Below are 109,648 nucleotides of genomic sequence, written 5' to 3' on the forward strand. Positions count from 1 at the left end.
GAGTGTCGACACGGCGCTGCGCCAGGTCAGGGTCGCTGTCGCCCGAGCCGGCGGTCCCTCCCAACATGGCGTCGGCAAGGGAGGCGCTCGTCCCAGCACCTTCGGGCGGGGAAGGGCGGCGCTGATCCGCAGTGTGCGTGTGGGCGGGTCTCGCCGGTCTGTCGTCGTCAAGGCGCGGGTGGTGCGCCGAAGCGCTGAAGGCCTGGCCGCGCACATCGGCTATCTCCAACGCGACGGCGTGACCCGCGACGGCGAAGCGGGGCGGCTCTTCGACGCCCGGAGCGACATGGTCGACGCCTCAGCCTTCGCGGAGCGCGCCCAGGATGATCGCCATCATTTCCGCTTCATCGTCTCGCTGGAAGACGCGGGCGAACTCGCGGACTTTCGCGCCTATGCCCGCGATCTCATGGCCGACGTCCAGAGGGATCTGGCCGCGCCGCTCGACTGGGTCGCGGTCGACCACTGGAACACCGCCCATCCGCACCTCCACATCGTCCTCCGCGGACGGCTTGAAGACGGCGCCGACCTGGTCATCAGTCGGGACTATATCAGCCAGGGTATCCGAGCGCGCGCCGAGGCCCTGGCGGAGTTGGAACTGGGCCCGCCGAGCCCGCGTGAACGCGCGGCCGTTCTTATGCGGGACGCAGAGGCCCAGGGCTGGACCCGCCTCGATCGCACGCTGGAGCGGTTGGCGAACGGCGAAGGCCGTGTCGATCTGCGCCCGGCGAAGGACTTCGGCGATCCGGTCGGCGCCCTGGCCCTGGTCCGCCGGCTCCGGACGCTCGAACGTCTCGGCCTGGCGGAACCGGCAGGGCCCGGCCGATGGCGGCTCGAGAATGGGCTCGGGGAGCGGCTACGTGGGATCGCCCGCGAGACCGAAGTGGCAGGCCGTCTGGAGGCGGCGGTGAAGGCCCATAAGCTCGCCCGGGCTCCGGAACAGAGGGCGACCTCGGCCTTGTCCGAGGTCGTCGTCGGACGGGTCCTCGCCCGGGGGCAGGACGATGAACTGCGCGGCACGGGGTTCGCCGTCATCGACGGGCTGGATGGTCGGGTCCATCACATCACCCTTGCGGACGCCGGCGCGCCCGAGCCCAGGGTCGACGCCATCGTGCGCGCCAGTCCGCCGTCGCGCGGCGCCCATCCGATGACGGTGACGGTGTCCGATCTCGTCTTGACCGGCCAGATCACGGCCAGGGGCGCGACCTGGCTGGACCGCCGCCTGCTGGATCCAAACACCTTGCCCGGGTGCGGCGGCTTCGCTGACGAGGTCGCTGTCGCCTGCCAAGCGCGCATTGATCATCTGGCCGCTGAGGGCCTGGCCGAACGGCGCGGCGCCGGCGTGCGACTCGCGCCCGGCCTGCTGGAAACGCTGAAGACCCGGGAGATCGCCGCCGTCGCGGAGCGGCTCCGGAATGAGACCGGCCTCGTCTTCCGCCCGACAGCCGGGGGGGACGAGGTCTCGGGCGTCTATCGCCGCCGCCTGGACCTCGCCTCGGGACGGTTCGCCATGATCGACGACGGGGCGGGCTTCAGCCTCGTGCCCTGGCGGCCTCCACTTGGACGAAATCTCGGCCGGTCGGTCAGCGGACGCGCGGGCGCCCGGGGCGAGATCGAATGGCGTCCGCCGCGCGCCCTCGGCCGCTGAGCCCGTCATCAACACCTCTCCCTGAACTGGAGGCAGCATGTCCGCTGGAAAGATCCTCTGGGGCCAGATCAGCCTGGTCTTCGGTCTCATCCTCGCCGGCGTCTGGGGCGCGACCCAGTGGACCGCCTGGCGTCTCGCCTATCAGCCGGCGCTCGGCGCGCCCTGGTTCGAGGTCCTTGGCCATTCGGTCTACGCCCCGCCGAGCCTCTTCTTCTGGTGGTTCGTCTATGACGCCTATGCGCCGAGCCTCTTCCTGGAGGGCGGCGCGATCGCGGCGGGTTCTGCGCTTGTCGCCATCGGAGTCTCCATCGCTATGGCGGTCTGGCGTTCGCGGGAGGCGGCGTCGGCGACGACCTACGGCACAGCGCGATGGGGCGACGCCCGCGACGCCCGCGCCGCCGGGTTGATGGGCGAGGACGGCGTGCTTCTGGGCGAGATGGACGGCCGGTATCTGCGCCACGACGGACCCGAGCATGTGCTGTGCTTTGCGCCGACCCGCTCGGGCAAGGGGGTCGGTCTGGTGGTGCCGACCCTCCTCACCTGGGGCGGCTCGGCGCTCGTCCACGACATCAAGGGCGAGAACTGGTCCCTGACCGCCGGATGGCGCGCCCGCTTCGGACCCGTCCTGATGTTCGATCCGACCGATGCGCAGAGCGCCGCCTACAACCCCTTGATGGAGGTGCGGCCAGGACCGCTCGAGGTGCGCGACGTCCAGAACATCGCCGACATTCTCGTCGACCCTGAAGGGGCGCTCGAACGCCGGAACCACTGGGAGAAGACCAGCCACGCTCTGCTGGTCGGGGCCATCCTCCATGTCCTGCACGCCGAGCCCGACAAGACCCTGGCCGGGGTGGCTACCTTCCTGTCGGATCCGGAACGCCCGATCGAAGCCACCCTTCGGCGCATGATGACGACGCCCCATCGCGACGGACGGCCTCATCCGGTGATCGCCGCCGCCGCCCGCGAACTGCTGAACAAGAGCGAGAATGAGCGGTCGGGCGTGCTCTCCACCGCGATGAGCTTTCTCGGCCTCTATCGCGACCCGATCATCGCGGCGGTGACCGGTCGTTGCGACTGGCGCATCGCCGACCTGGTCGACGGCGAACGGCCCGTCTCCCTCTATCTCGTGGTGCCGCCCTCGGACATCAGCCGCACCAAGCCGCTGATCCGTCTGATCCTGAACCAGATCGGCAGACGCCTGACCGAGGATCTCCAGGCGCGGGCAGGGCGGCGCCGCCTCCTCATGCTTCTCGACGAGTTCCCGGCGCTCGGTCGTCTCGACTTCTTCGAAACCGCCCTGGCCTTCATGGCGGGCTATGGGCTCAAGGCCTTCCTCATCGCCCAGAGCCTCAACCAGATCGAGAAGGCCTACGGGCCCAATAACGCCATCCTCGACAACTGCCATGTCCGGGTCGCCTTCGCGACCAATGACGAGCGCACCGCCAAGCGGATTTCCGAGACCCTGGGAACGGCGACCGAGCTGAGGGCGATGCGGAACTACGCTGGCCATCGGCTATCCCCCTGGCTCGGTCATCTCATGGTGTCGCGCCAGGAGACGGCTCGCCCCCTCCTGACACCCGGAGAGGTGATGCAACTGCCGTCGACCGACGCCCTGGTGCTGGCGTCGGGATGCGCGCCGCTGCGGGTGAAGAAGGCGCGCTACTATGCGGACGGTCGGCTCAAAGCGCGCGTGCTTCCTCCCCCGGCGTCGCGTGGCGCGATCCCGGGCGGCGCCGGTTTGATCTGGCCGACCGCTTCGGCCCCAGCCGCGGCAGAGCGATCAAAGCCGGGGGAGGTCGATGACGGCGGCCTGAGACAGGAACAGGATCCTGAAGCGCCCGACGTCATGGCGCCCACGACAGGCGTCGAAGATCCGTCGTGCGACCCTCTGGGTCCCGATATCGACGACGACGAGGGCTTCGCGGTTCTTCCGGACAACCTTGAAGCCCGAATGCGGCGCGTCGCCCGCCAGGCGGCGCTCGATCCTGACGACGGCATCGCCCTCTAGGCCGGCGCGATGAAGAAGCCCTTCCTCACCGTCTACCTCACACCGGAACTGCTCGACCTCCTGGTCGCCCACGCCAAGCGGCGCGGCGTGCCCAAGTCGACCGTAGCCGAGGCGGCCATCGCCACCTTTCTCACGCCGGACGCCGCCCAGCAGCAGGAGGCCGCGCTTGGGCGGCGGCTGGACAGGCTCAATCGCCATGCCGATCGGTTGGAACGAGATCTCGAAATCGCCGTCGAGATGCTGGCGCTTTTCGTGCGGACCTGGATGGCCGCGACGCCCTCCCTGCCGGACGCCGCGCAGGCGGCGGCGCGCGTGCGAGGACGGGATCGGTACGAGCGTTTCGTCGAAAACCTGGGGCGCCGGCTGGCGTCCGGCCGGTCGTTCACGCGCGAGCTGGCGTTCGAGCTCGAAGCCGCGACGCGGGACGATGTCGTCGACCGGGCGTCTGACGTCAGCCGCAGCGACATAGGCGGCGCGCAAGGCGAGAAACCGACGTCCTGACCTTCGACCTGATCGTCCTGGGGCGAGGCGATGAGATCGGTCATTCCGCCGATCGCCTGTCTTTCTACGCCTCAGCCCTACTACGCCCTCGGCCTTGTTGAACCCCCGCGCTTTGCGGTTCTCTTGTCGCTCCCGTCCGGATCGCCCGCCGATCCGTCCTCGCAGACGGGACCGCCATGAGCACGCAATCGCGCAGCCTGAAAATGCTCCGCACGGCCTTTGGCCCGGAGCTTCTGGCTGCCTTGTCGGACCCGGATGTGGTGGAGGTCATGCTCAATCCGGATGGCCGGGTCTGGCTGGATCGGTTGACGAGCGGGCTTGAACTGACGCCGCATCGCCTGGAGCCCGCCGAGGGCGAGCGGGTCGTCAGACTCGTGGCCCACCACGTCGGACAGGAGGTCGACGAGACCCGTCCCCGTATCTCGGCCGAACTGCCGGAAACCGGGGAGCGGTTCGAAGGCCTGCTGCCGCCCATTGTTCGCGCGCCGGCCTTCGCCATCCGCAAGCCGGCCGTCGCCGTCTTCACCCTCGACGACTATGTCGCCGCCGGGATCATGCTCGCCGGGCAGGCGCAAAGCCTGCGCGACGCCGTCGGTCAGCGCCGCAACATCCTCGTGGTCGGGGGAACCTCCAGCGGCAAGACGACCCTGGTCAACGCCCTGCTCGCCGAAATGGCGGGGAGCGACGACCGGATCATTCTCATCGAGGACATCCGCGAGCTGCAGTGTGCGGCGCCCAATACCATGGCCCTGCGCACCCGGGACGGGGCGGTGACCCTGACGGATCTGGTGCGCTCCGCCCTTCGCCTGCGCCCGGACCGCATCCCCATCGGGGAGGTTCGCGGCGCCGAGGCGCTGGATCTGGTGAAGGCCTGGGGCACCGGACATCCGGGCGGCGTCGGCACCCTCCACGCCGGCTCCGCGCACGGCGCGCTCCATCGGCTCGAGCAACTCATCCAGGAAGCGGTCCTCGTGCCGCCCCGCGCCCTCATCGCCGAGACCATCCATCTCGTCGCTGTCCTGGCCGGTCGAGGCGCCGAGAGGCGTCTGGTCGAACTCTCCGCCGTCGACGGCCTCGACGCCGACGGCCGGTATCGCCTTTCGCCCGTCCCCTCCTGACCCCTCCGACTTCATCTCCCTGGAGCACCGTCATGATCGCCAATCAACGCCGCCTCCATCCGGCCGTCCTGTTCGCGCTGGCCGCCGCCTGCGCTTCGCCCGCCCTGGCCGGCGGCTCCTCCATGCCCTGGGAGGCGCCGCTCCAGTCCATCCTCGAGTCGATCGAAGGGCCGGTGGCCAAGATCATCGCGGTGATGATCATCATCGTCACCGGCCTGACCCTAGCCTTCGGGGACACCTCAGGCGGCGCGCGTCGGCTGATCCAGATCGTCTTCGGTCTCTCCATCGCCTTTGCGGCCAGCTCCTTCTTCCTCAGCTTCTTTTCCTTCGGCGGCGGCGCGCTGATCTGATGGCTGACCCGATCCCCGAGGATTTCGTTGCGCCCCTTCACCGTGCCCTGGTGGAGCCGATCCTCCTGGCCGGCGCGCCGCGCGCGCTCGCCATCGTCAACGGCACCCTGGCCGCCGCCCTGGGTTTGGGCCTGCGGTTGTGGCTCGCAGGCGTGGCGGTCTGGATCGTCGGGCACGCCCTGGGCGTCCTCGCCGCGCGTCACGACCCGGACTTCGTCGAGGTCGCGCGTCGTCACCTGCGCCTTCCGACGCTTCTGGACGTCTGATCATGTTCTCGCTTCAGGAATATCGCGCTCGGCCGCGACAACTCGCCGACTTCCTGCCCTGGGCGGCCCTGATCGCCCCCGGCGTGGTGCTGAACAAGGACGGCGGTCTCCAACGCACCGCGCGTTTCCGCGGCCCCGATCTGGACTCGGCGACCAATGCTGAACTGTCAGGCGTCGCCGGGCGATTGAACAACGCCCTGCGCCGGCTCGGATCCGGCTGGGCGATCTTCGTCGAGGCCCAGCGCCACGCCTCGGCCGCCTATCCCGAAAGCACCTTCCCCGACCCGGTCTCAGCCCTGGTGGACGAGGAGCGCCGCGCCGCCTTCCAGGCCGACCGGAGCCACTTCGAAAGCGCCTATTATCTGACCCTGGTCTGGCTGCCGCCGGCCGAAGATCGCGGCCGCGCCGCACGCTGGCTCTATGAGGGGCAGGCGGAGAAGGGCGTGGACTGGCCGTCCCAGGTCCGCGGCTTCATCGATCGGACTGATCGGCTCCTCGCTCTCATCGAGGGGCTGATGCCGCAGGCGGCCTGGCTCGACGACGAAGCCACCCTGACCTTCCTTCACGCCACGGTCTCGACCGCGCGGCAGTGCGTCCGCCTGCCGGAAACGCCGATGCACCTCGATGTGCTGCTGGCCGACAAGGCTCTGGTCGGCGGCCTGGCCCCGCGCCTCGGGGGCGCGCACCTGCGGGTCCTGACCGTCATCGGCTTTCCGACGGCGACCTGGCCGGGGCTCCTCGACGAACTCAATCGCCTGGCCTTCGACTATCGCTGGACCACGCGCGCGCTCTGCCTGGACAAGACCGACGCCGGACGGCTGCTCGGCCGCATTCGTCGCCAGTGGTTCGCCAAGCGGAAATCGATCGCAGCCCTCCTCAAGGAGGTGATGACCAATGAGGCCGCCGTCCTGATGGACTCCGACGCCGACAACAAGGCGGCGGACGCCGATCAGGCCCTGCAGGATCTCGGCGCCGATGGCGTGGGCTACGCCCTGGTCACCGCCACCCTGACCGTATGGGACGAGGATCCGGCGATCGCCGACACCAAGCTCCGGCAGGCGGAAAAGGTCATTCAGGGACGCGATTTCACCTGTATCGCCGAGAGCCTGAACGCCGTCGAGGCCTGGCTGGGCGGCTTGCCGGGCCACGTCTACGCCAATGCGCGGACGCCGCCGATCTCCACCCTCAACCTCGCCCACATCATGCCGATGTCGGCCGTCTGGGCCGGGCCGGACTGGAACGCCCACCTCGACGGACCGCCGCTGTTCCATGCGCGGACCGACGGCGCCACGCCCTTCCGCTTTTGCCACCACGTCGGCGATGTCGGCCACACCCTCATGGTCGGGCCGACCGGGGCGGGCAAGAGCGTGCTGCTGGCGCTGATGGCCCTCCAGTTCCGCCGCTATCCGGCCTCCCAGGTCTTCGCCTTCGACTTCGGCGGCTCGATCCGCGCGGCGGCCTTGGCCATGGGCGGCGACTTCCACGACCTCGGCGAGGCGATGCTGGGCGGCGAGCGCGGGCTGACCCTGCAGCCTCTCGAAGGGATCGACGATCCGGGCGAACGCGCCTGGGCCCAGGCCTGGCTGATCGACCTCCTCGCTCGGGAAGGCGTGCCGATCGAACCGGAGATCAAGGACCAGGTCTGGTCCGCCCTCGTCAGCCTCGCGGGAACCCCTGCCAGCGAACGTACGCTCTCGGGCTTCGCCGCTCTTGTCCAAAGCGCCGCCGTGAAACGGGCGATGGCGCCCTTTACTCTGGAGGGGCCATGGGGACGGCTGCTCGACGGCGAACGCGAACACCTCGGCGTCGGCGCGGTTCAGGCCTTCGAGACAGAAGGCCTGATCGGATCGGCGGCGGCGCCCGCAGTGCTCGCCCATCTGTTTCACCGGCTCGAAGCGCGGCTGGACGGACGACCGACCCTGATCATCGTCGATGAGGGCTGGATCGCCCTCGACAATACCGGTTTCGGCGCCCAGCTGCGCGAGTGGTTGAAGACCCTGCGCAAGAAGAACGCCTCGGTGGTCTTCGCCACCCAGTCGCTTGCCGACATCGACAACAGCGCGATCGCCGCGGCGATCATCGAGAGTTGCCATACCCGTCTCTTCCTGCCGAACGCCCGCGCCCGCGAGCCGCAGATCGCCGCCGTCTACCGTCGCTTCGGATTGAACGATCGCCAGATCGACATCCTCGCCCAGGCGACGCCGAAGCGTGACTACTACTGCCAGTCGCGCGCCGGCGACCGCCTGTTCGAACTCGGTCTCGGTCCGGTCGCCCTGGCCTTCTGCGCCGCCTCCGCGGCGACGGATCAGGCGTCCATCCGGGCGGTTCTCGACGAGGCCGGGGCCACGGGTTTCGGCGCGGCCTGGCTGCGCCATCGCGGCCTGCCTTGGGCCGCAGACCTCCTTGCGACCGTCCCAAGCCCACAACCTCCCGGAGACCCGTCATGAAACGCCTGCGTTCGCCTATGGCCTTGTCGGCCGTCCTACCTGCCGCTGTGGCCGCCGTCGTCCTCCTGTGCGGCGACCTCCCGGCCCAGGCCCAGGTGGTCGTTCATGATCCGACCAACCACGTCCAGAACGTCATCCAGGCCGCCCGCGCCCTGGAGCAGATCAACAACCAGATCCAGTCGCTCCAGAATGAAGCGACTGGGCTGATGAACCAGGCGCGCAACCTGACGAGCCTCCCGTACTCGTCGCTCCAGACCCTGCAGGCGCAAGTCGATAGGACCCGCGGCCTTCTCGCGGAGGCCCAGGCGCTGGCCTATGACGTGCGCGAGATCGAGGCCGCCTTCGACAGCCGCTACGGCGCCGTCCCCATGACGGCGTCAGAAGGGGATCTGGTCGCGCGCGCTCGCGAACGCTGGCGGTCGTCGGTCGCAGGCTTTGAAGACGCGATGCGCGTCCAGGCGGGCGTGGTCCAGGGGCTGGGCGCGACGCGGCAGGAAATGGACCGCCTGGTCGGCGCCAGCCAGAGCGCCGCCGGCGCCCTGCAGGCGACGCAGGCCGGCAACCAGTTGCTGGCCTTGCAGTCGAGCCAACTGGTGGAGCTGGCCGCGCTTCTCGCCGCCCAGGGGAGGGCGGACGCGCTAGACGCCGCTGATCGGACCGCCGCCCGCGCGGATGCGCAGGCGCGCTTCCGACGCTTCATGGGCGAGCCGGATCAATGAGGGCCCTGTTTCGTCGCGACCCTCTGGGCGTCGCCGCCGTCATCATCGCGATCTGCGCCATTGGCGCGGCCGTCATGGCGAGCCCCGGCGCGCCGGCGCCGATCCCGGCGGTGAAACCCGTGACGAGCGCGGCCCCGGCGGAGCTCGTCCGATGCCGCAGTCTCGGCGAGGCCGGCGGCGCCGATCCGGATTGTCATGCCGCCTGGGCGGAAAGCCGTCGACGCTTCTTCGGCGGGGGCGACCCGTCATGAACGATACCGGCGTCATCGACCGCTTCTTCGAAGTCTTCAGCCGTTACATCGACAGCGGCTTCGGCCTGCTGGGCGGAGAAGTCGCCTTCGTCGCGACGACCCTGATCGTCATCGACGTCACCCTGGCGGCCCTGTTCTGGGCCTGGGGACCGTCGGACGACATCCTCGCCCGACTGGTCAAGAAGACCCTGTTCGTGGGCTTCTTCGCCTTCCTGATCGGCAACTTTCAGAGGCTCTCGGAGATCGTCTTCGCCAGCTTCGCCGGCCTGGGCCTGAAGGCGGCGGGCTCCAATCTGTCGAGCGAGGAATTCCTGCGGCCGGGCAAGCTGGCCCAGGCCGGCATCGACGCCGGACGGCCGATGCTAAAGGCCGCCGCGGAAATGTCAGGCTTCCCGGGCTTCTTCGAAAACTTCGTCCAGATCGCCATCCTGATGGTCGCCTTCCTGATTGTCATCATCGCCTTCTTCATCATGGCGGTGCAGCTCTTCGTGACTCTGATCGAGTTCAAGCTGACCAGCCTCGCGGGCTTCGTCCTCATTCCCTTCGGCCTGTTCGGCAAGACCGCCTTCCTGGCCGAACGCGTCCTCGGCAATGTCGTGGCCTCGGGCGTCAAGGTCCTCGTCCTGGCGGTGATCGTCGGTATCGGCTCGACCATGTTCGATACCTTCGTCACCGATTTCGCCGGCCGGCCTCCCGCCCTGGGGGATGCTCTGGCGACCACCCTGGCCGCGCTCAGTCTGGCCGGGCTTGCGATCTTCGGTCCGGGCATCGCATCGGGACTGATCTCAGGCGCGCCCCAACTCAGCGCAGGCGCGGCGGTCGGAACCGGTCTCGCCGTGGGCGGGGTCGCCATGGCCGGCGCGGCAGGCGCTCGAATGGCTGCCAGCGCGGGCGCCGGACTTGCGGGGAGAGCGGGTACAGCTGTGGCGGCCGCCCGCTCGGGCTCCGCAGCCTCAGGCGCCGCAGGTGCAGGAAGCGGATCGCCCGGCGGACGCGGTCCGGGCGGAGGCTCCGACAACGGCAACGGTAGTGGCGGCAGCGGCGGCAACGGTGTCGGCAGCGGTGGTCGTGGCGCATCCCCGCCGGCGGGGGGATCGTCGCCCCCGGATCAGTCGGCTGCGTCCTCCGGGACGGAAGCTGCGCCGGGAGTGGAAAGCGCCTCTGCTCCGGCAGGTTCAGAGTCTCAAGCCGCGCCGACTTCATCGTCTCGCGGAGGGCCTGAAGAGCCCGGAGGGGGCGGCGGGTCCAGGGAGGCCAGGCCCCGATGGGCCAGGGAGATGGAGCGCCGACAGGCCGTCGCCCACGGCGTGGCCACCGCCGTTCATGCAGTCCGGTCGGGCGACCACAGCGGGGGCTCCGCATCCGTTTCTGTCAGCGAGGACCGTTCATGAACCCCTTCAAACGTCCGGGCGGCCACTATGGGCGTTCGCCGACGCCGGAAACGCCCTATCAGCGCGCCGCCCAGGTCTGGGACGACCGGATCGGTTCCGCCCGCGTCCAGGCGCGCAATTGGCGGCTCGCCGCCCTGATGGCGCTCGGCCTTTCCGGGGGCCTGGCCGCCGGTCTCGTGGTCCAATCCGCGCGCGGCGTGGTCACGCCCTGGATCGTCGAGGTGGACCAGCACGGCGAGCCGCTGGCGGTTGCGCCTGCTCAGGCGAACTACACGCCCAGCGACGCGCAGATCGCCTGGCATCTCGGCCGGTTCGTCGAACAGGTGCGCGGCATCTCCGCCGACCCCGTCGTGGTGCGGAACAATTGGCTGCGCGCCTACGACTACACGACCGATCAGGGCGCCGCCGCCCTGTCGGACTTCGCCCGCACGAATGATCCGTTCGCTGACGTCGGGCGCATACAGGTGGGGATCGAGGTCTCCAGCATCATTCGCGCCTCGCCATCCTCCTTCCGTGTCGCCTGGACCGAGCGGCGCTTTGTCGATGGCCGCCTGGCCAAGACTGAGCGGTGGACCGCGATCCTGACGGTGACGGTCCAACCGCCGAGGACGGCCGATGATCTGAGGAAGAATCCTCTCGGCGTCCTGGTCCACGCCTTCAACTGGTCAAAGGAGATCGACTGATGCGCCGCCTCATGCTCTCTAGCGCCGTCCTGGCGCTCTGCCTTGCCGCAGCGCCCGGCGTCGGCCTGGCCTCAATCCCTCAGCGCGCGACGCGGGATGCGCCGCCACCGGCTTCGCGCATCGCGGCCGCCAACGCCGCTGCGCGCGTGCAGCCCTCAGGCGAAAACTATCTGAACGCCACCCAGGTCTATGCCTATGAAGCCGGCGCTCTTTTCCAGGTCTACGGCGCGCCGGGGCATGTCACCGACATCGCCCTCCAGCCCGGAGAGGTTCTTTCCAGCCAGGGACCGGTGGCGGCTGGCGACACGGTGCGCTGGATCATCGGCCAGACAGAAAGCGGCGCGGGCGAAACGCGACGGATCCACATTCTCGTAAAGCCCACACGGAGCGACCTGAAGACCAATCTGATCATCAACACCGACCGCCGGACCTACCATCTGGAGCTCAACGCTCAGGCCTCGGCCTATATGGCGGGGGTGTCCTGGCGGTATCCGCAGGACGAACTGATGGCGCTCGAAGCCCAGGCGGCGCGGCAGGCGGAGCGCGACGCCGAGCCAAGGATGAGGCTGGAAGATCTCAACTTCAGCTATCGGATCTCCGGAGCCCGAACGGCCTGGCGGCCGGTGCGCGTGTTCGACGACGGCCGCCAGGTCATTCTGGAATTCGACGTCGCGATCGATCAGGCGACGCTGCCGCCCCTGTTCCTTCCCGATCCGGACGGAAGCGCCGCTCTGGTGAACTACCGCGTCCTTGGTCGCCGGCTGATCGTCGATCGTCTGTTCGACGTGGCAGAGCTTCGGCTCGTCTCGGGTCGGCGTACGCAGACCGTGCGGATCGAAAAGAGGAGCGCCGGTCGATGAGCGATACGACTGGGGGCGAGGATCCTGCGATCAAGGCGATGCGCCTCCGGGCCGCCCCGCCCAGACCCGTTCGCCTGTCGCGCAAGGTGGCGATGGGCGGCGCCGCTGGACTGGCCCTTGCGGTCGCCGCCGCAGTCGGCGTCGGCCTGCTGAAGCCGGCCCCGAACGCACCGACCGTTGAATTGGCGCGGTCGTCCGCGCCGCCGCCCGACGCCGTGCGCGCGCTCCCCGGCGACTATGCGGCGCCCCGGCTGGGCCCGCCGCTTCCGGGCGATCTCGGCAGGCCCATTCTCAATGCGCGCAACGCCGCAGAGGCCGAGGCCGCCCCGGTCGGTTCGCCTGCTGGACCGGACTCGCAATCGCGCGAGGCCGACGCCCGCCAGACTGAACGTGAGCGTCGTCGCGCCGAGGCGGATGCGGCCCGGACCTCCACGCTGCTGTTGATCCAGAGCGGCGCGCCCGTCTCTGAGGGCCTGCCGGTTTTGACCGGGCCGCTTGCGGGATGCCATGCCGCTGCAGCATCCGCCGCGACCTCGGGCGGGACGCTGCTCGCCGGCGCCGTCATCGAAGCCAGCCTGGTGACGGGCATCCGGTCCGACCTTGCCGGTCCGGTGCTCGGACAGATCACGGCTGACGTCCATGATACGCGGACAGGTCGCACGCTGCTTCTACCTAGGGGCTCGCGGCTGGTCGGCGCCCATACGGCTCAGGTCGCCCAGGGCCAGTCCCGCCTGCAGGTGATTTGGACCCGCATCATCCTTCCAAACGGTCGATCCATCCTTCTAGAGGACCAGGCGTCGTCCGATCCCCAAGGCTATGTGGGGCTGGAGGATGGGACGGACCAACGTTGGGGAGAGCGGTTGAGAACGGCGGTGCTGACGACGCTGTTGGCTGTCAGCAGCGCCGCGGTGGAGGTGGATGAGGCCGATCGTTTGGCGCGCGCGATCCGCGATGGAACGAGCGACGGCGTCGATGCTCTGGGGCGAGGCCTGGTCGAGCGCGGACTGTCCATTCCGCCAAGGCTGACCATCCGGCCGGGTTTCGCCTTTCGGATCATCCTGACTCACGACCTCGATCTTCAACCCTATGGAGACTGATCCATGTCTGCGCTCAAGCTCGCCGGCCTGCAGGACGACACGCCGATCAAGATGACGATCGAACTGCCCGCCGACATCCACCGCGACCTGGTTCTCTATGCCGAGGTCCTGTCTGGCGACGGAGAGCGAACCTATGCTCCAGCGCAACTGATTGGGCCCATGCTGAACCGGTTCATGGCGACCGACCGATCATTTGTCGCAGCAAAAACACGCCAGCAGGTCGCCCGCTAGATCGGCTCCGAGCGCCGTGCCGCTTGTGTTCAACGCAAGGCTCGCGCTGAGCTCATAAAGCGGCGAAGCGCCGGATTATCGTTCTGGTGAAACCAGGCTGCGGCGAAGCCGACACTCAGTCCTTCACCTGCGTGCAGCGGTCGGTGTACCAGGCCGTCCGGCAAGCTGGCATGGTCAAGCGCGCCCGAGGTGACGAGCGCCAAACCCAAGCCCAACTCTACCTGAGCCAGCACGATCGCGAGGCCTGCGCGCACGGTCTTGAGCGTGATCGAAGAGGGAAGGCGGATCTGGGCGAGCACGTCAGCGCCGAGATCCCCTTCGCTGATCAGAAGCGCATCGCCGTCGAGCGACTGCAGGTCGACTGTCGTTTCCAGAGCAAGCGGATGCCCGGAGGGAAGGACGACATGGAGCGTCTCGCGCCAGAGTTCAGAGACGTCGAGGCCGGTGACGGTCATGCCTCCGGGGAGGACGGCGATGTCCAGTCTGCGATCCGCGACGGCCGAGAGATGATCGCCCGCGTCACCGGACACCATCTCGATCTGAACATGGGGGTGGGCGCCCCGAAACCTCTGGAGAAGTCCGAACAAGGCCTCGGAAAGGAAGGACGGCGTCAGGCCGATCTTCAGACGCCCCAGGCGGCCCTGGCCCGCCTCGCGCGCCTCTGTGACCGTGTCGCTCAACAGGTCGAGCGCGTGCTCCACGCCCCGGATGAAGGAGTCGCCTGCAAAGGTGGGTGTCGCGCCGCCCGGGTTGCGATGGAACAGGGAGACGCCGATTTCGTCCTCCAGCCCCCTCACGCGTCGGCTGAGGGCGGACTGTTCGACGCCGAGGGCGTCAGCCGCCTTGCGAAAACCGCCTGCGCTGGCCACGACGAGGGACCACCTCAGGGAGGTGAGGTCCAGCCTCGGAGCCGATCCCGGTTTCACCCGGCGCCCGCCTGAACCTGTTCCCCCTCGGTCAACAGCGGCGCGGCGCTGATGCGCCGCTCGTGAAAATCACGAAGCCCCTCCGCCGCTTGCGGCTCCTGTCCGCTGGCCAGCTGGTCTGCGACGGCCTCCAGGGCTGCCGGCATGTCGCCGAGCAGGCGCGCCTCCGCCGGTGCAAACCGTTCGATCGTCGCCTGGACGCGATCATAGACGGCCACCAGGGCGGGGTCCGCCGCGGCGGCGACGATATGGCGAAAGAGCTGCGTAGGGTCCGCATGGGGCGTGGCGTTGATGCCGGGCACGGCGCCCTCCAGCCCCCTTTCCAGACAGTGGAGCCGCAACCTGTATCGGCCCGCCAGGCCAGCAGGGTCGAGCCTCAGCCCGGCATATCCGCCGGCCGGCGCGCGCTCGATCAGGCCCTCTCCGCCGAGCCAGGCCAGAGCTTCGCGAACGGGCGTCGTGGACAGTCCGAGGGATTGGGCTTCATCGAGAATGATGATGGGCTTGCCGGGCGAGAAGACGCCGGCGATCGCGCGCTCTCTGAGCGTACGAAGGGCGCTGGCGAAAGGATCGCGATTGCGCGCCATCCGACGACTCCGTTGTTTAGAATCATCAGACTCAAGAGTTCTTGCACCAGTTGGAAGTGCTGGGCGGCTGGACGTGGCGTTTCTTCGCGCCTGGATGAAAAGTCCGCGTCGAGGCGCGGTTTTTCCGCGCAAGCATCACTTTGTGACTAGAGAAACGCCGACTTCTGTTGATTGAGCAGCGCTGGCCCCCCAACCTGTCGCGGGGAGGTTGTGAAATGACGCCACCGGACCAATCGGAGCTTGAAAGCGACAGCGCGGTGCTCTCGGCTACGATACGCGGTATCAGACGCCTGCGCGGTTTCTCTTCATCGGAGACGGCCGCCGGCATGAATCTTGTCCTGCGCACCTATCAAGACTTTGAGGCTGGACGAGGCCGTCTGAACGTCGACTACATCTACCGCTTCTGCCATTTCGTGAATGCGGATCCCGACGCCATCTTTGCGTCCCTTTCGATCGGGTCTCCTGACTTTGCACTCCGCTGCAGCTCCAACAAACTCATGAGCATTGTCATGATGGGGATGCATCAGTTGAATCAGCAGTCGGGCGACAGGCTCGCCACTCTGGATGCTCGTACGATCGTCAATGCGGTGAACGCCCTTGTGCGCGAGCTCGTAGATAAGACCGCCGACGGCGAAGAGGATGACTGGCTCAAAACCGCCGAAGAACAGCTTCGCCGGGCGCGGCCCAAGCCGGGGCGCTGAATATACCGAGATATAGTTTGCCACGGCGTCGCGAGCGGCCATCCATGGAGAGGCCGCAATCCTGCGGCCGACCAAGGAGACTGTGATGCAAACCTCAATCTGCGTTCGCCTGGTTCGTCTGGGCGAGGCCCGTACTCTCACGCGTGGGGGGTGGCATGAAGGGGTGATGGAACTGGATGGCACCTACATCCGGATCGCGTGATGAGCCTGCAGGCGCTGGCGTCAAGCCGGCGCCTGCTTCCGTTGGGCACGGGAAATATACAGCAATATAGCTTGCTGCTGTCCGCCCGGAGTCGCCTCCTGATGAAGCCGCATTTTTGCGGCGAACCAGAGAGGAGAGACTGAGATGACCCCCACCAAAACGATCCGCCTCATCCGCCTCGGCGAAGCTCGCGAACTGACCCGCGGCGGCGCCGATGACGGCGAGCTGGAAATCGACTTCACCCGCGTCAAGCCGCAGGGCTGAGGTCGGGGGCCGTCGGCTTTGGCCGACGGCCTTCGCCTTCGCGCGACCGTGATTTCGCCCGCACCCTCCATCCATGTGGCCTCGATCGAAGATGACCTGGTCGTCCTCGATATCGAGAGCGACGCCTACTTCTGCCTCCCGGGACTTGGGCGGTATCTGGTTGACGCCGGCGACGGCCAATGGACGGCCTCGAACGCGGTGATCGCGGACGGCCTGCTCGAGACGGGGCTTTTTCGAACGGCTGTGCAACACTGGTCGGCGCCTATTCCGTCGTCGGCGGTCCGAACTTCCAGACGCTACGAGGGCCCTGGTCCCGGCCGCATGGCGGTCATGACCTTGGCGACGATCACGGCGCGGAAGGCTTGGCGTATCCAGGGGAGCCCCTTGAAGACGCTCATCGCGCGATCCCCAAATCTGCCTCTGCGTCATGACCAAGCCGCAGAAGCCATGGCAGACGCTCGCCTGTTCGATCGCTGGCTGCCCTGGGTTCCAGCGCAGGGGCAGTGCCTCTATCGGGCCTATCTGCTGCGCGCGTTTCTGGCGTCACGGGGGCGCGGCTCCACCTGGGTTTTCGGCGTCAGGACCTGGCCCTTCTCCGCCCATTGCTGGCTGCAGGTCGGCGACGTGCTCCTGGATGATGATCTGGATCGGGTCGCCCTCTACACGCCCATCATGGCGGTCGGCGTGTGAGCCGGTTCGTCGCCATGCTCGGGCCGGAGGCCGACACCGGGGCCTGCCGGTCGATGAAGGAAGCCGCTCGCCAGCGGGGCTGGACCATTACCGAGGTGGGACCATCCTTCTGGATCGCCGCGGAAAGGGCCTCGGTCACAGGCCGGACTCTAAACATCGGCGAAGTCGTCCTGATCGGTGAAACCGTTGCTGGATCGGCGCCATTGGACGGCCACATAGACAATATCGACGACGCCTGTCTGGACCTGACGCGGAAGCTCTGGGGGCGATACGTGGCCGTGTTCCTGACCGCCGAAGGTCGCCTGTCCGGCGTCTTCCGCGACCCATCCGGGGCGATGGACTGCGCCGTCTCGCGACGCGGATCGGCCTGGTTGATCGCGAGTGATACGCCTGACTGGCTGGTGGACGACCATGAACACGCTAGCCTTTCATGGGGTGCGGTCGCGACTGTCCTGCGAGACCCAATCACCCTGTCCGCCGCCGATCTCCTCACGGGCTGGAAGACAGTCTATCCCGGCGCACTTCATCTGCCGGATGGTCGAAACCGGACAGTATGGTCGCCAGTGCAGGCGGCTCGGCGATCGACGTCGTTGACGACAGTCGACCTTCGCGAAACGGTCGATGAGGCGGTCGCGGGCCTCACCCATCGACGGTCCTCCTTGCTGGTCGAGGTCTCCGGAGGGCTGGATTCCGCCATCATGGCGGCTAGCCTTCGAGCCAGCGCCTTTAAAGGAAAAGCCCTCTGGCTCAACATCCATGGTCCCTACCCGGAATCCGATGAGCGCGCCTACGCCACGGCGGTGGCCGACGCCCTGGGCGTGCCACTGACAATCCTGTCCCGATCCGCCCACGACCTGGCCAAAGGGCTGACGCTTGAACACCCCCGGTCGTTCCGGCCCAGTCTCAATCGCCTGGACGCGGCCTATGACGCCCTGCAGGCGGACCTATGCGAGGCCCATGGCGTGGAGGGCGTGCTCACGGGGAAGGGTGGCGATGTCGCCTTTTTGCAGACCGCCACCTCCAGCATTCTCGCCGACGAGTTGCGCGATCGAGGTTGGGCCGCACTGCTCGGCCGGACCGCGCCTGTGCTCGCCCGTCGGATGAGGCGGTCGGCATGGCGTAACATGCGGGCGGCGATCGTCTCTGCGCGGCGGCCACGTGAGTATTCGCCGTCCGCAAACGCCCTCCTGCACCCGGACATCCGCGGCGCCGAAACCCCGCCTCATCCCTGGCTTTTCGACATGGACGGCGTCGGTCCGGGCAAACGCCAGCAGATTGTTGGCTTTGCGAGCAACCTCGGGCTGCACAGCCTCTCACGGCGAAGCAAGAGAGCGGAGCTGCTGCATCCAGCGCTCAGCCAGCCGGTCATGGAAGCGGTTCTGGCCACCCCGTCATACGTGCTGACGAACGGCGGACATGATCGCCTTCTGGCACGTGAAGCCTTTGCTGACCGACTGCCGCAGGCCCTGGTCCATCGCCGGTCCAAGGCCGAACTCGGCGGCTATTACGGTCGTGTGGTCGCCGCGAACATCGACCGCCTGCGTCCCCAGCTCCTCGAGGGACATCTCGCCCGGCAGGGTCTGATCGACCGCGATCAGGTCGAGGCCGCACTCCAGGTCGAGCACCTGATCTGGCAGGGCGGCTACCTGGAGCTGATGATGCTGGCTCTGGTCGAGAGCTGGGCCAAGGCTTGGCTGCGCTGAAACCACTGGCTTCCGGCCTCATGTATTGGCCCTTGGGCCTGTCAGGCAGCGGCGTTACAGGATATCCAGAGCATGACCTTTTATGTGGAGCCCTAACTTGGACGACGCCATAACGCCCGATCGGGATCTTCTCGACATGACCGCAGACATTGTCGCGGCCTATGTGACCCACAACAAGATCGACGCCGCTGCGCTTCCCGGCTTGATCTCCTCGATCCACGCCGCCCTGGGTTCGACGGGTTCGGAGACGGTAGAAGAGGTCGAGCCGGTGCAACGGCTTACAGCTGCGCAGGCGCGCAAATTGGTTACGCCCGCCGGCATCATCAGCCTGATCACGCACAAGCCCTTCAAGTCGATGAAACGCCATCTCTCGGTTCACGGCCACACGCCGCAATCCTATCGCGAGGCGTTCGGTCTTCCCGCAGATTTCCCTATGGTGCACCCCGAATACGCCAAGACGCGATCCGACCTGGCCAAAGCGATGGGGCTCGGCGCGGGCGGACGTCAGGCGTCCGAGGCGGCTCCCAAAGGCAAGCCGGGCCGTAAGCCGATGGCCGGCTGATTCAGACTGGACCCTTTAGCCTTCTTGCGGCGTGGTCGAGCCGTCTTGCTTGCGCTGATCGTCCTGAGGGGCAGGCGTTTCAGTGATCGCGGTAGATCCCGTTTTGGTCGGGTTGGAAGCCGATACGCTCGACGTGGCATCTGCTTCGGTGGAAGCCGCCTCGGGCGCAGCACGCTCGGCCTCGCGGCTGCCGCATGCGGTAAGCGTGAGGAGAGCGGCGCCGCCGGCAGCCAGGACAAGGTACTTGATCATGGGATTCTCCGTAGGCGAGATGCGGCTGTCTGTTGCGGAGAGGCCTTTAAAGACCTGTTGAGCCGGCAAGCGTCCAGCCGGAGACCACCTTCCGAGCTCGGACTTGCCCGATCGCCTGGTTAGTCAGGCTGGTTCGGTGGCGTGGGCGAAGCAACAGCCGCCGGGTCCACTTGGCTGTTGCCGTTATCCGGCCCTCTCGTCGGCGCATTTCTCGTCGCGTCACTTGGATTGGGCGGGCTCTGCGTCGTTTGGGGTTGCTCAGTCGGAACATCGGTCAACGTGCCGACTTCGCCCGCAGGCTCGCCACCTGTGTCTTCAGCTGAACGCGGATTTCCGTCGTTTCTGCTGCAGGAGACCAGCAAGCCGAGCGCAGCCACCGCGCAGGCGCCCTTGATGATCGTTTTCATGGCCAACTCCCTGTCCGACAACAAAACGGTCGAACGGGCGGGCCGTTGCGTGGGTCGCATTTCGGACCCATCAGGAAGTCCCGGACCCAGGGTCCGTCACCTCCCCGGCAGGCATGGGCGATAGTTTTCCGCTGACAGATTCCGCTCGTCAGGGCGGGAGTTTAGCTGTCAGCCGTCATCATCTTCGTCCTCATCGTCATCAGCGCTCAGGTCAGCAAAAACGAGCTGCATTTCGACCCGCACCTCGTCCATGGTCTGCTGAACCCACGCATGAAGTGCGCGAACCGTCTTGTCGGGCGACATTGCATCGGGCGAGAACAGCCGCTCCATGACGTCGGTCAGCGCCTGGTTGCGGCCCATGAGCACCCCTGCACGATAGATCGGGTCGTCCGAGGGGTCGATGTCGTCGTCGTCCATGGCGGCGCTTCTGTCGCTTGCGGGTGGATTGCGCCCATCATAGCCCAAAGGCGTCCTTTCGGGGATCGGCGGTTTGGCGAGGGCGTCGCCAAGGCGGTGCAGCGAGCGCTGCCGATGATGCACTTGTGGTCCTATGAGCTGAGGCAACTAGACAGGAAGCATTAGTCCAACCGATCACGACGCAGCCCTAGCCGCCATGCAGAGGGCCGCGACGGCCGCCCCGCATTTGACGCTTGGCAAGATGGTCGAGAGCACCATTGGGATCGGGTGTTGTCCGCCATCCGCCCGACTGCCCACGGTCCTTGTCCCAGGCAGAAGAAAAAATGAACCTCCAGTTCAGATTGCGATGGAAGGGCTGCGTCTAATTGCTGCGCCGCGTTCGGCTTTCAGGATGCGCTCGCGTCAGTGTAGCTAAGCCGCATCAACCTGGAGAAGACGCGGTGGAAAGCGACACATCTGTATTTTTGGAACCGCTGAACACCCTTCGCTTGAAGGCCAGAAACACGCCGACCCTTCGTCAGGACGAAGCTTGGATCATTGAGATCACGGCCGCTATCGCAGCCGCGCGCGCTTGCGGCGTCCCGTCGGCGACGCTGGCCGAGTATGAACAGCTGCTCAGAGAATGAGCTACGCCAAACGTATTCGTTCGGAACCACAGCGCGGCTTTAGGGGTTTTTCTGCCGCATTCTCCTGGGGAGGAGAGTTGCGAGCGGCCCGGTAGCGCAACAGGCCCCTTTGCGGCGCTCCGGGCCGTATCCTGCTTCGGATTTCGCCTTGGCGATCTCAACCTCAGTCACGGTCGGGAAGCTGCCGCCGCATCAATTGCAGTTCAGTATATGTGTTGGCCGGCCGTGACCCTTGGCGAAGTAGAAGCCGAAGATCGCCTCCACCCGTGCTTAAAAATATCCGTTCCGAACTTAGCGTCGCTCGGGCTAGGGCATTCTTAGACGTTTGCCTTAGGGGGACGCTCGATGACAACTGTCTCGGGGGAGGGCTTAGGGGCCGGTCGATGCTCCAACACCGGGCGACGGATCCACATTTCCCCGCTGGCCGCTCTCGAATACGCTGTAGCTAAGAACGCCGATCGCCGCGCCCATGAGGATTGCGGCGACGGTTTGATAGGATTTGCAACGTTTCAGAACCGGCTCTCGCCGGAAGAGGGCTTCTACAAGAGCATTGTTGCCCGCGCCCGCTACATAGGCTGCGGCGGCGAAACAGATCACTGAGCCCCAGATCGAAGGCGACGCGTCGCGCAGAAGGCTGCCTATGAGAGTCACAGACAGGCCTGCGCCCGCCAAAGCACTTGCAGCGGTCTGTTCGAATATCTTTGACTGTAACTCGAATGGCAGATCGGCAGAGACCTCTCTAACGCGATCGGCGTCGACTTGAGGTGGGGCGTGCTTTGATAGGCGAGGCATTTGACCACCATGCGGGACGGCCAAGGCCGCGCTAGACTGGGGGCTATACTTCTAGCTGCGCCGTTTATGGTCAAGCCGCCATCCGACCTTGGATCCGCCGGACGAGCCGATACGCTGCCGCGCCCTAAGGGGGCAGGCGCGCTGCTCGCGATGAAGAGGATGAAGGTGCGGAACAGCGGGCGATTCAGTCAGACTTCGAGCCTGTTCGGACGATCCGCCCGGCTATAGCGATGACCATGACGGCCTCGCTTCGTCTCTGACCTGCAAGGGCAAGGTCTCCTATGGTGTCGTAGTGGAGGATTCTGGCTCGAGCGTCCAATACGGCACATTCCTTGGCGCGCCTGGAACATCGCTGAGCCGATGGTTCCGCGAGGGTCTGAACGAAGAGATTGTGCCGCCAAACGGCATGCTTGGAGCATTCGGTCGCGGGGCTTGCCCGGCTGGGCGGGTTCTAAAACTGCCCGTCGGCGATCCGCCACGCCGCTGCAAATTCCAAGGTCTTCCCCTGGACCGCATGCTGACGCCCCGCCGGGCGTCGATCGCGATCACCTGCTCGAAACCATAGGCGGTTACGTCCTGGCGAAGGGTGTGCTTGAGGCCTCTATCCGCAAGCTGGCGCGCTGCAATCGTCTTCAAGTAGCCGGTGCGACCTTAGGTCCGTTTTTCGCCGGAACCTGATGGGAGCCGGTCGGTTCGATTCAGACATCCAATCGATAGAGGAAGCGACATGACCGTTCGCCAGAAGCCGCTCGACCAGCAAATCATCGTTGTCACCGGCGCCACCTCCGGCATTGGCCTGGCGACGGCAAAAGGGGCGGCTGAACAGGGAGCAGCCGTGGTCTTGGTCGCCCGTACAAAAGAGGCCCTCGACCAGGTTGAGCAGGAGATCATCGGCGCGGGCGGCCGCGCGACGAGCGTGGTCGCCGATGTCGGGGACGAAGTCCAGATCCAGGCTGTGGTCGATCGTGCGGTCGAAGCCTTCGGCGGTTTCGACACATGGGTGAACGACGCCGGCGTCGGCGTCTACGGCGACATCATGGACCTGCCGTCGGACGAGCATGAACGCCTGTTCCAGACCAACTACTGGGGCGTGGTTCATGGGTCCAAGGCGGCGGTCCGTCATCTGGAAACCCGCGAGGGCGGCGGCACCCTGATCAACGTCGGCTCGATCAACTCGGACTTCGCCATTCCGCTTCTGGGCGCCTACGCGGCCAGCAAGCACGCGGTGAAAGGCTTCACCGACGCGCTGCGGATGGAGTTGCGACATGCCGACAAGCCGGTCCAGGTCACCCTAGTGAAGCCTTCGGGCATCGGCACCCCCTTCTCCGAACATGCGCGAAACCACACGGAGAACGAGCCTCAGGTGGCGCCCCCTGTCTATGCACCGGAGGTGGTGGCGCAGGCCATCCTGCACGCCGCGACCCACAAGGTCCGCAGCGTGACGGTGGGCGGCGCCGGCCGGATGATGGTCGGCAGCGCCCAGCTTTGGCCAAGGCTCATGGACCGGGTCTTTGGTTGGTCCATGCCCAGGGTGCAGCAAACCGATGATCCAAAGACCCCCAGCGACAACCTGTTCGAAGGTCGATCAGAAGGTCGACTGTATCGCAAGAAGGGCGCCGGACGCCCGTTCAGCGCCTACTCGACAGCGAAACGCCGGCCGGTGCTGGCGGCGGGTCTCGTCGGCCTCGCAGCGGTGGGAGCGACGGCTCTGATCATCCGGGGCGGACGCCTCCAGGCGCCGCTGCGCTAGGGACGCGACTCTGAAATGCGCCAGAACCTTTTAAGGCAAGGGCTACCACTAGAGCCTCCAGCGGCAGGGACACAAGTTGAGGATCATTCCGGACGCTGCAGAACCTCATCCAGCCATGCCCATGCGGTGTCGTAGAAGTCGCGAATGTTGGCAGGACTGGAAAGGACGTGGCCTTCGCCCCGGTAGGTGACGAGGACGACATCCTTCTGCTGTCGGTAGAGGGCCGAGAACAGTTCCTCGGCCTGACCCGGCGGCACATAGTCCCGATCGGCCGTGAACAGCAGGACAGGCGCCGAGATGCGACCGGCGGCCAGGGCGGGGCTGTTGCGCACGTAGCGGTCGGCGTCCGCGAAGGGCGGAGACCCCAGCCCGCCTTGGCCCGTCTCGACCCAGCCAGCCCGAGACCGAACCGGCAGTCCGTCTGCCGGCGATAGAGAGGGCGCTAAGGAAAACTGACCCCAGGCGCTAAGGAGATTGTAGGGACCGTTCGCGGCGATGACGGCGGAGAAGCGATCCGACTGGGTGGCGGCGGCGACTGCTGCAAAGGCGCCGAAGCTGTGCCCCCACAAAACGATACGTTTGGGGTCGAAAACCTCCAGAGACGCGGCGGCGTCAACAGCGGCGAGGATGTCGTCCGCCATGCCGATGGCGGGTTCGCCTCGTCTGTCTGGTCTGGGGAGACTTGGGATCAGAACAGCATAGCCGGCCGCCGTCATCAGTTGGACGTTGGAGGTCACGCCGTCCTCCGGCGAGACCGGTGCGTATGCGGGCTCGCCAGGATAGGGAATGACGATCAAGGCGGGCTTTCTTTCGCTCGGTTTGAGCGGGCGATAGAGCCAGCTCACGAGGGAGCTGCCGTCCGAAGCCTGGTGGGTCACCGCCTCCGCGGGGGCGAAGGCGATCTCTGAGAGCCGGTCGTTCAATCGGATCATCGGCGGTTCGCCATCCAGGGCTAGCGCCAAGCCGTTGCGGTCATCCCGGGTCGCGCTGACGACGCGCCGTTCTGCCGCGGCCAGTATCCGGGATGGCCTCGTCACCTTGACGCCAAGCATGGCGCCCGTGGCAGTATCGACCCGCCAGATCTCGTCACCATCGCCGGTCAACGTCCAGTCCCGTCGTGGCGGGCTGTTGAAGGAGAAGCGCTGCCCCTGACTGACCAAGGCCGATGTGACGCTCGGCCGGGTGCGGACCGCCCTTCCCAGACGTTCTGCGCTGCCCTTTCGATCGACGGACCAGGCCTCGGCGCCGGATTGCACCACCAGGCGGTGTGGGGAAACCGCGACAAGGGACACGGAAGGCGAGGTCAGATCTGCGGTCAGCACCTGCGGACCAGCCTCGGCGAGGGCGACCCAGTCTCGCCGTTCGCCGTTCTGAACATAGAGGACGGGGGTCTCGCCAAGCCAGTCCGCACTGACAAACTGGGTACGCAGTCCCGTCTCGACCCTCGCGGGTTTGAAGCCGCCAAGCAGGGTGGGCGTGGCGGTCTTCCGTTTCGGATCGATCTGCATCAGCCGACCGTCCGACCAGGCTTCGCCGTCCTGTCTCGCCCAGACGAGCAGGCGATCCCCTGTGGGCGACCAAGCCATGAGCAGCGGGGATATGTCCTGTCTTGGCAGGGGCTCCCACGTCTCGCCGCTTCCCAGGTCGACGAGGGTGAGCTCGCGCCTTTCCGAGAAATCTCCCTGTAGGAAAGGAATGTCGGGATCGAACGGACGGTCACCTGAGAACCTGACAGCGGCGACGAAGGCTCCGCCCGGCGCGATCTCCAGGTCATGGAAACGGCCCGTCGCCAGGGGCCGTTGCTGTCCCGAGGCGGCAGAGACGAGCACCAGGTGCGAGTCCGCAGGTCTCGGGTTCAGGCCCAGAAAAGCGCCGCCGCCCATCAAGGTGCGCCCGGGCTGCAGTCCCTCGCGGGTCGACCGCCAAAGCTGGCTCATCCGTTCCTGGACGTGGAAACCCTGCCGCACCAGCGGGGGGAGATCGCCGTCAGCGCGCTGGATCATGACCAGGTCGTCGCCATTGCGCCATTGGGCGGACCGGCCCCACATGGCGCTCTCCGGCGTACCGGAGAGCCATTCGACCTCGCCAGTGACCGTGTCTGCGATCCCGGCCGTGAAGGTCCGGTCCCGCAGACGGTAAACGAGCAGTCTGCGGTCGTCGGGCGACCAGGCGCCGATGACATGGCCCTTGCCCTCGACCTCAGGCAGGAGCGGCCGTGGCGCGGTGTGACCGTCGGGTGGCGCGACCATAATCTGGGAGCGCAGCACCAGGTCCAGAGCATCATATTCATAGGGGCCGGCGCCCTGGATTGGACCGATCCGCTCGAATGCGACGGTCGTCTCTTGGGGCGACAGCGAGACCTGCCCGAACTGTTCGATACGAAGCATGTCTTCAAGGGTGAAGGGCGTGGCGAGAGCCGGTCCCGATCCGCAGATCAGGACCGCGCTCGCGGCGGCGAGCACTGTGCGAAGCATGACGAACCTACCAGCGCTTGGTCAGTTGCAGCGCGAAGGTCCGGCCCAGCGGATCGGCCTGCCCGGCGTCGAAGCCTATGCCGGTTGTGGCGTCATAGAAGGGCGGGTCCGCATCGAAAACATTCCGCACCGAGGCGGTCAGGCTGAGCCCTTCGCCCCATGAACCGGAAGGCGTCCATCCGACCTGCATGTCCGTCGTCGTCCAGGAGCCGATCCGGGACTCCAGGAGGTCGCGGTAGCCGCCGACATGGTTCACCGCCACCCGGAGTGAAACATCGTCTCGCACCCAGCGCCCGGAGACTGTGCCGCGCAGATCGACCGGGTGGCCGTAGGTGTCGACAAGGTCGACGGTCGGCGCGGCCGTGGTGATGCGACGCTTGTAGTCGATCATGTAGGAGGCCGTGGCATCCAGGGTGAGTTCGCCTCCGGCCACGTTCAGGTCGTAGGCTGCGTAGCCGTCGAGGCCGCGCACCTCTACCGCCGCCGTGTTCAACCAGCGTCCATCGACGATGACGCCGAAGGCGTCTGCGGGAAGGACTCCGGGCAGAAGAAAGTCAGGGCTGTTGATCAGGGCGTCCACGGCCGCCCGGTCGGCGGCGGAGTTCCGATCGACCCGATGGACAAAGGGCGCAAGATTGGGATCCAGCAGGACCTGGGTGAGGTTGTCGAGCGCGGGGCGTCCGATCCGATCGGAGAAGGCGATGTCGAACCAGGTGGCGCCGAACCGCCATGGCCTGTCCCTGGGGCGGTAGTCGAACCCGAGGGTGAAGGTGTCCGCCGTTTCGGGCTTGAGGTCCGGATTGCCGCCGCCTTCAAACAGGGCGACCTGCTGGCCGACGGTATCGGCGACGAAGGTCGCCGAAATGTAGCGGCGTTGCGCCAGTTCGGTCATGGCCGGCGCGCGAAAGGACGTCCCCCAGTTGGCGCGGACCTTGAGGTCATCGACCGGGGTCCACATCAGACCGATCTTGGGATTGGCGGTGGAGCCTATGTCGTCATAGTCCTCCAGGCGGCCTGCGAGGGAGAGCTCGAGCTTTTGCACGCCGGGGATGGCGTTGTCTGGACCTATGAGCGGCGCGCGAACCTCGATGAAGGCGGCGGCGACCTTACGGTCCTTGTCCGGGGATCGGGTCGAGAGCGGGGTGAGGCCGGAGGTGAAGGTGACGCCGCTGTTCTTCAACGCCTCCGTTCGAAACTGGGCGCCGACCGCGACCTTCAAATCTCCGGCGGGCAGTCTGAACGCCGCGCCCTGGGCGATCAGATTGGCGGAGGCCACCTCGCTTTCATCGGTATATCGAGTCCAGCCGCTGGAGATGAAGTCCAGGACGGCGCTCGAGTTGGCCGCGCCTGAACCGAAGAGGTTGAGGTAGCCGTCACGCGGCGCCGAGAAGGCGGTCGCCGGATTGTCTATGGTGTTTCCCAGCGCCTCCTGCAGGTAGGTGGACTGAATCATGCCGCGACGCCCGTCGTCGGCCCGCTCGGTTCCATAGGTCAGGAAGGCTTCAGCCTCCCAGTCGGCGGGCAGGAAGACCCGTGCGCCGAGGGTCGCGCCGAGACTGCGCGCTCGACCGGAGCGTTGCGAAATCCCCAGGTCTGCACCAAAGGAATAGGCGATGCTGTGCGACGTCGCGCCGGTCGGAGACACGAAGTGCGGATTGGCCGTCGTGACGGTCGCGATGGCGGTCGGGGTAATGCTCTCGGTCTCGAACTCGCGCTGGCTGAAACGGAGATCACCCGTGAACTCTAGATGCGCTCCGACCTGCTGCCGGGCGTAGAGATAGGCCGCGTGGCGATCGAACTCCGGAACGAGCGCAGCGCCCACGCGGGTGTTGCCGTAATTTTGTTGGCCTGCCGCGAAATCTGCCGCTGAAACCGCGACGCCGCCGGCGCCTGGGCGGATAGCGTGGGTGACGACATAGCTGCTGCTGGCGTTGTCGAAGCGGACGATATTGCCCGGGACCGCGTAGTAGGTCCGGTGGTCCGTGCCGCCGAAAGGCCTGAGGTCGCCTGTCGCTGTGTAGGGGCGATCCATGGTGCTCAGGGCGTTCTGGCGCTCGTACTCATATGAGAGAAGCGCCTGTCCGGTGGACCATGTCCGGCCGACGGTGTGGGCAGCTATGACGGACTCGCCGCCGCCTTTCGAGGCGCCGACGCGCAGGCGGCTTTCCTGGCCGTCGAAGTCCCGCCGCAGGATGATGTTGACGACGCCGCCGACGGCGTCGGCGCCATAGAGGGCGGAGGCGCCGTCGAGCAGCACATCTACGCGTTCGACGGCGGCGGTCGGAACGGCCGAAACATCGGCGAAATCGCCGCGGCCGCCGGCGCCGGCCATCCGGCGGCCGTTGACCAGCACCAGGGTGGAGTCAGGCCCGAGACCGCGCAGGTTCACCCCGGTCGCAAGGCCCGAATTGCTCTGCATCGGATCCGATCCGACCAGAGCCGCCGTCGGCGTGCCGCTGCCAGCGTAGTTCTGGGGCAGGGCGGCGAGGGCGTCCGCAATGGTGGCGCGGCCGGTTCGGTCGAGATCATCGCGCCGGATCACCGTGACAGGGGAGGGGGTGTCGCCGGGGCCGCGCAGCAGGGTGCCGGTGACGACGACGTCATCGACGACCACGGCCTCCGCGAGTTCATCCCGAGACCCGCGCTGAAGAACCCAGGCGCCGCTGGACGATTGCACCGCCACGAGGCCGGAACCTGCCAGAAGCTGTTCGAGCGCGGCGTCGGCGGTCATCCGCCCGGTGAGGCCAGACGTCCGGCGGCCCGCGACCTGGTCGGAGGTGAACATGAGTTGGCGGCCGGCCTGACTGGCGTAGGCGTTGAGCGCCGCTCCCAGGGAACCGGCCGGAATGGAGAAGTTGATTTGAGCTGGCGTCGGAGACTGGGCCTGGGCGGCGCCGGATATGGCCAGTATGGCGACGCCGGTGCACAGGCTTGAACGGTAGGCGGTCATGATATCTTCCCCCACGACGCAACAGCGCGTCGGGGAAGAGACGGTTTAGGTGGGGGCTGACCCTCACCCCGGCGCATTATTCCTTGAGCTGACCAAACGAACCTTGCCGTCAGCCTCTCGGATAGCCTTCAGATTGAACAGGTGCGCCGCCGCCGAAACAAAGGCTGTGCGGTCTCCGCTGCGGAAGACGCCGTTGATCGGCGTGTTCGCGGCGGCCGGCGCGTCAAGGACGATCGGGGTGGCGAGATAGCGGTTTACCTCGGCGACGGCCTCGACCAGAGGCGTGTCTGTGAAGGTCAGTTCCCCGTCAGTCCAGCTGGTCGCAGTGTCGGCATCTATGGCGGAGACCTTGGCCCTGCCTGATTTGATCGCCGTCTGCTGGTTCGGCAACAACCTTTGGGGCGCACTAGGTGCGCCAGCCTGCGCCACGTCTACGGCGCCCGACACGAGAACGACCCGCGTCTCTGACCCCACGCGGCGCACTTCGAAGACAGTCCCGACCGCCGTCACGGACGCGTCTGCGGTCATGACCACGAAGGGGCGGGCGGGATTGTGCGCCACCTCGAAGAAGGCTTGGCCCTCGGCGAGTTCGATGCGGCGTTCGCCCTCTGTAAAGCGGACCCTTATCTTGGAGGCGGTGTCCAGGCGCACGCGGGATCCGTCCGCCAGTTGCAAGGATCTCTGCTCGCCGACCTCGGTCGCGTAGGTGTCGCGGATCTGCCAGAAGAAGGCTCCCACCGCGAGCGAGGCCGCCAGGGCTGTTGTGAGGCCGGCCGCGGCGATCTGTTTGGCGCCGAAGCGTCTGGGACGTCGACGCTGCGCCTGCGCCAGCGCGGCCTGGATATCGGGATCGTTCGCAAGTTCACCTGTGCGCGACCACAACTGCTCCGCGCGGCGATAGGCTTCGGCGTTCGCAGGGTCCTCGCGCCATTTGGCGAACGCCTGGATGGTGTCCAGCGAAATGGTGCGCGTGCCCAGCCGCGCAATCCAATTGGTCGCCTGGTCGTCGGCGGCCGTTCGTGTCTTTGCCTCAGCCGGCATTGAAGCCCCTGATCTAGCGTCGGAGTTGAGCATCGACCTGTTTTAGAGCCCGCGAAATGCGACGCTCCACGGTCTTCACCGACACCTCTAATCGCCCAGCGATCTGCTCGTTTGTCAAACCTCCGAAGCGGCTGAGCATGAAAATATCTCGCTCGGGTTGCGGAAGTTTCAGGATGAGCTGCTTCAGAAGGACGGTTTCGGTCTGGGACGCGGCGTCGGTGGAGGGGGGCGTGGTGGCGGCTTGGCGGCGTTGTCTTTGAGCGCGGCGGCCTTCTTCGGCCACGAGGTTGGTGGCGATCCGGAGGAGGAGGGACTTGGGGTGACGGACTTCGCCGCGCGCCTGGTAGGGGGCGATTCGGAGGTAGGTTTCTTGGACGACGTCGTCGACACCCGTAACGCCTAAATGGCGGAGACGGGTTGAGAGCCAGTCAGAGTACTGACCGTACAGCTGCGAAAGACCACGCCGTTCGTGGTCGTCTAGTCGGTCCGATCCAAACGTCATGAGAACGCGTCCAGCCAGCGACGCCGGAGCCAAAGGCATCACCGAGAGTCTAACAGCCTTGTCGAATGGTTACTATAGTGACTGGAGAGGCGAGGTTGTTTCGCTGCCGTTGGATCGATGGATCTGCGGGAGGCATTTGGGCGAAACGTCCGGCGTATTCGGCAAACGCGCGACCTTACAATTGAGGCGCTCGCTGATGCCGCGAGCCTTTCTTATAGCTATGTCGGCGAACTTGAACGCGGTCGGCGAAATCCGTCGCTAGCGGTTATTGAGGCGGTTGCCGATGCGTTGAACGTAAGTCCGCACATATTGCTGCTGAAGTAGCGACGAAAGGGGTGAGGGTATTCGCCATCTTGCCCCGGGAAACATGCCAAACGTTCGCTTTGGTCACTATCGTAACTGGTTCTGTCGGCTCCTTATCGGCCCGTTGGGTCGATGGGGCTGGCTTCCACATTTGGCAGAAATGTTAGAAACGCGAGGCGCGCAAAGAGCCTTACGTTGGAAGCGCTCGCTCACGATGTCGGGCTTGCCTACAGCTATATTGGTGAACTGGAGCGGGGGCGCCGAAATCCCACCCTTAAGGTCGTCGAGCGAATAGCCAAGGCCTTGGATCGAGATCCCATCGATCTCCTATCAAGCACCCCTGCGGATCAGGATTACTGAGACCGGCGAATAGCTACATGAAATGACACGTCTGGTGGGCAGCCAATCTCGACCCGTGCGGTCTTCTGCGGCAACGGACGTTGTCGGGCTATTAGGCCGCAACGTGCGCGTCCTCAGGACAACTGCAGACCTTTCGCAAGAGGAGCTGGCGTTTCGAGCCAGCATGAAGCGAAGCTATCTAAGCGATCTCGAGCGTGGCACGAGAAATCCCAGCGTTAGGGCGTTGGGACGTCTTGCTGCTGCGCTGGGCGTGCCGCCGAGCCGGCTTCTAGAATAATCTCGGTCCTTGCCTAATCCAATTGTCGGACGCGTTAGACCTCACGCTGGAAGCGCTCGCTCACGATGTCGGGCTTGGCGCATTGGGTGGCTTCGCCGTACGGCGTAGCCAAACTGCTCGGCGAGTTGAAAGAGGCGCTCCTGAATACCCCGCGCTCGGCCATATCCGATGGTCCATGGCGCACCCGACCCCTTGCCGGTTCTGGCGCGTGGCGACAGCGCGTCGGGATAGGCCTTCAGCCTCAGCCCCTCGTCCTTCTTCAGCGCCGCGATCAGTTCCGGGTCTGGTTTGCCCGGGCCGCCGGCTGCGCGCGGCAAGCCCATGGCGTCGGCCAGGGCGTCGATGATCGGCACCCATTCAGGTTTCAACTTCGCGCCGGGCCCACAGGGGCGCACAGCGTCGAACAGGGCCTTGCGGTCCATGTCGGTCTCCAGTTCTGATTGTAGAGATGAGTCGTGAATGCGCCTCGGCACGTCGTGTGCAGGGCTTAGGGGGCGTTGTGCCGATGCGGTGTAAGCTCGGCCGTCACAGGGGAGATCGAGATGGATCGCGACGAACCCAAGCGCTCAGAGCGTGGCCTCATCGTGGGCCTGACCGTGGCTGTCGGCCTCTTCGTCATCGTCAGCTCCATCGTCATGGCGAGGGGCGTGGCGGCGCTGCTTTAGGCTAAGGCGTCGGTTCGCCGGCTGGGGTGCTGCTTCAGGAGGAGGAGCGAACATTGAAGGACGAGGACGAGCGTATGGCTGAGGTGTGGCTCGCCCACTTCGGCTCGCCCCTGCCGCTTCGCGGCGCGCCGGCCGTAACCAGGCGGATCCTGCTCGATAGCGGGGCGCGGGAAGCGCTTCGCTTGTCTGACGTCGCTTCAGCTGAGGCGCCCGGCTGCAAAAACACGCCCGCCGTCCGCCCTTTGGGGCGTCGTCCGTAGGCCAAACCGAAACGCGGTTCGCTGCGATCAGGCTTAACCCTTAGAAACCAGTCGGGCGAAACCCTTAGGGTAAACCCTTAGGACGCGTTCAGGGTTTAACCTAGTGAGGAACCCGGAGCACCGCATCAGGGTTTACCCTGAGCATTCTCGTGGGGAAGATTGCTGACGGTCCGGCGCTGCTTCAGCCCTCACACCTAGCGTCGGGCCGTCCCAAATCTGGCTTTTCCGGGCTTACGCTGTCGAAGTTGTAACTTGAGCCTGGACGTCCCCAGCCTAGGGTTACGTTATGGCTACGCTTTTCGGATTCCTGCTTCTGCGCCTCGACCAGTTGTTCAAGTTCGTCATGAACATCGAACGGCTGCTCTAATTCGCTTCAGACTTCGCCTTGGCGAACTCGACCTCGGTGCCCTGCTTTCCGGTCTTGATCTGCTCCCACGACTGAAGCCGTAGATTCCGCCGACAAGGACTGCGACCGGGCGTCTTGCGACCGGCGGCCGCATCCCGGAAACCCAGCCGCCACATTCGCGTTACATTTCGCCGAACAGGGGAGTTGTAGCGATGCTCACAAGGAAACCGATCATCGAGCGCGCTTTCGAACTGGCTGCTTCAGGCCGGTTCAGAATACCGAGCCAGGTGCGCACCGCCCTTCTCAAGGAGGGCTATACTCAGTCCGACGTCTACACCCTTGAGGGCAAGGCGACTGCGGCCCAGCTCAAGGCCCGATGCATGGGCACGTTCGTGGAGTAGATCTAGCCGCCCGCCGTCGCGCTCAGCACCACGGCCACCACGATCAGAATGGCGAGGGCCGCCCCAGCCATCATCCCGACCCGCACGAACCGAAAAGACTGATGTTCGCTGGCCGATCGCCGTGGGGTTCGGGCGGCAGAGCGAAGGCCAGCTCGGCGACCGCTTGAAAATGTCGTCGTACTGAAGGCAGTCGAAATACCAATCTTCGCGCATATCCTGCCCGAGATGTTTCAGATCGAACTGCACTGGAAACCCGAGCGCTTGCGCATTTAGCCAGAAGGCAGACTCAAGCACATAATCGGTCCGATCATTCGCCTCAGGCACATCGACCGTGATTATCTGGGGTGCCTTAGCATTGCGCAAAAACCGGTCGAGATCATCGCCGGCATCCGCCAACTGGTGGTCCTCAACCGCCCGAAGGTAGGCACCAGAAATGTCAATCGGTGCAGCGCCCTCGGTGAGAACGACAAGCGCCGCTTTGCCGAGGCTCGCCGCGCTACGACGATGAAGGTCAAGTGTCGGAGTGAAGGCCAATGTCTCCTTCTGGCGCATCTGCGACATCAGAAAATGACCATGCCTGACTCAAAGCGGCGATTGGGAATGTCCGCTCTGGGCGGTACCACCTTCGCATTCGTAATGCGGGGGTCAGGTGTTCGAGTCACCTAAGCGGCACCACCTTTTCAGAGCACCACTAGGTTTGACGCCCGGCCGGGATGAGCCGGAAGGTGCTTCCGCTTGGGACTTGCGTGGGTATGTCACCGCGCATCACCTGCGCGACATGTTGAACGCCGTTCCGTTGGACCAACTTCTGGCGTGGAGCGAGACGCCCGGGCTGCTGCCTCGGGTCCCGAGCGGCGCCTCGCGCGGTCAGGCCTGGTCGAAACTGCCTCGGGAGGTTCTGGAGGCGCTCGCGCAGGATCGGGACGAAGACATTCGCTTCAGCGCCAGCACCGAACTCAAGCGAGGGGGGCGCCGTGCGAGACAGGCGCGCCCGGGCTGCTGGCCCAGGGCGACCTCTTCTGACCTTCTCTGCGGGGCTAATCGATTTCGACCCATACGGGGGCGTGATCGCTGGCGCGATGCTCACCGCGGACGTGGCGATCAACGCCGGCGTCTCTAAGGCGAGGCGCCAGCGCGGGGCTGAGGAGCAGGTGGTCGATGCGCAGCCCGGCGTCCCGCTCCCAAGCCTGTCTGAAATACTGCCAGAAGGTCCACGGAGGCTGCTCCGGAAACCGCTCCAGCAGCGCGTCGGTCCAGCCCTGATCCACTAGCTCCGCATAGGCCGCCCGGCTCTCGGGCTGCAGCAGGGCGTCTGTCTTCCACGACCGGCTGTTGTAGATGTCCCGCTCGGTGGGTACGACGTTGTAGTCTCCCGCCAGCACCACCGGCGCGCCGCTGTGCAGCAGGGTTCGCGCATGAGCCTGCAGCCGCTTGAACCACGTCAGCTTGTAGTCGAACTTCGGACCCGGCCACGGGTTGCCGTTCGGCAGATACAGGCATCCGATCAGGACCCCCGCCACCGCTGCCTCGATGTAGCGGCTCTGCGCATCCTTCGCCCCGCCCGGAAGCCCGCGCCGCGTCAGCACCGGCTCTCCCAGCCGCGACAGGATCGCCACGCCGTTCCAGCGATGCTCTCCCTGCCAGACCGCGTCATAGCCCGCGTCTTTCAGCGCCTTCTCCGGAAACCTTTCCTGCGTCGTCTTAAGCTCCTGCAGGCAGGCAACATCGGGCGCGGTCTCCTCAAGCCATGCCAGCAGGTTGGCCAACCGCGTGTTGACGCCATTGATGTTGAAGGTTGCGATGCGCATCAGGCCTCGAGCTTCGCGAGCCAGTCGGCATAGGAGGTGTTGCGCGCCATGCGCCGGTTGAGGTCTGGCTCGCCATCCTTCCACCAGACCGGTCCTCGCTCACCGAGCGCGATCTTGGCGTGGTTGACGCGTCGGCGAGCGGTCGCAAGATCGCTCCCGCCATCGACCAATGCCGCCCGCACGGCGCGTCGTGCGCTCATCAGCTCCGCGACGAGCGCCTGACGGGTGTCGTCGGATAGGCGTGGATTCGAGGTGCGCCACAAACGCCCGCGGACAACGACATAGCGCCCGTCAGGCGTGGTCAATCTAGAGGCGGCCGGATCCGTCACGATCGTGAGTGGCGGCTTTCGGCGAACGCCTCGATCATCTTTGCGCAAAAGGCCGGCAGATCGTCCGGTTTGCGTGAGGTGACCAGGCCTTTGTCGACCACGACCGTCTCATCGACCCAGTCGGCCCCGGCGTTGGTCAGGTCCGCCTTGAGGGAAGGCCATGAGGTCATTCGCCGACCGCTGACCGCTTTGGCGTCGATCAGGGGCCAAGGACCATGGCAGATGGCTGCGATAGGCTTGCCGGCCTCGACGAAGGCGCCGATGAAGGCAATGGCCTCGGGTTCAAGACGCAAGGCGTCCGGGTTGATGACGCCACCAGGCAGGACAAGGCCGGCATAGTCGTTGGCGTTGGCGGTCTCCAGGGTGCGATCCACGACGGTCTTGTCGCCCTTGTCATGGTGTCTAAAGCCCTGAATCTCGCCGGCCTTGGGAGCCACGATCTCGACGGTCGCGCCTGCAGCCCTCAGCGCCTCTACGGGCTGAGTCAGTTCGACCTGTTCGAAACCGTCCGTTGCGAGCACCGCTATGGTCTTTCCGTTGAGGGCGGTCGTGGTCATGGGCGGCTCCTGTTCATTGGGGTCGGGGCGAAAACCGCATGATCCGGAGATCGTTCCACTTTTCCGGCCGGCCCAGCCGACAACAGGTCAGAGAGTATGGCCGACGTCATCGATCCGGCCAGACAGGAGACTGGAGACGATCAGTGGGCGCGACTGGGTGCGGATCCAGTCGAGCATTCTCCCCGGGGACTTCGAGGTCTCGCCCCCGGAGCCAGCCCAAGTCAGCGGCGGGCGCGTGAGATTCAGGCGGTCCGGCGCCGGGAAGGCAACGCGTGGTATCCTGTGGGTCGGATTAGCGCAGCGGGGTGTAATGGCAGGTAAAGGCCGGGTCGCCAGACATCAGGCGGGGCGTGAGATGAATGTGGAGGCGTTGGGCCTGGGCGGCGGCGTCGAGCGCGAAGGCCTGTTCCGCCTCGTACATTTCGTCGCGGTGGGCGTCGGTCCAGCCGGACGCCCGCTTGATGGCGCGTGCCTTAGCGGCTGAGAGGGTGTCGGCGACGACGAACACGTTGCGGTGTTGCTCGGCGAAGGCCACGCCGTCATAACCGCCGAGGTTGACATAGTAGAGCTTCTCTTTCCCCTCGTAGGGCTCGGGGCGAAGGCTGACCTCATAGCCGTCCGCTTGCGAGATCTCGGACCAACAGTCCACATGCAGGCTGCCTTCGCGGCCCCACCATTGGGCGAGCAGGGTCGGATAGGTCGCCTCGATCGTGGGGGCGGCGACGAAGCGCATGTCGTGCACCTCGATATTCGCGCCCGGATGCTCGCCGCCGATGTAGATCGCAAACAGTTTCATTAATCGTTGCTTCAGGCCGCCGCCACGCCGGGATGGGGCACAGGCTTTTCGGTATCAAGAACAAACGCCAGCCGGCGTCCCACGATCCCGCCCATTTCGTGCGAACTGGTGATGCCTTGGGCGAACGGGTGGCGGCCCATCAGGAATGGCAGGCTTAGACAGAAGAGCCGGTCCAGCGGCAAGGTCGCATCGACCGGACGGAACAGATCATCGACGGCGATGCCGCGCACAACGTCGGGGGCATCGTTAGCCACCTCGTCTCGAACGATGCCCTGCTCGAGCAGCGACAGAAAAGGAAATTGAATTGCGCTCAGGGCCGGTTGGCCGGTGGCCTCGATGAAGACCGGGAAGTCTCGGGTCTTACCGTCGAGGGTGACGCGAGCGCCGCCATGGGGCCGGCGGGTGTCGATCGAATGATCATCTCCCAGCGCGAGGACCTCCAGCCTGCGGGCGGTGTGCAGGGCCAGTATCCGTTCGATCGATTCATGCGGCACCCCGGCGTAGACGTCGACGAAAACCGGTTTGAAGACGCGATTGAACCGCTCGAACTGTACGGCGTCGAGATGGGGGACTATGGCGGCGACGATCTCGTGCATACGAAGAATGGCGTCGCGCCAGGCCACGGTGACCTCGGCAGCGTGGTTCGCCCGTGCTTCTTCTAAATTGGCGGCGGCCCAAACGAAGGGATCGGTCCCGGTGCGTCGGGCAAAGTAGGATTCGCCGAAGCTTTCGAGCGTCGCTTCAGCCAGATCTGTCTCTGCCGCATAGCCGGGATCGAGATGGATCAGCTCGCGCCGGAAAAGGTCGAACACCGCGTCCAGCAGGCAGTTCGGGGGCTGATCGATAAGGGCAGAGACCGCCTCTCGGGTGCAGATGTCCAGCGAAGCATGCGGCAGGGGGAAGTAGAAGTCGGCCTCCGGCAGGATGCCCTTGCGGGACATCATGGTGATGCGAAGGTCATTCGTGTTCGGTCCGGGCTCATAGACCAGTCGGCCGCGTTGGCGGATGAAGGCGCCATGCGACCCGGCCAGAGCGACGGTCGTGTCTATGGCCGTGAGCGAGGAACCGCGGATACCAATGCTGGTCGCGGGCAATGCCGCGATGGTAGACGCCGGCCAGGGGCTGAGAAAATAGCCAGGCCGGGCCTGTTGGCGGGAAGGCCACTGGTGGCCGGTGGCCAGCACCACATGATCGAAGACCGCCTTGGTCGTCCGGCTGGATGGCGGGGATGCGACTGTCAGCTCGACGCCCTCGCGTCGGTTCGCCGCGTCAACAATCTGACATCCGGTCCTGATCTCAATCGCCACGCCGGCGGCCTTGGCCTGTCCGATCATAGTCGCGAACTGGTTCTGAAAATACCGGCCGAGCGTGATCCGGGGCACGAAAGTGCGCTCATCCAGTAAGGCGCGGTTGATGTCCAGGGCATCAAGTTCGGCGTCCGATCGGGCAGCCAGCCAATCTGCCAAGGTGTCAATCACCGGGGGAATTTCGACGCTGGCGATATTCGACAGCATGGCCCGGTCGTTCCAATCGGGACTGTAGGGGCTGCCGGATCCCGCCGTCGCACGCGCCTCGAACACAGTGATCCGTGCGGCGCATGCTCCCTCGGAAAGGAGGGCGTGAAGGGCGTATAGGGTTGTCGGGCCAGCCCCGACGAAAGCGATTGACGGCGTCATGGCACCACAATGCGCGACAGGGGCAAAGGCGCCGCTGGCAAGCGATTTCTAACTATTGGAGACTTTTGTAGTTTCGAGCGTAGGGAAGCTGGCGCATGGAACGCCAGCGATGGGTTGAGGTGGGCGTGTGGTCTTTCGGCCGAAAACCCGACTTTCGCCCTGCCCAGCCCACTAAGGCCGAATAGTTCTCCGGATCATCCGCGGCGGCGCACCGCAGCAGTTGCCGCGGCGTCGTGCGCTGGCGTCTGATTGCGGCGCTGACATCACGCTTTGAAGCAGACCTTCGGAGAGTCTGGAAGGGGTGGAAAGCGGAAATAGACACCCTGGCCGAACCGGACATCCCCACGCCGACACTTTGATCGTTTGCCCGACGGGCTTTTCTCCCCAAATGCACCGTATGCTAAAGTGGTCGGGTCGCCATTTGGAGCATTGCGTGGAACCTGAAGACAGCGAAGTGGTGAGCAAAGCCCACCCTTCTATCCCTCATTGGAGATGGCCCGGGACAGTCTGGACTGCGGCGGAACCGTCACCTAGGGGGTGATTGTGAGTGGAAATAAGATTGGAACCCGATGATCGCCTTCCTAGCTGCCATCGCTATTCAGGCGAGCTCCTCGCCCCCTCCAGCCGCCCCGACGGCCGCTGCTGCTGCAGATCAAGCTATCGAGTTCTTCTCGGCTGCTTCGAAGCGCGCCCGGGTGTTGGGCTCCTGTGCCGCATTCAGTGAGCCAGACGCTCTCGTTACATTGTCGGATAGCATTCTCGGCCTTGAACAACTCGCCGATATTCGGACCGAATTCTCCGAGCCGCTACGCGCGATTTTGGCGGAGTCCTATGCTGAGGGCGCGCGCACTCCGGTCGAGAGCGAGCTGAACAAAGAACGCTGCGACGCACTCAGGAAAGCAACGTCGGATGAGATGATGAGAGCTCTGCCAGGCCTGCAATCAACGATCGACTTCGCCGAGGGCCGCTCGGCAAGGTAAGACTGATCGCGCGCCAAGGGTCAGCCATGGCTATGTGGCAGATGCGGATTCGACAAAGGTCTCGTATGGGTCGATTTCGGTCCCAAGAGCCTCACCCGAAAGCGGAAGTTCGCACGAGGATAGAAAGTCTTCTTTCGGCCAGGGGTGCAATGACCACTACTGGCGCTTCTCGGCGGTCATCACGATGTTCTACGCCGCCCCGAAAACGGCTTCGCTCGAGGACGGGTAGAGGGAAAAGCGGATCCTGACGCTGGGCAGTTACATCTGGCTCACGGAAGCAGGGTCGCGGTGCAGATAGCCAATGTCGAATTCAGCGACCCCTCCGGCAGGCAGCCGCGAGAAGGCATTAAGATTTCCCGTCAAGAATGGACGCCACGCGCCTGGCCAGAGCCTTCAGTTCGAACGGCTTGGTCATGATGTACATGCCGTCGTCGAGGTCGCCTCCGGTGAGCACCGCGCTCTCGGCGTAGCCTGTGATGAACAGCACCTTCAGGTCTGGTCGTCTGGCTCTGGCGGCATCGGCGAGCTGCCTGCCGTTCATTCCACCAGGCAGACCAACGTCAGTGATCAGAAGTTCCGCCGAAGGTGTGGCGTTCAATAGAGCGAGGCCGGACCTTCCGTCCTCCGCAGCCACAAAATCGAAGCCGGCTTCCGAGAGGGCTTCCGCCGCCAGCATGCGGATCGGAGCCTCGTCGTCGACGATGACGACCATCGCCCGCCGTGCCTGCTGCAAAGGTTGCTCATCAGCTTCCGTTGCGACCTCCGGGGCGACGCCGCGAAAACGGGGAAGGTGGATGCAGACCGTCGTGCCCTCGCCGACACATGACGAGATGTCGATTTGTCCGCTGGATTGCCTCACAAACCCATAGATCATCGATAGGCCAAGACCCGTCCCTTGTCCGAGAGGCTTGGTGGTGAAGAATGGATCGAAAGCGCGGGCGATTGTCTCTTCGGACATTCCCACGCCCTTGTCGGCGACGCAGAGCCGGACATAGTCGCCAAGCGCGCATTCGGGTCCCAGAACTGTCTCGTCCGTGACCGTCACATTTGCGATCGAGAGTGTGAGGTCTCCGCCGTCGGGCATGGCGTCCCTGGCGTTGATACATAGGTTCAGCAGGGCGTTCTCGAGCTGGCTGGTGTCGACGAGAACAGGCCAGATTTGATTGCTCGCGACCGTCTCCAGCTTAATGGCAGGGCCGACAGTCCGCTGGATCAGCTCCTCCATGCCCTGCGCGAGGGCGAGCACGTCTGTCGCCTTCGGCTCCAGCGTCTGCCGGCGGGAAAAGGCCAGAAGGCGGTGGGTCAGCGACGTCGCCCGCTCGGTCGCGGTCTGAGCCACGCTGACAAACCGTTCGGTGTCCTCGAAGCGTCCCTCGGCGATCCGCTTCGCCATCATCTCCAGACTACCGGAGATGGCGGTCAGCAGATTGTTGAAATCGTGCGCGATGCCTCCGGTCAGCTGCCCGACGGCCTCCATCTTCTGGGCCTGCCGCAGCGCTGCCTCGCTGGCCATAAGTTCGGCCGTCCTCTGTTCGACCGTGCGCTCGAGCGATGTCGCGAGCTTTGCGAGGTGGCGTTCCGCCCTACGTCTTTCGCGAGCGGCAAGGGTACGCTCGCCAACATCCCGCATGAACTGGAGCTCATCGTCCAGCCAAATGCGCGGCGTAGCGTTGTTCGCATAGAAGAGGGCGACGGTTTCTCCTTGGTCGCGCAGGGGCATGTTGACCACTGCGAGCGCTGAAATCGCCTCCAGCGCTCCGGCGGTGTCCCTCGTCCGCAGGTCTATACGAGCGTCATCGAACACGACAGTTTCGCCGCGCTTCAGATCTTCAATGTAACTGCCGTAATCCCGGAAATTAAGAGTGCCTGCCAGACTCTGGATCCCCGGGGCGTTCCAGTCTCGCTGGATTGTGATGGTCTCCGTAGGCCGGTCGACGACGCCGAAACCGACACGGTCGACCTCAAGGGTCCGCCCGGAGATCTCACAGGCCGTATGGGTCAGTTCGTCCGGATCGGCGGTGTCGCGGAGCGCGTCCGCCAGCTCCATTAGTGCCGAACGCAGACGCTCGGCGCGCACGCGCTCGGTTATGTCCGTTGTCACCCCCGCAATCCGGAGCGGATTTCCGGCGGCGTCATGGATGAGGATCCCGCGGGCTTCCATCCAGCGGGTCGATCCGGTCGGCGTGATGACGCGGTGATTGATATGGTAGTCGGCGCCCCGGCCTATCGTCGCGTCACTCTGCGCGCGGACCGCGTCGCGGTCATCGGGATGAATGAGGCCCTGCCGGTCTTCATAGGTAAAGACCTTGTTGGCGGGCCAACTCATCAGGGTCTTGTAGGCGTCGGACGCAACGAGCGTTCGGGAGCGGACATCCACACTCCATGCGCCTAGTCCACCCGCCCTCATCGCCAGGTCCAGCTCCCGCTCGCGCTCGCGATCCACATGGAGACGGGCCGTGAGCTCCGCAGTCAGCGCCGCGTTGTCTGACTGCAGGTCTTCAAGCTGTTCTCGCTCAAGCGTAACGTCGACCTGGCTCGCGAAGAAGTAGGCCAGCTTGCCGTCCGCGTCGAATACGGGCGCAAGAAGCAAGCGGTTCCAGAACGGCTGACCATCCTTGCGGTGATTGCGGATGTCGACTTCGATCGGCTCTACCGACGCAACCGCGTCGTGGATTCTCCTGATCGTTTCGGGGTCTGTCTCAGGCCCTTGGAGGAAACGGCAATTGCGGCCCAGGATCTCAGATCGCGCGTAGCCGGTGAGTCGACAGAAGGAGTCATTGGCGAAGACGACCGGGTTATCGTTCTGCCTCGGATCAGTGATGATCATCGGCATCCGGGTCGCCCGTACCGCGGCCACGAATGGGTCGTTTGAGCTCTCCAGTCCGAGGACTTCACTCGCGATGCGTTCCGCATCCCGTTCGGCCTTCGGCGACCCGTCTACGGAAGGTGGGCTCATTCGGACTTCACTGGCATGAGGTGGGACTGTGACTTTTTAAAACTCCTATGAAGCTCTGCGGTTCATACTAGCGAGGCTAGCGCGTCAGCTTATTGTCGCATCACCATCGTGTAGTCAGCTTACGGGAGCTTGACGATCTCGGCGTCGCTGGACCGAGGATGCGCCAACGTCCGCGACAGGCGGAAGCAGCCGCCGGCTGCCACAGTTCAATGTCCTATTATCGCCCGTTCGCCAACGTCCGCCTCTGGCGCATCCACGACATACCCAACCTCCCAGCGGCAGAACTGCGTCAGCTGCTATCTAGGCGGCAAGACCCGAAGCAACTAGGTGGAGGGCTTCCGGGCGCAGGTGGGTATAGCGGCGGAGCATCTTCCAATCCTTGTGCCCGGTGACGAGCGCCACGTGCTGAATCTGAAAGCCTGCCTCGAATAATCGGCTGGTCCCTTCATGACGAAGATCGTGAAAATGCAAATCCGCAATTCCGAGGCTTTTGCAGGCTCTCGCGAACGCTGTGCTGGCTGAACGATGATTGAAAGGGAAAATGCGCAGATCCGCATTGGTGCGGGAAGGGCGCTGACTTTCGATCAGCGCGATCGGATCGAAACCGGAGACCGACAGCAGGGGGATACGCTGGTCGTTTCCGGCCTTCTCGCGAGGGTCCTTTCGATCGCGAATGGTCAGCATCTTGGTCCGGTCCGCGTAGTCGTTCCAAACGACCTTGAATATTTCTTCCCGGCGCATTGCCGTGGCGATTGCGAAGCGAACAACGACCCCCATGGGGATAGTCTGACGTGGGGCTTTGTCGAAGTGACTGATGAGACGCTCAAGTTCGTCCTCAGTAGGTCGGCGATCCCTTTCGACGCCCTTACCAATCAGGCCAAGACGCTTAAGGGCGAGGCGCGCCAGATCAATGGCCTCAACCGAGACAGTCAGGCCGTGAACCGCCGCAGCATGCGAGAGGATGAGCTTGATCGCGCCGATGTCGATGCTCAACGTCATGGGCCCAGCGCCTTCGGTGGCGCGTTCTCGACCGAAGTCGATGAACAGCTGTCGATCCAATTGGGCGATCTTCTTCCCGCCCAGGCGCGCCTTCAACATCCTAAGCGTCGCGGCTTTCGACCGCTTGGGCGCCTTCCCGACGGACTTCATGTCCTCGATGTGTAGGTCAACAAGTTCGCCGAACGTGCGACGCCGAGCCGCCCGCGACGGCGTAGGGGTCTCGCCGCGATCGATCCGGCCTTCGGCCTCGGTCGCCCATCGGCGCGCGTCGTCGCGTTTGAGGAAGGTCTCGCTTATATAGCGACCCTTCCGTCTCACTTGGACCCGCCACGTTCCTGAGGGGAGTTTCGAGTACGTCGCCATTTCGTGTGCGCTCTGTGTGCACTGAGGTGTCGAAAACTCGGAAAAAACGTCGCAACACGTCGTAAATTTGAGGGCCTGCGCCGCCTTCCAACTTTTTGAACTTACTGAAAAAATGTCTATAAATCAAGCTCATAGACTATCCATTGCACCCATGATGGACTGGACCGACCGCAACTGCCGGGCGTTTCACCGCGCGCTGAGCAGCCGGGCGCTGCTCTATACCGAGATGGTCACGGCGCCGGCGGTGATCCACGGCGACCGCGAGCGGCTGCTGGGTTTCGACGCGGTCGAGCATCCGGTGGCGCTGCAACTGGGCGGGTCGGACCCGGCGCAGCTGGCCGAGGCGGCGCGGATAGGCGAGGCCTATGGTTATGACGAGATCAACCTGAACGTCGGCTGCCCCTCGGATCGGGTGCAGTCGGGCAAGTTCGGCGCCTGCCTGATGCGCGAGCCGGAGCTGGTGGCCGACTGCATGGCGGCGATCAAGGGGGCGGTCCGTGTTCCCGCCACGGTCAAATGCCGCATCGGCGTCGACGATCAGGACCCCGAAGTCAGCCTGTTCGCCACGGTCGACGCCTCGGCGGCCGTCGGGATCACCCACTTCATCGTCCATGCGCGCAAGGCCTGGCTGAAGGGTCTGTCGCCCAAGGAAAACCGCGACGTGCCGCCGCTGGACTACGATCTGGTGCGGCGTCTGAAGCGCGAGCGGCCGCATCTGACCATCTGCATCAACGGCGGCATCGGCGATCTGGACCAGGCCGAGGCCCATCTGGATGCGTCTGACGGCGTGCAGCTGGACGGCGTCATGCTGGGCCGCGCCGCCTATCACGAGCCGGCCCTGCTGGGGCAGGTGGATCGCCGCATCTTCGGCATGGAGGTCGAGGACATCGACCCCTTCGCCGCCATCGAACGCTACAAACCCTATATGGCCGGGCGGCTGGCCGAGGGCGCGCATCTGGCGGGCATGGCGCGGCATATGCTGGGCCTGATGCACGGCCGGGCCGGGGCGCGGGCCTTCCGTCGCATCCTGACCGTCGAGGGCGTCAAGGCCGGAGCGGGTCTGGAGGTCGTGGACCGCGCGGTCGAGGCCGTGCGCGAGGCCGAGGCGCGTCAGGCGCGGCTGGGCGAGAACGAAGAAGCGGCCTGAGCCTTAGGTCTCACCGCCTTTCGTCATTCTCCGGCCAGCCGCGCAGCGGCGCAGACCGGGGAACCCAGCGGCGCGCGAGAGCGCGACCCTGTCACAGGCGCTGCGTGAAAAAGGTCGCCTTCGGCGCCGCTGGGTCCCCCGGTCTCGCTACGCTCGCCGGAGGATGACGAAAGGGGGAGGCGGGCTGCGCCCTTTCCGGGATGACGCTGGCGGATTGCCCCGCTATGCCCAAGCCATGAGCGCTCTGCCCCTGACCGACCTGGCCATGATGTTCGCCGCCCTGATCGCGGCGGGTGCTGTGGCGGGGGTGATCGGCGGGTTGTTCGGCGTCGGGGGCGGGACGGTGCTGGTGCCCGCGCTCTTCTATGCCTTCGCCGTTTTGGGCGTGGGCGGCGAGAGCAACCTGCATGTGGCCATCGGCACCTCTCTGCTGACCATTGTTGCGACGTCCTGGCGTTCGTTGGCGACGCACCGCGCGCATGGGGCGGTGGACGAGGTCGTGCTGAAGACCTGGACGCCCTGGGTGGCGTTTGGCGGTCTGATCGGGGCGGCGATTGCAGGCTTTACCTCCATGGAGGGCCTGGCCGTCGTCTACGGGGTCTGCCTGCTGCTGGTGGCCATGCAACTGGGGCTGATGCCCGAACGGTACACCCTGCGAAAGGAGATGCCGACGGGCTGGGGGCGGCGTGGGGTCGGAACGGGCATAGGTCTTCTGTCGGCCATGATGGGGGTCGGCGGCGGCAGCCTGGGGGGCATGACCATGACCCTTTGCGGACGACCGATCCATCAGGCGGTGGCGACGGCCAGCGGCTTCGGGCTGGCGATCGGGGCGGCCGCGGCCCTGGGCTTCGCCGTCTTTGGCTGGGATGCGCCGGGGCGGCCGCCGCTGTCCGTGGGCTACGTCAACGTGCCGGCGGCGGTCATCATGGGCGTGCTGACCGCGCTGACCGCCCCTTATGGCGCGCGACTGGCGCACCGGCTGAACCGGAGGGTGCTGAGGAAGGCGTTCGCCGCCTACCTGTTGCTGACGGCCCTGTCCGTGGTGCTGAAGGCGCTGTGATCGCACTACGTAGATATCCGCTGTCAGATGATAAGGCTTTGTCGAACAGCGGGACGCTAGGGATCAGGTTCAGTCCCCTCCCGAGCGTAGAAAATGCTGCAGAACCTGTCCGTCCCCAAGAAGCTGATCTTGTCATTCGCCGCCGTGATCGCGGCCTGCGGCATGGCCACCCTGGTCGTGCTCTGGTGCGTCGCGGGGCTGCAGCGCGCCGACGCCGCCGACGCCGCCTCGAACGAGATATTCAAGGCCTCCGATCTGGTTCTGGCGGCGGCGGTCGAGCAGCAGAATGCGATGCGCGCCTTTGTGGCCACGCGCGACGAGGACTTCATCCCCAAGTATGAGGAACCGGGGCGCCAGTTCACCGCGCGCCTGGCCGATCTGGCCGCCAGCGACGGCGCCGGGGCCTATCAGGCGGAACAGGCGGCGCTGAACGCCGCCGGCGTTGAGTTTCACAAGAGCGCTGACGCCCTGATCGCTCTGGCTCGAAATCCAGCCACGCAACCCCAGGCCGTCGCCAGCCTGGAAAACGCTGCGCGGCTCTCCGATATCCGGGCGGCGATCACCGGGATCCAGGACAGGGAAGGCGTCGTCGCCACCGCGCGGGCCGAGGCGAAAGAAGCGGCCTTCTTCCAGGCCTATGTCAGCTTCGCCGTCGGGGGCGTAGTAGCTCTGATCATCGCCCTTGGGGCGATCGCCTGGCTGATCGGCGCATTGAGCCGTCCGGTCGAGGCCATGACGCGGGCGATGACCAAGCTTGCGGGCGGCGACCTGAATGTCGCCATTCCCGCCATTGGCCGTCGCGACGAGATCGGCCACATGGCCGACGCCGTCCTGACCTTCAAGCAGAACGCCGAGGAGAAGGTGCGTCTGGAGGCCGAGGCCGAGGTCCAGCGCGCCGCCGCTGAACAGGCCCGTATCGCCCAGGCTGAGCGCGACGCGGAAATGGCGCGGCAGCAGGCCCAGGTGGTGGACGGCATCGCCGCCGGCCTGGACCGCCTCTCGAGCGGCGAGCTCGCTTTCCGCCTGAACGCCAGCTTCGCGCCCGAATACGAAAAGCTGCGCGCCGATTTCAACGGGGCGATGGCGAGGCTGCAAGACACGATGCGCGTCATCGTCGATCGTTCCAGCGCCATTGGCTCCAGCGCCCATGAGATTTCGCAGGCCTCCAACGACCTGTCGCGTCGCACCGAACAGCAGGCGGCCGCTCTGGAAGAGACCGCCGCCGCCCTGGAGCAGATCACCGCCACCGTGTCACGCTCGGCCGAGAACGCCGTCGAGGCCGGAGGGGTCGTCAACGCCGCTCGCAGTGAGGCGATCGAGGGTCAGGTCGTCGTGGGACGGGCGGTGACCGCCATGGGCGAGATCGAGCGCTCGTCGAACGAGATCGGCAACATCATCGGCGTGATCGACGAGATCGCTTTCCAGACCAATCTTCTGGCCCTGAACGCTGGCGTCGAGGCGGCTCGTGCGGGGGACGCCGGTCGCGGCTTTGCGGTCGTGGCCTCGGAAGTGCGGGCCCTGGCCCAGCGCTCGGCGGAGGCGGCCAAGGAGATCAAGACCCTGATCTCGGCCTCCAGCCGTCAGGTCGGCGAGGGCGTGCAACTGGTCGGCGACACCGGGGAGGCGCTGAAGCGGATCGGCGGCCAGATCGAGCGCGTCACCTCCATCACCGGCGAGATCGTCGCCTCTTCGCAGGAGCAGTCCAGCGGCCTGAAGCAGGTCAATGTCGCCGTGGCCCAGATGGATCAGGTCACGCAGCAGAATGCGGCCATGGTCGAGGAAGCGACCGCCGCCAGTCACTCACTGGCTCAGGACGCACGCGAACTGGATCGGATGATGGGGCAGTTCTCGCTGGAAGACGCGGCGATGGACGCGCGTGGTCAGCAGCAGATGCTGGCGCGGGCCGTGGCTTAAGAGAGCGTCCTCCCTGATCCTCCCTTGTTGCGAAGCAACGGGGGAGGGGGACCGCGAAGCGGTGGAGGGGGCGAGACCGTCCTCAGACGAATGTCATTCAAAAGGGGCGCTTGTATCCGCCCCCTCCACCACGCTGCGCGTGGTCCCCCTCCCCCGCGACGGGGGGGAGGATTTTGTTTTACGCCGCCTGTTGCAGCACCAGGGCGTCCAGCGCCTGAACCAGGTCGGCCAGGATGTCGTCCTGATGCTCCAGGCCGACCGACAGCCGGATCAGGCCGTCGGTGATGCCGGCGGTGACGCGGGCGTCGGGCGTCATGGCGGCGTGGGTCATGGTGGCGGGGTGGGCGATCAGGCTTTCGACGCCGCCCAGGGACTCGGCCAGAGTGAAGATATCCAGACCCTCGATCAGGTCGCGCACGGCGTCCGTGCCGCCGTTCAGTTCGAAGCTGAGCATGGCGCCCGGCCCCGACTGCTGGCGCGCCGCCAAGGCGTGGCCGGGGTGGGACTTCAGGCCGGGATAGTGGACGGCCTTGACCGCCGGGTGCTGTTCCAGGGCGGCGGCGACCAGAGCGGCGGTGGCCTGCTGGCGCTCGATGCGGGTGAAGAGGGTGCGCAGGCCGCGCAGGGTCTGATAGGCGTCGAACGGCGAGCCGGTGACGCCCAGGCAGTTGGCCCACCAGGCCAGTTCGGCATGATCGGCCGGATCGGCCGCGATCACGGCGCCGCCGACCACGTCGGAATGGCCGTTGATGTATTTGGTGGTCGAGTGGACGACGATGTCGGCGCCCAGCTCCAGCGGACGTTGCAGGGCGGGCGACAGGAAGGTGTTGTCAGCCACCACCTTGGCGCCCACCGCATGGGCGCGACGACAGACGTCGGCGACGTCCACGACGCGCAGCAGGGGGTTGGACGGGGTCTCGATCAGCACCAGCTTGGCGCCGTCGGCCAGGGCCTCGTCCAGAGCCTCGCCGTCATTCTGATCGACGAAGGCGACGCGGAAGTGGCCCTTCCTGGCGCGGGCGCACAGCAGGCGATGGGTGCCGCCGTAGCAGTCGTGCGGCGCGATCAGCAGTTCGCCGGGGTTCAGCAGGCTCAGCGGCAGGTCGACAGCGGCCATGCCCGTGGCGGTGACGACGCAGCCGGCGCCGCCTTCCAGCTCGGCCAGGGTGTCGGCCAGGACGTCGCGGGTCGGATTGCCCGAGCGCGAGTAGTCGTATTTCCGCTTCTGGTCGAAGCCGGCGAAGGAATAGTTGGACGACAGATACAGCGGCGGCATGACCGCGCCGTGGGCCGTGTCCGTATCCACGCCCGAACGGGCGGCGATGGTGCGGGGATCGGCGGGGCGGGCGCGGCTCATTGGTCGATGTCCTTCAGAACGGAAGTCAGGATGTCAGCGACCAGCACGTCTTCCTTGAGGAAGGCGTCGTGGCCGTAGAGAGAGGGGGCTTCCACGAAGCGCCAGAGGTTGGGCAGGCGCGCGGCCAGCTCCCTCATGTCGTCGATGGGGCAGAGGCGGTCGGTGGTGAAGCCGACCAGGGTGACGGGGGCGGTGATCGCCTCGGGCTCCACTCGGTGGCGATCGATGGAGTCCGAAAGGGTCAGCCAGCGCGACGGCGTGGTGCGGTCGCGATAGGCCCGGCCGCGTGAAGTCAGGTAGTCGCAGACGGGATAGGCCTGACCCGCGTGGCTGGGGGCCTCGGAGTCGAAGCGCTCGCCGAACTCGTCGGGGGTGCGATAGGTGGTCATGGCCAGTTCGCGGGCCAGGCCGACGGCCTGATCGACGCGGCCGGTCTCCAGGCCCAGTTGCAGGATGCGACGCTGGATGCCGCGCCAGGCGGTGGCCAGGGGGTGAGGGCGGTGAGCGGCGGACACCACCACCAGCTGCTCGGCCCAGTCGGGGAAGAGCTCGCCAAACGCCAGCGCGATCATGCCGCCGTAGGAGCAGCCGATGAAGGCTGAAACCTTATCCACGCCGAGATGGTCCAGCAGCAGGGCCAGCAGGCGCGCCTGATCCTGGGTGGTGATGGTCAGCGGCGGCCTGGCGTCCTTGGCGTCGGGACCGAAATCGGGCGCGAAATCAAAGGCCAACACGCGGAAACGGGTCAGGTCGATGGGCGCGCGAACGCCGACGGCGCCCGACCACCAACCCAGGCCCTTGGTCTCGGTGCGGTGGACGTAGCGGTCGGCGGAGATTCCGCCGGCGACGACGATCAGGGGGGCGTTGGCCTTGCCGTGCAGACGGCCGACGATCTGCTTCTGGTTCAGCGTCCCGCCGAAATCCAGCGGGAAGCCGTCGGGGATGGGGACGAAGACGTCATGGGCCCCGTCGCGTTGCAGCAGCTCCGACGGACGGCGCGCGGATTGGGACCGACAAGCGGGCTCTTCGGCGGGGGTGATGGGATCGATCAGGGCCAGGGTCATGGGTCTCGGTCACTCAGCAAAACGGCTCGCCAAGGAACCCATGCAGTGACAGACCGTGGAGCGTCGCCTCGTCGATGCTCCACCCATCTCTCGCGGTCGCCAGGACAAGCCTGACAACCCCGCAGGAGTTGGCACCGTTTCGGGCGGAACCCGATGGTTGCCCCGGCGTCAAAGGGCCTAATCCCTCAGCCGGTCTTGATGAGTAGCCCTTACGTTGCGGTTGCGAAGGGCGCCGGTCAAGCGGAAAAATTCACCCCGTTTCGACGAGAGTGCGCGCATCATTGGTGAAATCACGCCCTTGGAGCCGTTTCGAGCAAAAATTGTTCTTTTGAGGCTTGACGTGATGCGGGATGCTGGAACATCCTGAGGAACGATTTTCAACCGGACGCCGCCTGTGCTCGACCATCTCGCCAGCATGATGATGACCCTGATCGCCGCTGCGGCGACGGGCCTCTTCGCGTCCATGATTACGACCACCGGTACCACCACCATGCCCTCGCGGGCGGGGACCGGATGATGCGCGCCGCCTAGGCGAGAAACGCAGAAAACCGATCACCCCGCCCGGACCCCCGGGCGGGTTTTTTTATGGCCCGAGCCCACCCCGACATCCTCCCCAGACCCCGTCTTCAGGATCACCCCGATGCCCGCTTCCGCCCTCGCTCTCGTCGCCGATAAACAGAAACCGCAGGCCGTCGCCGCCCCCTTGGCCGCCGAAGTCGTGGTGCTGAAGTTCGGCTCGTCCGTCCTGCGCAACGCCGCCGAAGCGCCCGCCGTGGCTTCGGAAATCTACGGCCATGTGCGCGCGGGTCGCAAAGTGGTGGCGGTGGTTTCGGCCTTGTCGGGCCACACGGACCGGCTGCTGGCCGACGCCCGCTCTCTGGGTCTGGACCACGAGAACGAACTGCTGCCCGCCTATGTGGTGCTGGGCGAGGAAAAGGCGGCGGCCCTGGTCGCCATCGCCTGCGACCGGGTGGGGCTGGACGCGGTGGGTCTGTCGGTGCGGGAGCTTGGGATCGTGGTCGAGGGACCGGCGCAGCACGCCCGTCCCGTCAGCCTGAAGGGCGAGCGGCTGGCGCAGGCCTTGGCCGAGCATGAGGTGGTGGTGGTGCCGGGCTTCGGCGGCGTGCGCTCGAACGGTCGCGTAGCCCTCTTGGGGCGCGGCGGATCGGACCTGACGGCGGTGGTTCTGGCGGCTGAACTGGGGCTGGACCGGGTGCGTCTGGTGAAGGACGTCGATGGCCTCTACGACCGTGATCCCGCCTGTGAAACGGGCACGCCGCTGCGCTATCGCCGCGCCAGCTGGGAGACGGCGCGCCAGCTGGGCGGGGCCCTGGTCCAGCATGACGCCATCGACCTGGGCGAATCCTGCGGGGTCGAGATCGAGGTCGCAGCCCTGGGCCGCGCCGAGGGCACGGTGGTCGGCGAGCGCGGGGCCCCTCCCGGCCCGGTTCAGTCGAACGCGCCGCTGCGCGTGGCCCTGGCCGGCTGCGGCGTGGTCGGCGGCGGCCTGCTGAACCGGCTGCTGCCGGACAAGCGCTATGAGGTGGTCGGGGTTCTGGTCCGCAATCCGGGCAAGGCGCGCGATGTCTCGGCCCCGGCCGAGCTGTTCACTAATGACGTCGAGGCCCTGCTGGCCAAGAAGCCTGACCTCCTGCTGGAGGCCCTGTCCGAAGGCGAGGCCGGTCATGCCCTGATCCGCCGCGCCCTGGAAGCCGGCTGCGACGTGGTCAGCGCCAACAAGCAGGCCGTGGCCCGCGATCCGGCAGGCTTGCAGGCCCTGGCCGCGGCCAATGGCTGCCGCGTCGCCTGGTCGGCCTCGGTCGGCGGCGGCGCGCCGATGATCGAGACCCTGCGCGCCGCCCGCGCCGCCGGGCCGGTCGCCGGGTTCGAGGCGGTGCTGAACGGCACGGTCAACTTTATGCTGCAACGTCTGGGCGAGGGCGCGGCCTTCGCCGACGCCCTGTCCGACGCCCGGGTGGCGGGGTTTGCCGAGGAAGACCCGTCCTCGGATCTGGAAGGCCATGACGCCGGCGCCAAGGTCAAGCTGCTGTCATTCGAAGCCTTTGGTCGCGCCCCCGCCGACCTGCCGCGCGACGAGTTGTCGGCCGAGACGCCGCTGGGCGGCCAGCCGGTGCGCCAGATCGGCGCCTGCCATGACCGCGACGGCCATCTGGACGCCTCGGTCCGGCTTGACGGCGATTTGAAAGACGCGCTGTTTCAGTCGCTGAACGGAGAGCGCAACGCCTTGAAAGTCTATGGTCAGGACGGTCGCGTCTGGACGTGCAAGGGGCGCGGCGCCGGACGCTGGGCCACGACCGAGAGCGTGCTGGCCGATGTGGCCGACGTGGTGCGCGCCCGTCGCGCGGCGGCGGAGCTGGTCTGAACATGGCTGTCTTCACGCCCGTCACGCCGGATCAGGCTGCCGACTATCTCATGCGCTACCCCCTGGGCGATCTGGTCGCGTTGACGCCGATCGTCGAGGGGGTCGAGAACACCAACTACAAGCTGGAGACCACGTCGGGCGCCTATGTCCTGACCCTGTTCGAGGGGCGGACGGACGCGGCCTCGCTGCCGTTCTGCCTGGGCCTGACCCGGCATCTGGCGGCGCACGGTTTCCCTACGCCGTCTCCGGTGGCGGACCAGAAGGCCGAGATCATCGGTCGGTTGAACGGCCGGGCCGCCGCCATCCTGAAATGGGCGCCAGGCGGCTGGAAGCGCCAGCCCTCGGACAAGGAACAGTACCGCGCCGGGCAGGTGTTGGCTCTCTTGCACCTCGACGCTGCGGATTTTGCGCTGGAGCGAACCAATCCGGTCGGGCCGGAAGCGTGGGCGGCCCTGGCTGTGCGTTGTGATCCCGCCGCTAAGGGCGTCGACCGCAAGATGCTGGATCAGATCAAGGCCCTGCTGCCGCGTCTGGCCGAGCCGTGGAGCGATCCCGCCCTGCCGCGCGGGCCGATCCACGCGGACTACTTCCCCGACAATGTTTTGTTCGCCACGAACGAGCATGGCCAATGCGACGTCGGCGGGGTGATCGACTTCTATTTCGGCTGCACCGACGTGCTGGCCTACGACCTGGCCATTGCGCTCAGCGCCTGGGGCTTTGACGGCGAGGGCCGGCCGATGCCCTCGGCCCTGCGCGCCTTCGAGAAGGGCTATGAATCCGTGCGCCCCCTGACGTCCGCCGAGGCCCAGGCGCTTCCCGGCTTGGGGGCGGCCGCAGCGGTGCGCTTCACCCTGACCCGCCTGCACGACCGCATCTTCCACGACCCCGCCAACCTGGTCACCCCGAAGGACCCGGCGCCCTTCTTCCGGCGGCTGGACTACTGGAAGGCGGCGGAAACGGTCTAGAGTTGGCTGAATAACTGTCTGCTCGAGGCAAGCTCATGAGATTTCGCGCACCAGCGGAGCGACCGCCTGTCGTCCTGTATCTGACATGGGTTGTGCTGATCGGCGCGGCTGTGGGCGGGTTCTTGACCGGCGAATTCAGCATCACCTTCGTCGCGATCGGAACGCTGTTGCTGTCGCTGGTTCCGATCTGGCTGGGAGAGCGGGTCGGGGTGACCTTGCCGACGGCCTTCGTCAGCGCCATCGCGGCCTTCCTCTGTGCGACCTTGTTGCTGGGCGAGGTCGGCGATTTCTACGAGCGTTACTGGTGGTGGGACGTGGTCTTGCACGGGGGCTCGGCCATCGGGTTCGGCCTGGTGGGGTCGCTGCTGATGCTGATGCTGGTGAAGGGGAACCGCCTGACGGCGGCTCCCCTGATGGTGGCTTTTTTCGCCTTCTGCTTCGCGGTCATGATCGGTGCGATCTGGGAAATCTGGGAGTTTACCCTGGATCAGGTGTTCGGCCTGAACACCCAGAAGTCCGGGCTGATCGACACCATGTGGGATCTGATCGTCGATACAGGCGGCGCCCTGATCGGCGCGGGCGCCGGCTGGGCCTATCTGAAAGGGCGTCAGAACGGGCCGCTTACGCGGGCCATTCATGCCTTTGTCGACAAGAACCGCCGCCTGTTCGGGGACGACTGAGCCTACTTCGCCAGCCGCCCCTCCGCCTTGTCGGCGCTGAAGACGATGTCCGAATCGGGCTTCTTGGCCTCCAGGCCGGGGCAGTTCAGTCGGTGCAAGACGTGGCGGATGATGTTGAGCCGCGCCTTCTTCTTGTTGTCCGTGGCGATGACGGTCCAGGGCGCATACTCGACATGCGTGCGTTCCAGCATCTGGTCGCGGGCGGCGGAATAGGCGTCCCAGCGCGCCTGGGCCTGGGCGTCCAGGGGCGAGACCTTGAAGCGTTTCAGCGGGTGGGTGGTGCGTTCCTCCAGGCGGCGCGACTGTTCTTCCTGGCTGATGTCCAGCCACAGCTTGATCAGCGTCGTGCCTGACTGGGTCAGCATTCGTTCGAAATGGGGCGCGTCATGAAGGAAGCGTTCGTGCTGCTCTTCCGTGCAGAAGCCCATCACCGGCTCCACCCCGGCGCGGTTGTACCAGGAGCGGTTGAAGAAGACGATCTCCCCCGCCGCTGGCAGATGCTGCGAATAGCGCTGGAAATACCACTGGGTCAGTTCGCGGTCGTTGGGTTTGGGCAGGGCGACGACGCGGGTCTGGCGGGGGGCCATGAATTCGGTCATGCGCTTGATCGCGCCGTCCTTGCCGGCGGCGTCCCGGCCTTCGAGAACGATCACCACCTTCAGCCCCTGTTCGATGGCCCAGGCCTGGGTCTCCACCAACTGGATTTGCAGGGCTTCCAGGATGTCGTCGTAGTCGTTCTTGGCCATGGCGCGGGCTCCTTCGTTCAACCCTTAAAGCCTGGGCTGAAATCAGGTTCACCGCCAGTCTTGCTGAAGGACGTCAAGGATCGTCCCGGTGGCTGAGGCATTGGCAGGAGGATGAGTTCGCGAGACCAGCCCCCGAAGTCGCCGGCGCCGACGTCTGCACCGCCGTCTCTGGCCGACGTCTGGAGCGGAGTGCTGACCCTGGCGCTCGCCGCGTGCGGGCTGGCCTTGCTGCTCGACGCCTGGGCGCCGCCTCAGGACCTTCCCTGGAAGCCGCTGGACCTGCGCCAGCCCCTCGGCCACGCCACCGCCGCCAAGGTCAGGAGGCTGGATGTGGATGACGGGGCCTCTGCCGCCCAGGTCGAGGCGGCGACCGAAAGCTGCATGGATCTGCTGCGACAGGCGGGGGTGGAGGTCCAGCGCGTAGATGATCGCAACGACGGCGGCTTCTGCATCGTGCGCGGGGCGGTGCGGCTGACGGGCGGGGCCATGACCCCGATCAGTCCGGCAGGTCTGACCATGCGCTGTCCCGTGGCCGTGCGCCACATCCTGTGGGACCGTCATGTCGTGCAGCCGGCCGCGCGCGAGATCATGGGTTCGGAGGCGCGCCGCTTCGACAGCCTGGGGACCTATGCCTGTCGACGCATCTATGGATCGCAGGATGTGACCGCGCGACCCAGCCAGCATGCCAGGGGCAATGCGATTGATGTTGCGGGCGTGCGATTGACCGACGGACGCACGGTGTCGGTGTTGCGCGACTGGGGCGGGCAAGGGGCGGCGGGGATTGAGGGCGGGGCCTTTCTGCGGCGGTTGCGCGACGGCGGATGTCGCCTGTTCGGCAACGTCCTGACGCCGGATTACAACGCCGCGCATCGCGATCACTTCCACCTGGACGGCTCGGCGCGAGGGGTCTGCACGCGCGCTCGACGTTAACCAAAACGCCGTGAGACGAGATTCGCTTTCCAGTTGACGTCCTGTGGATAGTCGGGTGACAAAGTCGGGCAGCCCGGATTTTGCGTGGGGTCCAAACTCGCGTCTCGCTCCTTCGCCTGAACGAGCTTGTCCAGATGGGCTGACGGATTCTCCAGCATGGAAATCCGCCTGGCAAAGCGCGTTTACGGAGACGCTAAGATGGCGACCGGCACGGTCAAGTGGTTCAACCCCACCAAGGGCTATGGCTTCATTCAGCCCGACGACGGCGGCTCGGACGTTTTCGTCCACGTCACCGCCGTTCAAAAGGCGGGCCTGCAAGGCCTCGATGAAAACTCCAAGGTCGAATACGAGCTGGAAAACCAGCGCGGCAAGACCTCGGCCGTGGACCTCAAGGTTCTCTAAGGCCCAGGAACCCCAAGGGTTCTGAGATTGAAAGGCGCGGGACCAGCCGGTTCCGCGCCTTTCTTTTTGCCTGGAAGAGGGACCCGATCCCCGGGTCAAGCCCGAGGACGACGGCGGGGGAGGGAAGGGTGGCGACGTCGGGCGCGCCCTAGAATCCCAGTTCCGCGCGCAGGGCTTCGGGCGCCAGGCCGCCGGCGCGAAGCTCGGCCAGGGTCACCGACTGGTCGCGCTTGGCGTAGCGACGGCCATCGGGGCCGGTCAGCAGGCGGTGGTGGCGGTAGGTGGGTGCGGGCCAGCCCATCAGGGTCTGGATCAGGCGCTGGATATGGGCAGCCTCGAACAGGTCCAGACCGCGAATGATGTGGGTCATGCCCTGCAGGGCGTCGTCGTGAGTGACGGCCAGATGGTAGGCGGTTCCGGCGTCCTTGCGGGCCAGAACCACGTCGCCGGCGGTTTCGGGGCGGGCGCGGACCAGTCCGGTTTCGCCGTTGGGGCCGACGCCTTTCTCGATAAACGACAGCGCGTTCCAGGCGTCTTCGCCCAAGACTTCACGGGCGCGGTCCAGCGACAGGCGCCAGGCGTAGGGACGGCCCTCGGCCAGCAGGCGGGCTTCGTCCTCGGGCGGATGCGGGCCGGGGCGCACGGCCTCGGCGGGGCCGTGCGGGGCGTCGCCGATGGCGTCGAGGATGTCCTTGCGGGTGCGAAAGCAGCGATAGACCAGGCCGCGCGCCTTCAGCGCCTCGATGACGGCGGCGTAGCCGGCCAGATGCTCGGACTGGCGCCGCACCGGGGTTTCCCAGTCGAGGCCCAGCCAGGCCAGGTCCTCATAGATGGCCGCCTCATACTCCGGCTTGCAGCGGGTCGGGTCGATGTCCTCGATGCGCAGGACGAAGCGCCCGCCGGCTTCGCGCGCCGCGGTCCAGGCGGTCAGGGCCGAAAAGGCGTGCCCCTTGTGCAGGCGGCCGGTCGGCGAAGGGGCGAAGCGGGTGGCGAACATGCTGAGCAGCCTAGCGGTTTCCGGCCTTGTCCAGAATGGGCGGGCGGCGACCTCTTTCAAAAGCAGGAGGCTGCGGCCTAGCATGGGGCATGGCCATTGCTCCCTCAGCCTCCTCCATCGCCGCCGCCCGCGAGGCCTTGGCCGCCGCCGATCCGGCGCTGGCGCGGGCGCACGCCACGACGCCGGTGTTCGAGTGGCGGCTGCGACCCGGCGGCTATGAGGGTCTGTTCCGCATGATCGTGGAGCAGCAGGTCTCGGTCGCCGCCGCCGCCTCGATCTGGAAACGGACGGTCGAGGGGCTCGGCGGGGCGGTGACGCCGGACGCCGTGCTGGCGTTGGACGTCGAGACGCTGCGGACCTTCGGCCTGTCAGGACAGAAGGCGAAATACGGTCATGAGATCGCGCTGGCTCATACCGAGGGCCGCATCGATTTCAACCATCTTGAGCGGCTGGACGACGCCGAGGCCATCGCGGCGCTGGTCGCCATCAAGGGTGTAGGCAAATGGACGGCCGAGACCTTCCTGATGTTCTGCGAGGGGAGGCTGGACGTGTTTCCGGGCGGAGACGTGGCCTTGCAGGAAGCCATGCGCTGGGCCGACGCAGGCGAGGCGCGGCCGAACGAGAAGCAGGCTTACGCCCGGGCTGAAATCTGGCGGCCGCATCGCGGGGTGGCGGCGCATCTGCTCTGGGGATGGTATGGAGGGGTCAAGCGTGGCGATATCGCGCTGGAGGACCCGCCGACGTGACCCCGCTGATTGACGCTGACCTGACCCGGCCCGAGACCGTCCTGCCGCTGCTGGATTTCGCCGGCGTGGCCGTCTTCGCTGCGACCGGGGCCTTGGCGGCGGCGCGCGAGAAGCATGACCTGGTGACCTTCGCCTTCTTCGGCGCCATCACCGGGGTCGGCGGCGGAACGCTGCGCGATCTGCTGATCGGAGCGCCGGTCTTCTGGGTGCAGGACTGGCGCTATATCGCCGCCTGCGTGCTGGCGGCGACAGCCATATGGATGTTGGGCGCGCGGACCTGGCGGTTCCGGGCCTTGCTGTGGCTGGATGCTTTCGGCCTGGCGGCTTACGGCGTCATGGGGGCGGCCAAGGCGGCCTCCTATGGCGTGTCGCCGTTGATCTGCATCGTCATGGGCACGGTGACCGCCTGCTTTGGCGGTATCGTCCGTGACGTTCTGGCGGGGCAGCCCTCGATCCTGCTGCGGCGAGAGCTGAATATTACGGCCGCCCTCCTGTCCGCGACCCTGTTCGTGGTCCTGAAGGCTCTGACCGTGCCGACATGGCCGGCGGTGGGAGTGGCGGTGGCGGCGGGTTTCGCCCTGCGCGCCGGCGCCCTGACCTGGGGCTGGAGCTTGCCGGGCTTCCCCAGCGCCCCAACCCGAAGTTGAGGACTGACCTATGATCGACGTTCCAGCCGCCTATCGCGATGCGCCGCGCTGGCCCTTCGGCGACAGCCCTGAGTTGGCCGACGAACTGCTGGCCCTGGTGCTGGCGGGGGGCAAGCGCGCCACCTGCTCGTCACTGGCGGCGTGCGAGGCCGACATCATGCCGACGGTGGGCGAGATCAGCGTCATCCTTGACGGCGCCGGGGTTCCGCGCTGCGCCATCCGCACCACCGAGGTCGAGATCATGCCCTTCGAACAGGTCAGCGAGGACTTCGCCCGCGCCGAGGGCGAGGGTGACCTGACCTATGAATGGTGGCGCGATGCGCACGAGGCCTATTACCGCCGCGAAGGGACATGGGCGCCGGGCATGAAGGTGGTCTGCGAACGCTTCGAGCTGGTCGAGATCTTCTGAGGCGGCGTCACGAAAACGCTGCATCTCGGTCATGGCGACGCGGGAGAATCGGGCGTAGGCTCTGCCTGCAAGACTAGGGAAGGAGACGTGTCCTCACTCCTGTCGCCTCACGATCCCCCCGTACGCGCGGGAGGGCCTGATGCAGGTCCTGACCCGTCCCCCCTCCGGCTTTCCCGCCCTGGTGCTGAACGCCGACTTCCGCCCGCTATCCTACTACCCTCTGTCGATCTGGCCTTGGGAAGAAGTGGTCAAGGCCGTCTGGCAGGAACGCGTCGACGTGGTCGCCACCTATGACAAGGTGGTGCGCAGCCCGTCGATGGAGATGCAGCTGCCCAGCGTCATCTCGCTGAAAAACTACGTCGATCAGGACCGCAAGCCTGCCTTCACCCGTTTCAACGTCTTCCTGCGCGACGGTTTCGCCTGCCAGTACTGCGGCGATAGCGGCCTGGCCCAGGACCTGACCTTCGACCACGTCATCCCGCGTTCGCGCGGCGGGCGCACCACCTGGCAGAACATCGTCGCCGCCTGCGGCCCCTGCAACCTGCGCAAGGGCGGACGCACGCCGCAGCAGGCGGGCATGCCCCTGCTGAAGCGCACAGCCCATCAGCCGAACTCGTGGGAGTTGCAGGAAGCCGGTCGCCGCTTCCCGCCCCATTACCTGCACCAGAGCTGGCTCGACTATCTCTACTGGGACATCGAGCTGGAGCCCTAGGTTTACCGGCGTCGCCCTTCGTTACCCAGGCGCCTGAACTTCAGGCGTCTGCGTCGTCTCAATCGCCTGGAGACGCCCGGACTTCTGGTGGCTATGAAGCGGCGCTGCAGCGGGGTGCTGCGCAAGCATCGGGGGCTCAGACATGCGGTTGTGGATCATCGGTCTTGCATTGAGCCTGTCCTTCCCGGCCGTAGCCGCAGGTCAGGGTGCGACGACGACCTCGCCGGTCGAACTGGCCCAGCGTGCCGAGACCTTGCGCCCGGGCCAGTGGGTCTGGGCTCCGGCGATCGCGCCGTCCGGGCCTGTGCTCGTCTATGTCGATCTGAGCCGGCAGGTGGCCACCATCTATCGCAACGGGGTGAGGATCGGGGTCACGACCATTTCGTCCGGCAAAGAAGGCCACGAAACGCCGACGGGCGTTTTCACCATCCTGCAGAAGGATCGGAACCACCATTCCAGCACCTATGACAATGCGCCCATGCCCTATCAGGAAAGGCTGACGTGGGACGGTGTCGCTCTGCATGCGGGTGGGCTGCCTGGATATCCTGAAAGCCACGGCTGTGTTCACCTGCCGATGGAGTTTGCGCGGCTGTTATTCGCGACGACCCATATGGGCGGAACTGTTGTCATGGCCGGTGAGGCGGGCAAGCCGGTCCTTGCGCATGGCGGGGAGGTGTTCGCGGGCGCCGCCGACCAGACGGCGTTGCGGCAAGGCGAAGATTTTCGCTGGACGCCCGAGGCCTCTCCGACGGGCCCGATCAGCATCATCATATCGCGTCCGTCGCAGAGGATCCTGGTGCTCAGGAACGGCGTGGAGATCGGCCGGGCGCGAGCGGTCATCGACAGCGCCGGGGATTTCGCCACCCATGTCCTGACCTTGGCCGCAGATGCCCATGGCCCCCGACGCTGGGTGTTTGTCGACGTTCCTGGCCATGCCGATGAACAGGGCCTTCCTCTGGACGCCAGCGTCGCCTCGCGCATAGCTATGCCGGAGGTTTTCCGACGTCAGGTTGAAGCCGCTCTGGAACCTGGCGCATCCATACTGGTGACGTCGGCCCCGCTGGATTCGGGCGGTTCGGGACATCGGATGACCTTGATCGACGCTATCGGAGCGCATCAGTAGGGTCGATGCCGGGCAGGCTTCAGCCGCCGCTCGCTTTCAACGCGGCCAGCAGGGCCAGCCCTCCAAACAGCAGCCAGTCGTTGGTCACATGGGCGATCGTGGATGACCAGACGCTCTTGGTGAGGACGAAGGGCGCGGTCAGCACCAGGCGCGCAACGCCTATGATCCCCAGCGCCTGAAGCAGGTTCCAGTCGTAGGTCGGCAAATGCAGGGCGCCGAACAGCAGGGCCGAGAGGAGCCAGGCCACTGCGATCGCCGTCTTCCGGCCGGTCTTCAGCGTCTGGATGCAAAGGGTGACGATCGCCAGAAAGGGCAGGATCGTCACCAGTTCCTCGCCCAGAAGTTGCGGCAGGGTGCGCGCCAGGAAGAGAGCGAGGTCCAGTCCCTGCATCTCGTTGATCTGGACCATGATGGGATTGGCGGCCGTGACGCTGATCCGCATGACCAGAAGAGCGGTCAGGGCTGTGGCCAGGAGGTTGAGCGGGACGAAGGCCAGGCCGATCCAGACGTCGCGAGCTCTCAGGTGAGGAAACAGGGCGCGCCACGCGGATCCTGCGACGAGGCGAAGGCCCAGAAGCGGCAGGCCCGCGAACAGAAACGCTCCCACCCAGGAACCAAGCGGATCGGAAAGCAGCCGCGGCGCTCCCAGCAGCGCCAGAAAGCCGAGGCCGCAAGACAGCAGGACGACCAGCCATTTCGGGCCCGACAGAGCGACCGGGCGGCCTTGATAGAAGGGAAAGTCACGTTGCGTCATGCCTGTCCTCGCCGCGCTGGCTTGAATGATGGATTACGCTACACTGAATGGACGCGAAGTCGCTGTCACGGCTCAGCCTACGGAACGTCCTGGAACGAGCAGACTGAAACCGAGCGGGAGCCCTGAGAGGTCAGTCCGTGTCGGGCTGCGAGGCCTTCCAGACTTCGAGATACTCCAGCCGACGAAGCACCCTGGATCCGGGGTCCAGCAGGATGTGGGCGGACGCTGATGCGTTGAAGCTCGCACGACCGTCGGTCATGGGCAGCACCCGTGTCTGGCCGTCCACCTCAACTTCGACGGGCAGGGGGAAGGGGCGGTCGTTCCCGGTCTTCCATTCCAAGGTGACGCGGTCGCCATCGCGGGTCATCACCAGATCGGGCAGGGCGGCCTGATAAAGGTAGGCGTCGAAGAACCAGCCGAGATCGCCGCCGGTCACGTCGTTTACGATGCCGATGAACTCCGGCGTTGTGGCGTAGCGTGGCTGGAAATTGCCGGGCCTGGGGTCAGGGCGGCCGTAGACCACGCGGCGAAGGCTTTCATAGAAGGCCTCGTCTCCGATGTAGAGGCGTAGGGTGTGGGCGATTAGCGCGCCCTTGTAATAGAGGTCCAGCCCCGGTCCGGTCTCGCCGTCATAGACCGTGCCCGCGTCCTGCGGCTGGCCAGACACCATGGGGAAGCGGTTGGCGAGCGTCAGCCGCATGGTCTGCAGCTCGGACTGCATGGCCCGCTCGCCATTCAGCCAGCGGGCGTAGAGGGGCTGCATATAGGTGCCGAAGCCTTCGTGCAGCCACATGTCGTCCCAGTCGGCGTTGGTCAGCTGATTGCCGAACCATTCGTGCGCCAGCTCGTGCTGCAACAGCCAGTCGTAGCCCTTGCCGTCCAGCTTGTAGCCGTTGCCGTAGGCGTTGATGGTCTGGTGCTCCATGCCCAGGTGCGGGGTCTCGACCACGCCCATCTTCTCGTCGCCGAAGGGGAAGGGGCCGATAGTGGCTTCGTAGAAGTCGAGCTGTTTGGGGAACTCGGCGAACAGGGCCGCGGCCTTGGCCGGGTCGGTCGAGGCCAGGCGCCAGAAGCGCAAGGGCACGGTGTTGCCGAATCGGCTGGAATAGTCGGCGGCCATCTCCACGAAGGGGCCGACGTTCAGGCTGATGGCGTAGGTGTCGGGCTGGCGCGCGGTCCAGTTCCAGGTGGTCGTGCCGTCGCCATTGTCGGTCTTGCCGAGGAAGCGGCCGTTGGCGGGGGCGGAAAGCTCGGACGGGATGGTGATGTGCAGGTCGACGCGGTCCGGCTCGCCCTGGGGGTGGTCGATGCAGGGCCAGAACAGGTCGCAGCCCTCGCCTTGAACCGCGCTGGCGATCCATGGCTGGCCGTCCGACGTCGTGGTCCAGACGAAGCCGCCGTCCCAGGGGGCGCGTTTGGCCTGATGCGGCCGGCCAGAATAGGCGATGCGGACGGAAGCCGTCTGGCTCGCCGTCAGGGGCCGAGGCAGGGGTATGGTCAGGCGGCCCTGGGGGTTGGACCAGCCGGTGACCGTCTGGCCGTCCACGGTCACTGAGGCGATGGTGAACAACCTATCCAGTTCGACCACGACGGCGGCCGTGGGGGCCGTGGCGGTGAAGTCGAGGACGGCCACGCCCTCAATCGCTTGCATCTCGGGCAGCAGCTTGAATGACAGGTCGGCCTTGTCGAAGCGCAGGGCCAATTGTTCCGGCGTGCGGGGCGTGCCGCTGGACAGGGTGAAGGGCGTCGAATCGCGAGCGGGGGCGGCCTCTTGCGCCTGGGCGGGCGCCGACAGCATGGCGGCGAACAGGCAGAGGGCGGCGGTCAGGCGCAAGGCTTGGGCTCCGGCAGGTGTCCCAGCGACCGTAGCCGGGGCAGGGACGCAGGCAAAGAAAAAGGCCGGTGTTTCCACCGGCCTTTTCAGAACTTCTGTCAGACAGCGCTGATTAGGCGGCGGTCTGCTCAGCCAGCTTGGCCTTGACCTGGCGCTTGATGCGCAGGGCCGCGGTCGACAGCTTTTCGTCGCGAGCCTTGACGATGAACACGTCCAGGCCGCCCTTGTAGTCGAGCGTGCGCAGGGCAGCGTTCGAGATACGCAGGGAGAAGGTTTGGCCCAGCGAGTCGGAAGCCAGCTTGACCGTCTTCAGCGACGGCAAGAACCGGCGCTTGGTCTTGACGTTCGAGTGGCTCACATTGTGGCCGACCATCGGGCCGATACCCGTGAGTTCGCAGCGACGCGACATCTTAAGATCCTCAAGGTCACATCCGCGAGCGTTGCGGACGCATGAAACAGGTGCACGCAGCGGGCGGACCCCTGCGAGAGAGGGGGCCGTATAGATGAATGACTCGGAGGCCGTCAAGGCTGGAGTCGAGTCAGGCTGGGGATCGGCGGCGGGGATCGGCTTCGTTCAGCCTGCGTTCAACGACCTGCTATACAGAGGATCGTATGAAGACCCATCGGAATCCGTCGCCCATGAAGCCCTCGCCCGTTTCCCTTGCTCGCGCCCTGAGCCGCACTGTCGCCGCGGCCGCCCCCCTCGTGGCGGGCGCCGTCATGCTGGCCGCGCCTTCCAGCGCGCTTCAGGCCCAGGCCGTCGCTCCGACCCAACCCGTCTTGCCGGGCTACTGGGAATATACGACCAGCGCCGTGGGCAGCCGCGACACCGAGCAGAAGTGCGTCCGCCCCAGCGAGATCAACCGCTTCTTCGGCGGCCTGTCGACCAACCGCTGGAAATGCACCTATCCCACGCGTCAGGTCGCCGACGGCCGCGCGCGGTTCGAGGGCAGTTGCCAGGACAAGAAGGGGCGTCGCGTCAACGTCCGCCTGAACGGGACCTACCAGAGCGAAAGCTTCAGCTTCAATGGCGGCGCCCAACTGGTGCGCGGCACGCCCTACATTCCCGCCAGCATCACCGCCCGACGCCTCAGCGCCCAATGCCCGGCCAACGCCGAGTATTTCTGACGGGATGCGGATAGGCGCTTGGCTGGGGCTTGAGCCCATAGAAAAAGGCCCGGCGTTTCCGCCGGGCCTTTTTCGTATCAGCAGGCTGCCGGGAATCAGGCCGCTTCGGCCTCGGCTTCAGCAGCGGCCGCTTCCAGTTCGGCGGCGGTCGGGACCGGCTTCTTGGCGCTCAGCGACTTGCCGAGCAGGGCCACGGCGGCGTCCTTGTCGATCTTGTTGGCGGCGGCGACTTCACGGGCCATGCGGTCCAAGGCCGATTCGTAGAGCTGGCGCTCCGAATAGGACTGTTCCGGCTGGGTGTCGGCGCGGTGCAGGTCGCGGACCACTTCGGCGATCGAGATCAGGTCGCCCGAGTTGATTTTGGCTTCATATTCCTGGGCGCGGCGCGACCACATGGTGCGTTTGACGCGGGCGCGGCCCTTGAGGGTCGTCAGGGCCTTGGTGACGGTGTCGTCGGCGGCCAGGGTGCGCAGGCCAGCGGTCTTGGCCTTCTTGGTCGGGACGCGCAGGGTCATCTTTTCGTGGTCGAAGGTCACGACGTAGACTTCCAGCGACATGCCGGCGACTTCCTGAGTCTCGATCGCGGCGACCTTGCCGACGCCATGGGCGGGATAGACCACCGCATCGCCAACCTTGAATTCCAGACCGGTCTTGCTCGTCATGTCATTCCTTTCCCGGAACAGGGCTGGCGAGGCGCTGAAACAGCCGATGAGCTAAAACAGCCCCGCCGCCGGAAACGAGTCCCGTCGGTTGGGCCGTCAAATCAAACATCAGACGCGAAAGCGGATCACCGAACCTCTGGCCGACCCCGTCTGTTCGGCGGGGGACTGTCGCAAACACAGGCGGTGCGCGCCGGAGGCGTGAAACCGTCTGTCTCGAATAGGGAGGAACCTATCATAAAATTAGGAAATCTCAAAACATCCGCAGGACGACTGAGCGGTTCCGGCACTTTGTGACCGGATTGTGTCTGGACCTTAGGAGCCCTTGCCCGGTTTGGTGCTGAAGTATTTCTCGAACTTGCCCGTCTCGCGCTCATACTGTTCGCGGTCGGCGGGGGGCGTGCCCTTGACCGTGATGTTGGGCCAGGTCTTGGCGTATTCAGCGTTGACCTGCAGCCACTTGCCGTCGGGCTCGTCCTCGGTATCGGGGACGATGGCGTCGACGGGGCATTCCGGCTCGCAGACGCCGCAGTCGATGCATTCGTCAGGGGCGATGACCAGGAAGTTCTCGCCCTCGTAGAAGCAGTCCACCGGGCAGACCTCGACACAGTCCATGAACTTACATTTCACGCAGGCGTCGGTGACGATGTAGGTCATGGCGGTCGGGAGGGCTCTTTGGCGGCGATCAAGGTCGAGGGCGGGCAAATGGCCCCGTCGGAACCAACTGTCAACCGAGGGCGCTGTCGCAAGGGCGCGGGAAGCTTGACGGGCCTAGCCTGGTCTGCATCCCCTGCGATGACAGATTATCGCTCAGAAGGAGGTTCGCCCATGCGTCTTACCGCTCGTTCCACAGTCGTTCGCATCGGCGCGGGGGCGATGGCCCTCAGCCTTCTCGCTGGCGGGGCCGTTGTCGCCCAGGCGGCCCTGACCCGCGTGCCGTCCGAGGTCCAGGCCGGCGATTACAAGCTGGATCCTGCGCATGGCAAGATTACCTGGTCGGTCGATCACCTCGGCTTCTCGACCTATGTCGGTCAGTTCGTGAATGTTCAGGCCGAGCTGAAGCTGGACCCGGCCAATCCCTCGGCCAGCAGCCTGACGGCGACCATTCCGCTGACCGAGGTGGCGTCGAACTCCGACGGGCTGAACCGCCACCTGCAGACAGCCGACTTCTTCGACACCGCCAACCACCCGGTCGCCACCTTCCGTTCGACCCGCATCGTGGTCGATCCGTCTGACCCTGATGAAGCGACGGTCTATGGCGAGTTGACTCTGCGCGGCGTGACCAAGCCGGTGACGATGGAGGTTGACTTCAATCAGGCCGGCCAGACGCGCGGCGGTTACAAGGCCGGCTTTGACGGCGAGGCCAAGATCAAGCGCTCGGACTTCGGCATCACCTTCGGCCTGCCGGCCCTTGGCGACGAGGTGGAGCTTCACATCGAAGGCGAGTTCGTGAAGCCGGGCTGAGTTTCTCCTCCCCATGAAATGGGGAGGAGATTTCTATTCCGGCGCGTCGAGCGCTGCGTAAAGGGCGCGGGCTTGCTCGGGAGGGCCGCGCCTTTCGCCTAATTGGAGCACGCGCACCGCGATCAGACGTCCGCCTTGCGCGAACAGGAGGTCGTCGCCGGGGTGGACGTTGCGGCTGGGCTTGTCGAGGCGGGTCTGGACGCCGTGATGGGTCAGGCGGATGGCGCCCCGCTCGACCATGGCGGCTGCCACGCCGCGCGTTTTGGCCAAGCGGGCGCGCCATAGCCAGAGGTCGATGCGACAGCTTTGCGTCGCCTCGCGGACGGAGGTCACGCGGAGCCGGCCTTGCGCCTCGGGCGGCGCTTGCGGCGCGGGGGCGCGGGCGGCGAGGTCAGTTGCGCCAGGGCAGCGAAGGGCGAATCCCTGGACGGGGCGGTCGGCTGTCCGGGGCGCGCCGCCTTGTCGGCGCGAGGCAGGCGCAGGGCCGCCTGCACCTGCCTGGCCTGTTCAGCGGTCCAGCCCAGTTCGCTCAGGGCCTCCTCTGACAGCGGCGCCTTGCCCGCCGCGCGCGACAGTTCGGCGAAGCGTTCCAACGCCTCGACGGGCGCGCTCCATGATCCAACCGCCCGGCGCCCGAAGGCGGCGAGCGCGCGAGGCGACGGGGCGGGCGAGGGCAAGGGGATCAGGGCCTCTCCGCCCGGGCGGAAGGCCTCGGTCACGAAGGCTTGCGCCAGCAACCGGGCGCGGGACTTCAACGCGCCAGGCAGCCAGACGGAATGGGCGCCGACCCGGATCGCAAAGGTCTTGACCGTGCGCCGCTCGTGCTGGCTCAACGCCGCCAGATCGCGTTCGACGTCGGCGCGAGGAATGACGCCGCCCGCCTCGATCAGGCGGAAGGCCAGGCCGCGCGGCAGGCCGGTCAGGGCGCCGCTGTCGACCGCCTGACGGAGGCGGCGCAGCTCACGCAAGGCTCGCCCGGCCTCGGACGCCAGCCAGGCCTCGATGCGGCGCTGCGCCCGTTCGCGCGCCGGCACCGGGCCAAGATCGCCGAGCAGCCGCACGCGTGGCGCGAAGGGGTCGTCGTTTGTGATCCGGGCCGTCAATGCGCCCTTCCACAGGACGTCGCCGCCGCCCGAACGCGGATTGGGAATGACGCTGAAGGCGTCGTTCGCCTCGGCCGCCAGCTTGCCGAGGCGGCGCGCGATCTCCGGCCCCACGGCCCGGGTCGCGGCCTGTCGCAGCGCCCGGTCGGCCAAGGCCGAGCCGCCCGCGTCGGGGGTGAAATGAACCCCCTCCAGATGACCGACCACCTCGCCCTCGACCGTCACCTCGCCGTCGTCGGCCACGCCCGCTACGGTGTCGGAGCGCACGTTCAGCGCCCGCATCAGGGCCGTGGTGCGCCGATCGACAAAGCGCGCCGTCAGGCGTTCGTGCAGGACGTCGGACAGCCGCTCCTCCAGCGCCTTGGTCTTGTCGCGCCAGCCCTGGGCCTGATCCATCCAGTCGGGGCGGTTGGCGATGTAGGCCAGGGTCCGCACCCCGGCCAACCGGGCCGACAGCTGGTCGATCTGGCCGTCGTCGCGGTCCAGGTCATTGAAGCGCGGCGCCACCCAGTCCTCGGTCAGGCGGCCGCGTCGGCTGGTCAGGGCGGTGAAGATCTCCTTCGACAGGCGGGCGTGTTCGTCCAGGGTGGTCTTCTGGAAGTCCGGCAGCTGACAGGTCTCCCACAGCCGCATCAGGGCGCCGCGCGAGCGGGCGATCTTCTTGACGTCCTCGTCCGCCGCAAAGCGCCGCAGCAGGGTCTCGTCCAAGGCCTGGGCCGTCAGTCGCAGGCCGAAGCGTTGAGGCGTCACCGTCAGCGAGCGCAGCAGGTCGGGCAGGGTGTCGAAGTCCAGCCGTCCATGACGCCACTCGGCGGCCTCGACCGGATCGAAACGGTGGGTCACGACCTGTTCGAGGATGTCCTCGTCCAGTTCCTCGGCCTCGCCCGTCACGCCGAAGGTGCCGTCGCGCAGGTGGCGACCGGCGCGCCCGGCGATCTGGCCGATCTCGGCGGCGTGCAGCCAGCGGGTGCGCGTGCCGTCGAACTTGCGAAGCCCGGCGAAGGCGACATGGTCCACGTCCATGTTCAGCCCCATGCCGATGGCGTCGGTGGCGACCAGGAAGTCCACCTCGCCCGACTGGAACAGCTCGACCTGGGCGTTGCGGGTGCGGGGGCTCAAGGACCCCATGACCACGGCGGCCCCGCCCCTCTGGCGGCGCAGCAGCTCGGCGATGGCGTAGACCCGCTCGGTCGAGAAGGCGACGACGGCGCTGCGGCGGGGCAGGCGGGTCAGCTTCTTCGACCCGGCGTAGCTGAGAGTGGACAGGCGCTCGCGGGTGATGATCTCGGCGTCGGGGACCAGGGCGCGGATCAGCGGGGCCATGGTCCCGGCCCCCAGGAACATGGTCTCGAACCGGCCGCGCGCGTGCAGCAGGCGCTGGGTGAAGACGTGGCCGCGCTCGGGGTCGGCGACCAGCTGGATCTCGTCGACCGCCAGAAACTCGACCTGACGCTCCAGCGGCATGGCCTCGACGGTGCAGACGAAATAGGCGGGACGCGGCGGGACGATCTTCTCCTCGCCGGTGATCAGGGCGACGGCTGAGGCACCGCGCTGCTTGACGACCCGCTCATAGATCTCGCGCGCCAGGAGACGCAGCGGCAGGCCTATCATGCCCGAGGCGTGACCCAGCATCCGCTCGACCGCCAGATGGGTCTTGCCGGTATTGGTGGGACCCAGGATCGCCGTAACGCGCGATGGGGCCAGACCTGCGGAACGATCACTCATGTCGCGTTCAAGGTGGCGCGTTTTTGAAGAGGGTCAAGCCTAACGCAGGCGCTGCCTTGACATGGACGCGAGTTCCATTGGCTGACCTTCTCCACGACCCTGTCGCTGACGACGATGCGTTGCGAATAGCCGCCCAGGGTGTGGCCGGGGGCGTCCGACTTGGAAGCCGTACCGGCCATTGACGCACTATGCGTCAGCTTCGGATCGATCAACTTGCGTATGATGTCCCATAGACAGGGCGTGTAAAAGCCGTGTCTGGCGGCGCGTCAGTCTATACAACCGTAGGCGCAACGCCTCCCCCTGAGGGCATTCCTGGCTTGCTGCGAGAGTCAAATGGCGTCGATTGAATCATCAGAGACCTTCTCGGCGAACGGCATCGACACAGAATTCAGACATCTGGCGGACGATGCGCCGGTCATGCTTTGGGTCACGGATGCAGGCGGCCGCTGTATCTATCTGAACCAGCGCTGGTACGAGCATACGGGACAGACGCCCGAAAACGCCGAGGGCTATGGTTGGCTGGACGCCAGTCATCCTGAGGACAGGGAGCGTGCCGAGGCGATCTTTCTCGACGCAAACCGTCGGCAGGCGGCGTTCCAGCTCGAATACAGGCTACGCAGCCGGGATGGGTCCTATCGCTGGGCGATCGATGCGGCTCGCCCCCGGTTCGGGGCGTTGGGGGAATTCTTGGGCTTCGTCGGTTCCGTCGTCGACATCCAGGAGCGGCATCAGGCTGAAGAGCGCCTCGCGTTCAGCGAAGAACGGCTGAGGTTGGCGACCGATGCGGCGGAGATCGGGCTCTGGGACGTGGACCCGCGACGGGACACGCTCTTCTGGCCGCCAAGCATCAAGCAGATGTTCGGCATCTCTGCAGAGGCGACGGTCAGCATGGCTGATTACTACGCCGGCCTGCATCCGGACGACCGCGAACCCACCCTCTCCGCCTACGCCGCGGCTTGCGACCCCGAGCGTCGGGCCATGTACGACGTCGAGTACCGGACGATCGGCAAGGAGGACGGCGTGGTCCGCTGGGTGGCGGCGCGTGGGCGTGGCGTCTTCGATGCGTCCGGGGCGTGCGTGCGCGTTATTGGCACGGCGCTGGACATCACAGAACGCAAGCTTACGGAAGCCGCGCTGGTCGAGAGCGAGGCCCGCTATGTGGCCCTGTTCGAAGCGATCGAGGCGGGCTTCTGCGTCGTCGAAGTCGACCTGGATGCGGCGGGCGGGCGCGTCGACTACCGGGTCGTGGAGGCCAATCCGGCCTTCTACGCCGAGACGGGCTTTCCGCGAGACATCTTCGGGCAATGGCTACGCGACGCCGCCCCTAGCCTCGAGGAACACTGGTTCGACACCTATGGCCGGGTGGCGCGCACGGGGGAGGCTGAGAGTTTCGAACAGGGATCGGATCTGCTCGGGCGCTGGTTCGACGTTCATGCCTATCGGTTCAGCGGCGGAGAACGGCCTCGGGTGGCTATCCTGTTCAACGACATCTCGGCCCGCCGGAAAGCCGAGGCGCGGCAGCGGGCTATGCTCCAGAAGATGCCGGGATTCGTCGCCCTTCTCAGCGGTCCGGACCATGTGTTCGACTATGTGAACGACGCCTATTCCCAGCTTGTACAAGGTCGAAAGGTAATCGGCCGATCAGCGCGGGAGGTGTTCCCGGACCTTGTCGATCAGGGCTTCAACGCCCTGTTGGACGAGGTCTATCGTTCAGGCCAGCCCTTCATTGCGCGAACCTTCCCGATCCAGTTCGGCGACGAAGCCGAGCGCTTTATCGATCTGATCTACGAACCCATCCGCGATGGAGGGGAGGTCACAGGAATCTTCGTCGGCGGCTACGAGATCACCGAGCGGGTCCGGGCCGAGGCGGCGTTGCAAGCTCTCGCAGGCGAACTGGAACAGACCGTCGCCGACCGCACGTCTGAACTGACATCCGCTCTCACGGCGTTGCGCCTCGAGATTGTGGAGCGCGAGCGGGCGGAGGCGGCCCTGCGGCAGAGCCAGAAGCTCGAAAGCATGGGACAGTTGACCGGCGGGGTGGCTCACGACTTCAACAATCTTCTGACGCCCATCATCGGCTCTCTCGACCTGCTTCAGCGCAAGGCCGTGGGAGGCCCGCGAGAGCAGAGGCTGATCGGCGGCGCCATCCAGTCGGCGGAAAGGGCGAGGGTGCTCGTGCAGCGGCTTCTGGCCTTTGCGCGAAGACAGCCGCTTCAGCCGGTTCCGATCGACCTGGGCGGTCTGATAGCCGAGATGGCGGATCTGATCGGCAGCACCGTCGGCCCGCAGATCAAGGTCATTGTGGACGTCGAGGCCGACTTGCCGCCGGCGCGAGGCGATGAGAACCAGATAGAGATGGCTCTGCTGAACCTTGCGGTGAACGCCCGCGACGCCATGCGTGAGGGCGGCGATCTGCGGATTTCGGCCAACCTCGTCCAGATCGCCGCCGATCATCCGTCGAAGCTTTCGCCCGGGTCCTATCTTCGGTTGTCCGTCGCAGACACGGGGATCGGGATGGACGAAACCACCCTGGCCCGGGCGGTCGAGCCCTTCTTTTCGACCAAGGGCATCGGTCAGGGCACCGGCCTGGGCCTGTCGATGGCTCACGGCCTGGCGTCGCAACTCGGAGGGGCATTGACCATCTCCAGCAAGCCAGGCCTCGGCACGAACATCGACCTATGGCTGCCGCCGACCGATCCGCGGGAACAGGGCGACGGACCTGCGTCTCTGCTCAATGCTGCGCCCCGCGCGCACGGCCTGGTGCTTCTGGTGGACGACGAGGACACGGTGCGCATGACGACAGCGGACATGTTGTCGGATCTCGGTTTCGCCGTCGTAGAGGCGGGGTCTGCCGAGGACGCCTTGCAAAAAATCGATCAGGGGTTGCGACCCACCTGGCTGGTGACGGACCACCTGATGCCCGGGATGAGCGGCGCCGAGCTCGCACTGCGTCTCAAGGACGTCTTGGGTGATGTGAGAGTTCTGATCATCTCCGGCTACGCGGATGTCGACGGCGTTCCAGCCTATCTCCCCAGACTGACGAAACCCTTCAAGACGTCCGAGCTTTCAGCGGCGCTTGTTTGAAACCACGGTCTAGCCAGGACGAAACGCGGACCGCGCTGCACGCCGCCGCGAATGCAGGTGTGAGGCCGCAGCCGGGATCGGGGAGGGGGACGGAATGCTGCCCCGGCCGGTATGATTTGGAAAACTGTCGTTGGGCTACGCCGAAGCAGCAAGGTCGGAAAACCCGCTGCTGACGTTATCTGGAGGTACGTGGCGTGGCCAGCAGCGATCGCGAACGACGCGCCCTTAGCCCGCCAAGTCCGACCTGGATCAGTCTTGAGGGGTTTCGTACGCACTCTTGAGTGGGCGCGACATGTCGGGACCACTTAAGAGCTGCTCACTCAAAAGCGGTAGCCATTGGCTTTGAGAAAACCGACCACTTAACGAGACCGGCTAAGAGCGGCTCAATTTGACGTCAAGCCACCTAAGAGCGGCTCAGCCAATGAGAGTGTTAGCTCGACAAGAAGTCTCCTCAGCGATCTAACGCGTCTGCGAGTTCCGCCAATGTCAGCGACACGCCGCCTTGCAAACGACGAGCGACCTCGAAAACGTCCGCTTTGCCGTACTCGGTCAGCCGCCAGGACTGAACGTCACTGATATTCCGATAAATGTGGGGAGGGCCGAATAGGGTGGACTTGAAAATAACACGTAAACGCCAACCGATCCGGTCACAGACCGTTCGGACAGCATCGAGTTTCAAAGAATAATCCGGATCTTTAAGCGCCCTACGATCGTTCTTTATTTCTACGAGCTCGATCACTCCGCTGGCAAGCAACCTGACGCAATCGACGATATAAGTTCGCTTTCGGCCATCCAGAACAAACTCCAGCCGAAACATCTGAGCGCGATAATCAACGACCTCGGTGTCGACTTCACAATGCATGAAGAACGCTCGCTCATTCATACTCTCATAGGGCTGCCCTCTGCCGGCTTTACGGCTGGCGTAGACTCCCGTCGTGATATGTCTTCTCCCCGTGATGATCGTTCTAATGGCCCCGCCATTAGGTGTGACTACCAGGGTGGCTATCGCCGTCTTTTTGGACCACGGCTCTTTCTATGAGCACAGGAGCGCACACCTTCACACCTTCCGAGGTCGCGGATCGCGCGGATCGACCGAGTAGCGCGCCAAGGTGCTGACCAGGCCACCTGGCTTGTCGACCTGATCCAGCACCTTGATGTCCGCCGTCCAGTCGTTCGGCGAGACGGTGTAGAGGTGGTAGCCGCGCTGATTGTTGAGCAACTGAACGTTCGGGTTGTTGTCCAGCACGTTCAGTTCGTTCGGATGGCGCAGCCCGCCGCTGCCCCCCGATGAAATCGATGTCGCCAGGAACTCGCTGGCGATGGGCGCGGATGTCGGATCCTGAGGGTTCTGCGGCACATACCCCACGACGTTCTGGTGCATGTCTCCGCTGCCGATCACGACATTGGTCAATGCCTTGCGTCTGATGCTGTCGATGAGGCCGAGCCGCGCCTGCGGATAGCCGTTCCAGTTGTCGGTGCTGCGCCGCACCGCGGTCTCTCCGTCCTTTCGGACGTCGTAAGGCATCACCATCACCTGCTGGGCGATGAAGTTCCAGCCGAAGCCGGGCACGAGACCGGCATCCAGCCAGGCCTCCTGTTCAGCGCCCAACATCGTGCGTGAGGCGGCATAGGCCGGCTTGCAGGCGGCGCGTTCGGTCGGCGTCATGTCTCCGCCTTCGCATTCCTGAAGGCTGCGATAGGAGCGTGTGTCGAGAACGTGCATCCGCATCAGGCGACCGAAATCGAAACGACGGAAGGCCTGGGCGCCGGCGACGCCGGGCCGGACGCGGGGGCGAACGGGGACGTGTTCGAACCAGGCCTGCAGGGCGGCGGCCTTGCGTGCCGCGAACACCGCCGGAGGGTCGCCGTCCTTGCCGTGCTCGCCCGCCCAGTTGTCGTCGATCTCGTGGTCGTCGAACGTCATGACGAAGGCCGCAGCCGCATGGGCGGCCTGCAGATCTGGATCCAGCTTGTATTGCGCATAGCGCAGGCGATAGTCCGAAAGCGTGGTGGTCTCGCCGCCCCAATGACGCCGCACGACGTCGTGCTCTCGGGGGCCGAACTCGTAGATGTAGTCGCCATAGTGGAAGACGACGTCGAGGTCGGGTTCCGCCGCGAGGTGACGATAGGCGGTATAGAAGCCGCGCTCGAAATCCTGACAGCCCACCGATGCAAATCGCATCTGACCCACGGTCGCGCCGGGAAGCGGAAGCGTACGCGCGCATCCTACGGGGCTCGGCAGGTTTCCGGGCGCGAAGAACCGATACCAGTAGGGCCGGTGAGAGGGCAGGCCGGCGACCTCGACATGGACCGAGTGGGCGAGCGCCGCGCGCGCGATCCCGCGTCCGTGCTGGATGATCCGACGGAAGGTCGGGTCCGCCGATACCTCCCAACCCACCATGACATCTACAGGCGGCATCCCGCCGTCCTGAACCAGGGGGTTGGGCGCAAGGCGTGTCCAGATGACGAAGCCGTCGGGCGCGGGATCGCCGGCCGCCACGCCCAAGGTGAAGGGGTCGGCCGAAAACGGCACGTCCCGGCCCTTTGCAGCAGCCCCCGCGGCGGAAAGGCTGAGGCCAAGGCCGGACAGCAGAACGCCGCGGCGGTCGATAGGATGATGAATCATGGTCAGCTGGGGCCAGGTGATGTCGAGATCATGGGAATGCGGCCGCACCGGGGGACCGGTGCGGCCGTGCCTCATCCGTTTCAGAATCGGATGGAGGCCCCGATGGACAGGGTTCGGCCGCTTACCGTGCTGGTCATCAGACGGCGGGCGTCGGTGTCGGCATACTGGGTGACGGGTTCATCGGTGATGTTGAGCGCATCGACCCGAATCTGAACCGAGGGCGTCACATTGTAGTAGGCCGTCGCATCAACCACGGTGGACGGGGCGAAATACTCACCAACGTTGTCGTTGCCGCCGTTGCCTTTGCGATAGCGCGAGCGCGAGGCCATCGACACACGCCCGCCGACCCGTTCGCTGTCGTAATAGAGGGTGGCGTTGTAGGACCATTTGGACAGATCGACCAATGGAAGCCGGTGCGCGACGCCGTTGTAGAAGACGTCCGTCTCGCCATCCGCATAGGTCACATTGGCCAATACGCCGAAGCCGTCCAAGGGCGCCGGCAGGAAGTCGAAATCACGCCGGGCGGACAACTCGACGCCCCGGATCCCCGCGCCGGGACCGTTGACGGGCCGGGTGAAGTTGAACACGACCGAGCCGTCCTGACCCTCTTCGAGCAGATCGAGGGGATAGCCGGTTTCGCTGTAGGGGACGGTCGAGGTCTCGGTCGTGACGAAGGACTTCATCTCCTTGTGGAAGACGCTCAGCCCCAGGTAGCCGCGTTTGCCGTCATAATATTCGATGGCGCCTTCGATCGAGTCCGCCGTGTAGGGGGTCAGGTTGGGGTTGCCCGCGCTGATCGTGCCGCCATAGCCCGCGACCCGCACCGTGGCGGCCGCGCTGAGATCGCCGAGAGCGGGGCGGCTGATGTTGCGGTTGGCGCTGAAGCGCACGACGAGTTCGGGGCTGACGTCGAGGGCGATGTTCAGCGCCGGCAGGAAGCCCTCGTAGCGATTGGTGATTTCGACGGGCACGAGCCCGGCGCTGGTGACCGATGAGCCGATGGAAACCAGTTCGGTGTCGTAGTAGCGCACGCCGATATTGGCGCGCAGACCGAACGGGCCGACGTCGGTGTCGAGGTCGTATTGGCCGAAGGCCGACACCGTCTGCTCCTCGACCGAATAGTCGGTTCCGACCGACAGGTTCCGGGCGTCAAGGGTTCCGCTCTGTCCCAAGGCTTTGAAGATCGCAGCCACGTCGCCGACCACATAGGGCAGGGCGGTGGAATGGTCCGTCAGCATCGTCGGGATCGAGGCCAGCGCGTTGCGATTTTCGTAGTTGGCGGTCGCATCATAGCGGAAACCGCTGTTGGTGAACTTCTTGAACGATGCGCCCGCCTTGATGGTCGAGATGGCGCTGGGCGTCCATTTCAGCCCGGCCTCGCCGGTGTAGAATTCGTTTTCGATATGGTCCCGGCGCCACTGGATCGACTGCAGATCCCACGCCTCAGGATCGGTCGGATCGAAGTCGTAGGTATTGACCGGGTTGTCCGTGTCCAAGCCGCTGAACGACACCGTGTGACCCACGGATTCCAGATAGACGCGCTGCCAGTTGGAATCGAAGGTCGAACTCGACCAGCCCAGAAGCCCGGAAACCTCCAGATTGTCGGTCAGCATGGTGCGCCCGTTCAAGGCGGCCTGCCAGAACTCGGTCTGATCGACGGTCGGCTTGGACTCGGAGCGAACATCGACGCCGGACACGACGGCGTCCGTGATGCTGTTGTAGCGGTCGAGCGTGACAGACTGCAGCACCTGGGTTCCGCGGACGTCGTTGGCGGACAGGCCGTTCGTGCCGGCGTTGCCCAGTACGTGCTCGTCCCGGTTGTTCGTGAGTTGCCCGTACATCAGATCGAGCGTGACGTCGGTCGCGTCGCTGGGCTGATACTGCAGCGTCGAGGTCAGACCGATCCGCTCGCGTTCATTGAACCAGGTGCCATAGGTCTGCGCGCGGGAGTTCCAGGCCCGTTCGGCGCCCGTAGCGTTGACCAGTCTGTCGCGATCCTCGGCCGAGACGCCGGAACCGACGTTGGCCGCTCCGAAATTCATCTTGGACCAGTTCCAGTTGCGATAGCCCCACTCGACCGTCTCGGCGGAACTGTAGGCGACCGACACCAGAGCGCCGAAGTCACCCCAGCGGTCCGACGCCAGCGCGACGAGACGCGGTCCCGGCGTGTCAGTGTACTGGTTGGACTGAACCTTGGCGTTGGCGACGAAGGTCCGGCCCTGATAGTCGAAGGGCTTGGCCGTGCGCAGCGACACCGTGCCGCCGATCCCGCCCTCGTCCTGTTCTGCGGCGTAGGACTTTTCGACCACCACTTGGTTGAAAAGTTCGGAGGCGAAGACGCTGTAGTCGAATGAGCGAGAGCGGCTGGCGCCGCTTCGGCTGTCCATGCCGGACGCCGTATTGCTGAGAACCTCCATGCCGTTCAACTGGGTGCGGGTGAACTCGGGGCCCAGGCCCCGCAAGGAAATCTGTCGGCCTTCACCGCTGTCCCGCGTGATCGCCACGCCGGGAACGCGCTGGAGCGCCTCCGCCAGGTTCTGGTCGGGAAAGGCGCCGATGTCCTCGGCAAGGATGACTTCTTGCGACCCCGTCGCCGCCTTCCTTCGCGACAAGGCGCGGCTCAGGCTCGACCGGAAGCCTGTGACGACGACCTCGTCGAGGGTCGTGAGCGTTTCCGAGGGGTAGGTTGGCTGAACTGCCGATTGGGCCGGGATCGACGCCGTGGTTGGAGCCTGGGCCAGAGCCACATGAGCCCCCTGACGACGGGAAACGGAAACCGTACGGCCGGAAAGACGGACATCAACCGGAAGTCCGCGTGTCAGTTCCGCCAGGGCTGCGGACGCCGTCATCGACCCGTTCAACGGTGCGCCGCGAAGGCTTTCAAGATCGGCCGCCGAAGACGCGACCTGCAGATCGGTCACGCGGGAGAAGGCGATGAGTGCGGTTTCAAGCTCCTGGGCCGGCTGGTTGAAGCTGTAGGTGCGGCTGCGTTCAACGGGCGCCTGGGCCCAGACCGGCGACGCCGTCATGGGCACGATCGCCGTCGTGGCGAGCAGAAGGATAAGGTGGTTTCGCATGAAGTCCCCCGAGTTGGTTTCGAGGGGAAAACGGTCCGGCGCAGAGGAACCGGACAAATAGAATGTGTAAGTTTTCGCGTCGTTTATGTTTCAGTTTGGTGTGGAAATAAAGAGAGTTCCAGATCGGCGCGAGAGTTCTATATCGTATGAGCTTTCGATGCCTTTCAGGGCGGTTTCGGGATCGGAAACATTGAATCGACCCACGATCATCAGGTTTTCTGATTTGATGTCAGAAATTTCTATTGGAGTTTTGCTGTGCCGGCGTAATTTCTCGACCAGATCGGAGAGGGGAATGTTTTGCGCGACGAACCAGCCGGACGACCACTGGCTGTCTTCCACCTGCATGGCGACCCTCTCGATGCCTTGATCGGTCACTCGAACTGCATCGCCGGCCGCCAGCCTGTCGCTGCCCTTGTCTGCTTTAACGTTTACGGCCCCGCGGGTCACGGCGACGCCGACGCGGCCCTGGGCCAGTCGATCGACGTGAAACGCGGTGCCGAGCACGACGACGTTGACCTGACCGGCGTCGACGTCGAAGGGGCGGTTTGTGTCGTGGGCAACGTCGAAGCCCGCCTCGCCGCGTTCCAGTCTAACTGTCCGGCGCCATGGCAGATACTGCACGTCGATCCGACTGTTGCCCCCCAGGTGTACGGTCGAGCCGTCAGCCAACTGGATCGCATGCCCCTGTCCCGGCAGGCTGGAATAGCTGCGCGGCAAGGTGGTGGAAATGAGCGCGCCGACAATCAGCGCCGCCGCTGACGCGCCGAAGATCGATGCCGCGACCCATCGTGGGCGCCCAGGAAATCGATCCGCAGCCAGAGAGTTCGAGCCGTCCAGCAAGGCTTGTTCAGGCCTCGCGTCCGGCCTTGGAAATCCGTCGTCCCAGAGCGCGGCCATGGCGGCGAAGGCTTCGCGATTGTCCGCGTCGCTCCGCATCCACTGATCGAAGGCGGCGCCGTCTCGTGCGTCGAAGGCCGGACGGTTCATGCGCTCAACCCAGAAGGCGGCCTCGGTTCTCACCTTTTCACTGGGCGTCACGAGAGCGATCCTTTGAGTTCTTCCCCGTCTTCCATCGCTTCGCGCAAATCTGAAAGCCCTCGCACGACATGTTTCTCGACGGCGGCCGTCGAGAGATTCATCTCGGCCGCGATGCGGGGGATGGATTGGTTGTCGATCCGTCTCCGTAACAGCACCGCGCGCCTCAGCGGAGGAAGCCGTTCAAGGGCGGCGGTTAGCCGGGCCAGTCGCTGGCGGTCCGATGCGATCCTGTCCGGCAGCGGTTCACCGCAGGGATAGGTGTCCAAGACAGCGTCTCCATAGCGAGACTCCCCGCGAAAACGGTCGACGAGACAGTTGGCCGCGATCCTGAACGCCAGGGCGAAAAGGCTCGCCGTCTGACCCTGCCGCGTATAGTGCAGAAGCTTGGTCAGGCTTTCCTGGGCGACATCCTCGGCCACATCGCGGGAATGGCCGCGACGCCGGACATAGACCAGCACCGCATGTCGCACCGCACGCCAATCGGCATCCGAGAGGTCGGCGTGTCGAGGTTCGCCACCGGCCTCTGCAGCGGTTTCGACCCGAAATCCTTTGGCGGAGTTATCCTGACGCACGCCGCACGCCATAGATGCGGTCTGTGACAGAAATAACCGGGCATGACGCCGGGCCGCTCGCCTGGGCCTTAGGCTTTTATTGATCTGGCGTCGAGCTAACCATGCTGCTGCAACGGTTGCATATGTGGTTCGACTCCAGAGTCGGACGCGGATGTTCCGCCGGGTACTGGGTGCCGGGGACTGTATTGTCAGGATGGTCGCCGCCCGACCTGGCCTGCGTTCGAAACCGGCGACGAAGCGAGTGATGGTGCTCGACGAAGTGGTCCGCTCGGGCGGTGTTGCCGAATAGTGCGGCGCTCGACATGTCTGAGGCGGTGCACGGCGCCATCCGCTGAAGGATCGTATCGACGGCAGGCCAATGTCCACTTCCCGGAGCGAGGTCAGAGTCCGGTCCTGGCGCATTCGCGACGTCTGCAAATGACCATGCCTGACTCAGATTGGCGCTTCGGAAGTTTTGCTTTTCGGATACGACCGCCTCAACCTCGACCAAGACTCTTGTCGGTATTTGGCCGTGGACCCTCAAAACTCGGCTCTCAGCGATGCCCGGAGGGTTCGCGGGGCGCCGGGATAGATCCAGTTCGAGTTGTACGAGCTCTGGGCATAGTGTTCGTCCAGAAGATTGTCCGCCTCGGCCCGGAAGGTGATCTTCGGGGTGAGGGGCGTCTCGAAGGCCGCCTTGGTTTTCCAATAGCCGGGCAGCAGAAGGCCGCTGGTGTCGGTCGCGCCGGACCTTTCTCCGACATAGCTCACGCCGCCGCTCAACGACCATTCGCGGCCCGCATCCGAGCGATAGACGACGAACACCGTGCCCGATTGATCCGGTACATTGAGGGCCAGAGGCGTGGCGAAGGTGTCGTCGTTGTTCCGGGCCTCGTTCCAGATGAAGTTGGCCACAACCTGCCACCGCCGGCCCATGCGCAAGGAGGCGTCGAACTCGACGCCACGGCTTCGCAACGACCCGACCGGCGCCAGGAAGTTGACGTCGTTAGGGTCGGTGGTCAGGACGTTGCTCTTTTCGATGTCGAACGCGGTGACGCCGACATCGAGACCGTCCCAGCGTCCGGACAGTCCGACCTCCCAGCCCCGGCCCTCCTCAGGGGCGAAGGCGGCTCCGCTGGAGCCGCTGCCGGAATTGATCCCGATGTGCAGTTCACGTGGAGAGGCCGCGACTTCCTGGAGGGCTGGGTTGAATACAAGCCGACCCCGACCTTAGCGATCCGCGCCCAGATCAATCTCTGGTCGCGGACGCCTGAGGCGAGAAGCGCGGTGTCCCCTACATCCTGCGTGTCCGGGACTTGGGGCTCGAGACGTCGATGGCGTCGCTGATTTCGTCGTGACGCAGGGTGACGCTTAGGACGCCGTGCCGCCCTCCACCACGATCGGCGCCGCCTTAGACGCGTCAGCCACAAGGCAACTGTGGAAAGCCCGCTTTGGGTCGTGACGCGACAGAGTCATCTGGCCCCAAACCGGACCTTGGCCAGGCGACCCAAAAGCGGGCGCCGCCAACTTCAGCTAGGGGTGGATAGCGGACATTGGCGTCCCGCTGGGGTAGCCTCTGAAAATGTCCGCATCCGCAGCCAACATATCCGCACTTATCGCTCGAGAAATGTCAGTTCTCACGGACGCCTCTGTGAAAGAGGCCGCGCGTAACGGCCTTGTCGACCCACGCCCCGTCAAACTTAACTGGAATTACGGTCGTCCAGGTCAACAGTTCGACGGATGGATCGTGTTCGATCATGAGGCGATTTCAGACACGCTAATCGTATATTGCGATGAAGGATTTGGTCCCAAGTGTCCTTGGGGTCTCATCATCGCCACCCCTGAGGAGGGCATGCGCTGGATGGGCATGGATAGCGGGTGGTTCCGCTCATTCATGGACGCCTTCTGGGATTCTCACGCGGCCACGCCGTTGATCGAAAGCGGACGAACCGGACGTCCCTGATGGGTCGAACCCGGCCTCAGGCACACTGCCGGAAAACGGACATCCGCCCGAGGATCGGAAGGTCGCCTTTCGGACAGGGGTGCAATGACCGCTACTGGCGCATCGCAGACCTTCAATGGGTGCCGCTTGATGGCGCGTTGAGAATGACTCTCATATTGCGCCGTTCTTAAATGGTTCTGAGCGGGCGCTACCTGGTCCCGACAGTCGTGGCGACCCCGGCAGGACTCCAACCTGCGACCTCGGCTTTAGGAAAGCCTTGCTCTATGCGGCTGAGCTACGGGGCCGTCGCGCCCCGTCCCTAGCGGGTCACGGCGGCGAGGGAAAGACGCAAGTCGCGAGACGGGCGCCCGGCAAGAAAATCCTAGCGGTTAATCTGCGTTAAGCTACAATATCTTGTAGGGAACAAATGCTGAATCAGGCCGTGTCGTTGATTCGGTCATGATTCGTTTCGCGCCTGTTCCGGGTGGCGGGCTTTGGCTGTTTACCAACGGCGTCGGTTCAGATCCTTTGCAGCCGTCTTGCAGGTCGCTCATCGCCTTCGGGCGCCCGAGCCGACTAGCCGGCAAGTGGTAGAGACCGAAAATCGATCCGGACGGTAAAGTCGCGGCTGCGCCCGGAGGTGTCACGCGAGGGGCGAGGAAAAGGCGGCGTCGCGGCGCGCAGCCCCACCCGCGCGCCGGTCAGGAGGCCGATCCCTTGTTTCCGACGACCGATCCCCTGCTTCGTCGCCTGGACCTTGAAGCCGAGGATCGGGAAGCCCTGGCGGCGTTTCTGGCGACGCTCTGAAGGAAGGCGGAGGCCCGCAACGCCGTTCTGGACTGTGCCCAGGAGACAGAAGGCGACAGGCCGTGCACAAGACCCCGCATGATGGCCAAGGCTGTCGACAGGGAAAGGCTGCGCCATGCCAAAGGTCAACGATACGGTTCATATCCGCTTCACCATCCGGGGCATGTCGGGGCCTTTCTGGCAGACCAACGCCACCGTGGCGGCGGTCAGCGGGACGTCTCTATTGCTGGACGGGTTTGATCGTCAGACCCCGGCGGCGGCGTCGGAGTTGAAGCCGGCCGGGGCGGGGCGGTGGACGCTCGACTGGGAAGTTCGCCGTCGACCGTGACGCCAACCGTTCAGATATGAGGCCGGCTCGCGCTTCGCAGGCGTGGAACAGCGAGGCTTGGGTGGCGTTGCCTTGCCAACCCCTGAAACGAGAGGCCGCCATGATTCCCGAAGAAACCCACCGCCACGAAAAGGCTGCCGCCGCTGTCAACGCGGGCCGTCCGGTTGCAGCGCGTCATGTCAGGGGCGGAAGGCCAGGAGGCCGGATACTCGCCATCCTGCTTATGTCCACGGCGGCGGCGGCGGTCCTGCTTCTCGCGCTCTGGGCGCTCAGCAACGGCGCCTTCAGCAACCAGAATCCGACGACGGGCGAGCAGGCGGCGGACGCGCGCACTTTCGAAGGCGATGCTTCGCCGCCGGCCTCTGACGCACCGACGGGCCCGCGGGGCGAGTCGACAGCCACGCCGGCCGGCCAGACGCCGAACGTCAATCCGCCGACCGTAGCTTCCAATTAGGAAAGACGCGGAGAAGAGCGATCAATGGGGCGAACGCCATGAGGGCGCCGGCGACCGACAAGCGGACCGGCGACGCGGCCTACCTTCGGGACCTGGGTCGAGCTTTCGGCGGCGCGCTGCTGTTCTGCCTGCCCTTGATGATGACCATGGAGATGTGGGCGCTTGGACATGCTGCGGCGCCAGAGCGTCTTCTGGTATTCGTTCTGGCCGCTTTGCCGCTCCTCTACGGTCTCGCGCACTACGCCGGATTCTCCGCCCGGCGCGGGCTATTGAACAACGCCCTGGACACCTGGGTCGCGCTCGGCGTGGGATTCGTCACGGCGGGGGGCTTGCTGTTCCTCTTCAACGTTCTGGACCGCAGCTCTCTTGCGGCGGCCACGGGTCAGGTCTCGCTTCAGGCCATCCCCGCCGCGCTCGGCGCTCTGGTCGCACGGCGCCAGTTGTCCGCTGACACCGGCGACGGTGACGAGGAACAGGTTTCCTACCCGGGCGAACTGTTCCTGATGCTTGCGGGAGCGCTCTATTTCGCCATGAACCTCGCGCCTACGGAAGAGATGCGGCTGATCGCCTATCGGGCGACGCCGCTGGGGACCTTGGGCCTTCTCATCCTGTCGGTGTCCCTGCTCCATCTGATCGTGTTCGAGGCCGGGTTCGCCGGGCAGGAGAAGCAGGAAACCCCGTTGCGAGCGTTCCTCGACTTTACCTTGCCCGGCTACGCGATCTGCCTTGCGGCCAGCGTCGCGATGTTGTGGGTCTTCGGGGGTCTCGACGGTCATGGCGTTCATTCTCTTGTGAGCAATATCGTCGTGCTGGCCTTTCCGGCTGCTTTGGGGGCCGCTGCAGCGCGGCTGTTGGTCTAGGGATGGCGCGCGCCAAATCGCCTCAGATCCGAAAGGGGATTTCGCGCCTGCAGGCGCTTTGCGCCGCGCTCGGTCTGATGATCACCCTGGGCGCCGTTGTGGTTCTCGTCCGGTCGGTCCTTCTTGACCAGTCGCCGCCGGACCTGACTGTGCAAGCCGAAGCCATCCGGCGCATCGAGAGCGGGTGGGCGGTGGATGTGAAGGTCATGAACCGCGGCGACCAGACGGCGGCGGCTGTCGAGATCGAGGGAGAGGCGGCAGGAGGACGGGTCGGCGCCACGCTCGACTATGTGCCAGGCCATGGGGAAAAGGCTGCTGTGCTCGTCTTCGCCTCAGACGAGCGCCCTCAGCCGCTGCTCCGCATCCGGGGCTGGTCATCGCCCTGACGCCTTGTTCGGTAACTCGACGAAGCTTCTGCAACGATCTCGCCGCGCGGGACTTGAGAAGACGCAAGACAGGGAGCGCCTGGATGACGTCGTATGAGACCAGCCAGCCGTGGCCCGCACTTTCGTCGATGGCGCTGTGGCCGACGATTGAAACCTTGCAGCTGTGGACTCAGATCGTCGGCAAGGTGAAGCTGTCGCAGACACCCTGGCTTAATCACGGCTGGCACGTGTCGCTGCAGGTCTCGGCCCGAGGGTTGGCGACCAGCCTGATACCTCATGAAGTCGTCGGATTTTCCATGGAGTTCGACTTCATCACCGGGGCGCTTGTCGTCCGCGCCAGCGATGGGGGCGAGCGCCGGATCGTGCTGAAATCGGGAACCGTGGCGGACTTCTACGCCGAGATGCAGGCCGCCCTGAGCGCTTTGGGCGTGACCTGCCATATCGACCTGACCCCGGATGAGATGGCCGAGGCCACGCCGTTTCCGCTGGATCATCGGTTTCGAGTTTATGATCCCGAGGTGGCGCGCGGCTACTGGCGGGCGTTGGTCCAGGTCGATCGCGTCCTCAACCGGTTCCGCACCCGTTTCCTGGGCAAGTGCAGCCCTGTCCACCTGTTCTGGGGCGCCTTCGATCTGGCGGTGACCCGGTTTTCAGGACGACCGGCGCCGCTACACCCTGGCGGGGCGCCCAACCTTCCCGACGCGGTGACGCGTGAAGCCTATTCGCACGAGGTGTCGAGCGCGGGCTTCTGGCCCGGCGATCCCTCACGCGAGCCATCCTTCTACGCCTACGCCTATCCGGCGCCGCCGGGGTTCGAGGCGGCCGCGGTGGCGCCGCCTGCGCGCTGGGACGGGGGGCTGGGCGAGTTTCTGCTGCCCTATGAGGCCGTCAGGACCGCAGCCGATCCCGACGCCGTGCTGAGCGCCTTCCTTGAAGCGACCTATGAGGCCGCCGCCGATCTGGGCGGGTGGGATCGCGCGGCGCTGGAATGCGAGGAGGGCCGACCGCGCCACCCTCGGTGGGTGGGTTAGGCGTTAAAGCCCTTCACCGCCGCCAGGGCGGCTTCGGCCGTGTTGTCGATGATGGTCAGGCGCTCGGGCTGGTCGCCCAGGGCGCGGATGACGGGGGCGGGTTCGGGCTGGAAGCCGAGGACATCCGAGACGAAGGCCCCGAACTTGGATGGGTGGGCGGTCGACAGGGCGACGACGGGGCCGCTGGCGCGGTCCAGCTGACGTGCGGCGGCCAGGGCCACGGCGGTGTGGGGGCAGACGACGCGGCCCCAGGCGGCGTGGGCGTGGGCGATCTCGGCCTTGGTCGTCGCCTCATCGATGGAGACGGCGGAGACTTCCGACTTCAGCGCGGCCAGCAGGCCGGGGGACAGGGTGACGGATCCGTCGCGGGCGAAGGTCTCGAACACGGCGCGGGTGGCGTCGGCGTCGCGGCCCGAGGCTTCATAGACCAGACGTTCGAAGTTGGACGGAGCCTGGACGTCCATCGACACGCTGCCGCTCTCGACGGCGGGACGGCGGGCGTAGACGCCCTCGTTGATGGCGCGGGCCAGGGCGTCGTTCTGGTTGACGGCGGCGACGAAGCCGCGCGTTTCCAGACCCATCTTCTTCGCCGCTATGCCGGCGCAGGCGTCGCCGAAATTGCCGGTCGGGACGACGAAGGTCGCCGCCTGACCCAGCTGGGCCGTGGCCGAGATATAATAGGGAATCTGTCCCGCCAGCCGACCCCAGTTGATCGAGTTGACCGACGACAGGCGGCGGCCCTTGCGCAGGGATTCCTCGGCCAGCAGCCCCTTCACCAGACGCTGGCAGTCGTCGAAGTCGCCGCGCACGGCCAGGTTCAGGACATTGTCCGCCTGGACCGTCGTCATCTGCTTGCGCTGCACCGGCGAGACGCGGTCCAGCGGGTGCAGGACGATCAGGTTGATGCGCTCGGCGCCAGCAAAGGCGCGCACGGCGGCGGCGCCGGTGTCGCCGCTGGTGGCGGTCAGCAGGGTCAGCTTCTGGCCGGTGGCGGCCAGGGCCTCGTCCGACAGGGCGGCGACCAGCTGCATCGCCAGATCCTTGAAGGCGGCGGTCGGGCCGTGGAACAGCTCCAGCACGAACAGGCCCGGCTCCAGCTCGACCAGGGGAGTCACCGCCGGGTGGTCAAAGCCCTGGGTCAGGCGGTCCAGCGCGCGGTCGAGCGCGCCGGCGGGCAGGGCGTCGCCGATGAAGGGGGAAATCGCCTCCCTGGCCATCTCCACATAGGTCCGCCCCGGACGCGCCGCATCGACGGGCAGGCTCGGCCAGGCCTGCGGCATGTAGAGGCCGCCGTCGGGGGCGATGCCGCGCAGCAGGGCGTCGGCGAAATTGGTCGGGGCGGCGTCGCCGCGCGTCGAAAGGTAGCGGTCGGGGAAGGTGCTCATGACGGGTCGTTTCTAGCCGCAGGGCGACGCTTCGTCATGATTATTTTGCGTCTGCGAAGGTAATTTGGCGATTTGGCGCAACAAGATGGCGATGTGATCTTCGGCGCCGCAAGGACTGGCGCATCCTCGCGGTCCGGTCCATGTCAGAGGGGATGAGACGCCGTTCCTTTCTGATCCGTGCAGCCGCAGCGGCAGCCGCCATCGGCGGCGGCCTGTGGCTCAAGGACCATGTGATCTGGCGTCGGCCGACGCTGACCTTTGCCGGTGACGAAACCAGCGGCTGGCTCCCTTTCGTTGTCGAGAACGCGGCCACGCCGACCGTGCGGGTGCGGATCGCCGGGCGTGAGGTGACGGCCCTGATCGACAGCGGCGCACAGTATTCGGTGATCGATCGGGCGCTGGTTCAGGAACTGGGCCTGACCAGCTTCTTCGATATGCCGCTGGTGGCTTACGGCGTGGGGGGGCAGCCGCAGGTCGGCCGCGGGGTGACGCTGGACATGGCGGTCGGCACGCTGACGGTGTCAGGTCTGCGCGCGGCCATCCTCGACCTGGGGCCGCTGGCGGACGAGGCGGGCCTGGGCGCGCCCCTGGTGCTGGGACAGGACCTGCTGGGTGCGGCTGTGCTGGAACTGGACATGAATCGCCGCCGCAGTCGTCTGGTCGATCCCGACGGCCATGTTGTTTCGCCCGCGCTGCGACCCGTCCCGGTCAAGCGCAGCGGCACGGCCCTGACCGCCGAGGTGACGGTCGAAGGGGCTGTGATGCGGGCTGTGATCGACACCGGGTTTTCATCGCTGATCGCCCTCAGCCAGGGCGCGGCCGAGGCGGCGGGCCTGCTGGACGGGCGCGCCGAAACCGCCGGGTCCAGCATCGTCCTGGGCGGGGTGGCGCGGGCGCGGGTGATCGAGGCGAAGACTGTGACCTTTGGCGACGACCTGTGGCGCGGGGTGGCGACGCCGGTCTTTGCGAATTCGCCCCTGCCCAATTATCCCGACGCCCTGCTGGGCGTGGCGGCCTTCGAAGACCGCGACGTGGTGCTGGATCTGGGGCGAGGACGTCTGCACGTCTCGCCCCAGATGGATTTGACGGTGGGGTGAAGCCTCGATCCTCCCTTGTGTCGAAGACACGGGGGAGGGGGACCGCCTGACAAGGCGGTGGAGGGGGCGAGCGACAAGCGCGGCGTGACGAGATGAGAAGGTGCGGCAGGTTCCGCCCCCTCCACCACTGCGTGGTCCCCCTCCCCCGCAGGCGGGGGAGGATCAGATTAGAGGCCCTTGAAGGTGTCGCAGGCCGCAGGATCGCCGGTCTGATAGCCGCGTTGCAGCCATTGGACCCGTTGCGCCGCCGAGCCGTGGGTGAAGCTTTCGGGCGAGACGCGGCCGCCGCCGCGACGTTGCAGGGTGTCGTCGCCGATGGCCTGGGCGGTCTTCATGCCCTCTTCCAGATCGCCGGGCTCCAGCGCCACCTGACCGCCCGAGACGGCGGCGGCGTTGCTGGCCCAGACGCCGGCGTAGCAGTCTGCCTGAAGCTCCAGCGCGACGGAATACTTGTTGCCCTCGGCCTGTGACCGCGCCGACTGCTGGGCGCGCTGCACCTGGTCGGTGGCTCCGGTCAGATGCTGGACGTGGTGACCGAACTCGTGGGCGATGACATAGGCCTTGGCGAAGTCGGCGCCCGAGGCCCCCAGCTTGGTCTCCATCTCGCGCCAGAAGCCGAGGTCGAGGTAAACCTTCTGGTCCGCTGGACAGTAGAAGGGACCCATGGCCGACTGGCCCATGCCGCAGCCGGTCTGCGTACCCTGCTCATAGAGGACCGTGGTCGGCGGGGTGTAGCCGCGCAGCTTGGTCTTCCACACGTCGTTGACGTTGGAGCCGATGACCTCGACGAACTGGCCGGCCTGATCCTCGGGCGAGCCCATCTTGCCCGCCTGCTCGGACTGGGTGGCGCCGCCGAACTGGCTGGCGACCTGCTGGGTCGTGGTCGGGTCGATGCCGAAGACGAAATAGCCGATGGCCGCCAGCACCAGAACGCCGATGCCGCCGCCTGCCACGGCCCCGCCGCCCATGCCGCGCCGGTCCTCGATACCGCCGCCGCGCCGTCCGCCCTGCCAACGCATGATGTCGTCTCCGCCCTCAAATCTCGCCCAAAGCTAGGCCGAAACGCGGAGGGTAGGGAAGGGATGCAATTCTCTAATGGCGGATCAGTCGGGGCGGCGATCCAGCCAGGCGTCGATCTCGGTGACGCCGCGCGTCATTTCCTCGCGTCTGGCGGTCTGGGCTTCGCGGGCCTGTCGTTCCTGTTCCAGCGTGCGCGGGGCGTAGGCGGTTGGCGGGGGCAGGGGCGGCGTCGGCTGGCGGGCGGCCTGAAGCTGCTGGGTCGTCAGCTGCGTTTGCAGCCGCTGCTGCTGGGCGAGGGCCTCGCGCTCGGCCGCCTGATTGCGCAGGCGGTCCATCTCATAGCGGTGCTGGTCGGCGATGGCCGAGCCGGGCGAGTAGCCGGCAGGCGGCGGACCCGGCCAGCCGGGCCAGGTCTGGGCGTTGGCGGCCAAGGGCGCGGCGGCCAGAAGCAGGAATGTGAGGATCAGGCGGCGCATGAAGGAAACATGGGCGCCCGTTCGGCGTCCGCCAAGCGGGGCACTAGATGGCGAAGCTGACGCCGCAGCCGCAGCTGGAGGAGGCGTTGGGGTTGCGCACCACGAACTGCGCGCCGGCCAGTTCATCGACGAAGGCGATCTCGGAGCCCTTGAGGAAGGGGATGGAGACGGGGTCGATCACCGCCGCCTGACCGTCGCGACGGATGATCAGGTCATCGGCCTCGGCGGCGTCGACCAGCTCCAGCCGATACTGGAAGCCCGAACAGCCGCCGCCGTCGACGGCGACGCGCAGCATGACCGGCTTGCCCTCGATCTCGGCCAGCTTGGCCAGGCGTTTCGCCGCGCTCTCGGCCAGAAGGATGCCTTCCGGGGCGCGGGGGGAAACCGAAAGCGACAGGTCGCGGACTGATTCTGTGGATTGGACGGTGCTCACGCCTCTCTATATGAGGAGCGGACAGGCGTTCGCAAAGGCCTGTGCTGCAATAGAAGTGCTGTCCGCCTTGAGCCAGACCCGCGCGTCCTTCGCCGAAGACCCCGCCGCCAGCCGTGGCCGCCATGTTTTCGAGCCCGCCAGCCGCACCCGCACCCCCTTCGCGCGCGACCGTGACCGCATCATCCACGCCACCGCCTTCCGCCGCCTGAAGGAGAAGACCCAGGTCTTCGTGGCGCACGAGGGCGACCATTATCGCACCCGCCTTACCCACAGTCTGGAAGTGGCCCAGATCGCCCGGTCGCTGGCCCACGCCCTGCGGCTGGACGACGATCTGGCCGAGACCATTGCTCTGGCCCACGACCTGGGGCATCCGCCGTTCGCTCATGCGGGCGAGGACGAGCTTCAGGCCCAGATGGCCGACTACGGCGGCTTTGATCACAACGTCCAGAGCTTCCGCGTCATCACCGAGCTGGAAGTCCGCTATCCGAAATTCCTCGGCCTGAACCTCAGCTGGGAAACGGTCGAGGGCGTCATCAAGCACAACGGGCCGGTGATGCATCACCTGGGCGAACCTGCGTGGAAGACGGTCGCCGCCTATGCGCCGGGCGGCGCGGCGGACTGGGACCTGAGGCTCGACACCTTCGCCTCGCTGGAGGCCCAGTGCGCGGCCATCGCCGACGACATCGCCTATAACAACCACGACGTGGACGACGGGGTGCAGGCAGGGCTGTTCACCCTGGCCGACCTGGCGGAGGTGCCGCTGATCGGGCCTTGCCTGGCCGAGGCGCGCCGCGACTGGCCTGCGCTGGACGACCGCATGATCCGGCTGGAGGCTGTGCGCCGCATGATCGGCATCATGGTCGACGACGTCCTGGCCGAGACCGAGCGGCGGCTGGCCGAACACCGCATCGTCACCGTCGAGGACGTGCGTCTGGCCCCGCAGATGATGGTGCAGTTCTCAAGCGCCATGATGGCCGACCTGGGCGTCCTGCGCCGCTTTCTGTTCGAGCGGATGTACCGCCACTACCGCGTCAATCGCACCCGCAGCCAGGCGCGCCGCGTCCTGTCGCAACTGTTCCACCTGTTCATGGAAGAACCCGAGGTCATGCCGCCCGAATGGTCGGCCCAGGCCCTGTCGGATGATCCGGTCAAGCGGGCGCGGGCGGTGTGCGACTATATCGCCGGGATGACCGACCGCTACGCCATCGAAGTCCACGGCAAATTGTTCAGCCTCGACCTGGCGCTTGATCTGTGATTCGAAAGAGGCCACGGGCGGGCTTAGACTGATGTTTCTCACGCGCCGATTCGCGCGCGGAGCCGATCCAGAAAGCGCGACCCATGTCCTACGACGACGATCACCGAGGCAACCCCAACGCCGGCCGTGAACGGGGGGCCTATACGCCGCCCACCGACGACGACCTGCCGTTCGAGCGTCGCAGCTATGATCCCCGTCGCGCGCCGGCCGCCAAGTCGCCGCCGATCACCCTGATCATCAGCGCCATCGTCCTGCTGCTGCTGATCGTGGCCGTGGTGGTCTTCTATCGATCGGGCGTGCGGTCCTCGACCGACGCCCCGCCTGCCGTGGGCACCCCCGTCGAAAGCATGAAGGTCGAGGCCCCGCTGGACGCCCAGCCGATCGACCCGGAAGCGGGCGTGCGCGTCTATCGCGACGGCGGCGAGGCGACCGACGCCGTCCCCACCTTCACCCCCGGCCCGGAAGCCGTCGCCCCGCGCCCGGCGCCCCAGCCTCTGCCCGCCGCGCCGACGGCCCTGCCGCCCGCCGCCCCGGCTGTGGCCGCTCCGGCCAACCCCGCGCCTGTGACCGCAGCGCCCGCCGTCAAGGCTCCGGCGGCTCCGGCGGCTCCGGCTCCGGCCGCTCCCGCCGCCGCCGGCGGTTCGTCGGGCGTGCAGATTGGCGCCTTCTCCTCGACCGCCATCGCCGACCGGGAATACGCCGCTGTCGCCGCCCGCTTCGGCTCGTTCGCCTCGGGCGCCGAGAAGCGCGTGCAGGAAGTCACCGCCGCCAACGGCTCGACCGTCTATCGCACCACCTTCACCGGCATGAGCCGCGACCGCGCCGTCGCCTTCTGCAACGCGCTGAAGGCCGCTGGCCGCGACTGCATCGTCCGCTAAGACGAGCGGGAAAGTAGACGCATGACCTCCGCCGCCATCTACGGCTGTTCCGGCCACAGGCTGACGGCGGAGGAGCGCGACTTCTTCGCCCAAGTCCGCCCCTGGGGCTTCATCCTGTTCCGCCGCAACGTGGACAGCCCCGATCAGGTCAAGGCCCTGGTCGACGACCTGCGCGACAGCGTGGGCCGGCCCGACGCCCCGGTCCTGATCGATCAGGAAGGCGGCCGGGTGCAGCGCCTCGGCCCGCCGCACTGGCCCAAATATCCGCCGGGCTCAGCCTATCTGAAGGCCGTCAATGATCCGATGACGGCGCGCGAACTGGTGCGTCTGGGTGCGCGGCTGATGGCCCATGACCTGCGCGCGCTGGGCATCACCGTCGACTGCGTGCCGGTGCTGGACGTGCCGGTTCCGGGCGCCCACGACATCATCGGCGACCGCGCCTATGCCCAGGACCCCGCCACCGTGACCCAACTGGGCCGGGCGGCGGCCGAGGGCCTGCTGGCGGGCGGCGTCCTGCCTATCATCAAGCACATCCCCGGCCATGGCCGCGCCTTCGCCGACAGCCACCACGACCTGCCGGTGGTCGAGACCGATCTGGCCACGCTGGACGCCTGGGACTTCGCCCCCTTCAAGGCCTTGTCGGACATGCCGATGGCCATGACGGCCCACGTCGTCTTCACCGCCGTCGATGCCAGGCGCCCGGCCACGACGTCGAAGAAGGGCATCCGCCTGATGCGCGAGCATCTGGGCTTCTCCGGCCTGATCATGTCCGACGACCTGTCGATGAAGGCCCTGTCGGGAACCCTGACCCAGCGCGCCGAACAGTCGCTGAAGGCCGGCTGCGACGTCATCCTGCACTGCAACGGCGACCTCGGCGAAATGCGTCAGGTCGCCGAAGGAACCGGCAAGCTGAAGGGTGAGGCCCGGCGCCGCGCCGAGGCCGCGCTGAACCGCATCGTCCAGACGCCCGAACCGCTGGACGTGGCCGAGGCCCGCGCCCGGCTGGAGGCGGCCCTGAGCGGCCGCTTCGACGCCGCCAAGGGGCCGGACGTCGGCGAGGCGCAGGCCTAGATGATGGATCAGGCGTTCCAGCCTAATCTGGACTTCGCCGCCGTCGCCGAGGCCGACGCGACCGAGGCCTTCGTCGTCGATCTGGAAGGCTATGAAGGGCCGCTGCACGTCCTCCTGGCGCTGGCGCGCACGCAGAAGGTGGACCTGCTGAAGCTGTCGATTACGAAGCTGGCGGAACAGTATCTGGCCTTCGTTCACGAGGCGCGGCGGCGCAACTTCGCCATGGCCGCCGACTATCTGGTGATGGCGTCCTGGCTGGCCTATCTGAAGTCGCGCCTGCTGCTGCCGCGCACCGAAAAGGGCAAGGCCGAGGAGCCTCCGGCGGAAGAAATGGCCGCCGCCTTGGCCTTCCGTCTGCAAAAGCTGGAGGCCATGCGCCGCTCAGTCGAGGCCATCACCAGCCGCCCGCAATTGAAGCGCGACGTCTTCACGCGCGGCGACCCGGAGGCCACCGTCATCATCCCCTCGGACCGCGTGGACGCCAGCCTTTATGAGCTGATGGCCGCCTATGTGGCTCAGCGTCGGCGCGAGGAACGGCGCAACTATGCGCCGGGCCAGCGGGTCGAGGCCTTCCAGCTGGAGGCCGCGCGCGACTGGCTGCGCTCCATGATGCCGCGTCTGGCCGACTGGACCCCGCTGGATCAGGTGGCGCCCGCGCGTGAAGACGACGACGAGGAGGGCCCCAGCCAGACCAGCTATACCGCCTCCACCCTGTCGGCCAGTCTGGAGCTGGTGAAGGAGGGGGCCATGGACGTGCGCCAGTCCGAGGCCTTCGCCGAGCTTTTCCTCAAACGCCGGGGCCTCGGCCAGCCGCTGGAGCTGACGCCGTGAGCCTGACCTTCACCCCCGACGAAACCGAGATCGAACGCCGGGTCGAGGCCCTGCTGTTCGCCGCCGCCGCCCCGCTGTCGGCGGCCGAGATCGCGCGCCGTCTGCCCGAGGGCGCCGATACGGGCCGGGCCATCGCTTCCTTGCGTCAACGCTATCAGGGACGGGGAGTCGAGCTGGAATGCGTGGCCGACCGCTGGCGTTTCCGCACCGCCGCCGACCTGGGCTTCCTGATGACCGAGGAGCGCGAGGAGCCGCGCCGCCTGTCCAAGGCGGCGCTGGAGACCCTGGCCATCATCGCCTACCACCAGCCCTGCACCCGCGCCGAGATCGAGAGCGTGCGCGGCGTCTCCCTGTCCAAGGGGACGCTGGACCTGCTGCTGGAGATGGACTTCGTGCGGCTGCGCGGGCGTCGGCGCACGCCGGGACGGCCCGTCACCTACGCTACGACCGACCGCTTCCTGGAGCATTTCAGCCTGGCCAGCCTCTATGACCTTCCCGGCGTGCAGGAGATGAAGGCGGCGGGCCTGCTTGATCTGTCGATCCCGGTCGGCTTCGAGGTGCCCGATCCGACCCGGAGCGGCGACAGCGACGGCGAGGACCTGCTGACCGGGGGCGATGACGGCGCGCCGGAGTTCGCTCAGGATTTCGTCAGTGCAGACTAGATTCTCGTCCCGTGCGACGCCTTGGCGCGGACCCAGGGCCGCCTGCGACAGCGACGCATCGCCACGCCCACGCTGGAGCAGGGAAGAAGGCTAGATATTCCAACGCCTTGTGTGCGCCTTTCCGTGCCTTGACCTGCGGCCCCCTCGGCTATAGGTTCCGCGCCGAATTCAGACCTGCCGCGGCGTCCTTGCCGGGGCGCTGAGCGCACAGGCCATGTCCCCAACGATGGAATCGCGCGAAGAGGCGATCAAACGTCTCAACGAGCAGGCCGACGCGCTCAAGGCACGGGCTGTGCCGACGCCTCCCGACTATGGGGCGAACGCAGCGGGCTACGGCTATCGCCTGATGGGCGAAATGATCGCCGGCCTCGCCGTCGGTCTGGGTCTGGGGTGGGGTTTCGATCTTCTGGTCGGGACCATGCCCTGGGGAATTATCGCTGGAACCCTGATCGGTTTCGGCATGTCGATCTGGCTGGCGCTTCGTTCGGCCCGAAAGATGAGTGCGGCCGCGTTGAAGGAAATGGGGCCTCCCCAGGATCTTCCCGACGACGAGGTCGAGGACGAGCGGAATTTCTGACCAGACCGTCGTACGGCGGTTTGGCCTTTTGACTTAGGAGACCGGGCGGCATGGCCGATCCGATGCACCAGTTCCAGATCAGCAAGGTTGTTGATCTTCCGGCCGTCAACGTGCCGGGCCTCGGCTTGGTTGATCTGTCGATCACCAACTCGACGTTGGCCATGATGGTCGCCGCCGTGCTGATCACCCTGTTCTTCACCGCCGTGACGGCCAAGCCCAAGCTGGTGCCTGGTCGCTTGCAGGTGGTGGGCGAGGGAGCGTTCGCCTTCATCGACGACCTTGCGACGTCGATCATGGGCGAACAGGGCCGCGCCTTCTTCCCCTTCATCCTGACGCTTTTCGTCTTCATCCTGGCGCTGAACCTGCTGGGCATGTTCACGGTCTTCACGGCCACGTCGCAGGTCGCCGTCACCGCCACCTTCGCAGCCCTGACCATCCTGCTGGTCATCGGCGTCGGCTTCGCCAGGAACGGCATCGGCTTCTTCAAGCTGTTCGCCCCGTCGGGCGTGCCGTGGTACCTGCTGATCCTGGTGACGCCGATCGAGTTCATCTCCTTCCTGCTGCGTCCCGTGTCGCTGGCCCTGCGTCTGTTCGGCAACATGCTGGGCGGTCACGTGGCGATGAAGGTCTTCGCCGGCTTCGTGGTTTCGCTGGGCGCCTTCGGCCTGGTCGGCATCCCCGGCGCGGTTCTGGCCCTCGGCGGCGTGGTCGCAATCACGGCGCTGGAGTTCCTCGTGGCCTTCCTGCAAGCTTTCGTTTTCGCCGTTCTGACCACCGTCTATCTGAACGACGTCGTGCATCTGGATCAGCACTAAGCGCTGACCCAGCCCGCCAACCCCTTCTTTCAAACCATCCCAACCAGGAACTACTCTCATGGAAGCTGAAGCAGCAAAATACATCGGCGCTGGTCTCGCCACCCTCGGCATGATCGGTTCGGCCCTCGGCGTCGGCCTGATCTTCTCGGGCTTCCTGCAAGGCGCCACGCGTAACCCTTCGGCCGCCCCCGGCCAGTTCACCAACCTGATCCTGGGCGCTGCTCTGGCTGAAGCACTGGGCATCTTCGCCTTCGTGATCGGCCTGCTCTGCCTGTTCGCCTAAGCCGAACTGAATATCTGGGCGGCGGCGCGGTCTTCGGGACCGTTCCGCCGCTCGCGTCTTTCTGAGATCACCGGATAGAGCCCATGGCCGCCCCTATCGCGAGCGTCGCCTCGCAAGACCCGACCCAGCCTGCGCCGGCCGTCACCGTCCAGAACGGTGAGATCGCGCCCGTGGCCGCCGCCGAGGCGACCCATCAGGCCGAAGTCGCCCACGGCGACGCCCATGCTTCCGGCGGTCTGCCGCAGCTGGAGATGCAGCATTGGGCGGGTCAGATCATCTGGCTCCTGCTGATCTTCGCCGTTCTCTACATTCTGCTGTCGAAGGTCTTCCTGCCTCGTCTGCGCGCCGTTCGTGACGAACGCGCCGGTACGATCGCAGGCGCCGTCGACGCCGCCCGTCAGGTTCAGGCCGAGGCTGCGACGCAAGCCGAAGCCGCCAAGGCCGAAGTGGCCAAGGCCCGCGCTGACGCTCGCGCCACCGCCGCCGCCGCCAAGGCCCGCGTGACCGAAGAAGCCAACGCGCGTCAGGCCGCCGAGGAAGCCGTCGTCAACGCCCGCATCGCCGAGGCCGAAGCCGCCATCGGCAAGACCCGCGACGCCGCCATGGCCAATGTCTCGACCATCGCCTCCGACACCGCCCGCGCCATGGTCGAGCGTCTGACCGGCCAGGCCGCCACGGCCGCCGAAGCCGACGCCGCCGTCAAGGGAGCCGCCTGATATGCCCGCCTTCTTCCACGCCGCCTTCTGGGATCTGTCGAACGCAGAGTTCTGGGTCGCCGTCGGTCTGGTGATCTTCCTGGGCATCCTGGTTCTGGCCAAGGTGCCGGGCGCCATGGCCAAGGCCCTCGACGGCCAAGGCGCCAAGATCCAGTCGGAACTGGACGAGGCCGCCCGTCTGCGCGCCGAAGCCGAAGCCATGCTGGCCGAAATCCGTCTGGAACGCGCCGAAGCCGAAGCCCAGGCCGCCGACATGCTGGCCACCGCCGAAGCCGACGCCCGTCGTCTGGAAGCCGAAGCCAAGGTCCGTCTCGAAGAAGGTCTGGCCCGTCGTCAGGCCCTGGCCGAGCGCCGTATCGCCCAGGCCGAAGCCCAGGCCATGATCGAGGTCAAGGCCGCCGCCGCCGACCTGGCCGCCAAGGCTGCTCAGGATATCCTGAGCGCCCGAGTGGCGGCCGCGAAATCGGACCCGCTGATCGACGCCGCTATCGGCCAGATCGGCGCCAAGCTGAACTAGTTTCGGCCAGGGTTGCAAACACATCAGGCCCCGCCGGCGACGGCGGGGCCTTTTGCGTTTCTGCGGTGCGCCTTGATCAGTGGGCGGGCGCGCCGTGGATGAAGGCGGCGGCGCGTTTCTCGCGGGCCAGAAGGCGGGCGAAGACATTGCCCATGACGCCGCCGAAGACCATGTGGGTGATCAGCATCCAGCCAAAGGTGCCGAAGCCTGCGCTGCCGGTAAAGGTGCGAGGATCGCCCATCATGGTGATGATCAGCATCATCGTCACCCAGGCCGCTACGGCGAACAGGATGCCCTTGGTCTCAGGGGTGTTTGTCGGCAGCCGGGAATAGATGACTGCGAACAGCGGTCCCATGATCAGCGACCCGATGACGAAGTGGATCGCCCACCCCGCGGCCAGATTGCTGCCCAGCCCGAACATGCGGGCGACGACTTCGGGGAAAGGGTCGAAGACCTTGGCGAACAACAGGTTCACCGCCTCAAGGATGGAAACCGCGACGGTCGCAATGAAGCCGGCGGCGATTCCCTGTTTTACGCGTGACATCATGAGAAGAGCGCCTCCCAACGCCATCTGCCTTTTGACTACGCAGGGAGGAGCATACGCCGTTAGAAGCAAACGCGATCGCACCGACGTTCACGTTACCGTGTGCGGTGAAATGGGGCTTTTTCTAGCGGAACAGTTTGCGGAAGAACCGGCGGGCGCGCTTGCGCACGCGGATCAGCATCCGCGACGGGCGTTTGCGCAGCACCACCTTCTCGGCGCGCAGGGCCTGTTGCCAGAAGACCGGGGCGATTTCCGGATTCTTCCGCATCAGGCGGCGGAAGGGATAGACCCACTTCGGACGGGCGTACTGGGCGCGGATGAACTGGCGCTTGGCCCACCAGGAGTTGCGCAGCAGCAGGACCAGACCCAAGGCGATGACCGGCACGCCGCCGGGACCGGGCAGGGGCGCGATCAGGATGCCCAGGCCGATGATCAGGAAGCCCAGGGCCATCATGCCCATCCGCTGCGCACGACGCAGCAAGCCGGGCCTCTGACGAGGCCGGCTGTCGGCGCGGAAGGGGATCAGGGCGAGGGTCACAGGCGTCACAGATGGGAGGAGGGAGGCAGGGGAACAACGGCTCCGCGCGCGGTGCGCTCCCTTCCAGGTGGAAGTTCACGCCGATCGTGGCGACGTAGTCACACTCATCCTAGACACGCGGCACAAGGCCGAACCGTGGCGTGCGGGTGAAGCTTTCGTAAGAGGGGCCGAAATGCAAAACGCCGTGTCTCGAAAGACACGGCGCTTCACGTCAGATCTGGCTTGCCGCCCTATTCCGCGGCGATGTTCGAGCCTTCCGGGGCCGACCAGCGCAGACGCGGCGAGCGCGCGGCGCGGGTCTCGTCCAGACGCCTCAGGGGCGCATGGAAGGGCGCGCCCTTGAAGCGCTCGACGTCGCCCGCCTTCGCCGCCTCGGCCAGCAGGCGCATGGCGTGGATGAAGCGATCCAGTTCGGCCTTGCTTTCGGTCTCGGTCGGCTCGATCAGCATGGCTCCGTGGACGACCAGGGGGAAGTACATGGTCATCGGGTGGAAGCCCTCGTCGATCATCGCCTTGGCGAAGTCGAGCGTGGTGATGTCCGTGCCCTTCAGCCATTCGTCGTCGAACAGAGCCTCGTGCATGCATGGGCCTTCAGGGAAGGCCGCACTCATCAGGTCCGACAGGCGGGCCTTGATGTAGTTGGCGTTGAGGACGGCGTCCTCGGCCACCTGACGCAGGCCGTCCGAGCCGTGGCTCATCATGTAGCTGAGGGCGCGCACATACATGCCCATCTGCCCCTGGAAGGCGCACAGACGGCCGAAGGCCTGGGCCGCCTCGTCTTCCTCGCGCTCGACCAGCTTGTAGCCGTCGCCGGTGTTCACGACCCACGGCGCGGGCGCGAATGGGGCCAGGGCCTCCGACAGCACGACGGGACCCGCGCCCGGACCGCCGCCGCCGTGGGGCGTCGAGAAGGTCTTGTGCAGGTTGATGTGCATGGCGTCGACGCCCAGGTCGCCGGGGCGGACCCGGCCGACGATGGCGTTGAAGTTGGCGCCGTCGCAATAGAAGTAGGCGCCCGCTTCGTGCGTCAGGCGGCTGATCTCCAGGATGTCGCGCTCGAACAGGCCGCAGGTGTTCGGGTTGGTGACCATGATGGCCGCCACGTCCGGACCCAGCTTGGCCGCCAGGTCGGCCACGTCCACGCGGCCGTCGTCGGTCTGAGCCACTTCAACCACCGAATAGCCGACGAAGGCGGCGGTGGCCGGGTTGGTGCCGTGGGCCGAGGTCGGGACCAGGACCTTGCGGCGCTGCTCATGCTCGCCCTTGGCTTCGTGGGCGGCGCGGATGGCCATCAGGCCGCACAGTTCGCCGTGCGCGCCGGCCTTGGGCGACAGGGCGACGGCGGGCATGCCCGTCAGCGTCGTCAGCCAGTGGGCCAGCTGGTCCATCAGCTCCAGCGCGCCCTGCACCGTCGATTGCGGCTGCAGCGGGTGGATGTCCGAGAAGCCCGGCAGACGCGCCATCTTCTCGTTCAGGCGCGGGTTGTGCTTCATCGTGCACGAGCCCAGCGGATAGATGGCGAGGTCGATGGCGTGGTTCTTCTGCGACAGGCGCACATAGTGGCGCATGGCCTCGGGCTCCGACAGGCCGGGCAGGCCGATCGGGTCCTTGCGGACCAGGTGGCCCAGGTCCGAACCGTCAGTGGCGGGCTTGGGCAGGTCGACGCCGGTCTTGTTCCAGCCGTCGCTCTCGAAGATCAGGCCTTCGTCCTGCAACAGGCCGCGCGCGCCGGTCAGGGTCGGGTGCTTGTAGTCGTTGTCCGGCGTGGCGTTCGGGGCGGTCGGACGGCCGACAGTGTTCATGGTGCTCATGGTTCTATCTCCGCTCAGGCCGCCAGGACCTTGGCGAGCGAGGCCGCCAAAATCTTGATGTCGGCGTCCAGCGTGGTTTCCGTCGCGGCGACCAGCAGGACATCGTCCAGACCCGCTTCCGGGGCCAGACGGCTGTAGGGCACGCCGGCCAGGATATGATGGTCGGCCAGGGTCTGGACCACCTCGGCGGCGTTCTTGGGCAGCTTGACCGCGAACTCGTTGAAGAAGCGCGGGGTCAGGATCTCGACGCCGGGAATGGCGGCGAGGGCGTCGCGCGTGGCCAGGGCCTTCTCGTGGTTGAGGAGGGCCATCTGGCGCAGGCCCGTCTCGCCCAGCAGGCTCATGTGGATGGTGAAGGCCAGGCAGCAGAGGCCCGAGTTGGTGCAGATGTTCGACGTGGCCTTGTCGCGGCGGATGTGCTGCTCGCGCGTGGACAGGGTCAGGACGAAGCCGCGACGACCGTCGGCGTCCACCGTCTCACCGCAATAGCGGCCGGGCGTCTGGCGCAGCAGCTTCTCGCGGGTGGCGAACAGGCCGATGTAGGGGCCGCCGAAGTTCAGGGCGTTGCCGATCGACTGGCCTTCGGCCGCGACGATGTCGGCGCCCATTTCGCCGGGCGATTTCAGCAGGCCCATCGAGACGGCTTCCGTCACCACGACGATCAGCAGGGCGCCGGCGGCGTGGGCGGCCTCGGCGATCCTGGTGACATCCGTGGCGGTGCCGAAGACGTTGGGGGTCTGGACGATGACGCAGGCCGTGTCCTTGTCGATGGCGGCGATGACGGCGTCTTCGGCGTCAACGGCGGCGGTCAGGGCCTGGGTCTCGACGCCGACGGCGTGAACCACGGTCTCGGTGGCCTTGACGTAGTGGGGGTGCACGCCGCCCGAGATGACGGCCTTGTTGCGGCGGGTCACGCGGGTGGCCATCAGCACGCCCTCGGCCATGGCGGTCGAGCCGTCATAGAGGGAGGCGTTGGCGACTTCCATGCCGGTCAGGTTCGCGACCTGGGTCTGGAACTCGTACAGGTATTGCAGGGTGCCCTGCGCGATTTCCGGCTGATAGGGGGTGTAGCTGGTCAGGAATTCCGACCGCTGGATCACGTGATCGACCGTGGCCGGGACGTGGTGCTTGTAGGCGCCGGCGCCGCAGAAGAAGGGCACGGTGCCCGCCGTTGCGTTCTTGCCCGCCATGGCCGAGAGGGCGCGTTCGACCTCCAGCTCGCCGGCCACGCGGGGCAGGTCGACAAAGCCGTCGCGGCGCGCGGCCTGCGGCACGTCGATGAACAGGTCGTCGATGGATTTGGCGCCGATGGCGGCCAGCATGGCCTCACGGTCGTCGGGCGTCAGGGGGAGGTAGCGCATTACTTTATTCCGCTCATCCCCGCGGAAGCGGGGACCCAGGTTTAAGCTTCAAACACCGCTGCTTGATCCCAAGGAGCTGGGTCCCCGCTTCCGCGGGGATGAGCGGAGAAGGCGGGAGCCTTAGAGGGTGGCGAGGTAGGCGTCGTAAGCGGCCTGATCCATCAGGGCTTCGACCTGCGAAGCGTCCGAAATCCTGATCTTGGCGAACCAGCCTTCGCCTTCGGGATCGGCGTTGACGGTTTCCGGGGCTGAGGCCAGGGCTTCGTTGCCCTCGACCACTTCGCCGGCGACTGGGGCGTAGACGTCCGAGGCGGCCTTGACCGATTCTACGACGGCGAAGCTGTCGCCGACCGAGACGGTCTTGCCGGCTTCCGGCGTCTCGACGAACACCACGTCGCCCAGGGCGTCAGCAGCGTGCTTGGAAATGCCGACCGTGGCGACGTCGCCCTCGAGGCGAACCCACTCGTGATCTTTGGTGAAGCGCATGTGTCTGATCTCTCAGGCTTTAGGTTTGCGATAATAGCGGGTGGCCACGAAGGGGGTGGCGACGACTTCGGCGGCGGCGGGTTTGCCGCGCACGATGACTTTCAGGTCCGTTCCCAGCGCTGCGAAGGCCGGCGAGACGTAGCCCATGGCGATGTTGCGGCCCAGGGTCGGCGAAGGCCCGCCCGAGGTCACCTTGCCAATGACGTTTCCGTCCACGTCGGCGATCTCGGCGCCTTCACGGGCCGGGGCGCCTTCCTTGACGTTCAGGCCGATGCGGACGCGCGAGGGGCCGTCGGCCAGTTCCTTGAGGATGCGCTCGGCGCCGTTGAAGTCGGCGGCTTCCTTGCGCGACTTGGACAGGGCGAAGGTCAGCGCGGCCTCGACCGGGCTGGTCGTGGCGTCGATGTCATGCCCGTGCAGCGGCAGGCCGGCTTCCAGACGAAGGCTGTCGCGGGCGCCCAGGCCGATCGGCTTCACGCGGGCGTCTTCCAGAATGGTGTTCCAAACGCGCTCGGCGTCGGCGTTCGGCACCGAAATCTCATAGCCGTCTTCGCCGGTATAGCCCGAGCGCGAGACGAAGCAGTCGACCCCGAACAGCATCAGACGGGCCGAATCCATGAAGCCCATTTCGGCCAGAGCGGGCTCATGCTTGGCCATGACCTCGACGGCTTCCGGCCCCTGGATGGCCAGCAGGGCGCGGTCGTCCAGCACGGTCAGCGTGGCGTCGCCCGCCAGATTGGCGTTCAGGAAGGCGAAGTCGGCGTCCTTGTTGCCGGCGTTGACCACGACGAACAGGCCGTCATGGTCGGGCTTGCCCGCCATCAGGTCGTCCATGATGCCGCCCTCGGCGTTGAGCAGCAGGGAATACTTCTGCTTGCCGGCCTTCAGGATTTCATAGTCGCCGGGGACGAAGCGCTGGAACTGCCCGATCGCGTCGTCGCCGGTGATGCGGCACTGGCCCATGTGCGAGACGTCGAACAGCCCGGCGTGTTCCCGGGTCCAGCGGTGCTCGGCCAGAACGCCCTCATACTGGACCGGCATGTCATAGCCGCCGAAGCCGACCATGCGGGCGCCCAGCGCGCGGTGCGCGGCGTTGAGAGGGGTGGTCTTCAAGGCCTGGTCGCTCATCGAGCATCCTCCGGTCGCGGGTTGCGGCGATAGCTTCGCCGTCGTCGCGCCCCCGCTGTCCTGAAGCCTGAGAGATTCCGACCGTCCCCGGATCGAGGTCGGCCTTGCTCCGTCGGCGCGCCCTTGAATCCCGGGAAGGGGGGCGACTTTCCAGCGTCCGTGCGCTTTCGCGGTCCTTTTGCCTGAGCGTTTCCGGGGCGGTTGCGCCTTCGGCTCCGACAGTCGTTACACGACCGCCGATCTCTCCCGCGAGAGCGCTCGACCTAAGGCCCCGACTCCGGGTCGAAGTCAAGCGGCGCCGGGCTTGCCGTGTACGATCCGACAGGCCATGAGGGGCGCGACTTCCCTTGCGACAGGATTGAAGGCCGCCATGACCGCCCGCACCGACCTCGCCGCCCACCTGGCCTCGCTCGCTCTGCCGCAGGGCCTGACCCAGACGCTGACGACCGCCGCCGCCGCCTGCGTTGAAATCCGCAAGATCGTGTCGGGCGGCGCCCTGGTCGGCGCCCTGGGCGCTTCGGGCGTCGTCAACGTGCAGGACGAGGAGCAGAAGAAGCTCGACGTCATCTCCAATGACGTCCTGACGGAAATGCTGCTGGCCTGCCCTGCCGTGGCGGGCGTGGCGTCCGAGGAAATGGACACGGTCCAGCCGGCGACCAACCCGGCGGGTGAATATCTGGTCCTGTTCGACCCGCTGGACGGCTCGTCCAACATCGACATCAACGCGCCGGTCGGCACCATCGTCTCGGTGCTGAAGTCGCCCTCGGCGACGCCGACCGAGGCCGACTTCCTGCAGTCGGGCCGTCATCAGGTCGCGGCGCTGTATGCCGTCTATGGCGGCCAGACCATGCTGGTGCTGACCACGGGCCAGGGCGTGGCGGGCTTCACCCTGTCGCACGACGGCCAGTGGCTGATGACGCACGAGAAGATCACGATCCCGGCGGATACCAAGGAGTTCGCCATCAACATGTCGAACCAGCGCCACTGGGCCGAGAGCGTGCAGCGCTACATCGACGGCTGCCTGGCGGGCGCCGACGGCCCTCGGGCAAAGAACTTCAACATGCGCTGGGTCGCCGCCATGGTGGCCGACGTCCACCGCATCCTGATGCGCGGCGGGGTCTTCCTCTATCCGTGGGATGCGCGCGAGCCGAACAAGCCCGGCAAGCTGCGCCTGATGTACGAAGGCAACCCCATGGCCTTCCTGATCGAACAGGCGGGCGGCAAGGCGACGACGGACGGCCAGCAGGCCATTCTGGACGTGACCCCGACCGAACTGCACCAGCGCATTCCGGTGGCCCTGGGCTCGGCCAACGAGGTCGATCAGATCGCGGCGGCCTGAGCCATGATGCTGCGCTCTACAGACGCCCTTCTGGTCATCGACGCCCAGAACGACTTCTGCGAGGGCGGCGCCCTGGCGGTGCAGGGCGGGGCGGGGATCATGCCCCTGATCAACCAATTGGCCGCGCGCTTCGACACCGTGATCGCCACCCAGGATTGGCACACGCCGGACCAGATCAGCTTCGCCTCCAACCATGACGGGGCGACGCCCTTCACCGAGATCGAGGTCGCCTACGGCCCGCAGATGCTGTGGCCGGATCATTGCCTGCAAGGGACGCCGGGCGCGGATTTCCACCCGGACGTCGCGCCTGCGGTGCAAAAGGCGCTGGCCGTGGTCCGCAAGGGCTACAACCCGGCGGTCGATTCTTATTCCGGCTTCTTTGAGAACGACCATCGCACGGCGACGGGCCTGGCGGGTCTGCTGCGCGACCGGGGCGTGACCCGCGTCTTCCTGTGCGGTCTGGCCTACGACTACTGCGTCCGCTTCACCGCCGAGGACGCCGTGCGCGAAGGTTTTGAGGCTGTGGTGGTCGATAATGCCTGCCGGGCGATCGCGCCGGACACGGCGGCTGCGGCCAAGGCGAGCTTTGAGGCGCTGGGCGTGGTCGAGATCGAGGCGGCGTTGCTCATAGGTTAGCGCCTTCTTCTTTCGTCATCCTCCGGCAAGCCGCGCAGCGGCGCCGACCGGGGGACCCAGCGGCGCCGCAGGCGATCCTTGATGGCGAGCGGCGCGCGTGGCCGTTTCGCGCTCACGCGCGCCGCTGGGTCCCCCGGTCTCGCTCCGCTCGCCGGAGGATGACGAAAAATAGGATCAGTGCGTCGCTGCGTAGGCGTCCACTTCGGCGATGCGCGCAGCCTTGTCGGCGTCGCTGAGGAAGCTCCCCTCGAAGCTGTTCTTCGCCAGCAGCACCACCTGCTCCCGCGTCAGGCCCACGGCCTTCGCCAACTGGATGTAGTTGGCGTTCACATAGCCGCCGAAATAGGAGGGGTCGTCCGAGTTCAGGGTGACGTGCAGGCCGCGGCGCAGCATTTCGGGGACCGGGTGGTCCTTCAGGTCCTTGACCACGCACAGCTTCAGGTTCGACAGGGGGCAGACCGTCAGGGTCATCTGCTCGGCGGCCAGACGGGCGATCAGGCCCTCGTCCTCCATCGAGCGGTTGCCGTGGTCCATGCGGTCGATGTGCAGCAGGTCCAGCGCCTCATGCACATAGGCGGGCGGACCTTCCTCGCCGGCGTGGGCGCACAGCTTCAGCCCCAGGTCGCGGGCGGCGGCGAAGACGCGCTGGAACTTGGCCGGCGGATGGCCGACCTCGGACGAATCCAGCCCGACGCCGATGAAGTGGTGCAGATAGGGCTTGGCGGCCTCCAGGGTGGCGAAGGCTTCGTCCTCGGACAGGTGGCGCAGGAAGCTGAGGATCAGGCCGCTGGTGACGCCCAGTTCGGCCTTGGCCCGGTCCATGCCCGCGATCAGGCCCTCGACCACCACGCCAAAGGGCACGCCCCGGTCGGTGTGGGTCTGGGGATCGAAGAAGATCTCGGCGTGGCGCACATTGTCGGCGGCGGCGCGCTGGAAATAGGCGAAGGTCAGATCCTCGAAATCCTTGCGCGTCAGCAGCACGGCGGCGCCCGCGTAGTAGATGTCGAGGAAGTCCTGAAGGTTGGAGAAGTCATAGGCCGCGCGCACGGCCTCGACGCTGTCGTAGGGGATGGCGACGCCGTTGCGCTGCGCCAGTTCGAACATCAGTTCGGGCTCCAGCGAGCCCTCGATGTGCAGGTGCAGTTCGGCCTTGGGCAGGCCGGCGATGAAGGCGTCGATGGACATGGGGGAGGCTCCGTAGCGTGGCCTCGACCTTAGCGAAGCGGCCGCCGCCCGTCATCTGTAGCAATGATCCTCCCCTGCGAAGCGGGGAAGGGGGACCATGCGCAGCATGGTGGAGGGGGCCACACCTAGGTGCGCGGGTTCAACATCGCACAGGGTAGGCAAAGCGGATCAAAGCGCGGCGCTTGCGGCCGCCCCCTCCACCGCTACGCGGTCCCCCTCCCCCGTAAACGGGGGAGGATTGAGGTTCTACATCCGTTCGGGCGTCTGGATGCCCAGCAGGTCCAGCGCCGTCTCCAGCTGGTGCAGGCTGGCGGCGGCCAGGGCCAGGCGTGAGCCCTTGGTGGCGGCGTCCGGCGCGACCAGGATCGGGCAGGCGGCGTAGAATTTCGAGAAGCTCTGGGCCAGACGATAGGCGTGCTCGGCGATCAGGTTGGGCGAACGCTTGTCATAGGCGTCCGCCGTGGCCGCGTCGAAGGCGTCCAGCGTCAGGGCCAGATCGCGTTCGGCCGGTTCGGCGACGACGATGGCGGCGGTCTCGACGCCCTGATCGGCGGCCTTCCTCAGCAGGGATTTCACCCGCACGGCCTGATACAGCAGATAGGGGCCGGTCTTGCCCTCGAAGCTCATGAAGCGGTCGAGGTCGAAGACGTAGCTGGTGGTGCGGTTGTTCGACAGGTCGGCGAATTTCAGCGCGGCCACCGCCACCTTGCGGGCGATGTCCTCGAACTCGGCTTCCGGCAGGTCGTCGCCCAGCTTGGCTTCCTTCAGACGCTCGCGCGCCTTGTCGGTGGCCATGGTGATCAGGTCGTGCAGCTTCAGCACGCCGCCCGCCCGGGTCTTGAAGGGCTTGCCGTCGGCGCCGTTCATGGTGCCGAAGCCGAGGTGCTCCAGCGACTTTTCAGGCGCGTAGCCGGCCAGATAGGCGGCGCGGAAGACCTGTTCGAAATGCTCGGCCTGACGCTCGTCGACGACGTAGAGGATCAGGTCGGGATCGATGGATTTGCGGCGGTCGAGGATCGTGGCCAGATCGGTCGTGCCGTACATGGCCGAGCCCTCAGACGACACCACCAGCAGGGGCGGCGGGCTGGGGGCCTCGATGACCGAGCCGTCGGCCAGCTTTTTCTTGCGGGTCTCGCCGGGCTTGGCGACGTGGACCACCTGGGCGCCGTCGTCGGGGACCAGCAGACCGGTCTCCTTCAGGTGCGCCAGCATTTCCGGCATCAGGGGATCGGCGTCGCTCTCGCCGTTCCACAGGTCGAAGGTGACGTCCAGAGCGCCGAACTCGCGCTCCAGCGCCGTGCGGCTGACGGCGACGAAGTGCGCCCACAGCGCGCGGTAGCCGGGGCGGCCGCCTTGCAGTTCAGCGGTGGCCTTGCGAGCGCGGTCGCGGAAGGCGGGGTCTTCCTTGGCCTTGGCGGCGGCCTGGGGATAGAGGCGTTCCAGGTCCTCCAGCGTCACCGGGCTTTCAGCGGGGAAGGGACCGTCGCCGTCGGCCATGAAGGGCAGGGCCAGGGCTTCGTCGCCGCAGGCGGTGATCAGCAGGCCCATCTGGAAGCCCCAGTCGCCGAAGTGGGCGTCGCCCCAGACGATGTCGCCACGGAAGCGGAACAGCCGCTTCAGGCTCTCGCCGATGATGGACGAGCGCAGGTGGCCGACGTGCATCGGCTTGGCCACGTTGGGGCCGGCGTAGTCGATGACGACCTTGCGTGCAGGCCTGCTCAGCGAGGCGCCGGCCAGGGCTTCGTCGGCGGCCACAGCGGCGGCGCGCTGCGACAGGGCTTTGTCGGAGAGCTTCAGGTTGATGAAGCCGGGGCCGGCCACCTCGACCGATGACAGGCGCGGATCGGCGCTCAGGCGCTCAGACACCTTGGCGGCCAGTTCGCGCGGATTGGCTTTCAGCGCCTTGGCGGCGGCCAGGGCGCCGTTGGACTGGAAGTCGGCCAGGTCGGGGCGGTCCGACGCGACGACGCGGGCCAGGGCGGCGTCCACGCCTTCGGCGGCGAAGGCGGCGGCGACCGCTTCGCTGAGAGAGGTCTTGAGATCGGTCATGATTCTTAGGGGTTCGGTTGGGTCTGGCCGGCGGTGACGCGGAAGCGGCTGCCCGAGCGGTTGAACTCGGCCATTTCCGGCGTGACGTCGAAGCCGATCAGGACCTCGAAATTGTTCCCGGCCGTGGTGGCGTCAGCGCGCGGGATGACGATGGTCTGCGCCTGATGGACCGAGGTGGTCGTCTGGCCCTCGAAGTTGACCGGAAGGTCGAAATATTCCTTGGCCAGAACAGCGCTGTTTCGCTCGGTCACGGCGATCCAGTAGCGGTAGGTGCGGCCGTCGCCGCTGGCCTGAGGGCCCTTGCCGAGGTTGAACAGGACGTTGAAGTCCAGGCGGATCGGATCGGACTCGCGATAGACGCAGTCGGCGGTCACGCCTTCGATCTCGCCGGTGAAGCCGACGCCGGCGGCCGAGGGGCGGTTGAAGTCGGCCAGTTCGACGTAGCGAGCCGCGTCGTAAAGCACCTTCACATAGGGGCAGGGGCCGGCGTTGGCGCGACGCGACAGGGGGGCGATGCGCACGGGGCGTGCATTTTGCGACGTGCCCTGGTCCGGCGCCTGGTCGCGGCTCTGCGGGCCGCCCTGGCCGGGGCGGCCGCTGGACTGGGCCTCGGCGGATTGGGGAATCAGCACAGCCGCGAGGGAGAGGGCGGCGAGGGCGGTCAGGACGCGACGCATCAGGAGCTTTCCGGCAGTCGAAGGGGGCGCGGAACGATCGGACGTCCGACCAGGCCACGCTCGGTGGTGATAGCGGCTAAAGCGAGGCGCGGCAAACGCGACCATGCAGGCGGTGGCGGGAAGGCGCGCGAGAGACTAGGTTCCTGCCCATGAACGCGCCTGTCCCTCCCTCAGTCTTTGACCGCCGTCCCCTGAACGTGCGCCTCGCCACGCCGCGCGGTTTCTGCGCCGGCGTGGATCGGGCGATCCAGATCGT

The 109,648-nt window shown here is 66.2% G+C and carries 110 protein-coding genes, 1 tRNA gene and 2 riboswitches (1 of these 113 running past the window's edge); of the genes, 62 read left to right on the top strand and 49 right to left on the bottom strand.

What is annotated here, in order from left to right; translation table 11 throughout:
- Positions 1-181 precede the first annotated feature (181 nt).
- The 14 genes from ACOZBP_RS09040 to ACOZBP_RS09105 all read left to right on the top strand — a co-directional run bounded on the left by ACOZBP_RS09040 (position 182) and on the right by ACOZBP_RS09105 (position 13,567).
- Complete coding sequence (locus tag ACOZBP_RS09040) at positions 182-1,645, top strand: DUF3363 domain-containing protein (protein ID WP_422676093.1); 1,464 nt, start codon at positions 182-184, stop codon at positions 1,643-1,645.
- A 37-nt stretch (positions 1,646-1,682) separates the two neighbouring features.
- On the top strand, positions 1,683-3,653 hold the full coding sequence (locus ACOZBP_RS09045; protein ID WP_422676094.1) for a conjugal transfer protein TraG: 1,971 nt from the start codon (positions 1,683-1,685) through the stop codon (positions 3,651-3,653).
- Between the two features lie 9 nt (positions 3,654-3,662).
- Positions 3,663-4,154, top strand: a complete 492-nt coding sequence (locus ACOZBP_RS09050) for a CopG family transcriptional regulator (protein ID WP_422676095.1) — start codon at positions 3,663-3,665, stop codon at positions 4,152-4,154.
- Positions 4,155-4,357: 203 nt separating this feature from the next.
- Positions 4,358-5,272, top strand: coding sequence for a P-type conjugative transfer ATPase TrbB (trbB, locus tag ACOZBP_RS09055; protein WP_422676212.1), 915 nt, complete (start codon positions 4,358-4,360; stop codon positions 5,270-5,272).
- Between the two features lie 32 nt (positions 5,273-5,304).
- On the top strand, positions 5,305-5,622 hold the full coding sequence (locus ACOZBP_RS09060) for a TrbC/VirB2 family protein (RefSeq protein ID WP_422676096.1): 318 nt from the start codon (positions 5,305-5,307) through the stop codon (positions 5,620-5,622).
- A complete protein-coding gene (locus ACOZBP_RS09065; protein WP_200168813.1) occupies positions 5,622-5,888 on the top strand; it encodes a VirB3 family type IV secretion system protein in 267 nt (88 codons plus the stop codon). Before ACOZBP_RS09060 ends, ACOZBP_RS09065 begins: the two co-directional genes overlap by 1 nt.
- Before the next feature lie 2 nt (positions 5,889-5,890).
- Positions 5,891-8,335 carry a conjugal transfer protein TrbE gene (gene trbE, locus ACOZBP_RS09070; protein WP_422676097.1) on the top strand — a complete coding sequence of 815 codons (2,445 nt, stop codon included), beginning with the start codon at positions 5,891-5,893 and terminating at the stop codon, positions 8,333-8,335.
- Positions 8,332-9,054 (top strand): P-type conjugative transfer protein TrbJ, encoded by a 723-nt coding sequence (gene trbJ, locus ACOZBP_RS09075; RefSeq protein ID WP_422676098.1) that lies wholly within the window; start codon positions 8,332-8,334, stop codon positions 9,052-9,054. The genes trbE and trbJ overlap by 4 nt, the downstream gene beginning before the upstream one ends.
- Positions 9,051-9,305 (top strand): putative entry exclusion protein TrbK-alt, encoded by a 255-nt coding sequence (gene trbK-alt / locus ACOZBP_RS09080; RefSeq protein ID WP_422676099.1) that lies wholly within the window; start codon positions 9,051-9,053, stop codon positions 9,303-9,305. The genes trbJ and trbK-alt overlap by 4 nt, the downstream gene beginning before the upstream one ends.
- A complete protein-coding gene (gene trbL, locus ACOZBP_RS09085) occupies positions 9,302-10,696 on the top strand; it encodes a P-type conjugative transfer protein TrbL (RefSeq protein ID WP_422676100.1) in 1,395 nt (464 codons plus the stop codon). The genes trbK-alt and trbL overlap by 4 nt, the downstream gene beginning before the upstream one ends.
- Positions 10,693-11,379: a conjugal transfer protein TrbF gene (trbF, locus tag ACOZBP_RS09090; RefSeq protein ID WP_422676101.1), complete on the top strand. Its 687-nt coding sequence runs from the start codon at positions 10,693-10,695 to the stop codon at positions 11,377-11,379. The genes trbL and trbF overlap by 4 nt, the downstream gene beginning before the upstream one ends.
- A complete protein-coding gene (trbG, locus tag ACOZBP_RS09095) occupies positions 11,379-12,239 on the top strand; it encodes a P-type conjugative transfer protein TrbG (RefSeq protein WP_422676102.1) in 861 nt (286 codons plus the stop codon). The genes trbF and trbG overlap by 1 nt, the downstream gene beginning before the upstream one ends.
- Positions 12,236-13,336 carry a TrbI/VirB10 family protein gene (locus ACOZBP_RS09100; RefSeq protein WP_422676103.1) on the top strand — a complete coding sequence of 367 codons (1,101 nt, stop codon included), beginning with the start codon at positions 12,236-12,238 and terminating at the stop codon, positions 13,334-13,336. Before trbG ends, ACOZBP_RS09100 begins: the two co-directional genes overlap by 4 nt.
- A 3-nt stretch (positions 13,337-13,339) precedes the next feature.
- Entirely contained in the window at positions 13,340-13,567 is a 228-nt protein-coding gene (locus ACOZBP_RS09105) for a DUF2274 domain-containing protein (protein WP_422676104.1), read from the top strand.
- A 29-nt stretch (positions 13,568-13,596) separates the two neighbouring features.
- Here ACOZBP_RS09105 and ACOZBP_RS09110 read toward each other — a convergent pair whose 3' ends face one another.
- Complete coding sequence (locus tag ACOZBP_RS09110) at positions 13,597-14,493, bottom strand: LysR family transcriptional regulator (protein ID WP_422676105.1); 897 nt, start codon at positions 14,491-14,493, stop codon at positions 13,597-13,599.
- On the bottom strand, positions 14,490-15,080 hold the full coding sequence (locus tag ACOZBP_RS09115; protein WP_422676106.1) for a GntR family transcriptional regulator: 591 nt from the start codon (positions 15,078-15,080) through the stop codon (positions 14,490-14,492). Before ACOZBP_RS09115 ends, ACOZBP_RS09110 begins: the two co-directional genes overlap by 4 nt.
- Positions 15,081-15,295: 215 nt before the next feature.
- Between ACOZBP_RS09115 and ACOZBP_RS09120 the strand changes: the two genes are divergently transcribed.
- The 4 genes from ACOZBP_RS09120 to ACOZBP_RS09135 all read left to right on the top strand — a co-directional run bounded on the left by ACOZBP_RS09120 (position 15,296) and on the right by ACOZBP_RS09135 (position 19,202).
- Complete coding sequence (locus ACOZBP_RS09120; protein WP_422676107.1) at positions 15,296-15,781, top strand: hypothetical protein; 486 nt, start codon at positions 15,296-15,298, stop codon at positions 15,779-15,781.
- A 484-nt stretch (positions 15,782-16,265) separates the two neighbouring features.
- The gene (locus ACOZBP_RS09125) at positions 16,266-16,937 is read left to right on the top strand and encodes a lasso peptide biosynthesis B2 protein (protein ID WP_422676108.1); all 672 of its coding nucleotides are present in this window, start codon (positions 16,266-16,268) and stop codon (positions 16,935-16,937) included.
- Positions 16,938-16,990: 53 nt separating this feature from the next.
- A complete protein-coding gene (locus ACOZBP_RS09130) occupies positions 16,991-18,640 on the top strand; it encodes an asparagine synthase-related protein (protein WP_422676109.1) in 1,650 nt (549 codons plus the stop codon).
- Positions 18,641-18,776: 136 nt separating this feature from the next.
- A complete protein-coding gene (locus ACOZBP_RS09135; protein ID WP_422676110.1) occupies positions 18,777-19,202 on the top strand; it encodes a MucR family transcriptional regulator in 426 nt (141 codons plus the stop codon).
- Positions 19,203-19,217: 15 nt separating this feature from the next.
- Here ACOZBP_RS09135 and ACOZBP_RS09140 read toward each other — a convergent pair whose 3' ends face one another.
- The 3 genes from ACOZBP_RS09140 to ACOZBP_RS09150 form a co-directional block, all read right to left on the bottom strand.
- The gene (locus tag ACOZBP_RS09140) at positions 19,218-19,454 is read right to left on the bottom strand and encodes a hypothetical protein (RefSeq protein WP_422676111.1); all 237 of its coding nucleotides are present in this window, start codon (positions 19,452-19,454) and stop codon (positions 19,218-19,220) included.
- 119 nt (positions 19,455-19,573) lie between these two features.
- Entirely contained in the window at positions 19,574-19,861 is a 288-nt protein-coding gene (locus ACOZBP_RS09145) for a hypothetical protein (protein WP_422676112.1), read from the bottom strand.
- A gap of 168 nt (positions 19,862-20,029) precedes the next feature.
- The gene (locus ACOZBP_RS09150; protein ID WP_422676113.1) at positions 20,030-20,278 is read right to left on the bottom strand and encodes a hypothetical protein; all 249 of its coding nucleotides are present in this window, start codon (positions 20,276-20,278) and stop codon (positions 20,030-20,032) included.
- Positions 20,279-20,718: 440 nt separating this feature from the next.
- On the opposite strand from ACOZBP_RS09150, the gene ACOZBP_RS09155 reads away from it, so the two are divergent.
- The 3 genes from ACOZBP_RS09155 (at position 20,719) to ACOZBP_RS09165 (ending at position 23,446) form a co-directional block, all read left to right on the top strand.
- A complete protein-coding gene (locus ACOZBP_RS09155) occupies positions 20,719-20,904 on the top strand; it encodes a hypothetical protein (protein WP_422676114.1) in 186 nt (61 codons plus the stop codon).
- 345 nt (positions 20,905-21,249) lie between these two features.
- On the top strand, positions 21,250-21,504 hold the full coding sequence (locus tag ACOZBP_RS09160; protein WP_422676115.1) for a hypothetical protein: 255 nt from the start codon (positions 21,250-21,252) through the stop codon (positions 21,502-21,504).
- 919 nt (positions 21,505-22,423) lie between these two features.
- Positions 22,424-23,446 carry an SDR family oxidoreductase gene (locus ACOZBP_RS09165; RefSeq protein WP_422676116.1) on the top strand — a complete coding sequence of 341 codons (1,023 nt, stop codon included), beginning with the start codon at positions 22,424-22,426 and terminating at the stop codon, positions 23,444-23,446.
- Between the two features lie 83 nt (positions 23,447-23,529).
- Here the strand turns inward: ACOZBP_RS09165 and ACOZBP_RS09170 are convergent, their stop codons facing one another.
- The 4 genes from ACOZBP_RS09170 to ACOZBP_RS09185 all read right to left on the bottom strand — a co-directional run bounded on the left by ACOZBP_RS09170 (position 23,530) and on the right by ACOZBP_RS09185 (position 30,413).
- Entirely contained in the window at positions 23,530-25,920 is a 2,391-nt protein-coding gene (locus ACOZBP_RS09170) for an alpha/beta fold hydrolase (RefSeq protein ID WP_422676117.1), read from the bottom strand.
- Positions 25,921-25,927: 7 nt separating this feature from the next.
- Positions 25,928-28,870 carry a TonB-dependent receptor gene (locus ACOZBP_RS09175; RefSeq protein ID WP_422676118.1) on the bottom strand — a complete coding sequence of 981 codons (2,943 nt, stop codon included), beginning with the start codon at positions 28,868-28,870 and terminating at the stop codon, positions 25,928-25,930.
- Positions 28,871-28,933: 63 nt separating this feature from the next.
- Positions 28,934-29,911 (bottom strand): FecR family protein, encoded by a 978-nt coding sequence (locus ACOZBP_RS09180; protein WP_422676119.1) that lies wholly within the window; start codon positions 29,909-29,911, stop codon positions 28,934-28,936.
- 13 nt (positions 29,912-29,924) lie between these two features.
- On the bottom strand, positions 29,925-30,413 hold the full coding sequence (locus tag ACOZBP_RS09185) for an RNA polymerase sigma factor (protein WP_422676120.1): 489 nt from the start codon (positions 30,411-30,413) through the stop codon (positions 29,925-29,927).
- Between the two features lie 117 nt (positions 30,414-30,530).
- On the opposite strand from ACOZBP_RS09185, the gene ACOZBP_RS09190 reads away from it, so the two are divergent.
- The 3 genes from ACOZBP_RS09190 (at position 30,531) to ACOZBP_RS09200 (ending at position 31,353) form a co-directional block, all read left to right on the top strand.
- The gene (locus ACOZBP_RS09190; RefSeq protein WP_422676121.1) at positions 30,531-30,737 is read left to right on the top strand and encodes a helix-turn-helix domain-containing protein; all 207 of its coding nucleotides are present in this window, start codon (positions 30,531-30,533) and stop codon (positions 30,735-30,737) included.
- Positions 30,738-30,848: 111 nt separating this feature from the next.
- Entirely contained in the window at positions 30,849-31,076 is a 228-nt protein-coding gene (locus ACOZBP_RS09195; protein ID WP_422676122.1) for a helix-turn-helix domain-containing protein, read from the top strand.
- Positions 31,077-31,098: 22 nt separating this feature from the next.
- Entirely contained in the window at positions 31,099-31,353 is a 255-nt protein-coding gene (locus ACOZBP_RS09200) for a helix-turn-helix domain-containing protein (protein WP_422676123.1), read from the top strand.
- A 41-nt stretch (positions 31,354-31,394) separates the two neighbouring features.
- Here the strand turns inward: ACOZBP_RS09200 and ACOZBP_RS09205 are convergent, their stop codons facing one another.
- On the bottom strand, positions 31,395-31,775 hold the full coding sequence (locus tag ACOZBP_RS09205; RefSeq protein ID WP_422676124.1) for a hypothetical protein: 381 nt from the start codon (positions 31,773-31,775) through the stop codon (positions 31,395-31,397).
- Positions 31,776-31,895: 120 nt separating this feature from the next.
- Between ACOZBP_RS09205 and ACOZBP_RS09210 the strand changes: the two genes are divergently transcribed.
- The gene (locus ACOZBP_RS09210) at positions 31,896-32,018 is read left to right on the top strand and encodes a hypothetical protein (protein ID WP_422676125.1); all 123 of its coding nucleotides are present in this window, start codon (positions 31,896-31,898) and stop codon (positions 32,016-32,018) included.
- Positions 32,019-32,884: 866 nt separating this feature from the next.
- On the opposite strand, the gene ACOZBP_RS09215 is transcribed toward ACOZBP_RS09210, so the two are convergent.
- The 6 genes from ACOZBP_RS09215 to ACOZBP_RS09240 form a co-directional block, all read right to left on the bottom strand.
- Positions 32,885-33,586, bottom strand: a complete 702-nt coding sequence (locus ACOZBP_RS09215) for a hypothetical protein (protein WP_422676126.1) — start codon at positions 33,584-33,586, stop codon at positions 32,885-32,887.
- 476 nt (positions 33,587-34,062) lie between these two features.
- Positions 34,063-34,833 (bottom strand): exodeoxyribonuclease III, encoded by a 771-nt coding sequence (locus ACOZBP_RS09220; RefSeq protein WP_422676127.1) that lies wholly within the window; start codon positions 34,831-34,833, stop codon positions 34,063-34,065.
- Entirely contained in the window at positions 34,833-35,138 is a 306-nt protein-coding gene (locus ACOZBP_RS09225; RefSeq protein ID WP_422676128.1) for a hypothetical protein, read from the bottom strand. The genes ACOZBP_RS09220 and ACOZBP_RS09225 overlap by 1 nt, the downstream gene beginning before the upstream one ends.
- 20 nt (positions 35,139-35,158) lie before the next feature.
- Complete coding sequence (locus ACOZBP_RS09230) at positions 35,159-35,719, bottom strand: type 1 glutamine amidotransferase domain-containing protein (protein WP_422676129.1); 561 nt, start codon at positions 35,717-35,719, stop codon at positions 35,159-35,161.
- Positions 35,720-36,011: 292 nt separating this feature from the next.
- The gene (locus ACOZBP_RS09235) at positions 36,012-36,515 is read right to left on the bottom strand and encodes a DUF1543 domain-containing protein (protein WP_422676130.1); all 504 of its coding nucleotides are present in this window, start codon (positions 36,513-36,515) and stop codon (positions 36,012-36,014) included.
- Positions 36,516-36,526: 11 nt separating this feature from the next.
- Positions 36,527-38,191, bottom strand: a complete 1,665-nt coding sequence (locus tag ACOZBP_RS09240; protein WP_422676131.1) for an FAD/NAD(P)-binding protein — start codon at positions 38,189-38,191, stop codon at positions 36,527-36,529.
- A 569-nt stretch (positions 38,192-38,760) separates the two neighbouring features.
- Between ACOZBP_RS09240 and ACOZBP_RS09245 the strand changes: the two genes are divergently transcribed.
- Positions 38,761-39,171 (top strand): hypothetical protein, encoded by a 411-nt coding sequence (locus tag ACOZBP_RS09245; RefSeq protein WP_422676132.1) that lies wholly within the window; start codon positions 38,761-38,763, stop codon positions 39,169-39,171.
- A gap of 346 nt (positions 39,172-39,517) precedes the next feature.
- Here ACOZBP_RS09245 and ACOZBP_RS09250 read toward each other — a convergent pair whose 3' ends face one another.
- Together ACOZBP_RS09250 and ACOZBP_RS09255 are read right to left on the bottom strand one after the other, a co-directional pair.
- Positions 39,518-42,127, bottom strand: a complete 2,610-nt coding sequence (locus ACOZBP_RS09250) for a PAS domain S-box protein (RefSeq protein ID WP_422676133.1) — start codon at positions 42,125-42,127, stop codon at positions 39,518-39,520.
- Between the two features lie 300 nt (positions 42,128-42,427).
- On the bottom strand, positions 42,428-43,444 hold the full coding sequence (locus ACOZBP_RS09255; protein ID WP_422676134.1) for a site-specific integrase: 1,017 nt from the start codon (positions 43,442-43,444) through the stop codon (positions 42,428-42,430).
- Between the two features lie 157 nt (positions 43,445-43,601).
- Here ACOZBP_RS09255 and dusA point away from each other — a divergent pair, with 157 nt between their 5' ends.
- From dusA to ACOZBP_RS09270, 3 genes are all read left to right on the top strand, one after another.
- The gene (gene dusA, locus ACOZBP_RS09260; protein WP_422676135.1) at positions 43,602-44,636 is read left to right on the top strand and encodes a tRNA dihydrouridine(20/20a) synthase DusA; all 1,035 of its coding nucleotides are present in this window, start codon (positions 43,602-43,604) and stop codon (positions 44,634-44,636) included.
- A gap of 235 nt (positions 44,637-44,871) precedes the next feature.
- Complete coding sequence (locus tag ACOZBP_RS09265; RefSeq protein ID WP_422676136.1) at positions 44,872-45,696, top strand: sulfite exporter TauE/SafE family protein; 825 nt, start codon at positions 44,872-44,874, stop codon at positions 45,694-45,696.
- Between the two features lie 93 nt (positions 45,697-45,789).
- Entirely contained in the window at positions 45,790-47,610 is a 1,821-nt protein-coding gene (locus ACOZBP_RS09270) for a methyl-accepting chemotaxis protein (protein ID WP_422676137.1), read from the top strand.
- Positions 47,611-47,788: 178 nt separating this feature from the next.
- On the opposite strand, the gene metB is transcribed toward ACOZBP_RS09270, so the two are convergent.
- Positions 47,789-48,967, bottom strand: a complete 1,179-nt coding sequence (gene metB / locus ACOZBP_RS09275) for a cystathionine gamma-synthase (RefSeq protein WP_422676138.1) — start codon at positions 48,965-48,967, stop codon at positions 47,789-47,791.
- A complete protein-coding gene (metX, locus tag ACOZBP_RS09280) occupies positions 48,964-50,031 on the bottom strand; it encodes a homoserine O-succinyltransferase MetX (RefSeq protein WP_422676139.1) in 1,068 nt (355 codons plus the stop codon). The genes metB and metX overlap by 4 nt, the downstream gene beginning before the upstream one ends.
- An 80-nt stretch (positions 50,032-50,111) precedes the next feature.
- Positions 50,112-50,236: riboswitch (SAM riboswitch) on the bottom strand.
- Positions 50,237-50,671: 435 nt separating this feature from the next.
- On the opposite strand from metX, the gene ACOZBP_RS09285 reads away from it, so the two are divergent.
- From ACOZBP_RS09285 to ACOZBP_RS09295, 3 genes are read left to right on the top strand one after another with little or no spacing between them, the layout of a single operon-like run.
- Positions 50,672-52,414 carry a Gfo/Idh/MocA family oxidoreductase gene (locus tag ACOZBP_RS09285; protein ID WP_422676140.1) on the top strand — a complete coding sequence of 581 codons (1,743 nt, stop codon included), beginning with the start codon at positions 50,672-50,674 and terminating at the stop codon, positions 52,412-52,414.
- 2 nt (positions 52,415-52,416) lie between these two features.
- Positions 52,417-53,379 carry a homoserine kinase gene (locus tag ACOZBP_RS09290; RefSeq protein WP_422676141.1) on the top strand — a complete coding sequence of 321 codons (963 nt, stop codon included), beginning with the start codon at positions 52,417-52,419 and terminating at the stop codon, positions 53,377-53,379.
- A gap of 35 nt (positions 53,380-53,414) precedes the next feature.
- A complete protein-coding gene (locus ACOZBP_RS09295) occupies positions 53,415-54,059 on the top strand; it encodes a hypothetical protein (protein ID WP_422676142.1) in 645 nt (214 codons plus the stop codon).
- A gap of 2 nt (positions 54,060-54,061) precedes the next feature.
- Here ACOZBP_RS09295 and ppk2 read toward each other — a convergent pair whose 3' ends face one another.
- Positions 54,062-54,805, bottom strand: coding sequence for a polyphosphate kinase 2 (gene ppk2, locus ACOZBP_RS09300; protein WP_422676143.1), 744 nt, complete (start codon positions 54,803-54,805; stop codon positions 54,062-54,064).
- A 111-nt stretch (positions 54,806-54,916) separates the two neighbouring features.
- On the opposite strand from ppk2, the gene ACOZBP_RS09305 reads away from it, so the two are divergent.
- The gene (locus ACOZBP_RS09305) at positions 54,917-55,735 is read left to right on the top strand and encodes an extensin family protein (protein WP_422676144.1); all 819 of its coding nucleotides are present in this window, start codon (positions 54,917-54,919) and stop codon (positions 55,733-55,735) included.
- A 198-nt stretch (positions 55,736-55,933) separates the two neighbouring features.
- Positions 55,934-56,137, top strand: coding sequence for a cold-shock protein (locus ACOZBP_RS09310; RefSeq protein ID WP_292036681.1), 204 nt, complete (start codon positions 55,934-55,936; stop codon positions 56,135-56,137).
- Between the two features lie 148 nt (positions 56,138-56,285).
- Here the strand turns inward: ACOZBP_RS09310 and gluQRS are convergent, their stop codons facing one another.
- Positions 56,286-57,134 (bottom strand): tRNA glutamyl-Q(34) synthetase GluQRS, encoded by an 849-nt coding sequence (gene gluQRS, locus ACOZBP_RS09315; protein ID WP_422676145.1) that lies wholly within the window; start codon positions 57,132-57,134, stop codon positions 56,286-56,288.
- 89 nt (positions 57,135-57,223) lie between these two features.
- Between gluQRS and ACOZBP_RS09320 the strand changes: the two genes are divergently transcribed.
- From ACOZBP_RS09320 to ACOZBP_RS09340, 5 genes are all read left to right on the top strand, one after another.
- On the top strand, positions 57,224-57,880 hold the full coding sequence (locus ACOZBP_RS09320; protein WP_422676146.1) for a DNA-3-methyladenine glycosylase family protein: 657 nt from the start codon (positions 57,224-57,226) through the stop codon (positions 57,878-57,880).
- Positions 57,877-58,527, top strand: a complete 651-nt coding sequence (locus ACOZBP_RS09325) for a trimeric intracellular cation channel family protein (protein ID WP_422676147.1) — start codon at positions 57,877-57,879, stop codon at positions 58,525-58,527. The genes ACOZBP_RS09320 and ACOZBP_RS09325 overlap by 4 nt, the downstream gene beginning before the upstream one ends.
- 10 nt (positions 58,528-58,537) lie before the next feature.
- Positions 58,538-58,936, top strand: a complete 399-nt coding sequence (locus ACOZBP_RS09330) for an ASCH domain-containing protein (protein ID WP_422676148.1) — start codon at positions 58,538-58,540, stop codon at positions 58,934-58,936.
- Between the two features lie 136 nt (positions 58,937-59,072).
- On the top strand, positions 59,073-59,648 hold the full coding sequence (locus ACOZBP_RS09335; protein WP_422676213.1) for an HNH endonuclease: 576 nt from the start codon (positions 59,073-59,075) through the stop codon (positions 59,646-59,648).
- Between the two features lie 142 nt (positions 59,649-59,790).
- Positions 59,791-60,771: a L,D-transpeptidase gene (locus tag ACOZBP_RS09340; RefSeq protein ID WP_422676149.1), complete on the top strand. Its 981-nt coding sequence runs from the start codon at positions 59,791-59,793 to the stop codon at positions 60,769-60,771.
- A gap of 19 nt (positions 60,772-60,790) precedes the next feature.
- Here ACOZBP_RS09340 and ACOZBP_RS09345 read toward each other — a convergent pair whose 3' ends face one another.
- From ACOZBP_RS09345 to rpmB, 3 genes are all read right to left on the bottom strand, one after another.
- Positions 60,791-61,525, bottom strand: a complete 735-nt coding sequence (locus tag ACOZBP_RS09345; protein ID WP_422676150.1) for a CPBP family intramembrane glutamic endopeptidase — start codon at positions 61,523-61,525, stop codon at positions 60,791-60,793.
- A 130-nt stretch (positions 61,526-61,655) separates the two neighbouring features.
- Positions 61,656-63,359: a M1 family metallopeptidase gene (locus ACOZBP_RS09350; RefSeq protein ID WP_422676151.1), complete on the bottom strand. Its 1,704-nt coding sequence runs from the start codon at positions 63,357-63,359 to the stop codon at positions 61,656-61,658.
- Between the two features lie 112 nt (positions 63,360-63,471).
- Positions 63,472-63,768, bottom strand: coding sequence for a 50S ribosomal protein L28 (gene rpmB / locus ACOZBP_RS09355; RefSeq protein WP_422676152.1), 297 nt, complete (start codon positions 63,766-63,768; stop codon positions 63,472-63,474).
- A gap of 203 nt (positions 63,769-63,971) precedes the next feature.
- Between rpmB and ACOZBP_RS09360 the strand changes: the two genes are divergently transcribed.
- A complete protein-coding gene (locus ACOZBP_RS09360) occupies positions 63,972-64,487 on the top strand; it encodes a DUF3617 domain-containing protein (RefSeq protein ID WP_422676153.1) in 516 nt (171 codons plus the stop codon).
- Between the two features lie 95 nt (positions 64,488-64,582).
- Here the strand turns inward: ACOZBP_RS09360 and ACOZBP_RS09365 are convergent, their stop codons facing one another.
- Both ACOZBP_RS09365 and fdxA read right to left on the bottom strand, forming a co-directional pair.
- Complete coding sequence (locus ACOZBP_RS09365) at positions 64,583-65,149, bottom strand: CarD family transcriptional regulator (RefSeq protein WP_292036667.1); 567 nt, start codon at positions 65,147-65,149, stop codon at positions 64,583-64,585.
- 312 nt (positions 65,150-65,461) lie between these two features.
- A complete protein-coding gene (gene fdxA / locus ACOZBP_RS09370) occupies positions 65,462-65,803 on the bottom strand; it encodes a ferredoxin FdxA (RefSeq protein ID WP_105564369.1) in 342 nt (113 codons plus the stop codon).
- Positions 65,804-65,974: 171 nt separating this feature from the next.
- Here fdxA and ACOZBP_RS09375 point away from each other — a divergent pair, with 171 nt between their 5' ends.
- The gene (locus tag ACOZBP_RS09375) at positions 65,975-66,610 is read left to right on the top strand and encodes a YceI family protein (protein ID WP_422676154.1); all 636 of its coding nucleotides are present in this window, start codon (positions 65,975-65,977) and stop codon (positions 66,608-66,610) included.
- A 33-nt stretch (positions 66,611-66,643) separates the two neighbouring features.
- On the opposite strand, the gene ACOZBP_RS09380 is transcribed toward ACOZBP_RS09375, so the two are convergent.
- Positions 66,644-66,943, bottom strand: a complete 300-nt coding sequence (locus ACOZBP_RS09380; protein WP_422676155.1) for an RNA-binding S4 domain-containing protein — start codon at positions 66,941-66,943, stop codon at positions 66,644-66,646.
- Entirely contained in the window at positions 66,940-69,438 is a 2,499-nt protein-coding gene (locus ACOZBP_RS09385; RefSeq protein WP_422676156.1) for a helicase-related protein, read from the bottom strand. The genes ACOZBP_RS09380 and ACOZBP_RS09385 overlap by 4 nt, the downstream gene beginning before the upstream one ends.
- 333 nt (positions 69,439-69,771) lie before the next feature.
- Between ACOZBP_RS09385 and ACOZBP_RS09390 the strand changes: the two genes are divergently transcribed.
- Entirely contained in the window at positions 69,772-72,522 is a 2,751-nt protein-coding gene (locus tag ACOZBP_RS09390; protein ID WP_422676157.1) for a PAS domain S-box protein, read from the top strand.
- Between the two features lie 451 nt (positions 72,523-72,973).
- On the opposite strand, the gene ACOZBP_RS09395 is transcribed toward ACOZBP_RS09390, so the two are convergent.
- The 6 genes from ACOZBP_RS09395 to ACOZBP_RS09420 form a co-directional block, all read right to left on the bottom strand.
- A complete protein-coding gene (locus ACOZBP_RS09395; protein ID WP_422676158.1) occupies positions 72,974-73,384 on the bottom strand; it encodes a TnsA endonuclease N-terminal domain-containing protein in 411 nt (136 codons plus the stop codon).
- 195 nt (positions 73,385-73,579) lie between these two features.
- On the bottom strand, positions 73,580-75,148 hold the full coding sequence (locus ACOZBP_RS09400) for an alkaline phosphatase D family protein (protein WP_422676159.1): 1,569 nt from the start codon (positions 75,146-75,148) through the stop codon (positions 73,580-73,582).
- A gap of 80 nt (positions 75,149-75,228) precedes the next feature.
- The gene (locus ACOZBP_RS09405; protein ID WP_422676160.1) at positions 75,229-78,225 is read right to left on the bottom strand and encodes a TonB-dependent receptor; all 2,997 of its coding nucleotides are present in this window, start codon (positions 78,223-78,225) and stop codon (positions 75,229-75,231) included.
- Positions 78,226-78,315: 90 nt separating this feature from the next.
- Positions 78,316-79,263 (bottom strand): FecR family protein, encoded by a 948-nt coding sequence (locus ACOZBP_RS09410; protein WP_422676161.1) that lies wholly within the window; start codon positions 79,261-79,263, stop codon positions 78,316-78,318.
- A complete protein-coding gene (locus ACOZBP_RS09415) occupies positions 79,260-79,835 on the bottom strand; it encodes an RNA polymerase sigma factor (RefSeq protein WP_422676162.1) in 576 nt (191 codons plus the stop codon). The genes ACOZBP_RS09410 and ACOZBP_RS09415 overlap by 4 nt, the downstream gene beginning before the upstream one ends.
- 519 nt (positions 79,836-80,354) lie before the next feature.
- Positions 80,355-80,984, bottom strand: coding sequence for a TonB-dependent receptor domain-containing protein (locus ACOZBP_RS09420; RefSeq protein WP_422676214.1), 630 nt, complete (start codon positions 80,982-80,984; stop codon positions 80,355-80,357).
- Positions 80,985-81,465: 481 nt separating this feature from the next.
- Here ACOZBP_RS09420 and ACOZBP_RS09425 point away from each other — a divergent pair, with 481 nt between their 5' ends.
- Positions 81,466-81,777 carry a hypothetical protein gene (locus ACOZBP_RS09425; protein ID WP_422676163.1) on the top strand — a complete coding sequence of 104 codons (312 nt, stop codon included), beginning with the start codon at positions 81,466-81,468 and terminating at the stop codon, positions 81,775-81,777.
- A gap of 207 nt (positions 81,778-81,984) precedes the next feature.
- On the opposite strand, the gene ACOZBP_RS09430 is transcribed toward ACOZBP_RS09425, so the two are convergent.
- Positions 81,985-82,061: transfer RNA gene (locus ACOZBP_RS09430), tRNA-Arg, on the bottom strand.
- A 617-nt stretch (positions 82,062-82,678) separates the two neighbouring features.
- Between ACOZBP_RS09430 and ACOZBP_RS09435 the strand changes: the two genes are divergently transcribed.
- From ACOZBP_RS09435 to ACOZBP_RS09455, 5 genes are all read left to right on the top strand, one after another.
- A complete protein-coding gene (locus tag ACOZBP_RS09435) occupies positions 82,679-82,891 on the top strand; it encodes a hypothetical protein (protein ID WP_422676164.1) in 213 nt (70 codons plus the stop codon).
- A 100-nt stretch (positions 82,892-82,991) separates the two neighbouring features.
- Positions 82,992-83,345, top strand: a complete 354-nt coding sequence (locus tag ACOZBP_RS09440) for a hypothetical protein (RefSeq protein WP_422676165.1) — start codon at positions 82,992-82,994, stop codon at positions 83,343-83,345.
- 38 nt (positions 83,346-83,383) lie between these two features.
- Complete coding sequence (locus ACOZBP_RS09445; protein ID WP_422676166.1) at positions 83,384-84,205, top strand: TIGR02587 family membrane protein; 822 nt, start codon at positions 83,384-83,386, stop codon at positions 84,203-84,205.
- A 2-nt stretch (positions 84,206-84,207) separates the two neighbouring features.
- Positions 84,208-84,591, top strand: a complete 384-nt coding sequence (locus ACOZBP_RS09450) for a hypothetical protein (RefSeq protein WP_422676167.1) — start codon at positions 84,208-84,210, stop codon at positions 84,589-84,591.
- 83 nt (positions 84,592-84,674) lie between these two features.
- The gene (locus ACOZBP_RS09455) at positions 84,675-85,622 is read left to right on the top strand and encodes a DUF5996 family protein (protein WP_422676168.1); all 948 of its coding nucleotides are present in this window, start codon (positions 84,675-84,677) and stop codon (positions 85,620-85,622) included.
- On the opposite strand, the gene thrC is transcribed toward ACOZBP_RS09455, so the two are convergent.
- Complete coding sequence (gene thrC, locus ACOZBP_RS09460; RefSeq protein WP_422676170.1) at positions 85,619-87,007, bottom strand: threonine synthase; 1,389 nt, start codon at positions 87,005-87,007, stop codon at positions 85,619-85,621. The two genes, ACOZBP_RS09455 and thrC, sit on opposite strands and share 4 nt — an antisense overlap.
- A 152-nt stretch (positions 87,008-87,159) precedes the next feature.
- Between thrC and ACOZBP_RS09465 the strand changes: the two genes are divergently transcribed.
- Complete coding sequence (locus tag ACOZBP_RS09465; RefSeq protein ID WP_422676171.1) at positions 87,160-88,104, top strand: aspartyl protease family protein; 945 nt, start codon at positions 87,160-87,162, stop codon at positions 88,102-88,104.
- A 167-nt stretch (positions 88,105-88,271) separates the two neighbouring features.
- On the opposite strand, the gene ypfJ is transcribed toward ACOZBP_RS09465, so the two are convergent.
- The 3 genes from ypfJ to erpA form a co-directional block, all read right to left on the bottom strand.
- Positions 88,272-89,123, bottom strand: coding sequence for a KPN_02809 family neutral zinc metallopeptidase (ypfJ, locus tag ACOZBP_RS09470; protein ID WP_422676173.1), 852 nt, complete (start codon positions 89,121-89,123; stop codon positions 88,272-88,274).
- An 84-nt stretch (positions 89,124-89,207) separates the two neighbouring features.
- Positions 89,208-89,600 (bottom strand): hypothetical protein, encoded by a 393-nt coding sequence (locus ACOZBP_RS09475; protein ID WP_422676174.1) that lies wholly within the window; start codon positions 89,598-89,600, stop codon positions 89,208-89,210.
- Between the two features lie 43 nt (positions 89,601-89,643).
- Positions 89,644-89,997 carry an iron-sulfur cluster insertion protein ErpA gene (erpA, locus tag ACOZBP_RS09480; RefSeq protein WP_422676215.1) on the bottom strand — a complete coding sequence of 118 codons (354 nt, stop codon included), beginning with the start codon at positions 89,995-89,997 and terminating at the stop codon, positions 89,644-89,646.
- A 103-nt stretch (positions 89,998-90,100) separates the two neighbouring features.
- Here erpA and ACOZBP_RS09485 point away from each other — a divergent pair, with 103 nt between their 5' ends.
- From ACOZBP_RS09485 to ACOZBP_RS09530, 10 genes are all read left to right on the top strand, one after another.
- Positions 90,101-91,288 (top strand): deoxyguanosinetriphosphate triphosphohydrolase, encoded by a 1,188-nt coding sequence (locus ACOZBP_RS09485; protein ID WP_422676175.1) that lies wholly within the window; start codon positions 90,101-90,103, stop codon positions 91,286-91,288.
- An 83-nt stretch (positions 91,289-91,371) separates the two neighbouring features.
- Positions 91,372-92,166 carry an SPOR domain-containing protein gene (locus ACOZBP_RS09490; RefSeq protein ID WP_422676176.1) on the top strand — a complete coding sequence of 265 codons (795 nt, stop codon included), beginning with the start codon at positions 91,372-91,374 and terminating at the stop codon, positions 92,164-92,166.
- Positions 92,167-92,187: 21 nt separating this feature from the next.
- Complete coding sequence (nagZ, locus tag ACOZBP_RS09495) at positions 92,188-93,237, top strand: beta-N-acetylhexosaminidase (RefSeq protein ID WP_422676177.1); 1,050 nt, start codon at positions 92,188-92,190, stop codon at positions 93,235-93,237.
- A 3-nt stretch (positions 93,238-93,240) separates the two neighbouring features.
- The gene (locus ACOZBP_RS09500) at positions 93,241-94,068 is read left to right on the top strand and encodes a segregation and condensation protein A (protein ID WP_422676216.1); all 828 of its coding nucleotides are present in this window, start codon (positions 93,241-93,243) and stop codon (positions 94,066-94,068) included.
- A complete protein-coding gene (gene scpB, locus ACOZBP_RS09505; protein ID WP_422676178.1) occupies positions 94,065-94,730 on the top strand; it encodes an SMC-Scp complex subunit ScpB in 666 nt (221 codons plus the stop codon). The genes ACOZBP_RS09500 and scpB overlap by 4 nt, the downstream gene beginning before the upstream one ends.
- A 214-nt stretch (positions 94,731-94,944) precedes the next feature.
- Entirely contained in the window at positions 94,945-95,307 is a 363-nt protein-coding gene (locus tag ACOZBP_RS09510; protein ID WP_422676179.1) for an AtpZ/AtpI family protein, read from the top strand.
- A gap of 50 nt (positions 95,308-95,357) precedes the next feature.
- The gene (locus ACOZBP_RS09515) at positions 95,358-96,122 is read left to right on the top strand and encodes a F0F1 ATP synthase subunit A (protein WP_422676180.1); all 765 of its coding nucleotides are present in this window, start codon (positions 95,358-95,360) and stop codon (positions 96,120-96,122) included.
- 58 nt (positions 96,123-96,180) lie between these two features.
- The gene (locus ACOZBP_RS09520) at positions 96,181-96,405 is read left to right on the top strand and encodes a F0F1 ATP synthase subunit C (RefSeq protein WP_105562970.1); all 225 of its coding nucleotides are present in this window, start codon (positions 96,181-96,183) and stop codon (positions 96,403-96,405) included.
- An 83-nt stretch (positions 96,406-96,488) separates the two neighbouring features.
- Positions 96,489-97,121 (top strand): hypothetical protein, encoded by a 633-nt coding sequence (locus ACOZBP_RS09525; RefSeq protein WP_422676181.1) that lies wholly within the window; start codon positions 96,489-96,491, stop codon positions 97,119-97,121.
- A 1-nt stretch (position 97,122) separates the two neighbouring features.
- Positions 97,123-97,638 (top strand): F0F1 ATP synthase subunit B, encoded by a 516-nt coding sequence (locus tag ACOZBP_RS09530; RefSeq protein ID WP_422676182.1) that lies wholly within the window; start codon positions 97,123-97,125, stop codon positions 97,636-97,638.
- 76 nt (positions 97,639-97,714) lie between these two features.
- Here the strand turns inward: ACOZBP_RS09530 and ACOZBP_RS09535 are convergent, their stop codons facing one another.
- The 6 genes from ACOZBP_RS09535 to gcvT all read right to left on the bottom strand — a co-directional run bounded on the left by ACOZBP_RS09535 (position 97,715) and on the right by gcvT (position 103,506).
- Positions 97,715-98,185, bottom strand: a complete 471-nt coding sequence (locus tag ACOZBP_RS09535) for a DUF6789 family protein (protein WP_422676183.1) — start codon at positions 98,183-98,185, stop codon at positions 97,715-97,717.
- A gap of 121 nt (positions 98,186-98,306) precedes the next feature.
- On the bottom strand, positions 98,307-98,720 hold the full coding sequence (locus ACOZBP_RS09540) for a hypothetical protein (RefSeq protein ID WP_422676184.1): 414 nt from the start codon (positions 98,718-98,720) through the stop codon (positions 98,307-98,309).
- Positions 98,721-98,950: 230 nt separating this feature from the next.
- Positions 98,951-100,531 (bottom strand): aminomethyl-transferring glycine dehydrogenase subunit GcvPB, encoded by a 1,581-nt coding sequence (gene gcvPB / locus ACOZBP_RS09545; protein WP_422676185.1) that lies wholly within the window; start codon positions 100,529-100,531, stop codon positions 98,951-98,953.
- A gap of 14 nt (positions 100,532-100,545) precedes the next feature.
- Entirely contained in the window at positions 100,546-101,892 is a 1,347-nt protein-coding gene (gcvPA, locus tag ACOZBP_RS09550; protein WP_422676186.1) for an aminomethyl-transferring glycine dehydrogenase subunit GcvPA, read from the bottom strand.
- A gap of 120 nt (positions 101,893-102,012) precedes the next feature.
- On the bottom strand, positions 102,013-102,378 hold the full coding sequence (gene gcvH / locus ACOZBP_RS09555) for a glycine cleavage system protein GcvH (RefSeq protein ID WP_422676187.1): 366 nt from the start codon (positions 102,376-102,378) through the stop codon (positions 102,013-102,015).
- Between the two features lie 12 nt (positions 102,379-102,390).
- Positions 102,391-103,506 (bottom strand): glycine cleavage system aminomethyltransferase GcvT, encoded by a 1,116-nt coding sequence (gene gcvT / locus ACOZBP_RS09560; RefSeq protein ID WP_422676188.1) that lies wholly within the window; start codon positions 103,504-103,506, stop codon positions 102,391-102,393.
- 160 nt (positions 103,507-103,666) lie between these two features.
- Positions 103,667-103,765: riboswitch (glycine riboswitch) on the bottom strand.
- Between the two features lie 111 nt (positions 103,766-103,876).
- Here gcvT and ACOZBP_RS09565 point away from each other — a divergent pair.
- Together ACOZBP_RS09565 and pncA are read left to right on the top strand one after the other, a co-directional pair.
- A complete protein-coding gene (locus tag ACOZBP_RS09565) occupies positions 103,877-104,845 on the top strand; it encodes a class 1 fructose-bisphosphatase (RefSeq protein WP_422676189.1) in 969 nt (322 codons plus the stop codon).
- 3 nt (positions 104,846-104,848) lie between these two features.
- On the top strand, positions 104,849-105,481 hold the full coding sequence (gene pncA / locus ACOZBP_RS09570; RefSeq protein ID WP_422676190.1) for a bifunctional nicotinamidase/pyrazinamidase: 633 nt from the start codon (positions 104,849-104,851) through the stop codon (positions 105,479-105,481).
- Between the two features lie 174 nt (positions 105,482-105,655).
- Here pncA and ACOZBP_RS09575 read toward each other — a convergent pair whose 3' ends face one another.
- The 3 genes from ACOZBP_RS09575 to ACOZBP_RS09585 all read right to left on the bottom strand — a co-directional run bounded on the left by ACOZBP_RS09575 (position 105,656) and on the right by ACOZBP_RS09585 (position 109,392).
- Positions 105,656-106,666 (bottom strand): adenosine deaminase, encoded by a 1,011-nt coding sequence (locus ACOZBP_RS09575; RefSeq protein ID WP_422676191.1) that lies wholly within the window; start codon positions 106,664-106,666, stop codon positions 105,656-105,658.
- A 246-nt stretch (positions 106,667-106,912) separates the two neighbouring features.
- On the bottom strand, positions 106,913-108,715 hold the full coding sequence (gene argS, locus ACOZBP_RS09580) for an arginine--tRNA ligase (RefSeq protein ID WP_422676192.1): 1,803 nt from the start codon (positions 108,713-108,715) through the stop codon (positions 106,913-106,915).
- A 5-nt stretch (positions 108,716-108,720) separates the two neighbouring features.
- Positions 108,721-109,392, bottom strand: a complete 672-nt coding sequence (locus tag ACOZBP_RS09585) for a Tat pathway signal sequence domain protein (RefSeq protein ID WP_422676193.1) — start codon at positions 109,390-109,392, stop codon at positions 108,721-108,723.
- A 149-nt stretch (positions 109,393-109,541) separates the two neighbouring features.
- Here ACOZBP_RS09585 and ispH point away from each other — a divergent pair, with 149 nt between their 5' ends.
- On the top strand, positions 109,542-109,648 hold the beginning of the coding sequence (gene ispH / locus ACOZBP_RS09590; protein ID WP_422676194.1) for a 4-hydroxy-3-methylbut-2-enyl diphosphate reductase. Its footprint extends 865 nt past the window's final position; the window shows 107 of its 972 coding nt (coding positions 1-107); the start codon lies at positions 109,542-109,544; its stop codon lies off the right edge, out of view.

Source organism: Brevundimonas sp. NPDC058933 (assembly GCF_049315965.1).
Classification (GTDB): domain Bacteria; phylum Pseudomonadota; class Alphaproteobacteria; order Caulobacterales; family Caulobacteraceae; genus Brevundimonas.

What these genes read in the sequence shown, in the direction of transcription:
- ACOZBP_RS09045 (WP_422676094.1), top strand. Translation starts at nt 1,683, where the DNA reads ATGTCCGCTGGAAAGATCCTCTGGGGCCAGATCAGCCTGGTCTTCGGT.
- ACOZBP_RS09050 (WP_422676095.1), top strand. Translation starts at nt 3,663, where the DNA reads ATGAAGAAGCCCTTCCTCACCGTCTACCTCACACCGGAACTGCTCGAC.
- trbB (WP_422676212.1), top strand. Translation starts at nt 4,358, where the DNA reads ATGCTCCGCACGGCCTTTGGCCCGGAGCTTCTGGCTGCCTTGTCGGAC.
- ACOZBP_RS09060 (WP_422676096.1), top strand. Translation starts at nt 5,305, where the DNA reads ATGATCGCCAATCAACGCCGCCTCCATCCGGCCGTCCTGTTCGCGCTG.
- ACOZBP_RS09065 (WP_200168813.1), top strand. Translation starts at nt 5,622, where the DNA reads ATGGCTGACCCGATCCCCGAGGATTTCGTTGCGCCCCTTCACCGTGCC.
- trbE (WP_422676097.1), top strand. Translation starts at nt 5,891, where the DNA reads ATGTTCTCGCTTCAGGAATATCGCGCTCGGCCGCGACAACTCGCCGAC.
- trbJ (WP_422676098.1), top strand. Translation starts at nt 8,332, where the DNA reads ATGAAACGCCTGCGTTCGCCTATGGCCTTGTCGGCCGTCCTACCTGCC.
- trbK-alt (WP_422676099.1), top strand. Translation starts at nt 9,051, where the DNA reads ATGAGGGCCCTGTTTCGTCGCGACCCTCTGGGCGTCGCCGCCGTCATC.
- trbL (WP_422676100.1), top strand. Translation starts at nt 9,302, where the DNA reads ATGAACGATACCGGCGTCATCGACCGCTTCTTCGAAGTCTTCAGCCGT.
- trbF (WP_422676101.1), top strand. Translation starts at nt 10,693, where the DNA reads ATGAACCCCTTCAAACGTCCGGGCGGCCACTATGGGCGTTCGCCGACG.
- trbG (WP_422676102.1), top strand. Translation starts at nt 11,379, where the DNA reads ATGCGCCGCCTCATGCTCTCTAGCGCCGTCCTGGCGCTCTGCCTTGCC.
- ACOZBP_RS09100 (WP_422676103.1), top strand. Translation starts at nt 12,236, where the DNA reads ATGAGCGATACGACTGGGGGCGAGGATCCTGCGATCAAGGCGATGCGC.
- ACOZBP_RS09105 (WP_422676104.1), top strand. Translation starts at nt 13,340, where the DNA reads ATGTCTGCGCTCAAGCTCGCCGGCCTGCAGGACGACACGCCGATCAAG.
- ACOZBP_RS09115 (WP_422676106.1), bottom strand. Translation starts at nt 15,080, where the DNA reads ATGGCGCGCAATCGCGATCCTTTCGCCAGCGCCCTTCGTACGCTCAGA.
- ACOZBP_RS09120 (WP_422676107.1), top strand. Translation starts at nt 15,296, where the DNA reads ATGACGCCACCGGACCAATCGGAGCTTGAAAGCGACAGCGCGGTGCTC.
- ACOZBP_RS09130 (WP_422676109.1), top strand. Translation starts at nt 16,991, where the DNA reads ATGAAGGAAGCCGCTCGCCAGCGGGGCTGGACCATTACCGAGGTGGGA.
- ACOZBP_RS09135 (WP_422676110.1), top strand. Translation starts at nt 18,777, where the DNA reads ATGACCGCAGACATTGTCGCGGCCTATGTGACCCACAACAAGATCGAC.
- ACOZBP_RS09140 (WP_422676111.1), bottom strand. Translation starts at nt 19,454, where the DNA reads ATGATCAAGTACCTTGTCCTGGCTGCCGGCGGCGCCGCTCTCCTCACG.
- ACOZBP_RS09145 (WP_422676112.1), bottom strand. Translation starts at nt 19,861, where the DNA reads ATGAAAACGATCATCAAGGGCGCCTGCGCGGTGGCTGCGCTCGGCTTG.
- ACOZBP_RS09150 (WP_422676113.1), bottom strand. Translation starts at nt 20,278, where the DNA reads ATGGACGACGACGACATCGACCCCTCGGACGACCCGATCTATCGTGCA.
- ACOZBP_RS09160 (WP_422676115.1), top strand. Translation starts at nt 21,250, where the DNA reads ATGACAACTGTCTCGGGGGAGGGCTTAGGGGCCGGTCGATGCTCCAAC.
- ACOZBP_RS09165 (WP_422676116.1), top strand. Translation starts at nt 22,424, where the DNA reads ATGACCGTTCGCCAGAAGCCGCTCGACCAGCAAATCATCGTTGTCACC.
- ACOZBP_RS09170 (WP_422676117.1), bottom strand. Translation starts at nt 25,920, where the DNA reads ATGCTTCGCACAGTGCTCGCCGCCGCGAGCGCGGTCCTGATCTGCGGA.
- ACOZBP_RS09175 (WP_422676118.1), bottom strand. Translation starts at nt 28,870, where the DNA reads ATGACCGCCTACCGTTCAAGCCTGTGCACCGGCGTCGCCATACTGGCC.
- ACOZBP_RS09180 (WP_422676119.1), bottom strand. Translation starts at nt 29,911, where the DNA reads ATGCCGGCTGAGGCAAAGACACGAACGGCCGCCGACGACCAGGCGACC.
- ACOZBP_RS09185 (WP_422676120.1), bottom strand. Translation starts at nt 30,413, where the DNA reads ATGACGTTTGGATCGGACCGACTAGACGACCACGAACGGCGTGGTCTT.
- ACOZBP_RS09190 (WP_422676121.1), top strand. Translation starts at nt 30,531, where the DNA reads ATGGATCTGCGGGAGGCATTTGGGCGAAACGTCCGGCGTATTCGGCAA.
- ACOZBP_RS09195 (WP_422676122.1), top strand. Translation starts at nt 30,849, where the DNA reads ATGGGGCTGGCTTCCACATTTGGCAGAAATGTTAGAAACGCGAGGCGC.
- ACOZBP_RS09200 (WP_422676123.1), top strand. Translation starts at nt 31,099, where the DNA reads ATGACACGTCTGGTGGGCAGCCAATCTCGACCCGTGCGGTCTTCTGCG.
- ACOZBP_RS09205 (WP_422676124.1), bottom strand. Translation starts at nt 31,775, where the DNA reads ATGGACCGCAAGGCCCTGTTCGACGCTGTGCGCCCCTGTGGGCCCGGC.
- ACOZBP_RS09210 (WP_422676125.1), top strand. Translation starts at nt 31,896, where the DNA reads ATGGATCGCGACGAACCCAAGCGCTCAGAGCGTGGCCTCATCGTGGGC.
- ACOZBP_RS09215 (WP_422676126.1), bottom strand. Translation starts at nt 33,586, where the DNA reads ATGTCGCAGATGCGCCAGAAGGAGACATTGGCCTTCACTCCGACACTT.
- ACOZBP_RS09220 (WP_422676127.1), bottom strand. Translation starts at nt 34,833, where the DNA reads ATGCGCATCGCAACCTTCAACATCAATGGCGTCAACACGCGGTTGGCC.
- ACOZBP_RS09230 (WP_422676129.1), bottom strand. Translation starts at nt 35,719, where the DNA reads ATGACCACGACCGCCCTCAACGGAAAGACCATAGCGGTGCTCGCAACG.
- ACOZBP_RS09235 (WP_422676130.1), bottom strand. Translation starts at nt 36,515, where the DNA reads ATGAAACTGTTTGCGATCTACATCGGCGGCGAGCATCCGGGCGCGAAT.
- ACOZBP_RS09240 (WP_422676131.1), bottom strand. Translation starts at nt 38,191, where the DNA reads ATGACGCCGTCAATCGCTTTCGTCGGGGCTGGCCCGACAACCCTATAC.
- ACOZBP_RS09245 (WP_422676132.1), top strand. Translation starts at nt 38,761, where the DNA reads ATGATCGCCTTCCTAGCTGCCATCGCTATTCAGGCGAGCTCCTCGCCC.
- ACOZBP_RS09250 (WP_422676133.1), bottom strand. Translation starts at nt 42,127, where the DNA reads ATGAGCCCACCTTCCGTAGACGGGTCGCCGAAGGCCGAACGGGATGCG.
- dusA (WP_422676135.1), top strand. Translation starts at nt 43,602, where the DNA reads ATGTCTATAAATCAAGCTCATAGACTATCCATTGCACCCATGATGGAC.
- ACOZBP_RS09265 (WP_422676136.1), top strand. Translation starts at nt 44,872, where the DNA reads ATGAGCGCTCTGCCCCTGACCGACCTGGCCATGATGTTCGCCGCCCTG.
- ACOZBP_RS09270 (WP_422676137.1), top strand. Translation starts at nt 45,790, where the DNA reads ATGCTGCAGAACCTGTCCGTCCCCAAGAAGCTGATCTTGTCATTCGCC.
- metB (WP_422676138.1), bottom strand. Translation starts at nt 48,967, where the DNA reads ATGAGCCGCGCCCGCCCCGCCGATCCCCGCACCATCGCCGCCCGTTCG.
- metX (WP_422676139.1), bottom strand. Translation starts at nt 50,031, where the DNA reads ATGACCCTGGCCCTGATCGATCCCATCACCCCCGCCGAAGAGCCCGCT.
- ACOZBP_RS09285 (WP_422676140.1), top strand. Translation starts at nt 50,672, where the DNA reads ATGCCCGCTTCCGCCCTCGCTCTCGTCGCCGATAAACAGAAACCGCAG.
- ACOZBP_RS09290 (WP_422676141.1), top strand. Translation starts at nt 52,417, where the DNA reads ATGGCTGTCTTCACGCCCGTCACGCCGGATCAGGCTGCCGACTATCTC.
- ACOZBP_RS09295 (WP_422676142.1), top strand. Translation starts at nt 53,415, where the DNA reads ATGAGATTTCGCGCACCAGCGGAGCGACCGCCTGTCGTCCTGTATCTG.
- ppk2 (WP_422676143.1), bottom strand. Translation starts at nt 54,805, where the DNA reads ATGGCCAAGAACGACTACGACGACATCCTGGAAGCCCTGCAAATCCAG.
- ACOZBP_RS09305 (WP_422676144.1), top strand. Translation starts at nt 54,917, where the DNA reads ATGAGTTCGCGAGACCAGCCCCCGAAGTCGCCGGCGCCGACGTCTGCA.
- ACOZBP_RS09310 (WP_292036681.1), top strand. Translation starts at nt 55,934, where the DNA reads ATGGCGACCGGCACGGTCAAGTGGTTCAACCCCACCAAGGGCTATGGC.
- gluQRS (WP_422676145.1), bottom strand. Translation starts at nt 57,134, where the DNA reads ATGTTCGCCACCCGCTTCGCCCCTTCGCCGACCGGCCGCCTGCACAAG.
- ACOZBP_RS09320 (WP_422676146.1), top strand. Translation starts at nt 57,224, where the DNA reads ATGGCCATTGCTCCCTCAGCCTCCTCCATCGCCGCCGCCCGCGAGGCC.
- ACOZBP_RS09330 (WP_422676148.1), top strand. Translation starts at nt 58,538, where the DNA reads ATGATCGACGTTCCAGCCGCCTATCGCGATGCGCCGCGCTGGCCCTTC.
- ACOZBP_RS09340 (WP_422676149.1), top strand. Translation starts at nt 59,791, where the DNA reads ATGCGGTTGTGGATCATCGGTCTTGCATTGAGCCTGTCCTTCCCGGCC.
- ACOZBP_RS09345 (WP_422676150.1), bottom strand. Translation starts at nt 61,525, where the DNA reads ATGACGCAACGTGACTTTCCCTTCTATCAAGGCCGCCCGGTCGCTCTG.
- rpmB (WP_422676152.1), bottom strand. Translation starts at nt 63,768, where the DNA reads ATGTCGCGTCGCTGCGAACTCACGGGTATCGGCCCGATGGTCGGCCAC.
- ACOZBP_RS09360 (WP_422676153.1), top strand. Translation starts at nt 63,972, where the DNA reads ATGAAGACCCATCGGAATCCGTCGCCCATGAAGCCCTCGCCCGTTTCC.
- ACOZBP_RS09365 (WP_292036667.1), bottom strand. Translation starts at nt 65,149, where the DNA reads ATGACGAGCAAGACCGGTCTGGAATTCAAGGTTGGCGATGCGGTGGTC.
- fdxA (WP_105564369.1), bottom strand. Translation starts at nt 65,803, where the DNA reads ATGACCTACATCGTCACCGACGCCTGCGTGAAATGTAAGTTCATGGAC.
- ACOZBP_RS09375 (WP_422676154.1), top strand. Translation starts at nt 65,975, where the DNA reads ATGCGTCTTACCGCTCGTTCCACAGTCGTTCGCATCGGCGCGGGGGCG.
- ACOZBP_RS09385 (WP_422676156.1), bottom strand. Translation starts at nt 69,438, where the DNA reads ATGAGTGATCGTTCCGCAGGTCTGGCCCCATCGCGCGTTACGGCGATC.
- ACOZBP_RS09390 (WP_422676157.1), top strand. Translation starts at nt 69,772, where the DNA reads ATGGCGTCGATTGAATCATCAGAGACCTTCTCGGCGAACGGCATCGAC.
- ACOZBP_RS09395 (WP_422676158.1), bottom strand. Translation starts at nt 73,384, where the DNA reads ATGCATTGTGAAGTCGACACCGAGGTCGTTGATTATCGCGCTCAGATG.
- ACOZBP_RS09400 (WP_422676159.1), bottom strand. Translation starts at nt 75,148, where the DNA reads ATGATTCATCATCCTATCGACCGCCGCGGCGTTCTGCTGTCCGGCCTT.
- ACOZBP_RS09405 (WP_422676160.1), bottom strand. Translation starts at nt 78,225, where the DNA reads ATGCGAAACCACCTTATCCTTCTGCTCGCCACGACGGCGATCGTGCCC.
- ACOZBP_RS09435 (WP_422676164.1), top strand. Translation starts at nt 82,679, where the DNA reads ATGCCAAAGGTCAACGATACGGTTCATATCCGCTTCACCATCCGGGGC.
- ACOZBP_RS09440 (WP_422676165.1), top strand. Translation starts at nt 82,992, where the DNA reads ATGATTCCCGAAGAAACCCACCGCCACGAAAAGGCTGCCGCCGCTGTC.
- ACOZBP_RS09445 (WP_422676166.1), top strand. Translation starts at nt 83,384, where the DNA reads ATGAGGGCGCCGGCGACCGACAAGCGGACCGGCGACGCGGCCTACCTT.
- ACOZBP_RS09450 (WP_422676167.1), top strand. Translation starts at nt 84,208, where the DNA reads ATGGCGCGCGCCAAATCGCCTCAGATCCGAAAGGGGATTTCGCGCCTG.
- ACOZBP_RS09455 (WP_422676168.1), top strand. Translation starts at nt 84,675, where the DNA reads ATGACGTCGTATGAGACCAGCCAGCCGTGGCCCGCACTTTCGTCGATG.
- thrC (WP_422676170.1), bottom strand. Translation starts at nt 87,007, where the DNA reads ATGAGCACCTTCCCCGACCGCTACCTTTCGACGCGCGGCGACGCCGCC.
- ACOZBP_RS09465 (WP_422676171.1), top strand. Translation starts at nt 87,160, where the DNA reads ATGAGACGCCGTTCCTTTCTGATCCGTGCAGCCGCAGCGGCAGCCGCC.
- ypfJ (WP_422676173.1), bottom strand. Translation starts at nt 89,123, where the DNA reads ATGCGTTGGCAGGGCGGACGGCGCGGCGGCGGTATCGAGGACCGGCGC.
- ACOZBP_RS09475 (WP_422676174.1), bottom strand. Translation starts at nt 89,600, where the DNA reads ATGCGCCGCCTGATCCTCACATTCCTGCTTCTGGCCGCCGCGCCCTTG.
- ACOZBP_RS09490 (WP_422676176.1), top strand. Translation starts at nt 91,372, where the DNA reads ATGTCCTACGACGACGATCACCGAGGCAACCCCAACGCCGGCCGTGAA.
- nagZ (WP_422676177.1), top strand. Translation starts at nt 92,188, where the DNA reads ATGACCTCCGCCGCCATCTACGGCTGTTCCGGCCACAGGCTGACGGCG.
- ACOZBP_RS09500 (WP_422676216.1), top strand. Translation starts at nt 93,241, where the DNA reads ATGGATCAGGCGTTCCAGCCTAATCTGGACTTCGCCGCCGTCGCCGAG.
- ACOZBP_RS09510 (WP_422676179.1), top strand. Translation starts at nt 94,945, where the DNA reads ATGTCCCCAACGATGGAATCGCGCGAAGAGGCGATCAAACGTCTCAAC.
- ACOZBP_RS09515 (WP_422676180.1), top strand. Translation starts at nt 95,358, where the DNA reads ATGGCCGATCCGATGCACCAGTTCCAGATCAGCAAGGTTGTTGATCTT.
- ACOZBP_RS09520 (WP_105562970.1), top strand. Translation starts at nt 96,181, where the DNA reads ATGGAAGCTGAAGCAGCAAAATACATCGGCGCTGGTCTCGCCACCCTC.
- ACOZBP_RS09525 (WP_422676181.1), top strand. Translation starts at nt 96,489, where the DNA reads ATGGCCGCCCCTATCGCGAGCGTCGCCTCGCAAGACCCGACCCAGCCT.
- ACOZBP_RS09530 (WP_422676182.1), top strand. Translation starts at nt 97,123, where the DNA reads ATGCCCGCCTTCTTCCACGCCGCCTTCTGGGATCTGTCGAACGCAGAG.
- ACOZBP_RS09535 (WP_422676183.1), bottom strand. Translation starts at nt 98,185, where the DNA reads ATGATGTCACGCGTAAAACAGGGAATCGCCGCCGGCTTCATTGCGACC.
- gcvPB (WP_422676185.1), bottom strand. Translation starts at nt 100,531, where the DNA reads ATGAGCACCATGAACACTGTCGGCCGTCCGACCGCCCCGAACGCCACG.
- gcvPA (WP_422676186.1), bottom strand. Translation starts at nt 101,892, where the DNA reads ATGCGCTACCTCCCCCTGACGCCCGACGACCGTGAGGCCATGCTGGCC.
- gcvH (WP_422676187.1), bottom strand. Translation starts at nt 102,378, where the DNA reads ATGCGCTTCACCAAAGATCACGAGTGGGTTCGCCTCGAGGGCGACGTC.
- gcvT (WP_422676188.1), bottom strand. Translation starts at nt 103,506, where the DNA reads ATGAGCGACCAGGCCTTGAAGACCACCCCTCTCAACGCCGCGCACCGC.
- ACOZBP_RS09565 (WP_422676189.1), top strand. Translation starts at nt 103,877, where the DNA reads ATGACCGCCCGCACCGACCTCGCCGCCCACCTGGCCTCGCTCGCTCTG.
- pncA (WP_422676190.1), top strand. Translation starts at nt 104,849, where the DNA reads ATGATGCTGCGCTCTACAGACGCCCTTCTGGTCATCGACGCCCAGAAC.
- ACOZBP_RS09575 (WP_422676191.1), bottom strand. Translation starts at nt 106,666, where the DNA reads ATGTCCATCGACGCCTTCATCGCCGGCCTGCCCAAGGCCGAACTGCAC.
- argS (WP_422676192.1), bottom strand. Translation starts at nt 108,715, where the DNA reads ATGACCGATCTCAAGACCTCTCTCAGCGAAGCGGTCGCCGCCGCCTTC.
- ACOZBP_RS09585 (WP_422676193.1), bottom strand. Translation starts at nt 109,392, where the DNA reads ATGCGTCGCGTCCTGACCGCCCTCGCCGCCCTCTCCCTCGCGGCTGTG.